At 43.3% G+C, this 115343-nt stretch carries 105 protein-coding genes and 3 pseudogenes (2 of these 108 running past the window's edge); 100 read left to right on the top strand and 8 right to left on the bottom strand.

The genetic code is table 11. The annotated features are described in order from the left end of the window. The 64 genes from DMO16_RS05965 to DMO16_RS05650 form a co-directional block, all read left to right on the top strand. Nucleotides 1-423, top strand: partial view of a flagellar biosynthetic protein FliO gene (locus tag DMO16_RS05965; protein WP_129475980.1) — the 3' portion only. The gene continues 198 nt to the left of window position 1, outside the view; the window shows 423 of its 621 coding nt (coding positions 199-621); the start codon falls outside the window, past its left edge; its stop codon occupies nt 421-423. After that, entirely contained in the window at nt 416-1078 is a 663-nt protein-coding gene (gene fliP / locus DMO16_RS05960; protein WP_129475978.1) for a flagellar type III secretion system pore protein FliP, read from the top strand. The genes DMO16_RS05965 and fliP overlap by 8 nt, the downstream gene beginning before the upstream one ends. Before the next feature lie 17 nt (nt 1079-1095). Then, nucleotides 1096-1368 (top strand): flagellar biosynthesis protein FliQ, encoded by a 273-nt coding sequence (fliQ, locus tag DMO16_RS05955; protein ID WP_129475976.1) that lies wholly within the window; start codon nt 1096-1098, stop codon nt 1366-1368. A 3-nt stretch (nt 1369-1371) separates the two neighbouring features. Further along, complete coding sequence (gene fliR, locus DMO16_RS05950; RefSeq protein ID WP_129475974.1) at nt 1372-2142, top strand: flagellar biosynthetic protein FliR; 771 nt, start codon at nt 1372-1374, stop codon at nt 2140-2142. A gap of 4 nt (nt 2143-2146) precedes the next feature. Continuing rightward, a complete protein-coding gene (gene flhB, locus DMO16_RS05945; RefSeq protein WP_129475972.1) occupies nt 2147-3232 on the top strand; it encodes a flagellar biosynthesis protein FlhB in 1086 nt (361 codons plus the stop codon). A 15-nt stretch (nt 3233-3247) separates the two neighbouring features. Beyond that, nucleotides 3248-5281, top strand: a complete 2034-nt coding sequence (gene flhA, locus DMO16_RS05940) for a flagellar biosynthesis protein FlhA (protein WP_129480319.1) — start codon at nt 3248-3250, stop codon at nt 5279-5281. 38 nt (nt 5282-5319) lie between these two features. Next, entirely contained in the window at nt 5320-6291 is a 972-nt protein-coding gene (locus DMO16_RS05935) for a flagellar biosynthesis protein FlhF (RefSeq protein WP_206738065.1), read from the top strand. Next, complete coding sequence (locus tag DMO16_RS05930; protein ID WP_164988866.1) at nt 6284-7150, top strand: MinD/ParA family protein; 867 nt, start codon at nt 6284-6286, stop codon at nt 7148-7150. The genes DMO16_RS05935 and DMO16_RS05930 overlap by 8 nt, the downstream gene beginning before the upstream one ends. A gap of 23 nt (nt 7151-7173) precedes the next feature. Next, entirely contained in the window at nt 7174-9147 is a 1974-nt protein-coding gene (locus tag DMO16_RS05925; RefSeq protein WP_129475966.1) for a chemotaxis protein CheA, read from the top strand. A 23-nt stretch (nt 9148-9170) separates the two neighbouring features. After that, entirely contained in the window at nt 9171-9638 is a 468-nt protein-coding gene (locus DMO16_RS05920; RefSeq protein WP_129475964.1) for a chemotaxis protein CheW, read from the top strand. 26 nt (nt 9639-9664) lie between these two features. Next, nucleotides 9665-10144 carry a chemotaxis protein CheD gene (locus DMO16_RS05915; RefSeq protein WP_129480318.1) on the top strand — a complete coding sequence of 160 codons (480 nt, stop codon included), beginning with the start codon at nt 9665-9667 and terminating at the stop codon, nt 10142-10144. Nucleotides 10145-10167: 23 nt separating this feature from the next. Next, the gene (locus DMO16_RS05910) at nt 10168-10938 is read left to right on the top strand and encodes a FliA/WhiG family RNA polymerase sigma factor (RefSeq protein ID WP_061969469.1); all 771 of its coding nucleotides are present in this window, start codon (nt 10168-10170) and stop codon (nt 10936-10938) included. Between the two features lie 29 nt (nt 10939-10967). Then, nucleotides 10968-11375: a DUF6115 domain-containing protein gene (locus DMO16_RS05905; RefSeq protein WP_129475962.1), complete on the top strand. Its 408-nt coding sequence runs from the start codon at nt 10968-10970 to the stop codon at nt 11373-11375. Nucleotides 11376-11542: 167 nt separating this feature from the next. Further along, nucleotides 11543-12268 carry a 30S ribosomal protein S2 gene (gene rpsB / locus DMO16_RS05900; RefSeq protein WP_061969473.1) on the top strand — a complete coding sequence of 242 codons (726 nt, stop codon included), beginning with the start codon at nt 11543-11545 and terminating at the stop codon, nt 12266-12268. 98 nt (nt 12269-12366) lie between these two features. Further along, nucleotides 12367-13251 (top strand): translation elongation factor Ts, encoded by an 885-nt coding sequence (gene tsf / locus DMO16_RS05895; RefSeq protein ID WP_129475960.1) that lies wholly within the window; start codon nt 12367-12369, stop codon nt 13249-13251. A gap of 100 nt (nt 13252-13351) precedes the next feature. Continuing rightward, nucleotides 13352-14077 (top strand): UMP kinase, encoded by a 726-nt coding sequence (gene pyrH / locus DMO16_RS05890; protein ID WP_061969477.1) that lies wholly within the window; start codon nt 13352-13354, stop codon nt 14075-14077. After that, complete coding sequence (gene frr, locus DMO16_RS05885) at nt 14077-14634, top strand: ribosome recycling factor (RefSeq protein ID WP_061969479.1); 558 nt, start codon at nt 14077-14079, stop codon at nt 14632-14634. Before pyrH ends, frr begins: the two co-directional genes overlap by 1 nt. A gap of 87 nt (nt 14635-14721) precedes the next feature. Continuing rightward, nucleotides 14722-15480, top strand: coding sequence for an isoprenyl transferase (locus DMO16_RS05880; RefSeq protein WP_061971583.1), 759 nt, complete (start codon nt 14722-14724; stop codon nt 15478-15480). A 15-nt stretch (nt 15481-15495) separates the two neighbouring features. Then, on the top strand, nt 15496-16287 hold the full coding sequence (locus DMO16_RS05875; RefSeq protein ID WP_061969481.1) for a phosphatidate cytidylyltransferase: 792 nt from the start codon (nt 15496-15498) through the stop codon (nt 16285-16287). A gap of 24 nt (nt 16288-16311) precedes the next feature. After that, on the top strand, nt 16312-17460 hold the full coding sequence (locus DMO16_RS05870; RefSeq protein ID WP_061969483.1) for a 1-deoxy-D-xylulose-5-phosphate reductoisomerase: 1149 nt from the start codon (nt 16312-16314) through the stop codon (nt 17458-17460). A 16-nt stretch (nt 17461-17476) separates the two neighbouring features. Further along, on the top strand, nt 17477-18751 hold the full coding sequence (rseP, locus tag DMO16_RS05865) for an RIP metalloprotease RseP (RefSeq protein ID WP_129475958.1): 1275 nt from the start codon (nt 17477-17479) through the stop codon (nt 18749-18751). Between the two features lie 21 nt (nt 18752-18772). Beyond that, nucleotides 18773-20485: a proline--tRNA ligase gene (locus tag DMO16_RS05860; protein WP_061969488.1), complete on the top strand. Its 1713-nt coding sequence runs from the start codon at nt 18773-18775 to the stop codon at nt 20483-20485. Between the two features lie 79 nt (nt 20486-20564). After that, nucleotides 20565-24860 (top strand): PolC-type DNA polymerase III, encoded by a 4296-nt coding sequence (locus DMO16_RS05855; RefSeq protein ID WP_129475955.1) that lies wholly within the window; start codon nt 20565-20567, stop codon nt 24858-24860. A 163-nt stretch (nt 24861-25023) separates the two neighbouring features. Beyond that, nucleotides 25024-25497 (top strand): ribosome maturation factor RimP, encoded by a 474-nt coding sequence (gene rimP / locus DMO16_RS05850; protein WP_061969492.1) that lies wholly within the window; start codon nt 25024-25026, stop codon nt 25495-25497. A 17-nt stretch (nt 25498-25514) separates the two neighbouring features. Continuing rightward, the gene (nusA, locus tag DMO16_RS05845) at nt 25515-26612 is read left to right on the top strand and encodes a transcription termination factor NusA (protein WP_061969494.1); all 1098 of its coding nucleotides are present in this window, start codon (nt 25515-25517) and stop codon (nt 26610-26612) included. Nucleotides 26613-26632: 20 nt separating this feature from the next. Continuing rightward, nucleotides 26633-26890: an RNase P modulator RnpM gene (gene rnpM / locus DMO16_RS05840; RefSeq protein WP_061969496.1), complete on the top strand. Its 258-nt coding sequence runs from the start codon at nt 26633-26635 to the stop codon at nt 26888-26890. 4 nt (nt 26891-26894) lie between these two features. Continuing rightward, a complete protein-coding gene (locus DMO16_RS05835) occupies nt 26895-27197 on the top strand; it encodes a YlxQ family RNA-binding protein (protein WP_061969499.1) in 303 nt (100 codons plus the stop codon). Nucleotides 27198-27216: 19 nt separating this feature from the next. Beyond that, complete coding sequence (gene infB / locus DMO16_RS05830) at nt 27217-29475, top strand: translation initiation factor IF-2 (protein ID WP_061969502.1); 2259 nt, start codon at nt 27217-27219, stop codon at nt 29473-29475. Continuing rightward, a complete protein-coding gene (locus DMO16_RS05825; protein WP_061969504.1) occupies nt 29472-29750 on the top strand; it encodes a DUF503 domain-containing protein in 279 nt (92 codons plus the stop codon). The genes infB and DMO16_RS05825 overlap by 4 nt, the downstream gene beginning before the upstream one ends. 26 nt (nt 29751-29776) lie before the next feature. Beyond that, nucleotides 29777-30148: a 30S ribosome-binding factor RbfA gene (gene rbfA, locus DMO16_RS05820; protein WP_061969507.1), complete on the top strand. Its 372-nt coding sequence runs from the start codon at nt 29777-29779 to the stop codon at nt 30146-30148. A 58-nt stretch (nt 30149-30206) separates the two neighbouring features. Continuing rightward, a complete protein-coding gene (gene truB / locus DMO16_RS05815) occupies nt 30207-31130 on the top strand; it encodes a tRNA pseudouridine(55) synthase TruB (protein ID WP_061969510.1) in 924 nt (307 codons plus the stop codon). Between the two features lie 24 nt (nt 31131-31154). Beyond that, complete coding sequence (gene ribF / locus DMO16_RS05810) at nt 31155-32093, top strand: bifunctional riboflavin kinase/FAD synthetase (protein ID WP_129475953.1); 939 nt, start codon at nt 31155-31157, stop codon at nt 32091-32093. A gap of 136 nt (nt 32094-32229) precedes the next feature. Then, a complete protein-coding gene (rpsO, locus tag DMO16_RS05805; protein ID WP_061969515.1) occupies nt 32230-32499 on the top strand; it encodes a 30S ribosomal protein S15 in 270 nt (89 codons plus the stop codon). A gap of 408 nt (nt 32500-32907) precedes the next feature. Beyond that, on the top strand, nt 32908-35028 hold the full coding sequence (pnp, locus tag DMO16_RS05800) for a polyribonucleotide nucleotidyltransferase (RefSeq protein WP_061969517.1): 2121 nt from the start codon (nt 32908-32910) through the stop codon (nt 35026-35028). A 166-nt stretch (nt 35029-35194) separates the two neighbouring features. Next, nucleotides 35195-36184 carry a polysaccharide deacetylase family protein gene (locus DMO16_RS05795; RefSeq protein ID WP_129475951.1) on the top strand — a complete coding sequence of 330 codons (990 nt, stop codon included), beginning with the start codon at nt 35195-35197 and terminating at the stop codon, nt 36182-36184. A gap of 72 nt (nt 36185-36256) precedes the next feature. After that, complete coding sequence (locus DMO16_RS05790) at nt 36257-37495, top strand: M16 family metallopeptidase (protein WP_061969523.1); 1239 nt, start codon at nt 36257-36259, stop codon at nt 37493-37495. Between the two features lie 296 nt (nt 37496-37791). Beyond that, on the top strand, nt 37792-38691 hold the full coding sequence (dpaA, locus tag DMO16_RS05785) for a dipicolinic acid synthetase subunit A (RefSeq protein WP_061969525.1): 900 nt from the start codon (nt 37792-37794) through the stop codon (nt 38689-38691). Beyond that, complete coding sequence (gene dpaB / locus DMO16_RS05780) at nt 38691-39284, top strand: dipicolinate synthase subunit B (protein ID WP_061969528.1); 594 nt, start codon at nt 38691-38693, stop codon at nt 39282-39284. Before dpaA ends, dpaB begins: the two co-directional genes overlap by 1 nt. Nucleotides 39285-39474: 190 nt before the next feature. Beyond that, nucleotides 39475-40521, top strand: coding sequence for an aspartate-semialdehyde dehydrogenase (gene asd, locus DMO16_RS05775; RefSeq protein ID WP_129475949.1), 1047 nt, complete (start codon nt 39475-39477; stop codon nt 40519-40521). A 20-nt stretch (nt 40522-40541) separates the two neighbouring features. Beyond that, on the top strand, nt 40542-41786 hold the full coding sequence (gene dapG / locus DMO16_RS05770; protein ID WP_129475947.1) for an aspartate kinase: 1245 nt from the start codon (nt 40542-40544) through the stop codon (nt 41784-41786). Nucleotides 41787-41832: 46 nt separating this feature from the next. Beyond that, the gene (gene dapA, locus DMO16_RS05765; RefSeq protein ID WP_129475945.1) at nt 41833-42702 is read left to right on the top strand and encodes a 4-hydroxy-tetrahydrodipicolinate synthase; all 870 of its coding nucleotides are present in this window, start codon (nt 41833-41835) and stop codon (nt 42700-42702) included. 182 nt (nt 42703-42884) lie between these two features. After that, a complete protein-coding gene (locus DMO16_RS05760; protein ID WP_061969539.1) occupies nt 42885-44558 on the top strand; it encodes a ribonuclease J in 1674 nt (557 codons plus the stop codon). 102 nt (nt 44559-44660) lie between these two features. Next, nucleotides 44661-45407 carry a ClpP family protease gene (locus DMO16_RS05755; protein ID WP_082635772.1) on the top strand — a complete coding sequence of 249 codons (747 nt, stop codon included), beginning with the start codon at nt 44661-44663 and terminating at the stop codon, nt 45405-45407. Continuing rightward, nucleotides 45404-45637, top strand: a complete 234-nt coding sequence (locus DMO16_RS05750) for a YlzJ-like family protein (protein WP_129475943.1) — start codon at nt 45404-45406, stop codon at nt 45635-45637. Before DMO16_RS05755 ends, DMO16_RS05750 begins: the two co-directional genes overlap by 4 nt. Nucleotides 45638-45728: 91 nt before the next feature. Further along, the gene (locus tag DMO16_RS05745) at nt 45729-48083 is read left to right on the top strand and encodes an FtsK/SpoIIIE family DNA translocase (protein WP_129475941.1); all 2355 of its coding nucleotides are present in this window, start codon (nt 45729-45731) and stop codon (nt 48081-48083) included. A gap of 220 nt (nt 48084-48303) precedes the next feature. After that, nucleotides 48304-49029, top strand: coding sequence for a GntR family transcriptional regulator (locus tag DMO16_RS05740; protein ID WP_061969549.1), 726 nt, complete (start codon nt 48304-48306; stop codon nt 49027-49029). 91 nt (nt 49030-49120) lie between these two features. After that, nucleotides 49121-50191 carry a BMP family lipoprotein gene (locus DMO16_RS05735; RefSeq protein WP_129475939.1) on the top strand — a complete coding sequence of 357 codons (1071 nt, stop codon included), beginning with the start codon at nt 49121-49123 and terminating at the stop codon, nt 50189-50191. Between the two features lie 113 nt (nt 50192-50304). After that, nucleotides 50305-51843, top strand: coding sequence for an ABC transporter ATP-binding protein (locus tag DMO16_RS05730; RefSeq protein WP_061969555.1), 1539 nt, complete (start codon nt 50305-50307; stop codon nt 51841-51843). Next, the gene (locus DMO16_RS05725) at nt 51839-52885 is read left to right on the top strand and encodes an ABC transporter permease (RefSeq protein ID WP_425590065.1); all 1047 of its coding nucleotides are present in this window, start codon (nt 51839-51841) and stop codon (nt 52883-52885) included. The genes DMO16_RS05730 and DMO16_RS05725 overlap by 5 nt, the downstream gene beginning before the upstream one ends. Further along, entirely contained in the window at nt 52885-53847 is a 963-nt protein-coding gene (locus tag DMO16_RS05720; protein WP_061969560.1) for an ABC transporter permease, read from the top strand. The genes DMO16_RS05725 and DMO16_RS05720 overlap by 1 nt, the downstream gene beginning before the upstream one ends. Before the next feature lie 129 nt (nt 53848-53976). Then, on the top strand, nt 53977-55257 hold the full coding sequence (gene yfmF / locus DMO16_RS05715; RefSeq protein WP_129475937.1) for an EF-P 5-aminopentanol modification-associated protein YfmF: 1281 nt from the start codon (nt 53977-53979) through the stop codon (nt 55255-55257). Further along, a complete protein-coding gene (gene yfmH, locus DMO16_RS05710; protein ID WP_129480316.1) occupies nt 55257-56546 on the top strand; it encodes an EF-P 5-aminopentanol modification-associated protein YfmH in 1290 nt (429 codons plus the stop codon). Before yfmF ends, yfmH begins: the two co-directional genes overlap by 1 nt. A 61-nt stretch (nt 56547-56607) precedes the next feature. Beyond that, on the top strand, nt 56608-57336 hold the full coding sequence (gene ymfI, locus DMO16_RS05705) for an elongation factor P 5-aminopentanone reductase (RefSeq protein WP_061969567.1): 729 nt from the start codon (nt 56608-56610) through the stop codon (nt 57334-57336). A gap of 79 nt (nt 57337-57415) precedes the next feature. After that, nucleotides 57416-57667, top strand: coding sequence for a DUF3243 domain-containing protein (locus DMO16_RS05700; protein ID WP_061969569.1), 252 nt, complete (start codon nt 57416-57418; stop codon nt 57665-57667). A gap of 124 nt (nt 57668-57791) precedes the next feature. After that, nucleotides 57792-58565 (top strand): DUF3388 domain-containing protein, encoded by a 774-nt coding sequence (locus DMO16_RS05695; RefSeq protein WP_061969572.1) that lies wholly within the window; start codon nt 57792-57794, stop codon nt 58563-58565. A gap of 25 nt (nt 58566-58590) precedes the next feature. Beyond that, complete coding sequence (locus DMO16_RS05690; protein WP_164988865.1) at nt 58591-59484, top strand: helix-turn-helix domain-containing protein; 894 nt, start codon at nt 58591-58593, stop codon at nt 59482-59484. 47 nt (nt 59485-59531) lie between these two features. After that, entirely contained in the window at nt 59532-60110 is a 579-nt protein-coding gene (gene pgsA / locus DMO16_RS05685; RefSeq protein WP_129475933.1) for a CDP-diacylglycerol--glycerol-3-phosphate 3-phosphatidyltransferase, read from the top strand. Nucleotides 60111-60195: 85 nt separating this feature from the next. Then, nucleotides 60196-61437 carry a competence/damage-inducible protein A gene (locus DMO16_RS05680; RefSeq protein WP_129475931.1) on the top strand — a complete coding sequence of 414 codons (1242 nt, stop codon included), beginning with the start codon at nt 60196-60198 and terminating at the stop codon, nt 61435-61437. Between the two features lie 123 nt (nt 61438-61560). Continuing rightward, entirely contained in the window at nt 61561-62613 is a 1053-nt protein-coding gene (gene recA, locus DMO16_RS05675) for a recombinase RecA (RefSeq protein WP_061969581.1), read from the top strand. A 310-nt stretch (nt 62614-62923) separates the two neighbouring features. Then, nucleotides 62924-64492 (top strand): ribonuclease Y, encoded by a 1569-nt coding sequence (gene rny, locus DMO16_RS05670; RefSeq protein ID WP_061969584.1) that lies wholly within the window; start codon nt 62924-62926, stop codon nt 64490-64492. Nucleotides 64493-64552: 60 nt separating this feature from the next. Then, nucleotides 64553-65347, top strand: coding sequence for a TIGR00282 family metallophosphoesterase (locus DMO16_RS05665; RefSeq protein ID WP_129475929.1), 795 nt, complete (start codon nt 64553-64555; stop codon nt 65345-65347). Nucleotides 65348-65479: 132 nt separating this feature from the next. Next, nucleotides 65480-65740 (top strand): stage V sporulation protein SpoVS, encoded by a 261-nt coding sequence (spoVS, locus tag DMO16_RS05660; protein WP_010193268.1) that lies wholly within the window; start codon nt 65480-65482, stop codon nt 65738-65740. A gap of 289 nt (nt 65741-66029) precedes the next feature. Further along, on the top strand, nt 66030-67766 hold the full coding sequence (locus tag DMO16_RS05655) for a 2-oxoacid:acceptor oxidoreductase subunit alpha (protein WP_129475927.1): 1737 nt from the start codon (nt 66030-66032) through the stop codon (nt 67764-67766). Next, the gene (locus DMO16_RS05650; protein WP_129475925.1) at nt 67767-68633 is read left to right on the top strand and encodes a 2-oxoacid:ferredoxin oxidoreductase subunit beta; all 867 of its coding nucleotides are present in this window, start codon (nt 67767-67769) and stop codon (nt 68631-68633) included. 27 nt (nt 68634-68660) lie between these two features. Here DMO16_RS05650 and DMO16_RS05645 read toward each other — a convergent pair whose 3' ends face one another. Next, a complete protein-coding gene (locus tag DMO16_RS05645; protein WP_129475923.1) occupies nt 68661-69860 on the bottom strand; it encodes an MFS transporter in 1200 nt (399 codons plus the stop codon). Nucleotides 69861-70048: 188 nt separating this feature from the next. Here DMO16_RS05645 and miaB point away from each other — a divergent pair, with 188 nt between their 5' ends. The 7 genes from miaB to hfq all read left to right on the top strand — a co-directional run bounded on the left by miaB (nt 70049) and on the right by hfq (nt 78767). Then, nucleotides 70049-71566: a tRNA (N6-isopentenyl adenosine(37)-C2)-methylthiotransferase MiaB gene (miaB, locus tag DMO16_RS05640; protein WP_061969599.1), complete on the top strand. Its 1518-nt coding sequence runs from the start codon at nt 70049-70051 to the stop codon at nt 71564-71566. Between the two features lie 2 nt (nt 71567-71568). Continuing rightward, nucleotides 71569-72000 carry a RicAFT regulatory complex protein RicA family protein gene (locus DMO16_RS05635; RefSeq protein ID WP_061969602.1) on the top strand — a complete coding sequence of 144 codons (432 nt, stop codon included), beginning with the start codon at nt 71569-71571 and terminating at the stop codon, nt 71998-72000. 218 nt (nt 72001-72218) lie between these two features. Continuing rightward, a complete protein-coding gene (gene cotE, locus DMO16_RS05630; RefSeq protein WP_061969604.1) occupies nt 72219-72791 on the top strand; it encodes an outer spore coat protein CotE in 573 nt (190 codons plus the stop codon). Between the two features lie 130 nt (nt 72792-72921). Continuing rightward, nucleotides 72922-75501 (top strand): DNA mismatch repair protein MutS, encoded by a 2580-nt coding sequence (gene mutS, locus DMO16_RS05625; protein WP_129475918.1) that lies wholly within the window; start codon nt 72922-72924, stop codon nt 75499-75501. Nucleotides 75502-75514: 13 nt separating this feature from the next. Beyond that, nucleotides 75515-77437, top strand: coding sequence for a DNA mismatch repair endonuclease MutL (mutL, locus tag DMO16_RS05620; protein ID WP_129475916.1), 1923 nt, complete (start codon nt 75515-75517; stop codon nt 77435-77437). Between the two features lie 123 nt (nt 77438-77560). Beyond that, complete coding sequence (gene miaA / locus DMO16_RS05615; RefSeq protein WP_129475914.1) at nt 77561-78526, top strand: tRNA (adenosine(37)-N6)-dimethylallyltransferase MiaA; 966 nt, start codon at nt 77561-77563, stop codon at nt 78524-78526. A gap of 13 nt (nt 78527-78539) precedes the next feature. Beyond that, nucleotides 78540-78767: an RNA chaperone Hfq gene (gene hfq, locus DMO16_RS05610; RefSeq protein ID WP_061969616.1), complete on the top strand. Its 228-nt coding sequence runs from the start codon at nt 78540-78542 to the stop codon at nt 78765-78767. Between the two features lie 57 nt (nt 78768-78824). Here hfq and DMO16_RS05605 read toward each other — a convergent pair whose 3' ends face one another. Further along, nucleotides 78825-79802 (bottom strand): tyrosine-type recombinase/integrase, encoded by a 978-nt coding sequence (locus DMO16_RS05605; protein WP_129475912.1) that lies wholly within the window; start codon nt 79800-79802, stop codon nt 78825-78827. A 129-nt stretch (nt 79803-79931) separates the two neighbouring features. Here DMO16_RS05605 and DMO16_RS05600 point away from each other — a divergent pair, with 129 nt between their 5' ends. Then, entirely contained in the window at nt 79932-80507 is a 576-nt protein-coding gene (locus DMO16_RS05600) for a YhcN/YlaJ family sporulation lipoprotein (RefSeq protein ID WP_129475910.1), read from the top strand. 105 nt (nt 80508-80612) lie between these two features. Here DMO16_RS05600 and DMO16_RS05595 read toward each other — a convergent pair whose 3' ends face one another. Further along, entirely contained in the window at nt 80613-81260 is a 648-nt protein-coding gene (locus tag DMO16_RS05595; RefSeq protein ID WP_206738064.1) for a YitT family protein, read from the bottom strand. Nucleotides 81261-81536: 276 nt separating this feature from the next. Between DMO16_RS05595 and spoVK the strand changes: the two genes are divergently transcribed. From spoVK to glnA, 5 genes are all read left to right on the top strand, one after another. After that, nucleotides 81537-82490 (top strand): stage V sporulation protein K, encoded by a 954-nt coding sequence (gene spoVK, locus DMO16_RS05590; protein ID WP_129475906.1) that lies wholly within the window; start codon nt 81537-81539, stop codon nt 82488-82490. A gap of 41 nt (nt 82491-82531) precedes the next feature. Continuing rightward, the gene (hflX, locus tag DMO16_RS05585; protein ID WP_129475904.1) at nt 82532-83770 is read left to right on the top strand and encodes a GTPase HflX; all 1239 of its coding nucleotides are present in this window, start codon (nt 82532-82534) and stop codon (nt 83768-83770) included. 12 nt (nt 83771-83782) lie between these two features. Then, nucleotides 83783-85048 (top strand): aminotransferase class I/II-fold pyridoxal phosphate-dependent enzyme, encoded by a 1266-nt coding sequence (locus DMO16_RS05580; protein ID WP_061969625.1) that lies wholly within the window; start codon nt 83783-83785, stop codon nt 85046-85048. A 110-nt stretch (nt 85049-85158) separates the two neighbouring features. Next, on the top strand, nt 85159-85551 hold the full coding sequence (locus DMO16_RS05575; protein WP_061971588.1) for a MerR family transcriptional regulator: 393 nt from the start codon (nt 85159-85161) through the stop codon (nt 85549-85551). A gap of 45 nt (nt 85552-85596) precedes the next feature. After that, on the top strand, nt 85597-86931 hold the full coding sequence (glnA, locus tag DMO16_RS05570) for a type I glutamate--ammonia ligase (protein ID WP_061969628.1): 1335 nt from the start codon (nt 85597-85599) through the stop codon (nt 86929-86931). A 115-nt stretch (nt 86932-87046) separates the two neighbouring features. Here glnA and DMO16_RS24830 read toward each other — a convergent pair. Beyond that, nucleotides 87047-87234, bottom strand: a pseudogene (locus tag DMO16_RS24830) (tyrosine-type recombinase/integrase); the annotation flags it as partial. A 659-nt stretch (nt 87235-87893) separates the two neighbouring features. Here DMO16_RS24830 and DMO16_RS05560 point away from each other — a divergent pair. The 4 genes from DMO16_RS05560 (at nt 87894) to DMO16_RS05545 (ending at nt 90179) form a co-directional block, all read left to right on the top strand. Continuing rightward, nucleotides 87894-88370: a hypothetical protein gene (locus tag DMO16_RS05560; RefSeq protein ID WP_129475902.1), complete on the top strand. Its 477-nt coding sequence runs from the start codon at nt 87894-87896 to the stop codon at nt 88368-88370. Nucleotides 88371-88444: 74 nt separating this feature from the next. Beyond that, nucleotides 88445-88708 (top strand): hypothetical protein, encoded by a 264-nt coding sequence (locus tag DMO16_RS05555; RefSeq protein WP_129475900.1) that lies wholly within the window; start codon nt 88445-88447, stop codon nt 88706-88708. Beyond that, nucleotides 88677-88844: a protein kinase domain-containing protein gene (locus tag DMO16_RS25400; RefSeq protein ID WP_129475898.1), complete on the top strand. Its 168-nt coding sequence runs from the start codon at nt 88677-88679 to the stop codon at nt 88842-88844. Before DMO16_RS05555 ends, DMO16_RS25400 begins: the two co-directional genes overlap by 32 nt. Before the next feature lie 249 nt (nt 88845-89093). Next, complete coding sequence (locus DMO16_RS05545; protein WP_129475896.1) at nt 89094-90179, top strand: GTPase; 1086 nt, start codon at nt 89094-89096, stop codon at nt 90177-90179. Between the two features lie 295 nt (nt 90180-90474). On the opposite strand, the gene DMO16_RS05540 is transcribed toward DMO16_RS05545, so the two are convergent. Further along, on the bottom strand, nt 90475-91920 hold the full coding sequence (locus DMO16_RS05540; RefSeq protein WP_062238909.1) for a DEAD/DEAH box helicase: 1446 nt from the start codon (nt 91918-91920) through the stop codon (nt 90475-90477). A 67-nt stretch (nt 91921-91987) separates the two neighbouring features. Between DMO16_RS05540 and DMO16_RS25395 the strand changes: the two genes are divergently transcribed. From DMO16_RS25395 to DMO16_RS05525, 3 genes are all read left to right on the top strand, one after another. Beyond that, nucleotides 91988-92089: a JAB domain-containing protein gene (locus tag DMO16_RS25395; RefSeq protein WP_129475894.1), complete on the top strand. Its 102-nt coding sequence runs from the start codon at nt 91988-91990 to the stop codon at nt 92087-92089. A gap of 171 nt (nt 92090-92260) precedes the next feature. Further along, entirely contained in the window at nt 92261-93118 is an 858-nt protein-coding gene (locus DMO16_RS05530) for a hypothetical protein (protein ID WP_129475892.1), read from the top strand. After that, complete coding sequence (locus DMO16_RS05525; protein WP_129475890.1) at nt 93111-96623, top strand: DEAD/DEAH box helicase; 3513 nt, start codon at nt 93111-93113, stop codon at nt 96621-96623. Before DMO16_RS05530 ends, DMO16_RS05525 begins: the two co-directional genes overlap by 8 nt. Nucleotides 96624-96860: 237 nt before the next feature. On the opposite strand, the pseudogene DMO16_RS05520 reads toward DMO16_RS05525, so the two are convergent. Next, nucleotides 96861-97283: pseudogene (locus DMO16_RS05520) on the bottom strand (recombinase family protein); the annotation flags it as partial. A gap of 154 nt (nt 97284-97437) precedes the next feature. Between DMO16_RS05520 and DMO16_RS05515 the strand changes: the two are divergent. From DMO16_RS05515 to DMO16_RS05480, 8 genes are all read left to right on the top strand, one after another. Continuing rightward, nucleotides 97438-98424 (top strand): tyrosine-type recombinase/integrase, encoded by a 987-nt coding sequence (locus tag DMO16_RS05515; protein ID WP_129475888.1) that lies wholly within the window; start codon nt 97438-97440, stop codon nt 98422-98424. Nucleotides 98425-98586: 162 nt separating this feature from the next. After that, entirely contained in the window at nt 98587-98757 is a 171-nt protein-coding gene (locus tag DMO16_RS24140) for a hypothetical protein (RefSeq protein WP_206738063.1), read from the top strand. A 50-nt stretch (nt 98758-98807) separates the two neighbouring features. Further along, on the top strand, nt 98808-99161 hold the full coding sequence (locus DMO16_RS05510; protein ID WP_129475886.1) for a hypothetical protein: 354 nt from the start codon (nt 98808-98810) through the stop codon (nt 99159-99161). Nucleotides 99162-99358: 197 nt separating this feature from the next. Continuing rightward, nucleotides 99359-99781, top strand: a complete 423-nt coding sequence (locus DMO16_RS05505) for a hypothetical protein (protein ID WP_129475884.1) — start codon at nt 99359-99361, stop codon at nt 99779-99781. Nucleotides 99782-99978: 197 nt separating this feature from the next. Continuing rightward, nucleotides 99979-100110, top strand: coding sequence for an SEC-C metal-binding domain-containing protein (locus tag DMO16_RS25135; protein ID WP_206738062.1), 132 nt, complete (start codon nt 99979-99981; stop codon nt 100108-100110). Nucleotides 100111-100198: 88 nt separating this feature from the next. Next, nucleotides 100199-101494, top strand: coding sequence for a hypothetical protein (locus tag DMO16_RS24820; RefSeq protein WP_241840463.1), 1296 nt, complete (start codon nt 100199-100201; stop codon nt 101492-101494). A gap of 63 nt (nt 101495-101557) precedes the next feature. Beyond that, a complete protein-coding gene (locus DMO16_RS05490) occupies nt 101558-101956 on the top strand; it encodes a hypothetical protein (RefSeq protein WP_129475882.1) in 399 nt (132 codons plus the stop codon). 767 nt (nt 101957-102723) lie between these two features. Beyond that, the gene (locus DMO16_RS05480) at nt 102724-103536 is read left to right on the top strand and encodes an STAS domain-containing protein (protein WP_164988862.1); all 813 of its coding nucleotides are present in this window, start codon (nt 102724-102726) and stop codon (nt 103534-103536) included. A gap of 969 nt (nt 103537-104505) precedes the next feature. Here the strand turns inward: DMO16_RS05480 and DMO16_RS05475 are convergent. Then, nucleotides 104506-106080, bottom strand: coding sequence for an MIR domain-containing protein (locus DMO16_RS05475; RefSeq protein WP_129475878.1), 1575 nt, complete (start codon nt 106078-106080; stop codon nt 104506-104508). 643 nt (nt 106081-106723) lie between these two features. On the opposite strand from DMO16_RS05475, the gene DMO16_RS05470 reads away from it, so the two are divergent. Further along, nucleotides 106724-106987, top strand: a complete 264-nt coding sequence (locus tag DMO16_RS05470; protein ID WP_206738061.1) for a hypothetical protein — start codon at nt 106724-106726, stop codon at nt 106985-106987. Between the two features lie 256 nt (nt 106988-107243). Here the strand turns inward: DMO16_RS05470 and DMO16_RS24815 are convergent. Continuing rightward, a pseudogene (locus DMO16_RS24815) lies at nt 107244-107396 on the bottom strand (IS3-like element ISBsp3 family transposase); the annotation flags it as partial. A 291-nt stretch (nt 107397-107687) separates the two neighbouring features. On the opposite strand from DMO16_RS24815, the gene DMO16_RS05460 reads away from it, so the two are divergent. The 7 genes from DMO16_RS05460 to DMO16_RS05430 form a co-directional block, all read left to right on the top strand. Beyond that, nucleotides 107688-109016, top strand: a complete 1329-nt coding sequence (locus DMO16_RS05460) for an MFS transporter (RefSeq protein WP_129475871.1) — start codon at nt 107688-107690, stop codon at nt 109014-109016. 19 nt (nt 109017-109035) lie between these two features. Next, the gene (locus DMO16_RS05455) at nt 109036-110196 is read left to right on the top strand and encodes a M24 family metallopeptidase (protein ID WP_164988861.1); all 1161 of its coding nucleotides are present in this window, start codon (nt 109036-109038) and stop codon (nt 110194-110196) included. A gap of 100 nt (nt 110197-110296) precedes the next feature. Continuing rightward, nucleotides 110297-111073 (top strand): 5-deoxy-glucuronate isomerase, encoded by a 777-nt coding sequence (gene iolB, locus DMO16_RS05450; RefSeq protein WP_241840462.1) that lies wholly within the window; start codon nt 110297-110299, stop codon nt 111071-111073. 39 nt (nt 111074-111112) lie between these two features. Further along, nucleotides 111113-111781, top strand: a complete 669-nt coding sequence (locus DMO16_RS05445) for a GntR family transcriptional regulator (RefSeq protein WP_129475864.1) — start codon at nt 111113-111115, stop codon at nt 111779-111781. A gap of 604 nt (nt 111782-112385) precedes the next feature. Then, nucleotides 112386-112733, top strand: a complete 348-nt coding sequence (locus DMO16_RS25390) for a tripartite tricarboxylate transporter permease (protein WP_129480315.1) — start codon at nt 112386-112388, stop codon at nt 112731-112733. 312 nt (nt 112734-113045) lie between these two features. After that, complete coding sequence (locus DMO16_RS05435) at nt 113046-114632, top strand: PucR family transcriptional regulator (protein WP_129475862.1); 1587 nt, start codon at nt 113046-113048, stop codon at nt 114630-114632. Nucleotides 114633-114811: 179 nt separating this feature from the next. Continuing rightward, nucleotides 114812-115343: the 5' end (the start) of a purine-cytosine permease family protein gene (locus tag DMO16_RS05430; RefSeq protein ID WP_129475860.1), read on the top strand. Its footprint extends 803 nt past the window's final position; 532 of the gene's 1335 nt are visible here — the first part of the coding sequence; its start codon is at nt 114812-114814; its stop codon lies beyond the right edge, outside the window.

Below are 115343 nucleotides of genomic sequence, written 5' to 3'. Positions count from 1 at the left end.
TCTGCCACAGGGGGAAGCGGTGTGGTCACATTTATTAAAGTGCTGTTCTCATTGGGATTGGTTTTGTTCCTGCTCTTCTTTCTTCTGAAAATGATACAAAAGCGGACAAAAAACTATCAAGAAGGCAAAGTATTGCAATCAATCGGGGGATTGAGTGTGGGGTCGAACCGTTCTGTGCAGATAATCAAGGCCGGTTCAAGTGTCCTTGTTATCGGTGTGGGGGAAACGGTGACCTTGCTAAAAGAAATTAATGAAGAAGAGGAAGTGAAGCAGCTGCTTTCTTCGTCTCCACAGGAAACGGGCAGCCGTTTGAAAAAAACATCTGGTTTTTCCGATGTTTTTAAGGCTCAGCTTGGTGAACTTTCAGGTGAACGGGGAGATTTGCTGAAGCGTTTCGTGCGGAAAGGAAAAGCGGATGACTGATTTACTTCCAAATCTTACTAACCAAACAGGCGGAATGGAAACAACGATACAGCTGTTGCTCCTTCTTACCGTTCTCTCACTGGCGCCAAGCATTCTCATTTTGATGACCTGTTTTACGAGAATTGTAATCGTTCTGTCGTTTGTACGAACGTCACTGGCCACGCAGCAAATGCCCCCGAACCAGGTGTTGATTGGTCTTGCGCTGTTTCTTACCTTTTTTGTAATGGCTCCTACTTTTCAGGAAATCAACAAGGAGGCAATTGGTCCACTTATCAGAGGGAAAATCACCCAGGAAGAGGCTTTTGACAAAGGGACGCTTCCTTTAAAGGAGTTTATGACAAAGCATACGCGTGAGAAGGATCTGGAGCTTTTTCTAAATTATTCCGGAGCCAAACGCCCTGAGAAGATAGAGGATATTTCCCTTATTGCGCTTGTACCGGCCTATTCGATCAGTGAATTGAAATCCGCGTTTCAAATGGGTTTTATGATCTTTGTTCCTTTTCTTGTAATTGATATGGTGGTCGCTTCTGTGCTGATGGCGATGGGAATGATGATGCTGCCGCCCGTAATGATCTCTCTTCCGTTTAAGATATTGCTCTTTATTCTTGTGGACGGGTGGTATTTGATTGTCAAGTCACTGTTATCAAGCTATTAAACAAGTAGGTGTTTTCGTTGAATCCTGAAGTCGTTATATCCATTGCAGAAAAAGGTGTTTATATGACTCTCCTCCTTTGCGGACCTTTGCTTGCAATCGCTTTGGCTGTTGGCCTGATTGTCAGTATTTTTCAGGCGACCACACAAATTCAGGAACAGACGCTTTCGTTTATTCCAAAAATTGCGGCTGTGTTACTGGCATTAATCTTTTTTGGACCCTGGATGCTTTCACAGCTCGTTTCATTTACGTATGACATTTTTAACAATTTGAATCATTTCGTAGGACTGTAATTCATGGATGCTATAAATTCTTTTCCAGCCTTTTTATTGATCTTCATGAGAGTGGGTGCTTTTTTCGCAACGGTTCCGATTTTTTCTTACCGGAATATTCCTAATGTCCATAAGATCGGGCTGGCGGCCTTTTTGTCATGGATTATGCTGTATGCCTTGGGAGCTCCAGAGGTGGCCGTGAATGGTGAGTTTATCCTGCTGGTCTTTAAAGAAGCGCTCGTTGGTTTATCGCTGGGCCTGATTGCCTCCATCCTGTTCTATTCCATTCAGGTGGCAGGGGGCTTTATCGATCTTCAGATGGGATTTGCGATCGCCGGTGTATTCGATCCTCAGACGGGTGTGCAGACACCGCTGCTCGGGAAATTTCTGTATCAGCTTGCACTCTTATTCCTTTTGGCACTGAACGGCCATTATCTGCTTCTTGATGGTCTGTTTTACAGTTATTCCTTTGTTCCTCTTATTGACGTTCATTTTGGTTTGGGGAATGGAGAAACGGCAAGGCATGCGGTATCTGTCGTGACAGCCATGTTTGTTATTGCCTTTCAGATGGCACTTCCCGTTGTCGGGACCCTTTTTTTGGTGGACCTGGCACTGGGCATTGTTGCCAGAACCGTTCCTCAAATCAATATCTTTGCCGTAGGCCTTCCTTTAAAGATCTTAGTGGCATTCGGTATTCTGCTGATTATCCTGCCTGTGTTTTTTATGAGTGTCCAGCATTTGAGTGATGAGACTGCACAGGCTATGAGAAAGCTTTTAATGCTGCTTGGAGAGTGATCACATGCCTCAAAGGCTGGATTTGCAATATTTTTCGGGGGAAAAAACAGAAAAGGCCACACCAAAGAAACGCGAGGAAAGCAAAAAAAAGGGACAGGTGGCCAAGAGTGCAGACGTAAATACCGCGGTTACCCTGTTTGCTGCATTTTTGATGCTCTGGTTTACCGGAAGTGCTGCAGCACAAAAATTGTTTCATTTGATGGAATTCACATTTCAGCACAATCTGACCGTTGAACTGACCGAGCAGAACAGTCAGCTGCTGTTTGTCGTGCTGGTGAAGGAAACTGCAGGAATTCTTCTTCCAGTGCTGCTGACGGTGCTTGCAGCGGGTGTCTTTTCCAATTTTATTCAAGTCGGCTTTTTGTTTTCAGGTGAAGCTGTACGGATGAAGTTTGAAAGGATCAATCCATTACAGGGATTTAAACGGATCTATTCCCTCCGTGCGCTCGTTGAGCTGACAAAATCGGTTTTGAAAATTGCCGTTGTTGGCTGTGTCACCTTCTTTGTCATATGGAGCAAGAAGGACCAGCTCTTAAAAGTTTCTCAGGTCAGCGTTGAGTCTGCTCTTGGCATGTATGGAAAGATGTCGTTTCAGATGGGGTTCTATGCAGCCCTGGTACTCCTTCTATTTTCCCTGCTGGATTATCTGTATCAGAAATACGATTTTGAAAAAAGCATCCGTATGTCGAAACAGGACATTAAAGATGAGTACAAAAAGTCCGAAGGGGATCCGAAAATCAAAGGGAAAATTAAAGAAAAGCAGCGCCAGATGGCCAACCGGAGAATGATGCAGAGCGTTCCGAACGCAGATGTGATCATTACGAATCCCACCCACTTTGCCATAGCTTTGCAATACGATGATCAAAAAATGGAAGCCCCGGTGGTGGTGGCCAAGGGGGCTGACCTAATGGCCCTGAAGATTAAAAAAATTGCCCGTGAAAATAAAGTGACGATGGTAGAAAACCGTCCGCTTGCAAGAACTTTGTACAGCAGAGCCGAAATTGGGGATGCCATTCCTGAAGATCTGTTTAAGGCAGTGGCAGAGATTTTGGCCTATGTTTACCACTTAAAGAATAAGGTGCATCGGTAAGGAGAGAAGGAATTGATGAAAGCAAGAGATATAAGCGTTCTAGTTGGGGTTATTATGATCATCGCCATGCTGATCATCCCTTTGCCGCCCTGGCTGCTCGACTTTTTCATCATTATTAATATTACACTGGCACTCGTAATTATATTAATTTCAATGAATATGCAGGAACCATTGCAATTTTCTATTTTTCCGTCTCTCTTACTGCTTGTCACTCTCTTCAGGCTGGGGTTGAATGTATCAACGACCCGATCCATCCTGGGTTCCGGAAAAGCAGGGAACGTGGTTCATACATTCGGAGAATTTGTAGTTGGCGGTAACATTCTGGTCGGAATCGTCGTCTTTTTTATCCTTGTTGTCATTCAGTTTATTGTCATCACCAAAGGATCAGAAAGGGTTTCTGAGGTAGCAGCCCGTTTTACACTGGATGCCATGCCTGGAAAACAAATGAGCATCGATGCTGATTTGAATGCCGGAATGATTTCTGACATGGAAGCGAAGGAACGCCGTGAAAAAGTGGAAAGAGAATCTGATTTTTACGGAGCGATGGATGGGGCCAGCAAATTTGTAAAGGGAGATGCCATTGCTGGAATCATCATCGTTCTTATCAACATGCTGTTTGGCATAATTATCGGCATGACACAGATGGGGCTGGGCTTTGCCGAAAGCGCACATACATTTACACTGCTTACAGTCGGTGACGGCCTGGTAAGCCAGATCCCCGCTCTGATTATATCGACGGCAACAGGGATTATTGTAACAAGAGCAGCATCGGAAGGTAATCTGGGCTATGACATCTCACGCCAGATTCTGGCTTATCCGCAAATGCTTATTGTTGCAGGTGGAACCATCATCGTTCTGGGTCTTTTTACGCCGATCAATGATTTGGTTACCCTGTCTGTTGGCGGACTTATTTCGCTCGGGGGATATCTTCTGTTAAAAGCAGAGAAAGAGAAAAAAGAGCAGGACGAAATCATGGAAGAAGATAACCAGACCGAACAGTTGAAAACACCTGAGAGCGTCATGAACCTGCTGCAGGTGGATCCTGTTGAATTCGAGTTTGGGTACAGTCTGATTCCACTGGCTGACACCAACCAGGGAGGAGACCTTCTCGACCGGGTAGTGATGATCCGCAGACAGCTGGCACTGGAGCTCGGCATCATTTTGCCGGTGGTCCGCATCCGGGATAATATCCAGCTGCCGCCGAGTGAATACCGCATTAAAATCAAAGGAAACGAAGTCGCAAAAGGAGAGCTGCTGCTCGATCATTACCTGGCAATGAGCCCAGGTATTGACGATGAAGCAGTGCAGGGCAAGGAAACGGTGGAGCCGGCATTTGGTCTGCCTGCCCTCTGGATTGGGGAAGACATGAAGGACCGTGCGGAAATGTCAGGCTATACGGTTGTAGATCCTCCATCGGTCGTTTCCACTCATTTGACAGAAATATTAAAGAAATATGCACATGAGCTGATCGGCCGACAGGAAACGAAACAACTGGTGGACCATATGAGAGAAAACTATCCGAGCCTCGTCGAAGAGGTAACTCCTGATCCATTATCTGTCGGAGAAATCCAGAAAGTGCTGTCCAAATTGTTAAAAGAAAAAATATCCATACGCAACTTGCTGGTGATTTTTGAAACGCTGGCGGACTTCGGAAAGATGTCACGTGATGTGGATCTATTGACAGAGTATGTCCGGCAGGCATTATCACGGCAAATTTCAAAGCAATATGGAACAGAAAATGAGCCATTGAATGTAATCACGCTTGGAGCCGGAGTTGAAAAAAGAATTGCGGACCATGTGCAACAAACGGAACACGGAAATTATTTGTCCCTTGATCCGGCAGATGCTCAGGAAATATACAGCCAGGTGATGAAAGAAATGGATCAAAGCAGGAATTTTGGACAGCTGCCTGTCCTTTTATGCTCGCCTGCCGTGCGCATGTACGTGAGGCAGCTGCTTGAGCGCCACCTGCCTGACCTGGTGATATTATCTTATAACGAACTGGAGCCTGATCTCGAAGTACAAAGTGTAGGAGTCGTCAATCTATGAAGGTAAAGAAGTACATAGCACCCACTATGCAAGAAGCAATGGGAAAGATACGCAATGATCTGGGAAGCGAAGCTTTTATCCTTCAGTCAAGACAGGTGCGGACGGGTGGCTTTTTTGGCTTTTTCACCAAGCAGAGCGTTGAGGTTATCGCGTTGCTGGATGTTGAAGAGGGAGCAGAGTCCGCTCGCAAAGCAGAAAAAGCCCAGAGCTCTTCACTTGTAGAAAAAAGCATCATCAAGGAAGATATTCCGTCGTGGCAATCCTACTTTAACGACCAGGGTGTATCGCATCTATTAATAGAAGAAATTATCGCCGATATGCAGGGAACCGCTAAAAACGGGGACACAAAACGCTGGCTGGAACACTGGCTTCTTGGTCGTGCATCTACTCCCTCATCTCCAGGCTCATTGTATGACACACAATTTTTAACGGTGGTAGGCCCGACGGGTGTAGGGAAAACGACTACGCTCGCGAAACTGGCTGCAAAGGCGAAGCTCGAAGATGGCAAAAGTGTCGCTTTCATCACGTTGGACACCTACCGGATCGGTGCGGTGGAACAACTAAAAACCTATGCTGAAATTCTGAAAATGCCGCTAAAAGTGGTGTACAATACCGAAGACTACGAGAAGGCAAAGCAAGAACTCTCTTCTTATGACTTGGTGTTGACCGACACGGCCGGCAGAAACTTTCTGAATCCGGAATCCATGGATGAACTGGGCGGCCTGCTGCAAGATCAGATGGATCACACAAAGTATTTGGTTTTATCGTTAACTTCAAAATACGAGGATCTCAAACACGTAATCCAGCATTTCAGCCGGACTGGAGTCAACCGGCTGATTCTGACTAAAAAGGATGAGACAGCTTCTTTGGGAGCGTTAATCAATATATTGCTGATAGAAAACACCATCCCGCTTTATATCACAAACGGACAAAATGTTCCAGATGACATTTCAACCGTTACACCGAAAGCGATCGTCAGCATGTTCCTGCAGCAGAAAAGAGATGCGTGATCAGGCAGAACAACTTCGTATACGAGTACTAGAGACGTCATTACAAGCGAAAAAAGCGAAGGTCGTTTCGGTGCTCAGCGGAAAAGGCGGGGTTGGGAAAACAAATGTAGCAGTGAACTTATCCCTTGCCCTTTCAGGACTTGGGAAAAAAGTGGTGCTGGTTGATCTGGATATCGGCATGGGCAACGTTCATCTGCTGCTTGGACTGACCCCGCGCCACACGATCGCCGATCTGTTTGAACATCACCTTTCCGTCAGGGAGATCATTGAAAAAGGCCCAGGCAGCCTTGATTATCTTGGTGGTGATAACGGTCTTCTCTCTTTGTTAGAGCTTGACCGCAACAGTCAGGTTCATTTTGTGAGAGAGCTTGAGAAATTATCGTCAGCCTATGATTATATCGTATTCGATATTGGTGCCGGTTTGTCAGAAGCGAGCTTGAAGTTTGTATTGGCCGGTCATGAAGTCATCCTGGTTGCTACCCCGGAAATTACATCGCTTACTGATGCGTATTCCATGATTAAGCTGCTTCATGCTGAACGGCCTGAACTCCCTGTCTGGACCATGATTAATCAATGTGAAAACGAACGGGAAGGCAGGGCAGTACATGACCGCTTGAACGAGGTGAGCTCCCGGTTTCTTGGAAAGAAACTGGCCAACTTGGGGCAAGTTTCTTTCGACCCGGCCGTGCGGCGGGCTGTTATGGAGCAATCGCCGTTTGTGCTGGAAAGTCCGCGCTGTGAAGCGAGCGGACAAATTCAAAAGGCAGCTCATTGTCTATTGGGGAACGCCAAGGTCCAAAAGGGAGCAGTTGACCAATCTTTTATTAGTAAACTTTTAAGTTTTTTGAGTAAAAGCTAGCGTTGTACACGAGGGGGAAGAAGATGGACACAAGTGAATATTTGGATATTTTTATTGAAGAAAGTAAAGAACATCTCCAGTCGATAAATGAATATGTGCTTCTTTTGGAGAAACAACCGGAAGAGCTGGCAACCATTCAGGAAATTTTTCGTTCTGCTCATACATTAAAAGGCATGTCAGCTTCCATGGGTTACGGCGATCTTGCAAATCTTACGCATGCGATGGAAAACGTTCTGGATGGGATCAGAAATGGTAAACTGCATGTGACACAGAAACTGCTGGATTCGCTGTTTGTTTCGCTTGACCATTTGGAAGAAATGGTCATGTCGATTGCAGCTGGCGGCGATGGAAAAAAAGATACGAAAGAACTGATACGCCTTTTGAACGGGATACTGGGGGAGGATACCCAGGATAAGGCCCAGACAGATACAAGTAATGAAGATTTACGCAGTTATGATGAATTTGAGCGTTCGGCGATCCATCAATCACTTGAGCAAGGTTTTCTGGTGTACAGGATTGAAGTTGAGCTCCATAAAGAGTGCCTGCTGAAAGCGGTGCGGGCCTATATGGTTTTCAATGCGCTGGAAAACCTCGGCGACATCATAAAGTCAGAACCTTCAGCCGACTTGATTGAACAGGAACAATTCAATCAAAGCTTTTTCGTTACGCTCATAACACAACAAGAAGCGGCGACAATTGAGTCGGAATTGTTATCAATCTCAGAAATCGAAAAAGTGGCACTAACGCCGCTTCAGCCGGTGGGCAGCGAACAGAAGGAAGCTGTGACAGAGCAGGTGGATGATCAAAAAGGCACCACAACAGGACCTAAAAAGAATTCCCCGCCAAAATCTGCAAAGACGATCAGGGTAAGCATTGAGAGACTGGATCTTCTGATGAGGCTTTTTGAAGAGCTGGTGATTGACAGAGGCCGTCTTGAAAGGATTTCAAGCGAGATGAAGGATGCTGCACTTCAGGAAACGGTAGAACGGGTTTCACGGGTTTCATCGGATTTGCAGGAATTAATTCTTAATATGCGGATGGTTCCCATTGACCAGGTATTCAACCGGTTTCCGAGAATGGTACGCGGATTGGCCAAAGATCTGCATAAAAAGGTGGAATTGCAGGTAGAGGGAGAAGAAACCGAACTGGATCGTCTGGTTGCCGATGAAATCGGAGATCCGCTTGTTCATTTGCTGCGTAATTCATTGGATCATGGTATTGAAGATCCGGAGCAGAGAATCCGTTCATGGAAAAGCGAAAAAGGCACAATAACCTTGAAGGCGTACCACAGCGGCAACCGTGTATTTATCGAGATTCAGGATGACGGGGCAGGAATTGATGCCGACAAGGTGCTTAATCGGGCGGTTCAAAAGGGGATTATCAGTGAGAATTCAGCCCGTACATTGACTGGCAGGCACGTTTATGAGCTGCTGTTCGCCCCTGGTTTTTCTACAGCTGAAGTGATTTCCGATATTTCCGGCCGCGGCGTCGGCCTGGATGCAGTTAAAAATAAAATAGAATCGCTCGGAGGGTCGGTTTCTGTGGATTCCACCGCCGGACAAGGTTCAACCTTTACCATCCAGCTTCCTCTGAACCTTTCCATCATACCGTCTCTGCTGGTCGAAGCGGGAACAGAAACATATGCTGTTCAGCTTCCATCGATCATTGAAACTGCATTGGTCGATCCTCAGGATATCATCATGGTCCATAAGCAGCCCATGATGGATTTCCGCGGAAAGGTTATACCGCTGGTTTCATTAAAGGATTGGCTCGAAGTGCCGCAGGGGGCCAAAAAAGGAGAGACCAATCGAGCGGTTGTTATTGTTAAAAAAGAAAACAAATTGGCCGGTTTGATCGTAGACGGGCTGATCGGGCAGCAGGAGATTGTCCTGAAGCCGCTTGGAAGCTATCTCGATGTTCCTTTTGTTTCAGGAGCGGCAATATTGGGAGACGGCCAGGTTGCCCTCATTATCGATTGCAATTCGCTATTTATATAACGGTGACAGAGAGGAGAATGAGTATGAGTGAGCAGGAATTAAAAATAGTCGTGTTCCGGTTAAAGGATGAAGAATATGGCGTGAATGTCCTTAATGTCCTATCCATCGAACGTGTTTCACCAATCACGCGGGTTCCGAAAACACCTTCATTTGTTAAAGGGGTGATGAACCTGCGCGGGGCGGTAACACCGGTTATTGATTTGCGGAGCCGGTTTGGCATGGAAGAGAAGGATGCGGATGACGACACCCGGATTATCATCGTGAATACGGAAGGAATGGATGTGGGACTGATTGTGGATGCAGCGAACGACGTGCTGGATCTGTCTCTTTCTGACATCGAGCCTACACCGGAAGTGGCGGGGGGCATAAACGCCCGGTATCTCGATGGAGTGGCCAATATGGATGGAAGGTTATTCATTCTGCTCCGTTTGCACAAGGTGCTCGACAAGGATGAAATAATGGAGCTTCAGGGAGCGGCTGATGAATCATAGAGGTGCGGTTTCGGTTGGACGTTAAAATGGTAAAAATCGGCTTGTCCGAGTTGGGATTCGGAGCGGGTACCACTGTCCTTCGCACAGCTGGCCTCGGCTCCTGTGTCGGTCTTGTGCTTTATGATGCAGATAAGAAGCTGTCCGGAATGGCGCATATTATGCTTCCACATTCTTCTTTGGCACGATCAAGGGAAACAAACGAAGCAAAATATGCTGACACCGCCATCAAAAGGCTGGTCCTTGGCTTAGAGGAGAGAGGAGCCAGGAGAAGAGCGCTGAAGGCAAAGATAGCCGGAGGAGCCGAGATGTTTCAAATGGTTGACCAGGCGTATGCCATGCGCATTGGCCCGAGAAACGTGGAAGCGATAAAAAGCGGATTGAAAGAGTGGGAAATCTCCCTGATCGCGGAACATACAGGCGGCAGCAAAGGGAGGACCATTGAATTTGTTACAGACACATGTGAACTTCAAATAAAAATAGTACGTCAGGGAGAGTTAGTGATTTAATAATGATTTTCAGGGGGAGTAGCATGATATCTTCATCTACAGCAGCAGCGGATGAACTGGAAATATGGAAAAGGTGGCATGAATGCCGTGACCGTGATGCAGGTGATTCTCTGCTCAAACAATACATGCCGCTTGTTCAGTATCATGTTCAGCGGATTGCGGCAGGTTTGCCGAAAAACGTTAATCGTGATGAATTAAAAAGCTTGGGAATGCTGGGCCTGTTTGATGCGCTTGAAAAATTCCAGCCCGAACGGGACCTTAAATTTGATACGTATGCCACATTCCGGATCCGGGGAGCGATTCTCGATGGACTGCGTAAAGTGGACTGGCTGCCACGGTCTCTGCGTGAAAAAACAAAAAAGATTGAAAGTACGATTGAAAAGCTCGAACAGGAAAAACTCCGCCGGGTAACAACCTATGAAATAGGAGCAGAACTGGGTATGCCTGAAACGGAAGTGGTTTCTGCCCTGTCCGAAAGCTTTTTTGCCAATGTTCTTTCAATCGATGAAGACCAAAGAGAAAGTGAAAGCAAAGAAAAGCTCGGGTATACAATAGAAGATAAAAATGGATTGTCTCCTGAGGCGGAAGTGGTTAAGGCCGAGCTGCATAAGGAACTTGCACAGGTGATCAGGGAGCTGAATGAAAAAGAACAGCTGGTGATTTCTCTGTTTTATTATGAGGAACTGACCTTTACTGAAATTGGTCATGTTCTGGAGCTTTCCACCTCAAGAATTTCGCAGATCCATTCCAAAGCGTTATCTCGCCTGAGACTGGTTCTTGCGCGATACATGTAACCGGGAACGGAAGAAAGAGTGGGGATCACTTGCTTTACTTTATAGCGGTTTTAAGTTTATTGCTGAACACCCTTTGCCTGTTTCTTGTTGCTGTTCTGTGGATGAAGCTCAAAACAACGGCTGCCGGTGCTTTCGATGACGTGGAGACCCAGGAGCTGGAGGAGATGCTTTTGGCGGTTGTCAGTGAAATGAAGGGACAAAACGAAGAAATCAAACAAATGCTATACGAAACGAAACGGGACGGACAGGAGCAAGGTGTGAAATCATCTGGCAAAATAGGGATTGCACAAGATCATAAAGAAGTGGAAGAAAATATTTTGCATCAGAACGTATTAACCTATGCCAAAAAAGGTTATACTGCTGAAGAAATTGCCAAAAAACTCAACAGAGGCAAGGGTGAAGTCTGCCTGATTTTAAAAATGAATAGCCTTTCATGAGAAATGCTTAAAACGGCAATATTTTTCTTGCTACATTCTGACGAAGTATGGTATAGTTACTTTCGGTGTTAATCACACACGCTTGTGGATTTAATCATTGGTGCTGCATTTGCAGTTTTGGTTAAAGTCGAAGCAGGCGGAGGAAAACAAAACCAGGAGGTGCCATCATGGCAGTAATTTCAATGAAACAACTATTGGAAGCCGGCGTACACTTTGGACATCAAACACGTCGCTGGAATCCGAAAATGTCCCGTTACATCTTCACTGAGCGTAACGGCATTTACATCATCGATCTTCAAAAGACAGTAAAGAAAGTTGAAGAGTGCTACAACGTAATGAAAGATATCGCAGGAAACGGCGGTAAAATCCTTTTCGTTGGTACAAAAAAACAAGCTCAGGACTCTGTAAAGGAAGAAGCAGAACGTTCCGGCATGTACTTCATCAACCAACGCTGGTTGGGCGGTACGCTAACAAACTTCGGAACCATCCGCAAGCGTATCAACCGTTTGAAAGAGCTTGAAAGAATGCAAGAAGACGGAACTTTTGATGTTCTTCCTAAGAAAGAAGTTATCCTTCTTAAAAAGGAAATGGAGCGTCTTGAAAAGTTCTTGGGCGGAATTAAAGAAATGAACGGCCTTCCAGATGCGCTATTCATCGTAGACCCACGCAAAGAACGCATCGCGGTTGCTGAAGCACGCAAGCTGAACATTCCGATTATCGCAATCGTGGATACTAACTGTGATCCTGATGAAGTTGACCACGTTATCCCAGGTAACGATGATGCGATCCGTGCGGTTAAACTTCTTACTGGAAAAATGGCTGATGCGATCATCGAAGCCAACCAGGGTGGAGAAGAGCAAGAAGCTCAAAACGAAGAAGAAACATCTGCATAAGTAATATAAACTAAAAGGGTGATGGAGGGGATATGCCCTTTCACACCCTTTTTTAATGCCAACCTTAGCTTTACATAAACCAAAGGAGGAATTTCATTATGGCAGTAACAGCTCAAATGGTAAAAGAATTGCGCGAAAAAACAGGCGCAGGGATGATGGACTGTAAAAAAGCATTGACAGAAACCAACGGGGACATGGAAAAAGCGATCGATTTCCTTCGTGAAAAAGGTATTGCAAAAGCAGCTAAAAAAGCGGACCGTATTGCAGCAGAAGGTCTTACTTCTGTTGTCGTAGAAGGCAACAAAGCTGTTATCCTTGAAGTGAACTCTGAAACTGACTTCGTGGCAAAGAACGAAAGCTTCACAGCGCTAATTTCTGTAATTGGTAAGCATCTTCTTGAAGCCGATGTTGCTACTGTTGATGAGGCGCTTGCTTCTACGATTAAAGGTGAAAACACAACAGTTGCCGAGTACTTGAACAACGCAATTGCCAAGATTGGTGAAAAAATCTCACTTCGTCGTTTCCAAATCGTTGAAAAAGGCGAAAATGCAGCGTTTGGCGCATACCTTCACATGGGTGGACGCATCGGAGTGCTTTCTGTAGTGGAAGGTACAACAGACGAAGCAGTTGCAAAAGATGTGGCAATGCACGTTGCTGCTGTTAACCCTCGTTACATCTCTCGTGACGCTGTAAGCGAAGAAGAAGTGGCTCATGAACGTGAAGTGCTTACTCAACAAGCGCTTAACGAAGGAAAGCCTGAAAACATCGTTGCTAAAATGGTGGAAGGCCGCCTTGGCAAATTCTTTGAAGAAATCTGCTTGAACGATCAGTCTTTCGTTAAAGATCCAGACCAAAAAGTTGGTAAGTACGTAGCTTCTAAAGGCGGTAAGGTTATCGCATTCGTACGTTACGAAGTTGGCGAAGGTATGGAAAAGCGCGAAGACAACTTTGCAGAAGAAGTAATGTCTCAAGTTAAAAAGTAATGGTGTAAAAAGTAAAAAAAGGGAGCACAGTGTGTTCCCTTTTTTTAAAAGAGCTTAGGAATAAAAAAAGCAATTACAGGTGATGGATACGGAGGGAATTATGAGCACTTCAAAATATAAACGAGTAGTACTTAAACTAAGCGGGGAAGCTCTTGCGGCCGGTAAAGGAAGCGGAATAGATCCTGGTGTCATTCAATCGATTGCCCATCAGGTGAAAGACATTGTCGAGCTCGGAGTGGAAGTGGCCGTTGTTGTCGGCGGCGGTAATCTCTGGAGAGGCAAGGCGGGAAGCGAGATGGGAATGGATCGCGCATCCGCCGATTACATGGGGATGCTGGCGACTGTTATGAATTCCCTGGCTTTACAGGACAGCCTGGAAAATATCGGTGTGCAGACAAGGGTACAAACGTCAATCGAGATGCGCCAGGTTGCTGAACCGTACATTCGCAGAAAAGCTATTCGTCACCTTGAAAAGAAACGTGTTGTTATTTTTGCTGCAGGAACAGGAAATCCTTACTTTTCAACGGATACAACAGCTGCTCTTCGCGCGGCGGAAATCGAAGCCGAAGTGATCCTGATGGCTAAAAATAATGTGGACGGCGTATACTCGGCCGATCCGACGATCGATCAGAATGCTGTGAAATACAATACCTTATCCTACCTTGACTTGCTTAAAGAAGGCCTGGCTGTCATGGATACGACGGCATCTTCATTATGTATGGACAATGATATTCCGCTTATCGTGTTTTCCATTATGGAAGAAGGAAACATTAAGCGTGCAGTTCTTGGTGAGGAAATTGGAACTACGATTAGGGGGAATAATTAATGGCAAAGGAAATTTTAACAAACGCAGAAGACCGAATGAAAAAAGGCATTTCATCTTTTCAGCGTGAGCTTTCGACCATCCGCGCCGGCCGTGCAAACCCTGCACTTTTAGATCGTGTTCAAGTGGATTATTACGGAGCTCAGACACCAATCAACCAGCTTGCCGGGATTTCAGTGCCTGAAGCACGCCTGCTTGTCATCCAGCCATATGATAAATCGGCCCTGAACGATGTAGAAAAGGCGATCCAAAAATCCGATCTTGGCTTAACAACTTCCAATGATGGGCAAGTGATCCGCATTGCGATTCCTCCTCTAACTGAAGAAAGACGTAAAGAGCTTGTCAAACTTGTTAAGAAATATGGAGAGGAAGCCAAGGTTGCTCTTCGCAATGTTCGCCGTGATGCCAACGATGAGCTGAAGAAGGCTGAGAAGGATGGGGAGATCACTGAAGATGAACTCCGCCGCTACAATGATGATGTTCAGAAGCTTACAGACAAATATATTAGCGAAGTAGATACAATCGCTTCAAGTAAAGAAAAAGAAATCATGGAAGTATAATTGATTTCCATGTAAAATAAAATAAGAAAAGCCCTCTTTATACAGGGGGTTTTTTTGTTAAGTCTGGACGATAATGGGGGCTTTGCCATGCTTGACAGAATTTCATTCTGGAAAAAAGAAGAAAAAACAGAGCTGAACATAAGACAGGATACAATACCGGCTCATGTGGCAATCATCATGGACGGGAACGGACGCTGGGCAAAAAGACGCGGGCTTCCCAGGGTGGCAGGACACCATGAAGGCATGAAAGTAGTAAAAAAAGTGGTGAAGTATGCCAACAATCTCGGCGTTAAGGTGCTGACACTCTATGCCTTTTCAACGGAAAACTGGAAGCGGCCCCGTGAAGAAGTGGACTTTCTCATGAGACTTCCTGGGGAATTTTTAAACAGCTTTCTGCCTGAATTGATTGAACAGAATGTGCGTGTGACCATCATGGGCCATAAGGATGTATTGCCGGTACATACCATTCAGGCTGTTGACGAGGCAATTGAAAAAACCAAAAACAATACTGGCCTTATTTTGAATTTTGCCCTGAATTATGGCAGCCGGAACGAGATAACAACAGCGTTAACCGAAATTATCCGCGATGTTGAAGCCGGAACCATCGGGCGTGATGCGATTAATGAAGATTTGGTAAGCCGGTATTTAATGACATCCAGCCTTCCGGATCCTGATCTGTTGATCCGGACGAGCGGTGAAGTGCGCCTCAGCAACTTTATGCTTTGGCAGCTCGCCTACAGTGAATTTTGGTTTACCGAGGTGAACTGGCCTGATTTTAAAGAAGAACACTTAAAAAAAGCCATTTACGACTATCAGAATCGCGGTCGCCGTTATGGCGGTGTATAATAAGAAGGAGGATTTATGAAGGAACGCATCATTACGGGAGTAATAGCCGCTCTTCTTTTTATAGGAGTTACGGTTTACGGCCATTTGCCTTTTACCCTCGTTATCATCGCTTTGGCAGTGATCGGGATCCACGAATTGCTGAAAATGAAGCATATTCCGCTTTTGTCGGCTGAGGGCATCATTGCTCTATTGCTGACACTGGCAACAGTCATCCCGCAGGATTGGAAAGAACAGTACCTTGGAAGTTTCACAGGCTCGCAACCCATTGTACTTGCGATGCTCCTGATCCTGGTGATTACCGTCATCACAAAGAACCGCTTTACATTTGATGATGCGGGTTTTGTTATCCTCTCCTCTCTGTATGTGGGTTACGGATTCCACTATATATACGAAACGAGAGTGCTTGAACATGGCCTTCCGATTTTATTCTTTGTCCTTTTCATGATTTGGGGAGCTGATTCGGGTGCGTATTTTACCGGGAAATCCATCGGAAAAACAAAACTGTGGCCGGTGATCAGTCCGAACAAAACCATCGAAGGAGCAATCGGGGGCATCGTTACGAGCATTGTGGTTGGCGTAATCTGCTACTTTACAGATTTTGTGCCTTTTACTCTGAACCAGGTGCTGTTCATGGCTTTGATTGTGGGGATCTTCGGACAGATTGGCGATCTTGCACAATCCGCCTTTAAGCGGCATTACGGAGTGAAGGATTCTGGCAATCTGCTGCCGGGACATGGCGGAATATTGGACCGTACGGACAGCTGGCTTTTCGTGCTTCCGCTCCTCCATATCCTGAGCTTGCTGTAGTAGCGAAAAAACAAGGAGTGCTCTATGAAAAATATCAGTTTGTTGGGTGCGACAGGTTCCATCGGTATACAAACGCTTGATGTAATCGCACAACACCCTGAGCTATTTCGATTAACGGCCATTTCTTTTGGAAAGAATGTAGAAAAAGGGATGGAGATAATAGAGAAATTTAAACCGCGGATCATTGCGGTTCAAGATAAAAAAGATGCTGATGACCTGCGTTTGCGTCTGGGGGACCAATCACTTGTTTATTATGGACAAGAAGGCCTGATTGAAGCAGCTGTCGCTCGGGAAGCTCATATTCTGGTGAATGCGGTCATGGGAAGTGTAGGCTTGGTGCCCACCATCAACGCCATTCAGGCCGGCAAGGATATAGCCATCGCCAATAAAGAAACACTGGTCACTGCCGGACATATCATTATGGAGCTGGCTGAAAAACATAACGTCAGCCTCCTGCCGGTGGACAGCGAGCATTCAGCCATCTTCCAATGTCTTAACGGAGAAAATGCCCAACAGGTTGACAGGCTCATTCTTACCGCGTCTGGAGGAAGTTTCCGGGATTATACGCGGGAACAGCTGGCTGATGTTACTGTTGACGAGGCATTGAATCATCCGAACTGGTCCATGGGAGCCAAAATCACCATCGACTCGGCAACGATGATGAACAAAGGCCTGGAAGTGATAGAAGCGCATTGGCTCTTTAATATGCCCTATTCAAAAATAGACGTCATTCTTCATAAAGAAAGCATCATACACTCTATGGTAGAGTATAAGGACGGCAGCACGCTGGCACACTTGGGAAACCCCGACATGCGGGTTCCCATTCAGTACGCGCTGACCTATCCTGACAGACTTGAACATACGCCTTCCAAAAGGTTAAATTTATGGGAGATTGGAAAGCTTCATTTTAAAAAAATGGACATGGAACGGTTCCGCTGCCTGAAACTGGCTTATCTAGCAGGAGAGAAAGGCGGAACAATGACAACCGCGCTGAACGCAGCAAACGAAGCTGCGGTCGGATTGTTCCTTGAACGTAAAATATCTTTCCTGGCGATCGAAGAATACATTGAAAAAGCACTGGAGCACCATGAATTTATTGAACAGCCGACACTGGAAGAAATACAGGCCATTGATACACACACACGGCAATATGTTCAGTCATTATTAAATTAAAGGTGGGTAAAAGGTTATGAATACAGTCATTTCCATCGTAATTATTTTGGGTGCTCTTGTTTTCTTTCATGAACTTGGCCATTTGATGCTCGCCAAACGAGCCGGCATTTTGTGCCGGGAATTTGCCATTGGCTTCGGTCCAAAGCTCTTCGCGTTTAAAAAGAGTGAGACAACATACACTGTACGGCTATTGCCGCTGGGCGGGTTTGTAAGGATGGCCGGTGAGGATCCGGAAGGGATCGAGCTGAAACCAGGTTACAGGGTAGGACTGATTTTTAACCCGGAAGGCAGCGTCCAAAAGATTATTGTCAACCATAAAGAAAAATATGACATCCAAAAAGTCATTACTGTGGAAAACGCTGACTTGGAGCACCGTTTGGTGATTACCGGATATGAAAATGAAGAGGGAGAACGCCAAAGCTACAGCGTCGACCCGCAAGCAATGTATGTGGCCGATCATCAGGAAATGCAAATTGCTCCGTATAACAGGCAGTTTGGCTCAAAAACTCTCATGCAGCGGACGCTTGCCATTTTTGCAGGCCCGTTCATGAATGTGCTGCTCGCGTTCATCGTATTAATGAGTTTTTCTTTGTTCCAGGGCATTCCTACAAAGGAAGCACGACTTGGCAATCTGGCACCTGGTGAAGCTGCGGTGAAATCCGGGCTGCAAAAAGGGGACAGGATCGTTTCCGTAAATGGCGATAAAGTCAGCAATTGGGAAGAGCTTGTTTCCTTTATCCAGCAAAACCCCGGAGAAAAACTTGTGTTTGAAGTTGACCGGAACGGCAAAATTCTTAATAAAGAAGTAACGCCGGGTGAACGGGAGATTAACAAAGGCACCAAAGAAGGATTTATTGGAGCCTATCCTTCCACAGAGTTTTCTTTGCCGGGCTCCGTGTCCTATGGAGCAAAGCAAACATGGTTCATGACAAAAATGATTTTCGTGGGACTTGGTGAGCTCATTACCGGGAAGCACGGATTCGATCAGCTTTCAGGACCAGTTGGAATTTACGAATACACAAACAAAGCGACAGAAGGCGGTATTCCAATGCTGATGCAATGGGCCGCTGTCCTGAGCATTAACCTGGCGATCTTTAACTTGCTGCCGCTACCGGCACTGGATGGCGGGCGGCTGTTGTTTTTACTGATTGAAGCGCTGCGGGGCAAACCGATTGATCCGCAAAAAGAAGGGCTTGTACATTTTATCGGTTTTGCATTTCTGATGCTCCTGATGCTCGTCGTAACATGGAATGACATTCATAAATTCTTTTTAGACAAAATTGACCAATAAGTGATTAACTGAGGTGGAGAAATGAAGCAAAGCAGGTTGTTTGCACCAACATTAAGAGAAGTTCCGGCTGACGCGGATGTCGTCAGCCACCAGCTTCTGCTCAGAGCAGGATTTATCCGGCAGAATGCAGCTGGTATTTATTCTTTTTTGCCGCTGGGGAAAAAGGTTCTTCACAAAGTAGAAGCGATTATTCGTGAAGAGATGGAAAACGCAGGATCCAACGAGATGACCATGCCTTCCCTGCAGCTTGCGGAACTCTGGCAAGAATCGGGAAGATGGTATTCCTACGGACCGGAACTTATGCGTTTAAAAGACCGCCATGGCCGTGAATTTGCGCTCGGGCCAACTCATGAGGAAGTCATTACCAGTCTCATTCGCGATGAAGTAAAATCATATAAAAAACTGCCTCTTAATCTATTCCAAATTCAAACGAAGTTCAGGGATGAAAAAAGACCTCGATTTGGTCTTCTTAGAGGCCGGGAATTTATTATGAAAGATGCGTACTCGTTCCATTCCTCCCAGGAGAGCCTTGATGTTACCTATGAAGATATGAAAGCAGCATACAATAATATCTTTTCACGCTGTGGTCTGAACTTCAGAGCGGTCCTGGCGGATTCCGGGGCAATCGGAGGAAAGGATAATCATGAGTTCATGGTACTTTCCGAGATCGGTGAAGATTTGATTGCTTATTCTTCAGAATCTGATTTTGCTGCCAACATTGAGATGGCACCAGTGAACGTAACCTATGAAGCTTCCACCGAATCCAAAAAGGAGATGGAGAAAATCCATACGGGAGAAGCAAAAACCATTGCAGAGGTTTCTTCACTCCTTACCATTGATGCCGCCAAAGTCATCAAGTCGGTTCTGTTTATTGCTGATGAAGAGCCGGTTCTGGTGCTTGTCCGCGGTGATCATGATGTAAATGACATTAAAGTGAAGAACATTCTCGGAGCAGCTTCTGCCGAACTGGCCACACCTGAGGAAACGGAAAAAGTGCTTTCCTGCAAACCTGGAAACATTGGGCCTGTGTCTGTTCCAGAAAACGTGAAGATCATTGCTGACCATGCGGTGGAATACATGGTGAATGCCGTAGCCGGAGCAAATGAAGCAAATCATCATTATCAGCATGTGAATCCTGGCATCGATTTTGAGGTCTCTGATTTTGCTGATCTTCGTTTTATCCAGGAGGGAGATGCTTCTCCTGATGGCAAAGGGGTTATCCGCTTCGCCAAAGGAATTGAAGTCGGGCATGTGTTTAAACTTGGACAAGTTTACAGCGAGCCATTGAATGCAACCTTTCTCGATGAGAATGGAAAAAGCCAGACAATGACGATGGGCTGTTACGGAATCGGTGTTTCCCGTACGCTTGCCGCAGTTGCAGAAGAAAACAATGATGAAAGAGGCTTGATCTGGCCGTTATCCCTGGCACCTTTTGATGTGCACATTATTGCAGCCAACAGCAAAGACGCAATACAGGCAGATTTAAGTGAAAAGCTGTATGATGAACTTAAGGGTGCAGGTTATGATTGCTTATACGATGACCGTAAAGAACGCGCAGGTGTAAAGTTCGCCGATGCAGACCTTTTTGGGGTTCCTGTCCGCGTAACGGTTGGGAAAAAGGCTGCTGAGGGCATGGTGGAATTGAAAGTCAGAAAAACCGGTGAAATGAATGAAATCCATGTTTCAGAATTAATTGAGGCGATTAAACGCCAACGAGAATTATTAGCGCGCTAGCATCCAGGGGATGACTTATGAGCCTGACCGTCAGGCTCACTAACCCAAGTCATCCCTTTAATTGTGGAAGGAGGGCATCATGAACAGTGACGACCAGGTAAGAAAAGAGCGGTTTCTCTTGTTGCTCGACCAGATCGGCATACCCGGTGAGCTGCGCCCGCATCTGGGTGATGGCCGTGTTCAGAAACTGGCGATCGATAAAAATAACAGAAGCTGGCATTTTTATTTTTCCCTGCCGAAACCAATGCCTGCCAATGTGTATACCTTTTTTCAGGCGAGAATTACACAGGCATTTGAACATATAGCGAAAGTAACATTTACTATTCAATGTGAGAGCAGGGAATGCGAGGAAGCATTACTCGGCGAGTATTGGAGCATATGCTGTGAACAGCTGAAAGGAACGGCAAGCTCACTTGTGTCCGGATTGATGGGACAGGTTCCTGAGGTAACCGGGAATAAAATTAAAGTAACCGTCCGGAATGAAGCGGAAGGGCTCTTGATCAAACGTAAATTATCTTCGGCAATGACGGAGGTCTACCGTTCGTTTGGCATGGACTCCGTCTCACTTGAAATTGAAGTCAAACACAGTGAGGAAGAGTTCCAGAAATTTGTGGAGCAGAAAAAGCAAGAAGATGCGGATAAAGTACTCGCTGCATTGATCGAAAAAGAAAAAGCGGACAAGCGGGAAGCAGCTGCTGTGCCTTCTGAAGTTACAATAGGTTACAAGATTCCGGATGAACCCGTTCCGATTGAAACCATTCAGGACGAGGAACGCAGAGTAACGCTTCAGGGATATGTATTTGATGCGGAAACTAGAGAACTCAGAAGCGGAAGAACGCTGCTGACCTTTAAGATTACCGATTATACCGATTCCATCATGGTTAAAATCTTCTCCCGCGACAAAGAAGATGTACCGATTCTGAACGCCGTGAAAAAGGGCATCTGGGTCAAAGTACGGGGTGGTATACAAAACGATACCTTCGTTCGTGACCTGGTCATGATTGCGAATGATATCAATCAAATTACGCCTGAAACCAGAAATGATCTTGCCGAAGAAGGAAAGAAAAGAGTGGAACTTCATCTACATACTCCGATGAGCCAGATGGACGCCGTAACTTCTGCTTCCAGCCTGATCAGCCAGGCCAGCAAATGGGGCCATCCTGCTGTAGCGGTGACCGACCATGCTGCCGTTCAGTCCTTCCCGGAAGCATATTCAGCAGGGAAAAAGAATGGTATCAAAGTTTTGTATGGCGTGGAGGCCAATCTGGTGGATGACGGAGTTCCTATCGCTTATAACGAACAGCACAGGAAGCTCTCGGATGATACCTATATTGTATTTGACGTGGAAACAACGGGATTGTCCGCCGTGTACAACAAAATCATCGAACTTGCGGCGGTCAAAGTGCATAACGGTGAAATCATCGATAAATTTGAACGGTTTGCCAATCCTCATGAGCCTCTTTCGGATACAACGATCAATTTGACGGGCATCACTGACGATATGGTACAGGATGCTCCTGAAATAGAGGACGTGTTGCGGGATTTTGAAAAATTTATGGGAGACGACATTCTTGTTGCCCATAATGCCAGTTTTGATATGGGATTCTTGAACGAAGGATTCCGCAAGATAGGGAGAGGGGCTGCCCAAAATCCGGTAGTTGACACCCTTGAACTTGCCCGTTTTCTCCTTCCGGAACTGAAAAACCACAGATTGAACACGCTCTGTAAAAAGTTTGATATCGAGCTGACCCAGCACCACCGGGCAATCTATGATGCAGAAGCGACAGGCTACCTGCTTTGGAAACTATTAAAACAAGCGTTCGAGAAAGAAATAGAATTCCATGACCAGCTGAACGAAAACATGGGCCAGGGTGGATATATGAGAAGCCGTCCATCCCATTGCATACTATTTGCCCAAACACAACAAGGCTTGAAGAATCTGTACAAATTGGTTTCAGAATCGCAATTGAACTATTTTTACCGAACGCCGAGAATTCCGCGTTCGAGGCTTTCCAAACATCGTGAAGGTTTACTGATCGGGTCCGGGTGTGATAAAGGCGAAGTATTTGAAGGAATGATGCAAAAAGCGCCTTCGGAAGTGGAAGAAATCGCGAAATTTTATGATTATCTTGAAATCCAGCCGCCATCAAACTATTATCATCTGATTGAAAAAGAACTAATACAGGATGAAATGGCGCTGCGTGAAATCATTGCCAACATCGTGAAGCTCGGTGAAAAGCTAGGTAAACCGGTTGTTGCCACGGGAAATGTACATTACCTGGATCCCAATGACGGCATCTACCGCAAGATTTTGGTTTCAAGCCAGGGCGGAGCCAATCCGTTGAACCGACAGACACTTCCGGATGTTTATTTCCGTACCACAGATGAAATGCTGGAATGCTTTTCATTCCTGGGTGACGAAAAGGCCAGGGAAGTGGTTGTCGATAATACCCAAAAGGTCGCAGACATGATTGAGGAGATCAAACCGATTCCTGACGATCTGTTTACCCCGAAGATTCCGGGGGCGGAAGATGATATACGGAATATGAGTTATTCCATGGCTCGCAGTATTTATGGGGAAAACCTCCCCGATATTGTAGAAAAGCGGCTGGAAAAGGAATTGAACAGCATTATCGGTCATGGATTTGCCGTTATCTACCTCATCTCGCATAAACTTGTTAAAAAGTCCCTGGTGGATGGCTATCTGGTAGGTTCACGTGGATCCGTTGGATCTTCCTTTGTTGCCACCATGACAGAGATTACTGAGGTTAATCCGCTTCCTCCGCACTATGTGTGTCCTGAGTGCAAGGAATCCATCTTTTTTGATGATGGATCTGTCGGTTCCGGGTTTGACCTTCCGGATAAAGAGTGCCCGAATTGTCATGTGCTCTATAAAAAGGATGGCCAGGATATCCCATTTGAAACATTCCTTGGCTTTAAAGGGGACAAGGTACCCGATATTGACCTTAACTTCTCGGGTGAATACCAGCCGCGTGCCCATAATTACACAAAGGAACTGTTCGGTGAAGATTATGTCTACCGTGCAGGAACGATAGGAACTGTGGCTGAGAAAACGGCGTATGGCTATGTAAAAGGGTATGCCTCCGACCATAACCTGACCTTCCGCTCTGCCGAGGTCGACCGGCTTGTATCGGGCTGTACCGGTGTGAAACGGACCACAGGACAGCATCCGGGCGGGATTATTGTTGTTCCGGATTACATGGATATTTATGATTTTTGTCCTATCCAGTTTCCTGCCGATGATAAAAATTCTGAATGGAAAACAACACATTTTGATTTCCATTCCATCCATGATAACCTGCTGAAACTCGATATTCTCGGGCACGATGATCCAACCGTGATTCGTATGCTGCAGGATTTGAGCGGCATTGATCCAAAAACGATTCCGGCTTCCGACCAGGAAGTTATGAAAATCTTTTCCGGTCCCGAAGTGCTCGGGGTGACCGAAGACCAAGTGATGTGCAAAACGGGTACGCTTGGCATTCCGGAATTTGGAACGAAGTTTGTTCGGCAGATGCTTGAGGAAACCAAACCAAGTACTTTCTCCGAGTTAGTGCAGATTTCCGGTCTTTCCCATGGGACAGACGTGTGGCTGAACAATGCCAATGAGCTGATCGCCGATGGAACATGCGAGCTGAAAGACGTGATCGGCTGCCGTGACGATATCATGGTGTATCTGATCTATAAAGGCCTTGAACCGTCCCTTGCCTTCAAAATCATGGAAAGCGTGCGTAAAGGTAAAGGTCTGATCCCCGAATGGGTAGAAGAAATGAAAAAGAACGACGTACCAGACTGGTATATCGGGTCGTGCTTGAAGATCAAGTACATGTTCCCGAAGGCCCATGCTGCCGCCTATGTATTGATGGCAGTCCGCATCGCCTACTTTAAGGTACATTATCCTATTCTTTTTTACGCAGCCTACTTCACTGTCCGCGCTGATGATTTTGATATTACCGCCATGGTAAAGGGATCTGCCGCTATCCGCGCAAAGATTGAAGAAATCTCGGGCAAAGGGCTGGATGCTTCCACCAAGGAGAAGAACCTGCAAACAGTGCTGGAACTTGCTCTTGAAATGTGCGAACGCGGTTTTTCATTTGGCAAGGTAGACCTCTACCGATCGAGCGCCACTGAATTTTTGGTGGAAGGCGACCAACTGATTCCGCCTTTCAATTCTATTGCGGGACTTGGCACAAATGCTGCCATCAATATTGTGAAGGCGCGTGAAGATGGAGAGTTCCTTTCAAAAGAGGACCTTCAGCAGCGTGCTCGCCTGTCTAAAACCATCATCGATTATCTGGATGAGCAAGGCTGTCTTGCCGGTATGCCGGAAGCCAACCAGCTCTCTCTTTTCTAAAGACTGAAGAGGGCAGACAGACGGCTGGCAAGTTGCACAAAGCCGAAGATTATGATATAGTAATTTTGGAAATACTTATGAATACCTTTCGGGAAAAGAGTGGGGAAACCCACTCTTTCGTTTCGTTTTGGCAAAGGATTTTTCGGTTGAAGGGAGGATGTTTATGAGCAAGAAAATCACGGAAACTACCGAAGAGATCGTAACCCCGATTTTGGAAGAGTTAAACCTAGAGCTGGTAGATATCGAGTTTGTAAAAGAAGGGAAAAACTGGTTCCTTCGCGTATTTATTGATAATGAAACTGGTGTAGACATTGAAGACTGCGGAACGGTAAGTGAACGCCTCAGTGAAAAGTTGGATGCTATCGATCCGATTGAACAGGCATACTTTCTTGAAGTTTCTTCACCCGGTGTTGAACGCCCATTGAAAAAACCGGAGGACATGGCTAAGGCCGTAGGGAAAAATGTCCACATTAAAATGTATGAACAGATTGATGGCTCAAAAGAATTTGAAGGCAAACTGCTGGAATTCGATGGTGAAACGGTCAAACTGCAAATGAAAGTGAAAACACGCAGTACGGAAGTGGAACTGCCATACAACAAGATAGCAAGTGCCAGACTTGCAGTTGTGTTCAATTAACAAAGGGGAGAAGATGGATGAGTAGCGAGCTATTAGATGCACTTACTTTTTTGGAGAAAGAAAAAGGAATCAGCAAAGATATTTTAATTGAAGCGATTGAAGCCGCTTTGATTTCTGCGTACAAACGGAACTTCCACCAGGCACAAAATGTGAGAGTGGATTTTAATACAACAACAGGAAGCATCAAAGTATTTGCCCGAAAAAACGTTGTTGAAGAAGTAACCGATTCAAGGCAGGAGCTTTCACTTGAAGAGGCGCACAAGATTAACCCGCAATATGAATTAGAAGATGTTGTGGAACTGGAGGTAACTCCACGTGATTTCGGCCGGATTGCGGCCCAAACCGCAAAACAGGTTGTGACTCAAAGGGTAAGAGAAGCGGAACGCGGCATTATTTTTTCCGAATTTATCGACCGAGAGGAAGATATCATTACAGGTGTGGTCCAGCGTCAGGACCATCGTTACATCTATGTTAACCTTGGACGGGTTGAAGCATTGCTTCCAGCCGCCGAACAAATGCCGGGTGAGAAATATACAACAAACGACCGTATTAAAGTATTCATCACCAAGGTTGAAAAAACAACGAAGGGCCCGCAAATTCTTGTATCAAGAACACACCCTGGTTTATTAAAGCGCCTTTTCGAACTTGAAGTGCCGGAAATCTATGATGGTACGGTTGAAGTAAAATCAATTGCCAGAGAAGCGGGAGACCGTTCCAAGATTGCTGTTCATGCAGCAGACCCGGAAGTGGATCCAGTAGGATCTTGTGTCGGTCAAAAAGGCGGACGCGTTCAAACGATCGTCAACGAGCTCAATGGCGAGAAAATTGATATTGTCCGATGGTCTGAAGACCCGGTCGTGTATGTAGCGAACGCGCTCAGCCCTGCCAAGGTGCTTGAAGTGCTAGTGAATGAAGATGAAAAAATGACGACCGTTATCGTTCCCGATTACCAGCTTTCACTTGCCATCGGGAAACGAGGACAGAATGCAAGACTTGCAGCTAAACTGACAGGCTGGAAAATTGATATTAAAAGTCAGTCCGATGCAGAAGAATCGGGACTTTATGTTGGTGAAGCTGCACAAGAAGAGTTTGAATCTACTGAAGAAGAACTGTAAGATACATGGGGGTGAGCCGGATGAAAACACGGAAAATTCCGATGAGAAAATGTGTAGCCTGCCAGGAAATGAAAGAAAAAAAGCAATTGATCCGGATTGTCCGCTCTCCTGAAGGCGAAGTTTTCGTTGACCCAACGGGAAAGAAATCAGGAAGAGGCGCGTATCTGTGCAATCAGGCGTCCTGTTTTGCTCTGGCGAAGAAAAAAGGCAGCCTCAACAATCAACTGAAAGCTCGAGTTCCGGATGAAGTGTTTGCTGAACTGGAAAAGGGAGTATAACTCATTGAATATATCACCATGGGCTTCATTGCTTGGATTGGCCAACAGGGCAGGAAAATGTATTTCTGGGGAAGAGCTTGTTGTTAAAGCGGTACAGAAGCAACAGGCGAAATGCGTTCTTCTTTCCATGGATGCGTCGGACAATACGAAGAAAAAAATAACGGATAAATGCTCGTTTTACCGGGTAGAGGTAAAATGGATTGAGAACCGCTATTCTCTCGGAAATGCGATTGGCAAAGACCAGCGCGTGGTTGTTGCCGTAACCGATCAAGGATTTGCCAAAAAGTTAACAGCTTTACTTGATTAAATCATTCGGGGGTGAACATATGAGTAAGATGCGTGTATATGAATATGCGAAAAAACAAAATGTTCAAAGCAAGGATATCATTGATAAACTGAAAAACATGAATGTGGATGTATCCAATCATATGTCGATGATCGATGAAGAAGCGATCCGTAAATTAAATGATGCCTATCAACCCAAAAATAAGAATACAGAGGAGAAACATAAAATAGAACATAAAAAGAACCCAACCAATGTAAACAAAGTCGAAAATAGAAATGAGAGTAAAAAAGAGAACACTATGAAAATTAAAAAAGACGAAGCACCCAAGAAGAATAATGGCAGCAATAACTCAAAACCGGGTCAAAAAAATAACAGTGGTCAACAAAACGCTAAACCCGGGCAAAACGCTAAACCCGGCCAAAAGGGCGGAAACCGACCGGGGAACAGAAACAACAACAGCAATCATAATAATAAAAACCGAAACAACAAAAACAATAACAGAGGAAAATCAGCACCGGCTCCTCAGCCGAAGCCGACCCCGGTAACACCGGATAAGATTACTTTCTCCGAATCACTTACTGTAAGTGAACTGGCGAAGAAACTGGCAAAAGAACCATCTGAAATCATTAAAAAATTGATGACTCTTGGTGTTATGGCAACAATCAACCAAGAGCTTGATAAAGAAACCATTGAGCTTATTGCATCAGATTACAATGTGGAAGTCGAAGAGGAAATTATCATCGACGTAACCGAATTCGAAAATTATGAAAATAACGATAAAGAAGAGGATCTTTCCATTCGTCCACCGGTGGTTACTATCATGGGTCACGTTGACCACGGGAAAACGACCTTGCTGGACTCCATACGAAACACAAAAGTAACCGCAAGTGAAGCAGGTGGAATCACTCAGCATATTGGTGCGTACCAGATCGAAGACAAAGGCAAGAAAATTACGTTCCTTGATACACCGGGGCATGCTGCGTTTACAACGATGCGTGCAAGAGGAGCTCAAGTAACGGATATCACGATTCTTGTGGTTGCCGCCGATGACGGTGTTATGCCGCAAACCGTTGAAGCCATCAACCATGCAAAAGCTGCAGAAGTGCCTATTATTGTTGCAGTGAACAAAATGGATAAGGAAGCAGCCAATCCTGACCGGGTTATGCAGGAATTGACCGAGCATGCTCTGATTCCGGAAGACTGGGGCGGCGATACGATTTTTGTTAATGTTTCTGCGATCAATGGGGAAGGAATCGACGACTTGATCGAAATGATTCAGTTGGTGGCGGAAGTCGAAGAACTGAAAGCCAATCCAAACCGTGCAGCACAGGGTACAGTTATCGAGGCACAGCTTGATAAAGGCCGTGGATCAGTAGCTACGCTTCTCGTTCAAAACGGAACACTGAATGTGGGGGATCCAATTGTTGTCGGAAATACCTTCGGACGTGTCCGTGCCATGGTCAATGATATTGGCCGGCGTGTAAAAGTAGCCGGTCCATCTACTCCAGTTGAGATTACTGGATTAAATGATGTTCCTCAGGCCGGCGATCAATTCATGGTATTTACCGATGAAAAGAAAGCACGCCAGATCGGTGAAGCACGCTCCAAAAAGCAATTGGAAGCCCAACGTAAGGAATCTTCCAAGTTGAACCTTGAAGATCTGTTCAATCAGATCAAAGAAGGCGATATTAAAGAAATCAATGTGATTATTAAAGCCGACGTTCAAGGCTCCGCCGAGGCGCTGGCCGGTTCCCTTCAAAAAATTGATGTGGAAGGCGTCAAGGTAAAGATCATTCATACGGGAGTAGGAGCGATCACTGAATCGGATATCATTCTTGCTTCTGCCTCCAATGCGATTATTATCGGATTTAACGTACGCCCTGACAACAATGCGAAACGTACAGCAGATGCTGAAAAAGTGGATGTGCGTCTGCACAGAATTATTTATAACGTGATCGAAGAAATTGAGTCAGCAATGAAAGGTATGCTAGACCCAGAGTTCGAAGAGAAGGTTATTGGACAGGTGGAGATCCGTACGACGTTTAAAGTATCAAAAGTGGGGACAATTGCCGGCTGTTATGTAACTGATGGTAAAGTTACCCGTGATTCCACCGTTCGCCTGATCCGTGATGGCGTTGTTATCTATGAAGGGAAAATAGATGCCCTCAAACGCTTTAAAGATGATGCAAAAGAAGTTAGTGCAGGCTACGAATGTGGTATTACATTAGAAAAGTTCAATGACATCAAAGAAGGAGATGTCATCGAAGCGTACATCATGGAAGAAATTAAACGGGCATGATTGGTTTCCTGACTGTGGAATGCTTCATTTATGAGTCCCATTCCCTGAAGGATAAACGCTCCGTTGTGAAAAAGGTCGTTACCCGGTTGAGACAGCAATTTAATCTTGCTGTCTCCGAGACCGACTTTCATGATTTATGGCAGAGAGCAGAACTTGGAATTGTAACCATTTCAAAGGACAAACTAATCGTGGAACAGGAACTTCAAAAGGCTATAAAGCTGATCAGCAGTATACCTGAGCTTGAAGTTACGTCCTCGGTTATCGAATGGTTATAATGGCTAGATAGAAACGGGGTGTAAGAATGAGTGAAATCCGATCCAACCGCATTGGTGAACAAATGAAAAAAGAAATGGGAGATATCATTGGCCGAAAGCTGAAAGATCCCCGCATCGGGTTTGTGACCGTTACCGGTGTCGAGGTAACGGGCGATCTGCAGCAGGCGACTGTATTTATTTCTGTTTTTGGCGATGATGAGCAAAAGGAACAGACGCTGCGGGGTCTGGCCAAGGCTTCCGGTTTTATCCGGACTGAAATCGGCAAGCGAATCCGGTTGCGCAAAACACCGGAAATTTCTTTCAAATTTGATGAATCCATCGAATATGGAAGCCGAATTGAAACATTGCTGACTGATATCAAAAGTTCTGATGAAGATAGTGATTACAATAAGAGATAGGCAGGCCTTGGTTTGTCTGTCTCTTCTTTTTTGATGTGAAAAAGGTGGGTATCAACAAATGGCAGGTATAAAGCCAGAAGGCATTTTGCCTTTATTGAAGCCGGCGGGAATGACATCCCATGACTGCGTGGCAAAGTTAAGAAAAATGCTGAAAACGAAAAAAGTGGGGCATACGGGCACGCTCGATCCCGAAGTGACGGGCGTGCTTCCTGTCTGTGTCGGAAGAGCAACAAAAATTGCACAGTATATGTCCGACTATCCAAAATCCTATCAGGCGGAAGCCATGATCGGAAAAGCGACAACCACAGAGGATGCCCATGGCGATGTGGTGGAAGACCAGCCTGTACCTGAGGGGTTGTCGGCTGAAGCGGTAAAAGATGCATTGGTTTCGCTGACAGGAAGAATCATGCAGGTTCCACCCATGTTTTCTGCTGTCAAAGTGAATGGGAAAAAGCTGTACCAATATGCAAGAGAGGGAATTGAAGTAGAACGGCCGGCAAGGGAAACGACGATCTACGAGTTGAACCTGCTTTCAGAGGAAACATACTTTTTTGGCCCTTACCCCGTTTTCCCCTTCTTTGTCAGATGCAGCAAAGGAACCTATGTAAGAACACTGGCTGTAGACATCGGGAAAAAACTGGGGTATCCCGCTCACATGTCTCACCTGGTCCGCACCAGCTCCGGTCCTTTTGAGATAGGGGACTGCTTTACCTTTGAACAGATTGAGCAGGCCATACAGGATGGCAATACGGACGACCTTTTTCTTCCCATCGAAAAGGCCATTGCTCACTTTGACGCGATCACCTGTGATGAAGAGATGGAAGCGCGCATAAAGAATGGTGCTGTTCTCTCCATGGCGTCTGAGGTGCAAAGCAGCCCGTTTGCCGTTTATAATAAAAATGGAAAGTGTATCGCTCTTTATAAACAACATCCGGAGAAACCAGGTATGATGAAACCGGAAAAAATTTTAGCCGTTGAGTAACGCATAGAGTTAGAAGGTGGAATTTTGAAAACAATAACGCTTACACATCCGCATCAATTCAATAAGAATGACCTTCCCCCAACCGTCATGGCCCTGGGGTATTTTGACGGCCTGCATCTGGGGCATCAGAAGGTAATCGGGACGGCAGCGGCCATTGCCCGGCACGGAAACATGGCATCGGCAGTGATGTCCTTTCATCCGCATCCTTCCGTTGTGCTTGGGAAAAAGGAAGCCCACGTCTCATATTTGACGCCAATTGAAAAGAAAGAGGAACTTTTGAGTGAACTCGGGATTGATATCTTCTATCTTGTAGAGTTCAATGAAGAGTTTGCCTCTCTCTCACCGATGAGGTTTATTGAGGAATATCTTATTGGCCTCCATGTACAGCATGTTGTTGCAGGATTTGACTATACGTACGGTAAATATGGCAAAGGAAACATGGCGATGATGGAGGAAAGTGCCAGGGGTATATTTTCTCAAACGGTAATTGAAAAATTGGATAAAAATGGACAGAAAATCAGTTCCACTCTTATTCGTAACCTGCTAAAGGAGGGAAATGTTGACGACATTCCTGAATATCTGGGAAGGCCGTACAGCATTTCCGGCAAGGTGGTTCACGGGGAGAGCAGAGGAACCTCCATTGGCTTTCCAACGGCCAATATTGATCCTGTTCCTGATTATTTGATTCCCGCCAACGGGGTATACATTGTACAGGCCGAAGTGGATGGTCGTCCGTTGAATGGAGTAGCCAACATTGGCACCAAACCGACCTTTCATGAAGAACGGGAGGCATCAATCGAGGTGCATCTTTTTGATTTTTCCTCTAATATCTATGGTAAAGATGTGGAAGTTTACTGGCTCTCCAGAATCCGGGACGAGAAGAAGTTTGAATCAGTGGATGCCCTTATTGAACAAATTGGCGCAGACAAACAGGCAGGCATAAATTATTTTTATGAAAAGTAGGCTTGCTCTTGCATTATTCTTAAAAAAGAGGTAATCTATTACCTGTACGTCTAGTACAAACAACCGCTGCTTGGCAGGGCGATTCACCGACGCTTGCTCGGTAGACGGGGTTTATATTTTAAAGGAGGTGAACAGGATGGCAATTTCTCAAGAACGTAAAAATGAACTGATCAGCGAGTACAAAACGCATGATCTTGATACTGGATCTCCAGAAGTTCAGATCGCTATCCTTACAGAGCAGATTAACACTCTTAATGACCATTTGCGTACTCATAAAAAGGATCACCACTCACGTCGTGGCCTTTTGAAAATGGTAGGTAAACGCCGTAACTTGCTAACGTATCTTCGTAACAAAGATGTTACACGTTATCGTGAGCTTATCAAAAAGCTTGGATTGCGTCGTTAATCGGAAAAGCGGGAATAAATTCCCGCTTTTTTTCTGTAGAAAAAACTTTATGCTTGAACCATTGTTGCCCTTGAAAGCTGTTGATTTCCGTTCCAGGATGCTAGCTTTCCGCAGGGCGGGCGCTAAGCCCATCAGGCGCAAGCGCCTTCTCGGTCTTACCTGTCCCGCATTTCCTGCTGGAGTCTCGCATCTTGCACTACAATCAACCTGTCAATGAGTTAAATTGCAGGATTGTTTCCAAAGCAACAATTTTTTAGATAAAGTTCTTTCGATTAAAAAAAGCGTACATAGCAGATTAACTGTATACTTAAAAGAGCTGGCCTAGTTTTTCTTTTTAGGAACGTTCAGTTTAGGATATAATAGAGACATAAATATTTTCGTTTATTGTCGAGAGGAGTACCAATAGAAATGGAACAAGAGAAACGTATTTTTTCTATGGACTGGGCAGGCAGAGAACTGTCTTTTGAAATTGGAAATCTTGCAAAGCAAGCGAACGGAGCTGTATTTGTCAGATATGGTGATACTGCCGTTCTTTCTACAGCTGTGGCTTCAAAGGAGCCAAAGAACTTAAGCTTTTTCCCGCTTACAGTAAACTATGAAGAGCGTCTGTACGCGGTTGGTAAAATTCCTGGCGGATTTATCAAGAGGGAAGGCCGCCCGAGCGAGAAGGCTATTCTCGCCAGCCGTCTGATTGACCGTCCAATCCGTCCGCTTTTTGCTGATGGCTTCCGAAATGAAGTTCAGGTTGTCAGCACAGTGATGAGTGTAGACCAAGATTGTTCTTCAGAAATGGCTGCGATGATTGGATCATCTCTTTCATTGTCCATTTCAAACATCCCGTTTGAAGGACCGATTGCCGGGGTCACCATTGGCCGTATCGATGGCGAATTTATCGTGAATCCAACGGTCGAACAGAACGAGAAAAGCGACATTAATCTTATTGTAGCAGGCACAAAGGATGCCATTAATATGGTAGAGGCGGGAGCAAAGGAAGTTCCTGAAGAGGTCATGCTAGAAGCGATCATGTTCGCCCACGAGGAAATCAAGAAATTGATTGCCTTCCAGGATAAGATTGTGGAAGAGCTCGGAAAAGAAAAAATGGAAGTCGTGCTGCACGAAGTTGATCAGGAGCTTGTGGAGGAAGTGCGCAGCTTTATCGGTTCGGATTTGGCAGCAGCTGTTTCCGTTTTTGATAAGCAGGAAAGACAAAGTGCGCTTGATGAGTTAAAAGAACGAGTGGTTGCTCATTATGAAGAAACCGATGAAGAAAAGGTGGATGAAGCCAAAGAAGTGCTTCAGCTTCTGATCAAAGGCGAAGTTAGACGACTTATTCTCAAGGAAAAAGTTCGTCCGGATGGAAGAAAGATCAATGAGATCCGTCCACTCTCCTCTGATGTCAGCCTGCTGGCCCGTACGCACGGATCCGGGCTGTTTACGCGCGGTCAAACTCAGGCATTGAGCGTTTGTACGCTGGGAGCTTTGGGAGATGTACAGGTTCTTGACGGTTTGGGTGTGGAAGAATCCAAGCGTTTCATGCATCAATATAACTTCCCTCCATTCAGCGTCGGCGAAACCGGCTTTATGAGAGGACCGGGACGCCGTGAAATCGGACATGGTGCACTCGGAGAACGTGCTCTTGAAGCGGTTATCCCGTCAGAAGAAAGCTTCCCTTACACCATCCGACTTGTATCTGAAGTACTTGAATCCAACGGTTCAACTTCTCAGGCGAGTATTTGCGCAAGCACACTTGCCATGATGGATGCAGGTGTTCCAATCAAAGCTCCTGTAGCCGGTATTGCGATGGGCTTAGTAAGCGACGGCGAAGATGTAACGGTTCTTACTGATATCCAGGGTATGGAAGACCATCTGGGAGATATGGACTTTAAAGTTGCCGGTACTGAAAAAGGTGTTACAGCATTGCAGATGGATATTAAAATCTCTGGGATCAACCGTGAGATCTTGGAACAGGCGCTGACACAGGCAAAAGAAGGAAGAATGCACATTCTTTCCTCAATGCTTGATACACTGTCAGAACCTAGAAAACAACTGTCTACTTATGCTCCGAAAATTATTACGATGAAAATCAATCCGGATAAAATCAGAGACGTCATCGGGCCAAGCGGAAAAATCATCAATAAAATTATTGAAGAAACCGGCGTGAAAATCGACATCGAGCAGGACGGCACTGTATTTATCGCATCTGCCGACCAAGCGATGAACGAAAAAGCGCAAAAAATTATTGCTGATCTTGTTCGTGAAGTGCAAGTGGGCGAGTACTATGATGGAAAAGTGAAACGCATTGAAAAGTTCGGTGCTTTCGTTGAACTCTTCGCTGGAAAAGACGGGCTTGTTCACATCTCTGAAATAGCCGAAGAGCGAATCGGCAAAGTAGAGGATGTACTCAAACTCGGAGATATCATTCGTGTCAAGGTTACTGAGATTGACAACCAGGGACGTGTAAACCTTTCAAGAAAAGTTGTTTTGAAAGAGGAAAAGAAAGAACAGGAACAAAAGAATAGCGAACAATAATCAAAACCGGTTTTGGACTGTAACCCCTATTCCAATAATAGGGGTGCTGTTCATTACAACGGTTTTTTTTGTTTGTTTTGAAGCTTGAAAATACCATTTATAGAGCGGGGCTCCATGTTCTAACCCTTCCAGATTGGACATACCTTTTTAATGGGGGGGAAGTGAGATGAAGAGAAATCTGCTGCATATGAGCATGGCTGCCCTGATTCTTGTGTTTGCTGTCGGTATGGTGCAAAACCCGTTTACCTCCACGTATATCGAAAAGATGAAGGATCAGACAGCGACGGTGTCCAAAATGCAGGAAAACGGCCTGTACGAAGAGCTTCAGCAAAAAGCGCCATCCTACCATAAAGCACCCATCGATGCGAAAATTGACAGGGTGTGGAAGGCGATTCCCGGTTATAACGGCATGGAACTGGATATTGATGCTTCGTACAAAAAATTAAAAGGAAGCAAAACGATCGACAAGAAAAAACTGGTGTTTAAACAAATTCCGCCAAAAGTGAAGCTGCAGGATCTGCCGCCATCACCAATCTATAAAGGAAACCCGGAAAAACCCATGGTAACGCTGCTTGTGAATGTGGCATGGGGGAATGAATATTTGCCTAAACTTTTAAAGATCATGAAAAATGCCCATGTTCATACTACTTTTTTTCTTGACGGGTCGTGGGTCAAGAAGAATCCAAGTCTCGCAAAGATGATTCTGGATGAAGGGCATGAAATCGGAAATCATGCATATACCCATCCTGATATGAAGCAATTGACGAACAAGCGGATCAGGGAAGAGCTTTCGAGTACCAATCAAGTGATCCAGGCGACGCTTGGAGACAGGAAGAAAATTCCTGTAAAATGGTTTGCACCGCCGAGCGGGTCCTATCGCGATGACGTCGTGAAAATTGCTGCCGAAGAAAAAATGAGAACCATCATGTGGTCGGTGGATACGGTAGACTGGAGGAAGCCGAACCCGGCGGTAATGGCCCAGTCCGTGATAAGAAAACTGCATCCGGGGGCGATGATTCTCATGCATCCCACGTCATCAACCGCTGATGGCTTACAGCAAATCATCGACGGCATAAAAGCAAAAGGATACGCTATTGGAACGGTGAGCGACCTGATGGATGAAAAACGCCTGCACCTCAAGTCATCCGCTGAATAACATTGTTGTATGATAGGTATGTTAATGATATATTGTTCCTAGAGATGGAATTACAGCTAGGGGGAAACAGGTTTGATTACTAGACATACGTGTCCAAACGGCGTGAGGGTCGTTTTGGAAAAGATTCCAACCGTCCGTTCCGTTGCGATCGGGGTATGGATCGGCACAGGTTCACGGTTTGAAGTTCCCGAAAATAATGGGGTTTCTCACTTTTTGGAGCACATGTTCTTTAAAGGGACAGAAACCCGCAGTGCAAGGGAAATCGCTGAATCATTTGACAGCATTGGCGGCCAGGTCAATGCGTTTACTTCCAAAGAATATACATGCTACTATGCCAAGGTGCTGGATACTCATGCACCGAGAGCGCTAAATGTACTGTCCGATATGTTTTTTAACTCCGCGTTTGATGAGCAGGAGCTGTTAAAAGAAAAGAATGTCGTGCTTGAAGAGATCAAAATGTATGAAGATACACCAGATGATATTGTTCATGATCTTCTCAGCAGGGCCAGCTTTCATCAGCATTCTCTCGGCTATCCGATTCTTGGTACGGAAAATACTCTGAATACATTTACAGGGCAAACCCTTCGCAATTATATGAAAGACTACTATACACCCGAAAATGTGGTTGTTTCAGTGGCCGGGAATGTAGAAGAGAGCTTTATTAAGGAAATAGAGGATCTGTTTGGAAGCTATTCAGGCAGCAGGATGGCTTCAAGCCTGCAGGCGCCAGTCTTTCACAGTCAAAAGATTGCCCGCAAGAAGGAAACAGAACAAGCTCACCTTTGTCTCGGTTTCCCAGGGCTGTCCCTGAAAGATCCGGACACCTACTCTCTGATTGTGCTGAATAATATTTTTGGATCAAGCATGAGCAGCCGGTTGTTCCAGGAAGTCCGTGAGCAGCGCGGTCTGGCCTACTCCGTGTTCTCCTACCATTCGGCATATAAGGACAATGGTTTGTTTACGATTTATGGAGGAACGGCTCCCAATCAACTTGATGAGCTGTATGATACCGTGACGATGATCGTCAACGATCTTCAAGATAACGGAATCACTGATAAAGAGCTGGTCAACTCCAAGGAACAAATCAAAGGCAGCTTGATGCTCAGTCTCGAAAGCACCAACAGCAGAATGAGCAGAAACGGAAAGAATGAGCTCATTTTGAATTACCATCGTTCACTTGATGAAATGGTTCAATTGATCGACGGGGTAACAAAAGAAACGGTCGATTCTCTGATTGAAAAGATATTCAGCAAGGAATGCTCCGCTTCCCTTGTCAGCCCGGCCGGTGAACTTCCAAAAGGATTGCAATAAAGCCTGCAGCATGTTGCTGCACCCTCAATGTCAGGGTGCAGCTGACATTAGCTGGAGGTTTTTTATTATGGTGGGAGACAATAAAATTCAGGCTTGGACCTAGGTTGTCTACTCAATCCCCAATCTTTTTCCTGAATATAATGATAGAGCAAATGAGAACGAATAACCGATTTTATTCCTGTTGACTCCGGATTGGCACTGTAACCATCTAGGCAAAGTGTTCATATGATGGTGTTGCGAACATGAACAAGGATTTCCCCTGTTTATAACGGAGCGACAGAGAAAGGGGAGGAAGCATGTTAACTGACTTGCAAGTTGCCATATTTGGCGGTGATGCCAGACAGCTGGAAGTAATTCGTAAGTTGGCTGAACAAGGGGCAAATCTTGTGCTTGTGGGATTTGATCAGCTCGACCACGGATTTACAGGAGCTTCGAAAATGGATATTGGTGAAGTCGACTTTTCCAAATTGGATGTCATCATTCTTCCGGTGAATGGATCAGGTCCGAATGGAGAAATTGATACCATTTTCTCAAATAAACGCATCATACTTACTGCTGAACATTTAAAAAGAACCCCGAAACATTGCCATTTGTATTCAGGTATCACGAATGCCTATTTGGATAAAATTGTCTCACAAAGCGGCAAAGGACATACCCAGCTTTTTGACCGGGATGACGTTGCCATTTATAACAGCATTCCGACAGTCGAAGGTACGTTGATGATGGTGATTCAGAACACGGATACGACCATTCATAATTCGAACACCGTTGTCCTCGGTTTTGGCCGGGTCGGCATGAGTGTGGCAAGAGCGTTTGATGCGCTTGGTGCCAATGTAAAAGTTGGAGCAAGAAAACCTGAACATTTGGCAAGAATCAGCGAAATGGGCTTTATACCTTTTCATCTTGATCATCTGCAGAAAGAAGTGACCAACACGGATGTATGCATCAATACAATTCCGTTTCAAATTGTAACCTCCGGTGTGATTTCTAAAATGCCAACTCAGACATTGATTATAGATCTGGCTTCCAAGCCAGGCGGTACTGATTTTAAGTATGCTGAAAAAAGAGGCATTAAGGCATTGCTCGCCCCAGGATTGCCGGGTATCGTCGCACCGAAGACAGCAGGGCAGATTCTTGGCAATGTTCTTTCCCAATTAATAGGTGAACAAATGAGTACTCGAAAGGGGAAAGTGTAATGAAGGTCCATGGTAAACATATAGGATTTGGTTTAACAGGTTCACACTGCACGTATGATGCTGTATACCCCGAAATCAAACGGCTGGTAGAAGAGGGTGCGAAGGTCACTCCGTTCGTTACACATACCGTGCAAAACACAAATACCCGGTTCGGCGATGGAGAAGAGTGGCTTGAAAAGATAACACAAATTACAGGAACTGAACCTGTTAATTCGATTGTCAAGGCGGAGCCGTTCGGACCGAGGACTCCTCTGGACTGCATGATCATCGCACCGCTGACGGGTAACTCTATCAGCAAGTTTGCCAATGCTATGACAGATTCACCCGTTTTAATGGCGGCAAAAGCCACCATGAGGAACCAGTCACCGGTCGTTCTCGGAATATCGACCAATGACGGGCTAGGATTGAACGGAGTTAATATTATGAAGTTAATGGCTGCCAAAAACATTTATTTTGTGCCCTACGGCCAGGATGATCCGGTAAACAAGCAAAATTCACTGGTCGCCCATATGGAATATCTCCTTGAAACGGTTGAGGCTGCACTTGAAGGAAAACAGCTGCAGCCGGTTCTCAGGATGTCGCAATCGCAATAAATGTGAAAAATAGCTTACCAATGGCGCGAATTATGATAAAATGTGAAATAAAATGTTTATTGGAAGCCAGTAATCTCTCATTTGAAGCAGTGAAGGGAACAATGTTGTTTCACAAGGGGAGAAACACTCGTTGTTTCTCCCTTTCTGTTTTAAAGTCAAGTAAGGAGAACAAAAAGGAGATAGTGTTAAAATGACTCAAAAAGGATTTCATGTAGCTGTAGTCGGAGCAACAGGCGCAGTCGGACAACAAATGCTTAAAACACTTGAAGAAAGAAACTTTCCAATCGCAAAGTTGTCTCTTCTTGCGAGCAGCAGGTCTGCCGGAAGAAGTGTTGAGTATAAAGGGGAGGAAGTTGTCATTCAGGAAGCAACTCCGGACGCATTTGAAGGGGTTGATATTGCCTTGTTCTCTGCGGGTGGATCCATTTCAAAGGAACTTGCCCCGGAAGCGGTAAAACGCGGAGCTGTGGTAATCGACAACACCAGTGCGTACCGTATGGACGAAAATGTTCCTTTGGTGGTACCTGAAGTAAACGAGGAAGATATTGCCAAACACCAGGGTATTATCGCCAATCCGAACTGCTCAACCATTCAAATGGTCGTTGCACTAAAGCCTCTGCAAGAGAAGTATGGATTGAATAAAGTGATTGTATCCACCTATCAGGCAGTTTCAGGAGCAGGCGCGAAAGCCATCCAGGAGCTTAGAACCCAATCTCAAGCGATTTTGGACGGTGAAGAATTTACACCAGAAATCCTGCCATGTGCCGGTGACAAGAAGCATTATCAGATTGCGTTCAACGCCGTACCGCAAATCGATAAATTCCAGGATAATGGCTATACATTTGAAGAAATGAAAATGATTAATGAGACGAAAAAAATCATGCATATGCCATCACTCGCAGTGGCGGCTACCTGTGTCCGGCTTCCGGTAGAGACGGGCCATTCCGAATCTGTTTATGTGGAGCTTGGAGAAGATGTTTCTTCTGTCCATGAAATTAAGGAGCTTCTTTCTGCATCTGCCGGCATTACTCTCCAGGATGATCCGGATCATCAAGTCTACCCGATGCCTGCTTACTGTGTTGGCAAAAATGATGTCTTCGTGGGACGCGTCAGAAAAGACTTGGACCGCGAAAATGGTTTTCATATGTGGATTGTATCCGACAATCTGTTAAAAGGTGCTGCCTGGAATTCGGTTCAGATTGCAGAAAGCCTCATTAAACTCGGATTGCTGAACTAATTAAAGAAGGTGCTAACTTCATGAAAATAATCATACAAAAATTTGGCGGCACATCTTTAAAAGATGAAAATGGAAGAGAACTGGCTGCACAGCATGTGAGACGGGCGATAAGTGAAGGATACAAGGTAGTCTGTGTGGTATCGGCCATGGGACGTTCGGGCGATCCGTATGCCACCGATACATTGCTTCGGCTACTAGGGGAAAATAATCAGCATGTGGAGAGCAGAGAATATGATCTGCTTCTTTCCTGTGGAGAGATTATCTCTTCTGTCGTGTTTTCCAACCTTCTGAAATCAAAAGAGATTTCGGCTTCTGCGCTTACAGGTTCACAAGCGGGATTCCGGACCAATGATGAGCACAAAAATGCCAGAATTACCGATATGCAGTGTGAACGTCTGCAATCCATGCTTGGAACTTATGATGCGGTGGTTGTTGCAGGATTTCAGGGAGAAGCTGCCAACGGTGACGTCACTACACTCGGCCGTGGCGGCAGCGACACCTCTGCTTCTGCTTTAGGTGCTGCCCTTGACGCTGAATATATTGACATATTTACAGATGTAGAAGGGGTCATGACGGCGGATCCGCGGATTGTAGAGGACGCGCAGCCGCTTTCTGTTGTCACGTATAATGAAATCTGCAACATGGCCTATCAGGGAGCAAAAGTGATACACCCGAGAGCAGTTGAGATTGCCATGCAGGCGAAGGTTCCGCTCAGAATCCGGTCCACTTATTCAGAACTTCCGGGAACACTCGTGACTTCAGCCACGTCCAAGGGCGCAGGAAGAGATGTCCAGGATCATGTCATAACCGGCATTGCCCATGTTCCAAAGGTGACTCAGATTAAGGTGTTCGCCAAGGATGCCCAATATGATTTGCACACGAACGTCTTTAAGGCAATGGCGAAAGAGCAGATATCTGTGGACTTTTTTAACATTAGTCCAAAAGGCGTCGTGTATACGGTAATGGAAAATATGGCCGAGCATGCTGAAAAGGTGCTGCGCGAACACGGCTACTCACCAGAAATCACCAGAAACTGTGCCAAAGTGTCGGCAGTGGGTGCCGGTATGTCAGGCGTTCCTGGTGTAACCGCAAGGATCGTTGAAGCGCTGGTCAATGAAAACATACAGATACTGCAATCCGCAGATTCGCATACTACCATTTGGGTGCTTGTCAGACAGGATGATATGGTCAAAGCGGTGAATGCTCTGCACAGAGCTTTTGAGCTGCACAACATCCATTCAAAAGGCCGGCAGCTGTCAGAATAAGTACGAAAAACGGATGTCGATTGCAAGATTTAAGGAGCTGATATTCATGCATTTTGGAAACGTAAGTACTGCCATGGTTACACCCTTTGACAGTAAAGGAAACATTGATTTGACCAAAACAACAAAGCTGGTCAATTATTTGATTGAAAACGGCAGTGACAGCCTTGTGGTCGCAGGGACAACCGGTGAATCTCCAACATTGTCCACAGAAGAAAAACTTGCCCTGTTCCGCCATGTTGTAAAAGTGGTAGACAAGAGAGTGCCGGTAATTGCCGGTACAGGCAGCAACAACACAAGGGCTTCCATCGATTTAACAAAAAAGGCGGAAGAAACAGGCGTCGACGCGATCATGATCGTTGCTCCGTACTATAATAAACCGAGCCAGGAAGGAATCCTTGCCCATTTCAAGGCGATTGCAGAAGTAACCTCCCTGCCGATCATGGCGTATAATGTTCCCGGCCGTACGGTTGTTCATTTTACGGCAGATACAGTGATCGAGCTGTCCAAAATCCCGAATGTCATCGCGATTAAGGATGCAGGAGGTAATCTGGGAGATATGAGCCGGATCATTGAAGAGACAGAGGATTTTCAACTCTACAGCGGTGATGACGGCATGACACTGCCCGTATTATCCATCGGCGGTACTGGTATAGTATCGGTGGCCTCCCATGTGATCGGAAACGAAATGCAACAAATGGTTACAGCCTATAAACAAGGAAGAGTAACAGAAGCAGCAAGACTTCACCGGAAGCTTCTTCCCGTTATGGATGAGCTGTTCAAGGCACCGAGTCCTGCTCCGGTAAAAACGGCCCTCCAGTTTAAAGGGCTTGATGTTGGCAGTGTGAGACTTCCTTTATTGCCTCTAAACCATCAGCAGCGGGAATCACTATCTCAAGTTATGAATATTTCATTGTAAAAAAGCGGCCATCGAGCCGCTTTTTTTTATAACTCTGCTCGCAAACCTCTAAGTCATCGAGACAGGAAATGCAAAAAAGAAAAAAACAGTTCTCCTTGTATTCGCTTTCGAACATAAGCTATAATAAATGCAAGTGACGTGAACGGAGAAATACATAACCAACAACTAGGAGGATTATTACATTGACAACAAAACAACAAAATAGCGATAAAGTAAGAGTTTTTGCCCTGGGTGGTATAGGGGAAATCGGCAAAAACATGTATGTGGTCGAAGCGGGGGAAGATATCTTTGTCCTGGATGCGGGGCTCATGTTTCCGCAGGAAGAGATGCTGGGCATCGATATTGTGATTCCTGACATTACTTACCTTGTGCAGAACAAGGACAGAGTAAAGGGGATCTTTCTAACTCACGCACACGAGGACCATATCGGCGGCCTTCCTTTTATTTTAAAGCAGCTTCCTGTTCCGGTTTATGGAACGAAGCTCACCCTTGGGCTTGTAGACGCAAAGCTTAAAGAAGCTGGGCTTCAACGGAGCACCAAGACCTTTTTGGTGAATTCTGATTCCGTCCTTGACTTTGGCGAACATAAAGTCTCTTTTTTTGGAACCAATCACAGTATTCCTGATTCCGTCGGCATTGCCGTTCACACGCCGCAGGGAGTCATTGTGAATACAGGGGACTTCAAGATTGACCAGTCTCCGATTGATGGTAAGCATACTGAATTTGCCAAAATTTCAGAGCTGAGCCAAAAAGGGGTGCTTTGTCTTCTCTCCGACAGCACGAATGCTGAAAGACCAGGGATGACAGGGTCGGAAAAATCTGTGGGCTACGAAATTGACAATGTGTTCGAGGAAGCAAAGGGTCGTGTAATTATTGCTTCATTTGCTTCCAATGTCCATCGAATCCAACAGATTTTCACTGCGGCTGCGAAAACCAACCGAAAGATCGTTATTACCGGCCGAAGCATGGTGAAGGTCGTGGATATCGCATCAGAGTTAGGTTACCTGAACATTGAGAAAGACAGTATTATCTCCATGGATCAGATAAACAATTACGCCGAAGACCGGATTGTTATACTTACAACCGGCAGCCAGGGAGAGCAAATGGCAGCTCTTTCACGCATGGCCCATAAAGCGCACAAACAAATTGCGATCAGACATACTGATACTGTAGTCATTGCCGCCACTCCGATCCCGGGGAACGAGCGGTCTGTGGCACGCATTGTGGATCTTCTTATGCGGACGGGAGCAGATGTTGTTTTCGGACAACGCAAAGTTCACGTTTCCGGTCACGGAAGCCAGGAAGAATTAAAATTGATGCTAAGCTTGATGAAGCCTAAATATTTCATCCCCGTTCACGGTGAATATAAAATGCAGAAAGCCCACCAAAACCTGGCACTTCAGGTAGGTGTGGTCCCGGAAAATATATTTATTCTCGAAAAAGGCGAAGTGGTTGAATTCACGGATGGATTGGCCAAACGAACAGGAAAAGTACCATCCGGTAATGTTCTGGTTGATGGCCTTGGAGTAGGGGATATTGGCAACATCGTTCTCCGCGACCGGAAACTGCTATCCCAGGATGGCATACTCGTCGTTGTCGTTACGATCAGCAAAGCTTCCAACCAGATCATCTCCGGACCGGAAATTATCTCTCGCGGCTTTGTGTATGTACGCGAAAGCGAAGAGCTTCTTCAGGAAGCCAATTCACTTGTAACGGAGGTCCTCGACCGATGCATGCAGGAAAAAGTAAAAGATTGGTCTTCCTTAAAATCCAATATGCGTGATTCATTAAGTCAATATTTGTTTGATAAAACACGGCGCCGTCCAATGATTATGCCCATTATTATGGAAATTTAAGCCTGCGATACCGCAGGCTTTTTTTCGTCCGAATGAAAATAACCCATGCGTTCATACTAAAAGAAAATGGATATCATCCGAGGGGGTTGTTGTATGAACCGCATGACGAATGACATAAATGAAGAACAAGAACCAAAGCGAGAAGAAAATAACGAACAAAGCAGTCTGGTTAACAAGCTCCAGGCTCTTGGCCAAACCAACGTTCCACAAATGGAAGGCTCAAGCATACATTGCCTGACCATTGTTGGCCAAATTGAAGGACATGTCCAACTGCCTCCCAACAACAAGACAACCAAATATGAACACCTAATCCCACAGCTGGTGGCAATCGAACAAAACCCGAAAATTGAAGGGCTTCTCATTATTTTGAATACCGTTGGTGGTGATGTGGAAGCAGGACTTGCGATTTCAGAAATGATTGCCTCCCTCTCAAAGCCTTCCGTCTCTCTTGTACTTGGTGGCGGCCATTCCATTGGTGTGCCGATAGCCGTGAGCGCCGATTATTCTTTCATAGCGGAAACCGCAACAATGACCATTCATCCCGTAAGGCTGACCGGACTTGTGATTGGTGTTCCACAGACGTTTGAATATATGGATAAAATGCAGGACAGGGTCATCAATTTTGTGACCTCACATTCGGATATCACAGAGGAAAAGTTTAAGGAATTGATGTTTTCCAAAGGCAATTTAACGCGTGACATCGGGACAAACGTGATAGGAAAGGATGCTGTCAACGACGGACTGATCAACGAAGTTGGTGGCGTGGGCCAGGCCATCTCGAAGCTGAATGAACTAATGGAACAAAACCGGAAATCCAAACCCGAGGATGGGTTAGAGGTGATCCAATGATATGGTATACACTCATGCCCTTTGAATTGATGTTTCCACAGGACGCAGCAACAGAAGAACAAACCCAGCCGATGACCGTTCTTTATAACAACATTCCGATTCTTGTGGAGCAAGTTTCACCGATGGAATATAAAGTAGTCCGCGTCATCAGCACAGATCCGGCGCATTTTATGGACGAATCGTGCGGACCCGGGCAGATTCTGTCGATGAACACATTCGTAAACCCATAGAAAACAAGTGTGCCCCTGTGATATAATAATGGACAAAGAAGCAGCCCTTTAGCGGCTGCTTTAGTTGGTTTAAGGAAAAAGAGGTGAAAGAATGGCAAAACGCAATAAAAAAACATCGAAAAAGACATCAGCCTGGAAAGAACAGCTGAGCTTTGAGCTCGCTGGCCTTCTTTTGCTTGCTTTAACATTGCTTGCCCTTGCGAAAATGGGGAAAGTCGGGCAGGCGTTTGTACAGTTTTTAAAATTTTTCAGCGGAGAATGGTACGGTGTACTGCTGATCGGAACCCTTGTTATTGCCATCTATCTGATTTGGAAGCGAAAATCACCGCCCGTTTGGGGAAAACGCTTGGCAGGCTTTTATTTATTTTACATATCCATGCTGATTCTCAGTCATCTGAAATTGTTTTCTCTTCTTTCCAAGCAGGGAAAATGGTCGGATCCTTCCGTCATCCGAAACACCTGGGAGATATATTGGTCTCAGCTGTCGGGAAGTATACCGCAGGGAGATCTTGGCGGAGGCATGATTGGAGCAGTGGGTTTTGCAATGTTCCATTTTCTGTTTGGTGTGCAAGGTTCTGCAGTCATCCTCGTTTTTGTTATGATCATTGCCATTATATTAATTACCGGAAAGTCATTGTCAGGTGTCATCGCCAAATTGGCCGAAGCAGCCGGCAGCCTTTCTTCAACGGCCTATGAATCGTTTCAAAACAAACGGCAGGAACTGAAAGAAAACCGAAAAAAGGTACATAGACAAGCGCCCACAAGATCACAAGAGCCGGCTGAAGCCCATCATGAAACCCGGACAATGGATGAAGAATACGAACCCATTATCGAAGACTTCACAAGGAACGTTCATGATGATGAAAGTCCAGCGGTACAACTGAAATTTGGTTCCAAAGGCTTTCACGAAGAACCGGAGACTCAAACGGAAACCAGCCATGCCCCAACGGAAGATAAGCAGGACGGACTTCCTGCAAGCTTTGAACAGACAGAAGAAGAACATAACGAAAACTATTTGCTCCCTTCCATGGATTTGCTAGTCAGACCGACTTCCACTGGCCAGCATAAGGAACGGCAATATTCGGCGAGCAAAAGCAACGCAAAAAAACTCGAGAAAACCTTTGAAAGCTTTGGGGTAAAAGCAAGAGTGCTGAAGGTTCATCTTGGCCCGGCAGTAACGAAATATGAAGTGTATCCCGATGTAGGAGTAAAGGTAAGCAAAATCGTCAACCTCGCCGATGATATCGCCCTGGCACTTGCCGCCAAAGATATCCGGATTGAAGCTCCTATTCCCGGCAAATCAGCGGTCGGTATTGAGGTTCCTAACCAGGAGGTAGCTACGGTTACGCTACGTGAAGTCCTTGAATCCAGTCAATATCAGAAACAAACCTCCAAACTTGCGATTGGGCTCGGAAGGGATATCTCGGGGGAACCTATTTTTGCCGAACTGTCCAGAATGCCTCACCTTCTGGTAGCCGGGGCAACAGGAAGCGGGAAAAGTGTTTGTATCAATGGCATCATTACAAGCATATTGATGAGAGCCAAACCACATGAAGTGAAGATGATGATGATTGACCCGAAAATGGTTGAACTTAACGTGTATAACGGAGTTCCTCATCTCCTGGCTCCCGTCGTAACAGAGCCGAAAAAGGCAGCTCAGGCCCTGAAACGGGTGGTCAGTGAAATGGAACGCCGTTATGAATTGTTTTCCCACACAGGGACCCGGAATATTGAGGGGTACAATGAAGGCATACGCAGAGCTAACAATGAACGTGATGCGAAACAGCCGACCCTGCCTTATATTGTCGTGATTGTGGATGAGCTGGCAGATTTGATGATGGTGGCTTCAGGAGATGTAGAAGATGCCATTATCCGTCTTGCCCAGATGGCACGAGCGGCAGGAATTCATCTGATTATCGCAACCCAGCGGCCTTCAGTGGATGTAATTACAGGGATTATTAAAGCCAATATCCCATCCCGGATTGCGTTTAGTGTTTCCTCTCAGACCGACTCGCGTACCATTCTTGATATGGGCGGCGCAGAAAAACTGCTGGGCCGCGGCGATATGCTCTTTTTCCCTTCAGGAACATCTAAACCTACAAGGGTGCAGGGAGCATTTCTATCGGATCAGGAAGTGGAAAAAATTGTGGAATTCGTGATCGGGCAGCAGAAAGCGCAATACCAGAAAGACATGATTCCAACGGAAGAAGCGCAGGTGACGATGGAAGTGGAGGATGACTTGTTCCCTGAAGCGGTAAAACTTGTGGTGGACATGCAGACGGCCTCGGTTTCCATGCTCCAGCGGCGATTTCGAATCGGCTATTCACGGGCAGCCAGGCTGGTGGATGCCATGGAAGCAAAGGGAGTTATCGGTCCTTATGAGGGCAGCAAGCCAAGAGAAGTGCTGCTTACGTCTCTACCGGAACAAAACCAGGCATCCAGCTAAAAAAAGGAACCCCAGAACGCGGGGTTCTTTTTTTTAACCTGCCTTTTCTGAATAATGTGTATATTCCCGTTTTAAAAAAATCTCAAAAAATAGTATTTATTTCTCATGCTAAAAATGATATATTAATGTCGATTATTTTATTTATTTGTCAAAAAAATTTTACACTTGAAAAACACTATATTATTAATGGTTTTGATTGTCTATCGAGGTGAGTAAAAACGTGTCCATTAAGACGGATCATCGTCTGCTGTATTTAAAAGTCATTGAGAAATTGAAAGCCGACATCGAAAATGGCACTTATGAGGAAGGAGAAAAGCTTCCATCCGAATTTGAGCTGTCAAAGCAGTTGGGCATTAGCAGGGCAACATTACGAGAAGCGCTGCGCATCCTTGAAGACGAAAATATTCTGATCAGAAAACATGGTGTAGGAACCTTTGTTAGGACCAGAGCCCTATTTTCTTCCGGAATAGAAGAACTCTTCAGTGTAACTGAAATGATTGAACGGGCAGGCAAAAAGGCTGACACCGTCTTTATTTCGTCGGTGGTGGTCCCTGCTGTGGATGACCTGAAACATCAGTTTAAACTTCCGCCGGACGGCGAAATCAATGTAGTGGAACGGGTAAGAACCGCTGACGGCGAGCCTGTTGTTTACTGCATTGACCAAATGCCGGCAGCGTTTATGCCTGCCGAATCACAGCATAAGTACCTTTCCATGCTCGAAATGCTTGAAAGAGAAGCCGGCAAGCGTGTTATGTATGCTGTTACAACGATTGAACCTCTCGGGTTTCATGAACGAATTTCAGAAATCCTGGAATGTCCCGAAGAAGCCTCGCTTCTTGTATTAAAGCAGATGCATTACGACCAGAATGATGAGCCGGTTTTATATTCCTGCAATTATTTTAGAGCCGATAAATTTAATTTCACAGTAGTCAGAAAACGATTATAGTAGGTTTATCCTATATTGGGGGTGATGTGCTACACCGTTTGCTCAATGTGTTAAGAGTGTTATCCGTATAAAAAATTAGGGGGAAAAACAATTGAAAAAGAGAACCGGGGTTTTATTAAGTCTTGCTTTAGCAGCTGGTACACTGCTTTCTGCCTGTGGGAAAGATGACAGCGGGGGATCAAATGCCGATGGTAAGAAGGATGCATTTAAGGTGGCCATGGTCACCGACACTGGCGGTGTAGACGATAAGTCCTTTAACCAATCCGCTTGGGAAGGACTCCAAAAGTTCGGCAAAGACAATAAAATGAAAAAAGGGACAGACTTTAAATATCTTCAATCCACCGCTGCTAGTGATTACGCTCCCAACATTAACTCATTAGTTCGCGATAACTACAAGCTTGTATACGGAATCGGATTCCTGATGCAGCAGGATATTCAAAAAGTGGCCAAACAACAGCCAAAAGCACAGCTTGCTCTTGTTGACTCTGTTGTTCCGGAAAAGAACGTGGCCAGCATCACATTCAAAGAGCATGAAGGCTCTTTCCTTGTCGGTCTGATTGCGGGTATGCAGACAAAAACCAACAAAGTCGGATTCGTGGGCGGCGTGGACAGTGAATTGATCAAAAAGTTTGAAAATGGATTTAAAGCAGGTGTAAAAACAGCGAATCCAAAGGCTGAGATTTTTGTTCAATACGCCGGTGACTTCAACAAAGCAGAAAAAGGGCAAGCCATTGCCAACACCTTCTACGGAAAAGGCGCTGATATCATCTATCATGCAGCTGGCGGAACCGGAAAAGGCGTATTTACAGAAGCAAAGAACCGTTCCAAAAATGGCAAAAAGGTTTGGGTTATCGGAGTTGACCGTGATCAGCACGAAGAAGGAATGCCAGAAGACGTAACACTGACTTCCATGGTTAAGCGTGTGGACAAGGCGGTTGAAGAAGTTTCCAAGCAAACAATGGACGGAAAGTTTCCTGGCGGAAAAACAGTTGAATTCGGACTCGATCAAGACGGTGTGGGAATCGCCCCTCATAAAGAGAATGTTTCAAAAGACGCTCTTGCCAAAGTCGATGAGTATAAAAAGAAAATACAGGACGGTGACATCACGGTCCCTAAGACAGACAAAGAGTATAAGACATTTGAAGCTAACATGAAAAAGTAAATGCTAAAAAATAAAGGCTGGTATTCGTTTACTGGCCTTTATTTACGCCATAAAAGGTTAGACTTCTGACTCCTAGCGAGACCAAGAATAAAAGTCATTGAGGGGTGAACTCGGTGGAATATGTTATTGAAATGAGAAACATACGCAAAGAATTTCCTGGAATTGTTGCCAACGACAATGTCACATTGCAGGTAAAAAAAGGTGAGATTCATGCGCTTTTGGGCGAAAACGGAGCTGGAAAATCAACCTTGATGAACGTGCTCTTCGGTTTGTATCAGCCAGAGCAGGGTGAAATTTATGTAAAAGGAAAACCCATTTCCATTACCGATCCGAATATCGCCAACCGGCTTGGAATCGGCATGGTGCATCAGCACTTTATGCTCGTTGAAAACTTTACTGTAACAGAAAATATTATACTAGGCAAAGAAATCACTACCGGAGGCCGTGTGGATTTGAAAAAGGCTGCCAAGGAAGTCAAGGCGCTTTCTGACCGTTATGGTTTATCGGTAGATCCAAACGCAAAGATTGAAAATATTTCGGTGGGTATGCAGCAGCGGGTGGAAATTTTGAAAACGTTGTATCGCGGAGCTGAAATTCTAATCTTTGACGAGCCGACAGCTGTACTCACGCCGCAGGAAATTCATGAATTGATGGAAATCATGAAAAAACTCGTGGCCGAAGGGAAATCCATCATCCTTATCACGCATAAGCTTAAAGAAATTATGGAGGCATGCGACAGATGCACCGTCATCAGAAGGGGACGCGGCATCGGCACCGTCGATGTGGCAGAGACGAATCCAGATAAGCTTGCGGCTATGATGGTAGGACGCGAAGTCAATTTTAAAGTGGACAAAACGGACGCTTCACCGAAGCAAACTGTTCTTAAGATCGAGAACCTCGTTGTAGAGGATGCGAGAAAAGTACCGGTTGTCGATGGCCTTAACCTGGAGATTAAAGCGGGTGAAATCCTCGGTATTGCAGGGGTTGACGGGAATGGTCAGACGGAGCTGTTAGAAGCCATTACAGGCCTAAGAAAAGTTGTCAGGGGAACCGTTGAGCTCAATGGTAAGAACATTACCAACCATAAGCCAAGAAAGGTTACAGAAGCAGGAGTTGGCCACATCCCGCAGGACCGGCATAAACACGGTCTCGTTCTGGATTTTTCCATTGGAACAAATATGGTTCTGCAAACGTACTATCAGCAGCCTTTTTCCAAACATAAAATTCTTAAATTTCCGGCGATTTTTGAGAAGGCCAATCAACTCATCAAAGAGTTTGACGTGCGAACGCCAAGTGAGCACACATTGGCCAGAGCGTTATCGGGAGGCAATCAGCAAAAAGCGATCATTGCCAGGGAAGTGGACAGAAGCCCCGACTTTTTGATTGCTGCCCAGCCGACCCGGGGCCTTGACGTCGGGGCAATCGAATTTATCCACTCAAAACTCATAGAGGAACGAGATAAAGGAAAAGCGGTGCTTCTGCTCTCCTTTGAACTTGATGAAGTCATGAATGTCAGTGACCGGATCGCTGTTATTTATGAAGGAAAAATTGTAGCCATCGTTGATCCGGAGGAAACGACGGAACAAGAGCTCGGACTGCTTATGGCAGGCGGGAAGAAACAAAAAGCAGGTGATCGTAGTGAATCTCATTAAAGGCCGTTTATTTCATATTCTTGTACCCGTTGTTTCAGTTTTATTGGGGCTTTTGATCGGCGGCATAATCATGCTTGTCAGCAATTACAACCCGTTTTCCGCCTATGCGGCGCTGATCGACGGAATATTTGGAAATGGCTACAACCTGGGTGAAACCATTCGTGCGGCATCTCCGCTCATTTTATCGGGTCTCGCCGTTGCGTTTGCGTTCAGAACCGGCCTTTTTAACATCGGGGTTGAAGGGCAACTGCTTGTCGGCTGGCTCGCTTCGGTTTATGTAGGCATTCATTTTGATCTTCCCAAGGTGATTCATCTTCCTTTTGCCATTTTGGCAGGTGCAGCGGCGGGTGCACTATGGGGAGTCATTCCTGGTTTTTTGAAAGCGAAGTTTAAAGTACATGAAGTTATCACAACGATCATGATGAATTATATTGCGCTCTATACAACCAACGGTATCATACGCGCCTACATGCTGGCGCCCGGCGAGCGGACAAAGGACATTAAAGAATCCGCATCCCTGGCTTCACCGTGGCTGCAGCAGCTTACCGAGTTTTCACGTCTTCACTATGGTATTGTGGTAGCCATTCTGGCTGCTGTTATCATGTGGTTCATTTTATGGAAGACCACGACCGGATATGAATTAAGGGCCGTGGGCTTCAACCAGCATGCTTCACAATATGCAGGAATCAATGTGTCCAAGAACATCGTGCTCGCCATGGCGATTTCCGGTGCATTTGCAGGTGCGGCAGGAACGATGGAAGGACTTGGAACCTATCAATACATGACCATTAATAATACGTTTACAGGGGTTGGTTTTGACGGTATTGCGGTCTCCCTGCTTGGTGCCAATGGCTCTGTCGGAATTATTATTGCTGCCTTGTTGTTTGGAGGGCTAAAGATTGGATCGCTTACCATGCAATCCGCTGCAGGCGTGCCAACCGAACTCGTAGGAATTGTCATCGCACTTATCATTTTCTTTGTGGCGTCAAGCTACCTGATTCGATGGCTGACCAACCGATTTACAAAAGGGGGTAAAATCTGATGGATTTCTTTCAAATTCTTGCCCTTATCGTTCCGGCAGCGATCGTATCGGCAGCACCACTTATTCTAACAGCGCTTGGCGGAGTGCTCAGTGAACGTTCAGGCGTGGTAAACATTGGACTTGAAGGGCTGATGATGTTCGGTGCCTTTATCGGAGCTGTTTTTACCCATTATGGGGAACAGTGGGGACTTGGCGGTGGTTCTCCATGGATGAGTTTTGTGGTAGCTATTGTCGCCGGAGCTCTTTTTGCTGTTCCGCACGCGGTGGCCAGCATCTCGCTGAAAGCCGACCAGGTGGTCAGCGGTGTGGCGCTTAACTTTTTGGCTGCTGGACTCTCCATCTTTTTGACAAAGAAGCTGTTTGGAGCTGGCCAGACGCCGGATATCCAGGAACGGATCGGAAAAGGTGATGTTCCGGTGCTGTCCAAGATCCCGGTGATCGGAGACCTGTTTTTCTCCAACGCATACTCAACATCATTTGTTGCCGTGTTTCTTGCTTTTGTTGTGTGGTATATCATATATAAAACACCGTTCGGGCTTCGCCTCCGGTCTGTCGGGGAGCACCCTATGGCTGCAGACACCATGGGGATCAACGTGATCAAAACGCGTTACATTTCAGTAATCATGGGGGGAGCCTTTGCAGGACTCGGCGGAGCCATTTATGTGGCTTCCATCGCCGGGAACTTCACAGGTTCAACCATTTCCGGCCAAGGTTTCATGGCTCTTGCCGCCATGATCTTTGGGAAATGGCATCCGCTGGGTGCTATGGGTGCGGCTCTCTTTTTCGGTCTTGCCCAAAGCTTGAGTATTACAGGGGAACAAATCCCGCTCCTGAAAGATATCCCTGATGTGTATCTTCTGATTTTGCCTTATGTACTGACCATTCTTGCCCTTGCCGGGTTTGTCGGCAGAGCGGATGCACCAAAAGCATCCGGACAGCCTTACGAAAAAGGCAAACGATAAGAACCAGAGCCTGTTTCCCCTCGGGGATCAGGCTCTTTATTTCTTCTACAGGCAGGAAAAGTCATGTTTGCTATGGAAAGTGGGTACACTAGAACGTATGATTCATATTCATAAAAGGGAGGAACCAAAATGACACTTGTAGACCATCACGTGGCGGATATGCCCGGAATGACCTTACATACGATCGAAACTACCAAATATAAAACCACTTCTTTAATCCTGCAAATTAAAAGCCCGATTACAGAAGAAGAAGTAACCAAAAGGGCCTTGCTTCCCTATGTGCTGCAAAGCGGCACAGAAAGCTATCCGAGCAGCAAAGAGCTTCGTGGGGCACTTGATGGCCTTTACGGGGCAACTCTCGGGGTGGACCTTTCTAAAAAAGGTGAATACCAGATCATCACTCTGAGAATGGATGTGGCGAATGAAAAGTTTTTGAGTGACAACACGCCTTTGCTTGACCGGGCGTTTGAATTGCTTTCCCAGGTTCTTCTGAAGCCGGCCAAACAAGGTGAAGGGTTCCTGCCCAGAATTGTTCAAAAGGAAAAGCGGTCGTTAAAACAGCAGATTGAATCGATTTATGACGATAAAATGAGGTATGCCAACAAGCGCCTGATTGAAGAAATGTTTGATGAGGAACCGTACCGCTTTAATGTGTACGGCAATGAGCAGGAAGTGGATTCGATTACGCCCGAAACACTGTATGACTATTATATAAAAGTCATGAAAGAAGATGAAATTCATCTTTATGCGGTCGGTGATGTTTCTAGGAATGCACTGCAGGAATTGGCCAAAAAACATTTTGTGTTTCCGCAAGACAGAATGGAACCGAAACGAACATCTCCAACAGGCAAGCAAAGGGTGGACGAAGTAAAGGAGGTTTTCGAAGAACAGGAAGTGCAGCAAGGAAAGCTGCATATGGGTTATAGAACATATATTACTTACAGCGATCCGGAATACCTTGCCCTTCAGGTATTCAACGGGGTGTTCGGCGGATTTTCACATTCCAAGCTGTTTATGAACGTGCGTGAAAAAGAGAGCCTCGCGTATTATGCTGCTTCGCGGTTTGAAAGCCATAAAGGCATCATTTTTGTGATGTCCGGCATTGAGACCAAAAATTATGAAAAAACCGTGAAGATCATCAATGAACAGCTCGAGGAAATCCGAAACGGCAACATTACCGATGGGGAACTCGAACAGACGAAAGCCATGATCAGAAACCAAATCCTTGAAACCGTTGATGATTCAACAGGCCTGGTGGAGGTTCTTTATCATGAAGTGGTTTCCCGCCACAAACGAACCATTGAGGAATGGCTCGAAGGCATCCAGAATGTCACAAAGGAACAAGTCAGGGATGTATCCCAAAAGATTCAGCTCGATACCATTTATTTCTTAAAAGGGAGGGGAGAATGATGGAACAAATCCATTTTAACCAGCTTAAAGAAACATTGAACCACAAAACACTTCCGAACGGCCTGAAAGTATATATCCTTGAGAAAAAGGATTTTAACAAAACTTATGCCACTTTTACGACCCACTATGGTTCAGTGGACAACCACTTTGTCCCGCTTGGGAAAGAGGAAAAAGTGAAAGTTCCGGATGGTATTGCCCATTTTCTTGAGCATAAGCTTTTTGAGAAGGAACATGGAGACGTTTTTCAGGACTTTAGTAAGCAGGGAGCATCCGCGAACGCGTTTACCACGTTTAACCGTACAGCCTACTTATTTTCAACGACCGGCGACGTGGAGAAAAACCTGACCACCCTTATTGATTTTGTTCAGGCTCCGTATTTTACAGAAAAAACGGTGGAAAAGGAAAAAGGCATAATTGGCCAGGAAATCAGGATGTATGATGATAATCCGGACTGGCGCGTGTACTTTGGCCTGATCGCCAATATGTACAAAAATCATCCTGTGGCTATTGATATCGCAGGAACGGTGGAATCCATTGCGAAAATCACGAAGGATGATTTGTACGAATGCTACAATACCTTTTATCATCCGAGCAACATGCTCCTCTTTATTGTCGGCCCGATTGATGCAGAAAAAATTATGGGTCTTGTGGAAAAAAACCAGGCGGGCAAGGATTATAATGATCAGCCGCCGATCGAGCGATTTTTTGATGAGGAACCGGCTGAACCCGCCAACAGAAAAGAAGTGCTCCACATGCCAGTGCAAACGCCAAAGTGCTATATGGGCTATAAGGAGAAGCGCCCGCAGCGAAGCGGGAAGGACCTTCTTGTCCGTGAATTGTCCATTAACCTTTTATTGGAGATAATGTTTGGCAAAAGCACCAAGAATTACGAGAAGCTGTATGAAGAAGGCCTGATTGATCCTTCCTTTTCGTTTGATTATACCGAAGAGATGGGATTTGGTTTTTCCATGATCGGCGGGGATACAACCGATCCGGATACGTTTGCGCAGCGTATTTCCGAAATGGTGAATGAATTCAAACAGAAGACGCTGAATGAAGAAGATCTTGAACGGGCGAGGAAAAAGAAAATTGGTTCGTTTCTGAGAGCGCTGAATTCTCCTGAATTTATTGCCAACCAGTTTACCCGGTATGAATTTAATGAGATGAACCTTTTTGATGTGATTCCTACTTTTGAGGAACTGACCGTCAAACAGCTTCAGGACGCGTTAATCGACCATTTCGAGGAAAGTCAGCTGACCGTTTGCCAGGTAAAGAAGAAACAGTCATAATGAAAGTAAAACAAACATCCCTGCGCCGAGCAGGGATGTTTTTTAAGCAGGTGAACTATAAATGTCAAAATGGGTTCTTGTGACCGGGGCGAGCGGCGGAATTGGCTCCAGCATTTCCCGCGTGCTGGCAGGGGCCGGCTACTCCCTCATTCTTCATTACAATCAGGGGGCAGAGCAGGCAAAACTGCTTGAAAAAGAGCTTGTTGATCGATACCAAATCGAAATTTTACTACTGCAAGCAGATTTATCGCTGAAGGAAGGCACAGAAAAACTGCTTTCCTCCCTGTTTGTTCCAGTGGATGCCGTGATCCATAATAGTGCCTCCTCTTATTACGGGCTGTTGACAGATATGAAGCAGGAAACGATGGAAAGGATGATCCAGCTTAATTTGACCAGCCCCATTATGATCACGAAGCATGTGCTGCCGCAAATGGTCAAAAGAGGAAGAGGGAATATCATCGCTGTTTCATCGGTTTGGGGAGCTGCTGGTGCTTCTTGCGAAGTGCTTTATTCCACCTTGAAAGGCGGATTGAATACCTTTGTGAAAGCGATGGCGAAAGAAGCCGCCCCAAGCGGTATCCGGGTGAACGGTATTGCGCCAGGAGCTGTGGAAACGAAAATGATGAGCGGGTTTTCTGAAGAGGAGCTTCAGGACCTGAACGATGAGATCCCCGCAGGACGGCTCGGAAAACCGGAAGAGATCGCCGAAATTGCGCTGTTTTTGCTTTCCGATAAATCCTCCTATATCAATGGCCATGTGATTACGGCGAGCGGAGGATGGCATAGTTAAAATTTGTCCTAGGGCATGCATAATTCACCTTTCTTCTTGAAATATTAAGGGATGTACCATATTTTAAGGAGGAACAAACATGTCTGTATTAGATAACTTTGGACAATGGAAGAGTTTTCTTTCTGACCGCCTTGAACATGCTGAAGGGCAAGGCATGGATCAATCAACCGTTTCCAACCTCGCTACAGAGATCGGTGGATACCTTGCATCCCATGTTGACCCTAAAAATGCTGAGGAAAAAGTTCTTGCTGATCTTTGGAATGTGGCAAGCGACGAGGAAAAACACGCCATCGCCAACATGATGGTGAAAATGGTTCAGAAGGATAGCTGACTTTAAAGGATGTTAAGAATTTTTCTTAACATCCTTTTATTTTTTCTTTCATAATAATTTGAAATCAGATATTATTAAGTAATGAAGTGGTAATCAATACGGAAAAATGAAAGGGAGCTGAAGAATGGGCGAACAGGAATGGTACCTTGAATATGAAATCAATAAGAATCGTCCTGGGCTCCTTGGTGATATATCATCTCTTATGGGAATGCTTGGAATCAATATCGTGACGATCAATGGCGTGGACAATGGAAGACGGGGGCTTCTTCTCTTGGTAGACAAGCAGGAGAAGGTGGAACGACTTCGCTCAATCCTTCAATCCATGGATAATATTACGGTTACAAAATTCCGGAAGCCAAAGCTGCGCGATATTTTGGCTGTGCGGCATGGACGATACATACAACGTGATGCGGACGATAAAAAAACATTCCGGTTTGTCAGGGATGAATTGGGCCTGCTTGTCGATTTTCTGGCCGAGCTTTATAAAGTGGAAGGCCATAAGCTGATTGGAATCCGGGGTATGCCGCGCGTAGGCAAAACTGAGTCCATTGTTGCTTCGAGTGTTTGTGCGAGCAAGAAATGGGTATTTATATCTTCTACGCTTCTTAAACAAACCATGCGTGTTCAGCTGGCTGATGATGAATACAGTACAAACAATGTTTATATTATTGATGGCATTGTATCATCCCGCCGTTCCAATGAGCGGCACTGGCAGCTTATCCGGGAAATTATGCGCATGCCTACAGCAAAAGTAATTGAGCATCCTGATGTTTTTGTTCAACAGACGGAATACAGCATGGGTGATTTTGATTACATCATTGAATTGCGAAACGATCCCAATGAAGCAATCACATACGAAGCAATCGAAACAGATGTAGGATTTTCCGCATTTGAATGACTTCAATTAGTGGAAGGTGGTAAACTTGACTGAACTAGGAAATTTTTTGCGAGAGAACAGGGAGGAAAAAGGATTTTCCCTTGAACAGCTCCAAACGGAAACTAAAATTCAAAAACGTTACCTGCAGGCGATTGAGGAAGGGCGGTATGAAGTCCTGCCAGGTTCCTTCTATGCCAGAGCGTTTATAAAAAATTACAGCGAAACCGTCGGGTTGAATTATGAAGACGTATTCGAACGGTTTGAATCTGAAATCCCAAAAGCCGAAAAGGAGCCAACGGAGTTTATTCCACGTTCGGAACGAAACAAGCAGTCGCTTGATGGCGGAGAATCTGTTTTTAAAACCTGGCTTCCCATAATGCTGGTTTCTGTCGTAATTCTTGCTGTCCTTGTCGGCGTTTGGGCATATCTTGCCAATCGTGACTCAGGAGCCAACGGCAATTCTAATGGCTCGAATCCCGCGTCTGTAGAGATCGATAATAGCAAAAACGCAGAAAAAGACAGTGCGGAAAAGGCAAAGGAAGAAAAGAAAGAACCGGAAAAGAAAACACCGGAAAAACCGAAAGAGCAAAAGCAACCTGAAAAGAAAGAAGCAGTTCTGGTAAAAAAAGGCACTCGGGGAATTACCACTACATACGAACTCAAGGAAGCGGATGCATTCGAGATTGCCTTTAAAATGAACGGACCTGTATATATGGATGTAAAAGCAGATTCAAAACAACTGGCAAGCAAGATGTTTAAAAAAGGAGATACCGCCAAGTATGATTTAACCGGTAAAAAAGAGGTTGAACTGAATATCGGAGCCGCCAATTTTGCGAAGTTAACGATTAATGGTAAACCGTTCTCCTACCCGATTCCTACCGAAAAACGTGGGATCCACCAGAGAATTGTCATTAAAAACACGGCTTTCAGCAAACAATAATCTACAGGTAACGCCGTGTACGCGCTGTCAAAATTGGAGGAAAGAAAATGAATTTGCCAAATAAAATTACTATTTCACGTATTTTTTTAATCCCAGTCTTCATGATTGTGCTACTAACCGGTTTCGAATGGGGGACTGTCACATGGATGGGCGTGGATCTACCGGTCACTCATTTGGTGGCTGCTCTGATCTTTATTGTTGCCTCCTGTACCGATTGGGTGGACGGCTACTACGCCCGCAAGCTCGGCCTGGTGACCAATTTCGGAAAATTTTTGGATCCTCTGGCGGATAAATTGCTCGTAACTGCTGCGTTTGTGGCGCTTGTCCAGCTTGGTTACGCACCGGCCTGGATGGTCATCATTATCCTCAGCCGTGAATTCGCCGTCACCGGCATCCGTCTTGTGGCAGCGGCAGAAGGGGCAGTCATCGCAGCAAGCCAGATGGGGAAACTGAAGACATGGATCCAGATTATTGCCATATCTGCCTTGCTATTGCACAATATTCCGTTTGCATGGATCGGGATACCTTTTGCCCAAATCAGCATGTGGGCTGCTACACTGATTACCCTTTATTCAGGGTGGGAATATTTTATTCAAAACAAAGAAGTTATGCTAAAATCAAAATAACAGCATGAACAGGAGAACCATATCATTCTCCTGTTTTTTTATTAGACCGAAAGTTTATACCACATTAATACGGGGGAATACGCGAATGAATGCAGAAATTATTGCTGTCGGAAGCGAGCTTCTTTTAGGACAGATCGCAAACACCAATGCCCAATTTATTTCATCGGAACTGGCTGAGGCCGGAATCAATGTTTTTTACCATTCCGTAGTGGGTGATAATCCGGGACGTTTGGAAACGGTTATCAAGAACGCTCAGACGAGATCCAATCTGATCATTTTCACCGGCGGTCTCGGACCGACAAAAGATGATTTAACCAAAGAAACCATTGCTGCGGTTTTGGGAAAACAACTGGTGTATGATGTGGAAGCAATGGAAGGAATCGAGATCTATTACAAGAGAACAGGAAGAACGATGACCGAAAATAACAGAAAACAGGCGCTTGTGCTTGAAGGGGCAGATGTGCTGCCCAACAAAAACGGAATGGCGCCGGGCATGGCCCTTGAAGCGGATGGAATAACGTATATGCTTCTTCCGGGACCGCCAAAGGAAATGCGCCCGATGTTCAGGAATTTCGGTATCACCTATCTCACCGCCAAGCTTCCTGGCGTGGAACCGATCGTATCGAGAGTCCTCCGTTTTTTTGGCATTGGTGAGTCGCTCCTAGAAGCCACACTGCAGGACATTATCGATGAGCAGACCAACCCGACCGTAGCGCCGCTCGCCGGCAGTCATGAAGTCACCCTGAGACTGTCTGCCAAATTCAAAGATATACATATGGCACAAATTCAGCTGGACCTGCTTGAAGAACGCATTAACGAGCGGGTTGGTGAATTTTTGTACGGATATGGTGAAACAAGTCTGACAGAAACAACAGCAGAATATTTAAAAAGCAGCAACCTGACCGTTTCTTCTGCCGAGAGCCTTACTGGCGGTTGGTTCGGGCAGCAGATGACCGAGCTGCCCGGCAGTTCAGCATTCTACAAAGGTTCTGTGGTTTGCTACAGCAATGAGATGAAAGAAAAGCTGCTCGATGTCAGCCCGGACGTTCTCGCATCCCATGGAGCTGTAAGTCCTGACACGGCTAAACAAATGGCGGATAACATCCGAAAGCTGACTGGTTCGGATATCGGCATCAGTTTTACCGGGGTGGCAGGACCGGATAAAAGTGAAGGCAAGGAGCCGGGAACCGTTTTTATCGGTTTGTCGGACAAGAACGGAACAGAGGTATTTTCGCTCAGCCTCTCCGGCTCACGGGCAAGCATAAGAGAGCGGTCGGTAAAGCACGGATTGTTCTTTTTGTTGACAAAGGTCAAGAAAGGTCAATAAAAAATCGAATAAATGTTCGCAAAAAGATTGGCAAATGAGCAAAAAAGAAGTAAAATAGAACTATAGGAAATGACATCATTTTGTACTTACATGTGCAATGATATAAATTTGAGGAGTGATTACATGAGCGACCGCAAAGCGGCACTTGACATGGCCTTGCGCCAGATCGAAAAGCAATTCGGAAAAGGTTCCATCATGAAACTTGGCGAGCAGGCTGAACAGAGAGTCTCCACCATCTCGAGCGGATCTTTGGCGCTTGATATCGCGCTTGGTGTAGGCGGATATCCACGGGGAAGAATCATTGAAGTTTACGGACCTGAATCTTCCGGTAAAACAACCGTTGCGCTTCATGCGATTGCTGAAGTCCAGAAAAACGGCGGACAAGCTGCTTTTATTGATGCGGAGCATGCCCTTGACCCGGTGTATGCCCAAAAACTTGGCGTAAACATCGATGAGCTTCTGCTGTCACAGCCGGATACAGGCGAACAGGCGCTTGAAATTGCTGAAGCCCTAGTCCGAAGCGGTGCAGTGGATATTCTGATCATTGACTCTGTTGCGGCTCTTGTGCCAAAAGCAGAGATTGAAGGCGAAATGGGAGATTCCCATGTGGGTCTTCAGGCAAGATTGATGTCCCAGGCTTTGCGTAAGCTTTCCGGAGCAATCAGCAAATCCAAAACCATCGCGGTGTTTATCAACCAGATTCGTGAAAAAGTGGGCGTTATGTTCGGAAACCCTGAAACCACTCCGGGTGGACGCGCGCTTAAGTTTTATTCTTCTGTCCGTCTTGAAGTCCGCCGTGCGGAAACCCTCAAGCAGGGAACCGATATGGTAGGGAATAAAACAAGAATCAAAGTGGTTAAAAACAAGGTTGCACCTCCGTTTAAACAGGCAGAGGTGGACATTATGTACGGCGAAGGGATTTCAAGAGAAGGGGAAATCCTTGATATTGGTTCCGATATTGACGTGGTTCAAAAGAGCGGCGCCTGGTACTCCTTTGATGGAGACCGTCTCGGCCAGGGCAGAGAGAACTCCAAGCAATTCTTAAAAGAAAATGAAGAAGTGGCGGAAGAAATCATCACCCAAATCAGAAGCTATTATCAATTGGGTGGGGAAGTCAACACCGTTGATGCTGCTGCCCGGCCGGAAGAAGAAGAGGAATTTGAGCTAACCGAATAGCACCCGAAGGCCGTACATCCCGAATGTACGGCCTTTTTTTGCAGTATGTTAAAAACCGTCGTGTGCAGATTTTGAAGATTGGAAGGAATTAAAACTTGCCAATTTCATAAGGAAGATTTATTATAGGTGATTTGACATCTCTTGACATAACGGGCTGTAGTTTATAAAATGGAGATATACTTTGATTTCACTCGAAATTAAATGATATGAGCTTAAAATTGAGAATGGCATGACTAGTGCACAACACTTTGTTACACGAATGATGCTTATGACCCAGTACAAAAAGTAGATAGCAAGAGGAGGTGGAAACATGGAAACAACATTTATTGTCTTCATCTCCAGTTTGCTTGTCTCAGCAGGTGTCGGTGCAGTTGTCGGATATCTTGTTAGGAAAAAGATCGCCGAAGCGAAAATTTCGAGCGCTGAAAATGCTGCAGCCCAAATCGTCGAAGATGCAAAACGAGACGGTGAAGCCAGCAAGAAGGAAGCGCTGCTTGAAGCAAAAGATGAAATCCATAAGCTCAGAACAGAAGCAGAGCGCGAAATTCGAGATCGCAGAAATGAGCTTCAAAGACAAGAACAACGATTGGTTCAAAAAGAAGAGATTCTGGACAGAAAAAGTGAGACTCTTGATAAAAAAGAGGAATCATTGGAAAAACGCGAGGAGTCTCTCACCAAAAAACAACGACAAATTGAAGAGATTGAAAGCAAAGTGGAGGAGCTGCTCAGAGAGCAGCAAAAAGAATTGGAACGCATATCCGGCTTTACACGTGAAGAAGCAAAGCTGATCATCATGGGAGAAGTGGAAAACGAAGTTTCACACGAAATGGCTATGATGGTGAAAGATATGGAAAACCGTGCCAAGGAAGAAGGAGACAAGAAAGCGAAAGAAATTCTTTCTCTGGCGATCCAACGCTGTGCGGCTGACCACGTTGCTGAAACGACGGTTTCCGTCGTTAACCTGCCAAATGATGAGATGAAGGGTCGGATCATCGGGCGTGAAGGGCGAAACATCCGAACACTGGAAACGCTCACAGGTATTGATTTGATCATCGATGATACACCTGAAGCGGTCATTCTTTCAGGATTCGACCCGATCCGTCGGGAAATTGCCCGTCTGGCGCTTGATAAGCTGGTCCAGGATGGAAGGATTCACCCGGCGCGCATTGAAGAAATGGTGGAGAAATCCCGCCGTGAAGTGGATGAATACATCCGTGAAGTCGGTGAACAGACTACATTTGAAATAGGTGTTCATGGCCTTCACCCTGACTTGATAAAGATTTTAGGCCGATTGAAATATCGTACAAGCTATGGTCAGAACGTGTTGAAGCATTCAACGGAAGTGGCCTACCTTACCGGGCTGATGGCTGCAGAAATTGGAGAAGATGTTCATTTGGCTCGCCGTGCAGGCTTGCTTCATGACATCGGAAAAGCCATTGACCATGAAGTGGAAGGCAGCCACGTGGATATCGGCGTGGAATTGGCGACAAAGTACAAAGAACATCCAGTGGTGATCAATTCAATTGCATCCCACCATGGTGATACAGAACCAACGTCCATCATTGCGACGCTTGTAGCCGCAGCTGATGCATTATCGGCAGCAAGGCCGGGCGCACGCCGTGAAACGCTTGAAACGTACATTCGCCGTTTGGAAAAACTCGAAGAGATCTCCGAATCCTTCGACGGCGTGGAAAAATCTTTCGCCATTCAGGCAGGAAGAGAAATCCGAATCATGGTTAAACCTGATTTAATCGATGATGTGGCTTCTTACCGTCTGGCACGCGATATTACGAAAAAAATTGAAAATGAACTGGATTATCCGGGACATATTAAAGTTACAGTCATTCGGGAAACAAGAGCAGTTGAGTACGCAAAATAAAGTGGTGAAAACCACTTTATTTTGTTTTTATGCAGAAGTTGAATGAAAAAGGAGAGCCTGATGAAGATTTTATTCATAGGGGATGTTGTAGGGGCCCCGGGAAGAAAGATGATCGATATGTACCTGCCGAAGCTGAAACGTAAGTACCAGCCGCTTGTCACCATTGTAAATGGTGAAAACGCGGCCCATGGCAGAGGAATTACCGGCAAAATCGTAAAAGGAATATTTGAAGCGGGAGCCCAGGCGATTACCCTTGGCAACCATGCGTGGGACAATAAAGAGATCTTTGAAATTATTGATACGACTCCCCAGCTTGTCCGTCCGGCCAACTTTCCGGAGGGGACACCGGGCAGTGGTTCCGCAATTTTAAAGATGAACCAGCTTGAGGTTGGTATTATCAATCTGCAGGGTAGAACCTTCCTGCCACCCCTCGATTGCCCGTTTGAAAAAGCCGAAGAGCTGATCCGCGATATGCGCAAACGGACGCCTATTATCTTTGTGGACTTCCATGCAGAGGCAACCAGTGAAAAACAAGCAATGGGATGGTTTTTGGATGGCAAGGTGACGGCTGTTGTCGGAACCCACACACACGTTCAAACCGCCGATCAGCGGATCTTGCCGGAAGGAACGGCTTATTTGACCGATGTCGGCATGACCGGCCCCTATGACGGAATCCTTGGTATGGACCGGGAAGCGGTGATAAAAAAGTTTGTTACCAGTTTACCGGTAAGGTTTGAAGTATCTTCCGGACGGGAACAGTTAAGTGGCGTATTAATAGAGTGTGATCCTGCAACTGGAAAAGCCAAAAGTATCAAGACGATTCTTATTAACGATGACCACCCGTTTTTTGAATAAGAGGCCAATCGTCATGCCGTATACACGCTCAGGCTCATTGATCTGAATGAAACTTTTCCGTCTGCAGGAATACGGGCTCTTACCAATGAATATAGTAGAATTGGTATCAGATCTCTAAGGAGGTACAAATTAATGGAAATATTAAAAGTTTCAGCAAAATCCAACCCTAATTCTGTAGCTGGTGCGCTTGCCGGAGTCCTTCGTGAACGTGGAGGGGCTGAAATACAGGCAATTGGGGCAGGTGCATTAAACCAAGCCGTTAAGGCAGTAGCCATTGCACGAGGATTTGTAGCACCCAGCGGAGTCGACCTCATTTGTATTCCTGCTTTTACGGATATTCTGATCGATGGAGAGGAACGGACTGCGATCAAGTTGATCGTGGAACCTCGATAATTGAAAAAACCATGGACTGGCCTGTTTTCATGAATTCATGTGAACAGGCCTTTTTCACGGAAGGGTCCTGGATTTATTTCCAAGAATACTTGCTTTTTTGCGAATATAGAGCTAGAATTGTAAGCGTTTAGTACATATTTAAACACACAAACTGATACCCATCTCAAGAATCAGCGCGCTTATTTTCGACAGGAAAAGAGCGTATTTTTATACATTGAGATTTATTTTTATTTCTCCAATGAAGCTGTGGATGAGTATACGGATGAAAAGAATAGAAGGGGTGGAGTACATGATTGATCAACTTTCCTGGAAAGTTGGCGGACAGCAAGGGGAAGGAATCGACAGTACCGGTGAAATTTTTGCCATGGCCTTAAACCGGCTTGGATACTATCTCTACAGCTACCGGCACTTTTCTTCTCGAATTAAAGGCGGCCATACGAATAATAAAATCCGCGTCAGCACAAAGCAAACCAGATCGATTTCCGATGATCTGGATATTCTTGTCGCATTTGACCAGGAAACGATCGATGTTAATATACATGAAATGCGGGACGGCGGTGTCGTCATCGGTGATGCTAAATTCAATCCGGTCGTACCAGAAGGATCAAAGGTCAGGCTTTTTTCCGTGCCGTTTACGGAGATTGCCAATGAGCTCGGAACATCGCTCATGAAAAACATGGTAGCCATCGGGGCAACCAGTGCGGTTCTTGATCTTCCCGCTGAAGCTTATACCGAAGTAGTGGAAGAAATCTTTTTACGAAAAGGCGCTAAAGTCGTTGAAAAGAACATGGAAGCCATCCGAAGGGGTGCGGCTTACTTTATGGAGGCAGCCGGCGGACCTCTTGCAGGCTTCCAGTTGAACAAGGCGGATGGTCAAAAACGGATGTTTATGATTGGCAATGATGCGATCGCTCTTGGTTTTGTGGCAGGTGGCGTGCGTTTCATGTCTGCTTATCCGATTACACCGGCGTCTGAAATTATGGAATACCTGATTAAAAAGCTTCCCCAGTTTGGCGGAACTGTTATTCAGACAGAGGATGAGATTGCGGCAGCCACAATGGCAATCGGCGCGAACTATGCCGGTGTTCGTACAGTTACTTCTTCTGCAGGACCAGGTTTGTCCCTCATGATGGAATCTATCGGTCTTGCCGGCATGACCGAAACGCCGCTCGTAATCGTCGATACGCAGCGCGGAGGCCCGAGTACAGGACTTCCTACCAAACAGGAACAGTCCGACTTGATGGCTATGATTTACGGTACTCATGGTGAAATTCCAAAGGTCGTTATGGCGCCAAGTACCGCAGAGGAAGCCTTTTATGATGCAGTGGAAGCACTAAATATTGCCGAAGAATATCAATGTCCTGTTATTCTTTTGACCGATCTTCAGCTTTCACTCGGCAAGCAGTCCGTTGAACCGCTTGACTTTGGAAAAGTGGAAATTCGCCGCGGCGCACTGGACCTGAACGCTGAGCTTCCGGAAGTGGAAGGCGGTTATTTCAAACGATATGAAGTAACAGAATCAGGCGTTTCGCCGCGTGTCATCCCTGGGATGAAAAACGGTATTCATCACGTAACCGGGGTAGAGCACGATGAGACGGGCAAGCCTTCCGAGGTGGCAGCCAACCGCCTGAAGCAAATGGATAAACGCTTGAGAAAGCTTAAGAATTTAACATTCAATACACCAGTCGTTAAATACACGCCGAACGAGGAAGCCGACCTGCTGCTCGTTGGTTTTAATTCCACCCGGGGTGTGATTGAAGAAATCATTCCTCGTCTGGAAGCAGAAGGACATAAGGTGAACCATGCACACCTTCGCCTGATTCATCCGTTCCCGCTTAAAGAAATGAAAGAATTGGTGGATTCAGCGAAAAAAGTAGCTGTTATCGAAAATAACGCAACAGGTCAGCTTGCCAACATTCTCAAGATGAACCTTGGATCACACGAAAAGATTGAAAGCATCTTGAAATATGATGGTAATCCTTTCCTTCCATCGGAAGTTTTCAATAAATGCAAGGAGCTGGTTTAAGTGGCGACGTTTAAAGAATTCAGAAACTCAGTAAAACCGAATTGGTGTCCCGGCTGCGGAGATTTCTCCGTTCAGGCATCCATACAGCGGGCAGCAGCCAACGTGGGTCTTGAGCCGGATGATCTCGCCGTCATTTCCGGCATCGGCTGTTCCGGACGTATTTCCGGTTATATCAAATCCTATGGCTTCCATGGCATCCATGGACGCGTGCTGCCGATTGCTCAGGGCGTTAAAATGGCAAACCGTGACCTGACCGTTATTGCTTCCGGTGGTGACGGCGATGGATTTGCCATCGGTATGGGCCATACCGTTCATGCCATCCGCCGAAACATTGATGTCACGTACATCGTTATGGACAATCAAATTTACGGATTAACCAAAGGGCAAACGTCTCCGCGATCTGCTGAAGGCTTTAAGACGAAAAGTACACCAGAGGGTTCTGTGGAATCAGCCATCGGAATCATGGAGCTTGCCCTTACCGCAGGCGCCACTTTTGTTGCACAGAGCTTTTCCAGTGATTTAAAAGAATTGACTGCGATTATTCAAAAAGGTATCGAGCACAAAGGGTTCTCCCTGATTAATGTATTCTCGCCTTGTGTGACATACAATAAAGTGAACACGTATGACTGGTTTAAAGAGCACTTAATCAGTCTTGATACGATCGAAGGATATGATTCTTCCAACCGTATGAAGGCCATGCAAACCTTAATGGAGCATGACGGACTGGTCAAGGGAATCATCTATCAAAACACACAGAAGCCATCCTACCAGGAATTGGCTCACGGCTACAGCCAAGACGCACTCGCTCATGCTGACCTCAAAATGGATGAGCAGAAATTCAATGAGTTGCTCGCGGAATTTATGTAAAAAAAGAAAAGGCATCCTGAACCATGTTCAGGATGCCTTTTTTTGCTGTGAAAGCGCCAGACGGAGCTTTTTGTTTCTTGCGATGGAAACCATGTTGATCAAGAGAAAGATCATCGTAATGTAAAAGATGTCTTTAATATTATAGGTGGCTGCAATAAAGGTGCCGAGCAGCGGGCCCAGCAGATTTCCGAGAAAGCGTGCCGATGAACTGAGACCGAATGCTGTCGCCTGAAGATGAGCGGGAGCGAGTTTTTTTACAAGTATATTTAACGAAGGAATCATCCCACCGATAAAGAGGCCGAGCAGAAACCTTCCCGCAAGAAGCACCTTGACGTTGGTGGCCAGGACTTGCGGCAGAAAAGCGAGGGTGGCCATGATCAGAGAGAAAATGAGCACCTTTCGCTGGCCGATTTTATCACCGATCCTTCCCAGTATGGGTGAACCAATGAGGTTGGCGATCCCGGTTACCGCACTGATCAAACCAACAATCAGGGTTAGATGCTGGCCGTGATAAATCGTTCTCGTGTAAAGTGTGATGATCGGCTGAATGCTCATCATGGCGAGCTGAGTAATGGCAGCCGCAATAAAAACAGGAAAAAGCGGTCGCAATGCTTTGTATTCCTTTTTCTTTTTCTGCTTTTGACCCTTTTTCGTTTTCACCGTTACATCTTCATGAATGAGAAACAGGACGACCAGGCCGGCGATCAAAGTGAGCCCGCCCGTTACGAAAAAGACGCCTTCAAAGCCGAACACTTCCGATAAAAAGCCACCGATTAAAGGACCGACAAGGGTTCCGACGATCTGGCCCGTTTGCAGGGTGCCCAGTGATTTGCCGGCGTGCTCATCAGGCGTAACGGAGGCTTGAAGGGAGATGCTCATGGAAATAAAGCCCGAAAACAAACCGTTGATCAGGCGAAGAATCAACAGCTGGCCCGGCCCGGTGGCAAAGCCCATCAATGCAGTAATAGCTCCCATTCCGGTCGCAGAGCGGATGAGCATGGCTTTACGTCCGTAGCGGTCGGCAAGCGAGCCCCAGAGCGGCTGAAACAAGAAAGAGGTAATAAATTGGGCTGAAAAAATCCAGCCGGTCCAATGCTCCACCTGCTGGAGGTTATGAACGCCAAGCTTTTCGATATAAAGGGGTAAGAAGGGGATGATCAGACTCATGCCGGCCGCAATGAGAAAATTGGCCGGCCAGAGGATCCATAGGGAGCGTTTCCAGTACATAAAACCATCATCTCTTTCGTTTGCAAAGTTTCTGATTCTATTTTACTCTTATTTATTAATAAAGTGAAATATAAGTATGGTTAAATACAAGAGCATTACCATGGCAAACATTCCTTTTGAGCGGGAAGTCTGTTATAATATTAAAGTTATGAAAGAAACGGCCCCAGAACGTTTAGGGAGGAATTGCAGTGAATCAACCAGGATCAACACCTGCGAAAGATAAAGAAAAAACGACGAAGGATTATGCCAGCTATTTTCAGACAACCTATCAGCCTCCGTCATTGAAGGACGCGAAGAAACGCGGAAAAGAACAAATTAACATCGTAAAAGATTTTGCCGTCGATGAAGACTTGAAAAAAATCGGTGCCGGCAAAAAATTCTATATCAGAACATACGGCTGCCAGATGAATGAACATGACACCGAGGTCATGGCCGGCATCCTGTCCGATATGAGTTATGAAGCAACAACAGACATGAAGGAAGCTGACTTGATTTTGCTGAACACCTGTGCCATCCGGGAAAATGCGGAAAACAAAGTGTTTGGTGAACTGGGCCACTTAAAACCGATGAAGGTTGAAAATCCCGATCTTTTAATCGGAGTGTGCGGCTGCATGTCCCAGGAAGAATCAGTCGTGAACAAGCTTCTTAAAACGTATGATCAGGTGGACATGATATTCGGTACCCATAACATCCACAGACTGCCTCAAATTGTAAAAGAAGCCTACTTTTCCAAAGAGCGTGTCGTGGAAGTGTGGTCCAAAGAGGGAGATATCGTAGAGAACCTCCCGCGTGTGCGCAAAGGCAACATTCAGGGATGGGTCAACATCATGTACGGCTGTGACAAGTTCTGTACGTACTGCATCGTTCCGTATACCCGAGGAAAGGAACGAAGCCGCCGTCCGGAGGATATTATCGAGGAAGTAAGGCACCTGGCCCGGAACGGCTATCAGGAAGTCACACTGCTCGGGCAGAACGTCAATGCGTATGGTAAAGACTTTGAGGACATAGAATACGGCCTCGGCGATCTTATGGATGAAATCCGTAAAATCGATATCCCGAGAGTCCGGTTTACTACCAGTCATCCCCGTGACTTTGATGACCATCTGATCGAAGTGCTCGCCAAGGGAGGAAACCTTGTAGAACATATTCACCTGCCAGTCCAGCACGGGAACAGTGATATTTTAAAGCTCATGGCCAGAAAATACACCCGTGAACATTTCCTTGAGCTGGCGGGCAAAATCAAGAATGCGATCCCGAATGCTTCATTTACGACAGACATTATTGTCGGGTTTCCAAACGAAACTGAAGAACAGTTTCAGGACACCTTATCTCTTGTAAAAGAAGTGGAATTTGACGCAGCCTATTCGTTCATCTACTCACCAAGGGAGGGGACACCTGCAGCGAAGATGAAGGATAATGTGCCGCATGAAGTGAAAAAGGACAGACTGCAGCGTTTGAATGCCGTCCTGAATGAAATTTCCCTCCGCAAAAACCAGGCTTATCTTGACACGGTGGTCGAGGTACTCGTTGAAGGGGAAAGCAAGAAGAATCCGGAAGTCCTGTCCGGTCATACGGCCTCCAATAAAGTAGTAAACTTCAGAGGGCCGAAGCATTTGATTGGAAAGATTGTTAAAGTCCATATTACGGATGCAAAAACATGGACATTAAGCGGTGATCTAGCAGACGAAAAGGCGGGAGTGGTTTAAGGATGAGCTATACAAAAAGTGATATTTTAGACAAAGCAAAAGAATTGGCGGAAATGATTGCTCAAACCGAAGAAGTGGATTTTTTCAAAAGGGCGGAACAGCAAATTAATGAAAACAGCAATGTATCTACATTGGTTGCCCGGATTAAACAATTACAAAAAGAAGCCGTCAATCTTCAGCATTATGGCAAGCATGAAGCACATAAAGAAATGGAAGCCAAGATTGACTCCCTTATGGCAGAAATGGACAGCATTCCGGTTGTTCAGGAATTCAAGCAGTCACAAGCGGATGTGAATGACATATTACAGATGGTGTCTCATACGATTTCCAATACAGTTACCGACGAGATCATCGAATCGACCGGCGGAGACCAGTTAAAAGGAACCACCGGATCAGCTGAAAGCTGCGCAAGCGGCAGCTGCGGATGCCATTAAGGCACAAGACCAGGAGAATCTGACATTCTCTTGGTCTTTTTTTTATGCTTTTTTAAATTTCACGTACCGTATTATTAATATAAAAATTTTAAAAAACAGGTCACCATCTGGGCATCTTACATAAACTGTATTAACGGATTCATAAAAAAATAGTTAGCACACTAGTCATTCGCCCTGCATAGGATGAAATGAAGATTGGAAGAGGAGGGGTTAAGTCTATGGCGAACATAGATCAAGATCTGAATTACAGAGAGATAATCTGCAAAGCTGTATGCGGCAAGGGACGGAAATTCTCTCAGTCAACACATACGATCACTCCGAGTCATAAACCGACGAGCATTCTGGGAAGCTGGATCATCAATCATACCTTTAAAGCTACCAGGTCGGCGGATGACAGCGTGACAGTGGAAGGCAGATATGATGTAAACATTTGGTATTCATACAACAATAACACGAAAACGGAAGTATGCACGGAAACCGTGGGCTATAAGGATGAAATTATTCTGAGTACAAAAGATGAACATGCCACGGGCAAGGACCTTGATGTTTCTGCACGCTGCATTCAGGCCCCGAACACGCTCGAATGCACCATTTCACCGAACGGCAGCCGTATGGTCATTCAGTGTGAACGGGAATTTGTGTGTGATGTGATTGGCGAAACGAAGGTATGTGTTTATGTAAACTCCGATGCCAAGCCAGATGAGTGGGAAGATAAGGATTGGGATTACGGGCTCGACGATGAGGATGTTGAAGATATCGACCAGTTCTTCATGGGCGAACTGGAGGAATAAAAGCACAAGGAAGAAGGGGCCTTCTTCCTTGCTTTTTTATTGTGGGAAAGGATTTGTTTTCTTGAGTCTTCGCAATCGTACTATGCTATAATGAACTATTGTAAAAAGTACTTAGAAGTTAGGTGAAAGCATGGCCCAATATACTCCCATGATGCAGCAGTATTTAAAAATCAAATCGTCGCACCGGGACGCTTTTTTATTTTTCAGGCTCGGTGATTTTTATGAAATGTTCTTTGAGGATGCGGTGAAGGCATCTCAGTTCCTTGAAATTACACTGACAAGCAGAGACGGCGGAACGTCCGACCGCATTCCAATGTGCGGCGTGCCCCACCATTCTGCCGCCAACTATATTAAACAGCTCGTGGAAGCAGGCCATAAAGTGGCCATCTGCGAGCAGGTGGAAGACCCGAAAGAAGCAAAAGGAGTCGTGAAACGGGAAGTGATCCAAATCATTACACCGGGAACGGTCATGGATCACAACCTTCTCAAAGAAACGGAAAATAATTTTATCGCCGCGGTTGCCTGCGGCGAGGAAGAATACAGCATTGTGTTGAATGACTTGTCCACCGGTGAACTGAAAGGCTATCAGTTCAGGGGAGACTCCACTATGCTGCTTCAGGAGGTACAAGCCCTTCATGCACGGGAAGTTATATCGTCGGCTCCGGTTTATGAAGAGATTGCCGAACCACTCCGGCTTCGTTATCAGATCACAAGCTCCATTCAGGATGAGGGGGAAGTACCCGATCCCTTTGCGCATTTACTCGGGGAAAATGAAAGTCCGCTTCTGAAGGAAGCATGCGGACGTTTGTTTCACTATTTGCTGCACACCCAAAAACGGGCATTGGATCATATTCAGCCGGTCAGTGTTCAGCATCTTAATGAATACATGAAGCTAGACAGCTTCTCGAAACGAAACCTGGAGCTGGTGGAAACGAACAGGGCAAAAGGCAAGAAAGGTTCTTTGTTATGGCTTCTTGACCGTACAGTAACAGGGATGGGAAGCCGAAGACTGAAACAATGGATTGAACAGCCTCTGCTTATACCAGAACGGATCAAACAGCGGCTTGGGGTAGTGGAAGAACTGATGCAGGAATTTTTCGTCCGGCAGGAGCTTCGCGACCAGCTAAAAAAAGTGTATGACCTGGAGCGGCTGGCAGGAAAAGTGTCGTTCGGGAACATTACAGCACGCGACCTGATTCAATTAAAGCATACGCTTGGAAGCGTGCCGGGAATCAAACAGAGTCTTTCACAGCTGAAAAATCCATACAGCCTCGAGATTTCATATAAGATGGATTTGCACGAAGATTTATTTGACTATCTTGAGCGTTCGCTGCATGACGATCCCCCTCTCTCTATCAAAGAAGGAGGAATCATTAAAGATGGTTACCATGAAGAACTGGATACATATCGGGATGCCAGTGTGAACGGAAAAGCATGGATTGCTTCCCTTGAACAAAGAGAACGAAATGAAACGGGAATCAAATCTCTAAAGATCGGCTACAACCGGATCTTTGGATATTTTATAGAAGTTACCCGGTCCAACCTTTCGCTGATCCCGGAAGGCCGCTATGAGCGAAAGCAGACGCTTGCCAATGCTGAGCGGTTTGTTACACCGGATCTTAAAGAAAAAGAGCGTCTTATTCTTGAAGCTGAGGAAAAGATGGTTGCGCTCGAATATGATTTGTTTTTACAGGTAAGAGAACACGTAAAAGGCTATATCCAGTCCCTTCAGGAGTTGGCCAAACAGCTTAGTGAAATTGACGTCCTTCAGGCGTTTGCCACAGTCAGTGAGGAGCAGCGCTATGTGAAGCCGGTTATTTCAGATTCCAACCACGTGGAAATCATCAACGGCCGCCATCCGGTGGTGGAAAAGGTGATGGACGCCCAAGAGTACGTGCCCAATGATATCAGTTTAAACTCCGATCGGTCCATGCTGCTGATAACAGGACCGAACATGGCCGGGAAAAGCACGTACATGAGACAGCTGGCATTGACCGCCATCATGATGCAGATCGGCTGCTTCGTACCAGCCGATCAGGCAGAGCTCCCGCTTTTCGACCAAATTTTCACCCGGATTGGAGCGGCGGATGACCTGGTAGGCGGACAAAGTACATTTATGGTGGAAATGCTTGAAACGCGGTACGCCTTGAAAAAAGCAACGAGAGAAAGCCTCATTCTGCTGGATGAAATCGGAAGAGGAACATCTACCTATGACGGAATGGCCCTGGCACAGTCCATCGTTGAATACATTCATCACCATATCGGAGCCAAGACGCTGTTTTCCACCCATTATCATGAATTGACCGTACTGGAATCCGAACTTGATTCATTGAAAAACGTGTATGTGTCAGCGATTGAGGAGCAAGGGAAATTGGTGTTCCTTCATAAAGTTATCGATGGCCAAGCCGACAAAAGCTTTGGTATTCATGTCGCGCAGCTGGCAGAATTGCCAACAGGCGTCATCGAACGGGCGAAAGAAATTTTGCTGGATTTCGAATCCTTCGACCATTCTCCTAAAAAAGCAGTAAAAGAGATTGATAAGGTAGCGGAAGAGGACACCCAGCTAAGCCTGTTTGCTGAAGAACCCCATTCCAGCAAAAAGAGGGAAACTTCAGTGGTGGAGCAAGAGTTGAAATCTCTTAATCTCTTGGAGATGACACCTCTCGATGCAATGAATGCGTTGTTTAACCTGCAAAAGAAAGTAAAATAAAGGAGACGATCAAGTGGGAAAAATTATCCAACTGGACGATCACCTATCTAATAAAATTGCGGCGGGTGAGGTCGTTGAGCGTCCTGCATCAGTCGTGAAGGAACTTGTGGAAAATTCAATCGATGCGCACTCTACCCGCATTGAAATCGAACTGGAAGAGGGAGGACTCTCTCTCATTCGGATCATTGACAATGGGGACGGCATTGAACCCGAGGACTGCAAGCTTGCCTTCAGCCGGCACGCCACGAGTAAAATAAAAGAAGAGCAGGACCTGTTTCAGATCCGCACAATGGGCTTTCGTGGAGAAGCGTTGCCCTCCATCGCTTCTGTTTCCCATATGGAAATGAGTACAGGAACAGGAAATGGACCGGGGACAACACTGGTGCTGGTAAATGGAGAGGTTCAGTCTCTTTCTTCCACTAACGCGAGAAAAGGAACTGACATTACCGTCCGCCATTTATTTTATAATACACCGGCCAGACTGAAGCACATGAAGACGATCAATACAGAGCTTGGAAACATTTCAGATGTGATCAACCGGCTGGCGATGGGCCATCCGGAAGTCTCATTCCGACTGCGCCATAATGGACGCGATATATTAAACACGAATGGCAACGGGAATGTGTTAAATGTCATCGCAGCCGTTTACGGAATGAACGTTGCCAGAAACATGGTCCCGGTGTCCGCCAAATCCCTGGACTATGAAATCAATGGTTATATTGCAAAACCGGAAATAACAAGAGCTTCAAGAAATTATGTTTCCTTGTTCATGAACGGCCGATATATCAAAAATTACAATGTCCAGCGTGCCATCCAGCAGGCGTATCATACACTCTTGCCGATTGGCAGGCATCCGGTTGTTTCTCTGTCCATCACAATGGACCCGTCCATTATTGATGTAAACGTTCATCCTTCCAAGCTGGAAGCCAGGTTGAGCAAAGAACCGGAGCTCACCGGTCTCATTGAAGAAGAAGTGAGAAACGTACTCCGGTCCCTCAGGCTGATTCCCGAACCGGTGAGGATTGAACAGAAACCGCAAAAGGATTACTCAGAACAAGGATCCTTTTCGTTCGAACACCGGTTATCTTCTCCGGAGAACACGAACACCATCACTGAAGAAGCAGATGCTCCAAAAAAGGCTCAAGTATGGAACGGAACTGCAAAGCTGCAGGAAGAACCAGCAGGTTTCAGCCCGGTCCAGCCGGCCACAATCCCGGCATTCGACTCCATTTCTAAGGTGGAAAAGGCTTCAGAAGCAGACATCCTTGAAGAACCATTTATACAGGAAGAAGCACCCTCATTTGAACCGGAACCAGTGGTAAAGCCAAAGGAACAACCGGAGGAAAAGATTGAAAAAATCCCTGTCATGTATCCGATCGGGCAAATGCATGGAACCTATATCATTGCTCAGAATGAAGAAGGCATGTATCTTATCGACCAGCATGCGGCACAGGAACGGATCAAATATGAATTTTTCAGAGAAAAAGTAGGACAGGTCGCATCAGAGCTGCAGGAGCTGATGATCCCGCTAACCTTTCAGTTTACAAGCAAAGAAGCGCTGACGATTAATGACAACCTTGAAGCTCTTGAGCAGGTGGGTGTTTTTCTTGAACCCTTCGGATTGGGTACATTCATTGTTAAAGCTCACCCTCAATGGTTTCCTTCAGGCTATGAACAGGAAAGCATTGAAGACCTTATCGGTCAGGTATTAAAAGATAAAAAGGCGGATATTAAAAAATTACGTGAAAAAGCAGCGATTATGATGTCGTGCAAAGGCTCCATTAAAGCCAATCATCATCTGCGCAATGATGAAATATTCTCGCTGCTTGAGACACTCCGAAAGAGTGAAGATCCTTATACATGTCCACATGGCCGGCCAATCATCGTGCACTTTTCAACCTATGAAATGGAAAAGATGTTTAAGCGCGTCATGTAATCCCAAAAACCGGTGCTTCATTTATAAAGGCACCGGTTTTTTACCATTTTGGTTTTTTGTGAGTTTTCGTATATGATAGGAAGAAACAGAGTTAAAATCAATTGATGATTGATAGGAGTTTTTATGAAAGAACGATTGATTGTAATTGTCGGTCCCACGGCGGTCGGTAAAACAAAAACCGGAATAGAACTGGCTAAAGCGTTGAACGGTGAGGTGATCAGCGGGGATTCCATGCAGATCTACAGGGGCATGGACATCGGGACGGCGAAAATTTCAAAAGATGAGATGGAAGGTATTCCGCATCACCTGATTGATATAAAAGATCCATGTGATTCTTTTTCTGCGGCAGAATTCCAGGATCGGGCTAAAACCTGTATTACGGATATCAACAAGCGCGGTAAATTGCCCATTATTGTCGGGGGCACCGGGTTGTATATCCGTTCGGTCACCCATAAATATATGTTTTCAACCGCATCCGGCGATGAACATTACCGCAAAAAGCTTGAGGATCTGCATTCAGAAAAAGGCGCGGACTGGCTATACGCCATTTTGCAGGAAAAAGATCCGGAGAGTGCAACTCGCATCCATCCAAACAATGTGAGAAGGGTAATCCGTGCGCTTGAAATCTATCATGTAACAGGAAAAACGATGACAGAGACCCTCAAGGAGCAGGAACAATCTCAAGAGAGTCCTTACGATTTACGCTTAATCGGACTTTCGATGGAACGCAGCCTGTTGTATAAACGAATCAATGAACGTGTGGATCAAATGATGTCCCAGGGACTCTTGGCAGAAGCGGAGCGTTTATATCGAGAAGGGGTCCGGGACTGCCAATCGGTTCAGGCAATCGGCTATAAAGAGATCTATGAATATCTTGATGGGCGTATGACGTTAGAAGAAGCTGTCGAACTTCTGAAGCGGAATTCTAGACGATATGCCAAGCGCCAGTACACCTGGTTCAGAAATCAAATGGATGTTCAATGGTTTGATATGTCCGCTTTAAACTTTTACGAGAAATTTAATGAAATCAGATTATTTGTAGAAGGAAAAGAAAAGAACTTGTCGAATGACTATTCTAATGGCAAATGAGGAGGACGTATACATGAAGCAAGCGATCAATATCCAGGATCAGTATTTGAACCAATTACGACGAGAAAATATCTATGTGACTGTATATTTACTAAATGGTTTTCAACTTAAAGGGCTGGTGAAAGGGTTCGATAACTTTACGGTCATCCTGGAATCAGAAGGAAAACAACACTTAATATACAAACATGCCATCTCAACTTTCACACCTCATCGTCCGGTGGAGCTGCCGGCTGAAAATTGATACATAGGTACGTTGGGAACTGAAAAAAAACCTTGCTGAACGTTCAGCAAGGTTTTTTTATGTTGGTATGGCCTGAAGATAATCATAGTATCGGCGGAGGCTTAGGGGAGATTTGAATCCGTATTTGGTTTTCATGATTTCAAAATCAAGTCCTGCCTTTACATCATTCAGAATGCACGTTCTCCTCAGATGCTGCGCCGATATCCCCTTGCGCAAACCGGATCTTTGGATTTCAAGCCGGATCATTTTTTGTACCGCAATCTGGGTGAGCGGTTTTGGGGAACGTGTTTTGTATACCCAGCGGTAGGTTCCCCGCTGATAGTCAAAAGCAGCCAGGAAGTGGTCGTTGGAATACCATGCCGGACGAACGGCCTGTGGGATGGTCTCATAATAGGAATAAAGCAACATCTGGTTATTTTTCTCTAATGGTATGTCTCGGGTAAGGCTCGTTTCTGACGGAACATGAACATACCCTTTTGTGAAGTTGATATGTTTCATTCTGAGTGATGTGAGCTCATGCAGCGTTAATCCATAGTAGGCAAGCAGCGTAATAATCGACTGGTTGCGGTCGATCAGCATGTGACGGTATTTTTGCTGATTTTCCGTTAAGCCCTCATACGAACGCACGGTTTCAAACAGCCGCTGGAGCTCTTCCTTTGTGATAAAGTCCTCTTCCGTAAAAAAAGGATCATCCTTAGGACCGATTTGAACGCCGTTTACCGGATTGAAAGAAAGGTTCCCTAAAGCGATCTGAAACTGGACGAGCTGCTTGAGCACTGTCAGTACACGCTGAAGAGTGCGAAGCGAATAGCGGCGCTCGTTCATTAAAAAATCAAAATACAATTGAAAGTCTCTGGTTTGCAGTGACTGAAAGGCTGAAAAGCTGTCCTCTTTTTTGACGACACGCATCCATGCCAAAAAGTCATTCACATCATAAAAATATCGCCTGATGGTACTTTCCTGTCTGCCTTTCTTCTCCAATGCTTCTAAATAAACAGCCGAATAGTTCGGCAAGGAATCGATAAGCGGAAACATAGCAACCTCCGTATGGCGTTTTTTTCATTATACCAATACTTACCTCCAAGGGCACATATTAACAAAATGAATATTTGCATGTGGAAGATTGAACACTAACCCTAACAATGAAAAAGAGAGGGTTATTCCATGCGAAACTATTTGCTAGTCATTGGAGCGGTGATCATGATTTCGGGCTGTTCAGAACAAGAACTGGATCTGAACCAAGATAAAAACTACAAGGCTCCAACGAAGGTCAACATGAAGAAATTGCCGAACTCCCAAAATGATGCTCCCAATGTGAATGAAAAAAACTATGAGGCGAAAAATGCGAAGGAAATTCATGATCTGGCAGTAACCGTGTCAGGGGTAAAACAGGCAGATGTCATTGTGAGCGGCATTTATACACTCGTAGGAATTACGCCCGAGAAACAACTTTCTCAGGAACAAAAGGACCGGTTGCGGCTGAAGGTCTACCAGAGCATCAAGGGTAATGAGCACGGAAAGAATGCTGCGATTACAGCTGATCCCGCACTTATTAAGGAAATGAGGGGGATTCAGCGCAAAATTGATGATGGCGATACGCTGAATACGGATGATGTTTACAATAGGCTGGGGATTTTAATCGGCAAAATTGTCCCGCCGTCCAATCAGGCAAAGAAAAACGAACAAAAAGATATGGACCGGATGAAGCGCAACAATCAGGGGAGGCAAGTGTACGAATAAAACTATTTCCCGGAGAAGCGCAGAAAATGACAAAAACCCCTAAACTTTTTCAAAAAAGTTTGAGGGGTTTTTGTCAATTATAGAAAAACTTTAGGGATTTTTCGATTAAAGAGAAGCTTCGACCGGAATATTATTTTCGTCCGATTTAGCCCCCTGCTGCGGTTTGAACTTACCGGCAAGGAAACTTGCAATCGTTATGGTGATCACGGAATAGAGTGCGTTCACTATTCCAACCATCAATGAGGCGGACAAAACAATAAGAAAATCGGTAATGAACAGTGTCTTTCCGCGATTGATGGAAAGATGCTGATCCATATAAACGGCCAAAATGTGGATGCCTCCAAGTGAAGCTCCGTTATTGAGGACGAGCACCACTCCGCTTCCAATGATCAATCCAGCTGCAACAGCAATAAATATCGGATGGACACCATTTGTCGGAGCAATCTTCAAAAAGCCGCTGAGGATGGAAATCAGAGAGATGCAAAGCAATGTATAAACAGAAAACAATATTCCCAATCTTTTTACCGATAAAATAAAGAAGGGAAGGTTAATCATAAAAAACCAAACGCCCCAGGAAATCCCCGTTGAAAAGGTTAATAAAGTAGAGATGCCAGCTGTGCCCCCAAACGTGAGATGGGAAATGGTCAGCAGCTTTGTCCCGAAAGCGGTTAAAAACAATCCGGTAATCACTAGTAAAGCCTTTTTGATAAAATACATTTTCATCGTTCCTTTATTCGCAACTAATTTCAACAATAAGATAGCTAGAAATATTAGTCAATACAATTTTTCGTTTAAATATACATTGAAATTTCTGAAAATACTGTTTATCTGAACATTTATAGCGTTTTTGTTGTATAAAAATACGAAATTAATTATAAAGATTAAGGGATTCCGAGTTGTTCTCCAAGCCCGTATAATTGCCACTCTCAAGAATACATTAGAATGAGGGCAGGAAAAGATAGGCATTTGTCACCCATAAACAATGTCATGCGTATATTAATTCTAGACAGCTAAAGAGAGGTGAATCTCTTGCATGATTCCATGACATTTAAAAAGAAGACCCAGATCAACATTATCCTGAATCAGAATACAGAAAGAGAGAAAGTGGAAGACGCGCCTGTTTCTGCACCAAAGGAAGGGCGGCAGCTTGAAAAGCATCTTCCGTTAAAAAAAATGGAACAGGAAATGTCGTCGTTGGTTGGCATGGAGGAACTGAAGAATTTCATTAAGGAAATCTATGCGTGGCTTTATGTGAATAAATGCAGAGAAAATCAAGGGCTGAAGGTTGAAAAACAAGTGCTTCACATGATGTTTAAGGGAAATCCGGGAACAGGAAAGACGACGGTAGCCCGTTTGCTTGGAAACCTGTTTCTGGAAATGAATGTTCTTTCAAAGGGGCATCTGATTGAAGTGGAGCGTGCCGATCTAGTCGGAGAATATATCGGTCATACCGCCCAGAAAACAAGAGATCTGCTAAAAAAGGCGATGGGCGGGATTTTGTTTATTGATGAAGCCTATTCGCTCGCCCGCGGCGGCGAAAAGGATTTTGGGAAAGAAGCGATTGATACCCTTGTAAAAGCGATGGAAGACCAGCAGCATGATTTTATTCTGATTCTTGCCGGTTATTCGGGAGAGATGGACCGATTCCTGAAACTGAATCCAGGTTTGCCGTCACGATTTCCAATCATGGTCACGTTCCCCGATTACTCGGTTGATGAACTCATGGAAATCTCCCGGAAAATGGTTGCCGAACGGCAGTATATCATGGCCAAAGATTCGGAGTGGAAGCTGCGGCAGCACCTGCAGCGCGTGTGTGCGGCCGGTGAAAAGTCCTTTTCAAATGGAAGGTACATCCGCAACATTATTGAAAAAGCGGTGAGAAAACAATCGGTCCGGTTGTTAAAAGAGGAACGGACGGACAAAAAATCATTGATGACACTCATGGCAGATGACCTGCATCTGGAAGAGAAACAAGGAATTTGATATGATGAACGTATCATAAAAAACGAAAGCAGGTCGATTTTTTGGAAGATACTACGCATTCTCAACAAGAGAAAGCCATCCTCGTTGGCTGCCAGCTGCCAGGGCAAACCGACGAGCGATTTTTTTATTCCATGGAAGAGCTGGAGTCCTTGACCAAAACAGCTCAGGGACAAGCTGTGGCCACGGTTACCCAAAAAAGGGAAAGATACGACGCGTCCACCTTCATCGGGAAAGGGAAGATTGAAGAGATTGTAGCTCTTGAAGAAGAGCTGGAGGCCGATCTTATTATTTTCAATGATGAGCTTACACCGGCGCAAAACCGGAATTTGTCCCGTTACTTTGAAGCACGGATCATTGACCGCACACAGCTGATCCTCGACATTTTCGCCACCCGTGCACGCTCCAGGGAAGGTAAGCTGCAGGTCGAACTGGCCCAGCTGCAATACATCCTGCCAAGGCTTGCCGGTATTGGTGCGTCTTTGTCGCGTCTTGGGGGCGGTATCGGCACCAGAGGTCCCGGGGAAACTAAGCTTGAACAGGACAGGCGGCATATCCGCACGAAGATTACCGATATTAAACGCCAGCTGGAAGATATCGTTCACCACCGGGAACGGTACAGAGAAAGGCGGAAGGAAAACCAGGCCATACAAGCAGCTCTGGTCGGCTATACTAACGCGGGTAAATCCACGCTGTTCAACGGATTGACGCAGGCAGACAGCTATGAAGAAGACCTGCTGTTTGCCACTCTTGATCCATTAACAAGAAAAATGCGTCTTCCTTCGGGATTGCAGGTGCTTGTCACCGACACCGTAGGATTCATTCAGGACTTGCCCACTTCGCTGATTGCTGCGTTTCGTTCGACACTTGAAGAAGTAAAAGAAGCGGATGTGCTCATCCATGTTATCGACGGTTCGAGCGAAGACCGCGGACAGCATGAAGAAACGGTGCTGTCAATCTTAAAGGAATTGGGAGCCGCATCCATTCCCATGGTGACTGTATTTAATAAGAAGGATCAATTTAATGAAGGCTTTATTCCGGCTGCTGCAACATCCATATCCATCTCTGCCTTTGAGACGGAGGATGTGCAGCGCTTAAAAGAAGTCATCGAAACAGAAATAAAAAAGCAAATGGATTACTATCATATTTTTGTTCCGGCTTCAGAAGGCAAAACGCTGTCCATGCTGAAAACAACGACCATATTAATGGAGCAAAAGTTTGAAGAAGAAAATCAAGCGTATGAATGTAAAGGCTATGCCTTGCCATCCGCGAAATTACAATAAAAGGAGCACCACATGTTTTCACAGTTCCAAAACGGAGAAAGATTACAAAGCTTAACAAGAGCCACAGAAGAAAAAATTTGCGATCAGCACGAGAAGATTCAGCAGACCGCCGAATTCAATCAGTTAAAAGTGTTAAAAAGCTTCAGAGAACAAAAGGTGAGTGATTTTCATTTCACTCCCTCCACCGGGTATGGATATGACGATGCCGGCCGGGATACGCTCGAAAAGGTGTATGCCCAGGTATTCGGAGGCGAAGCAGCGCTCGTACGGCCGCAGATCATCTCGGGCACTCACGCCATTTCCCTGTCCTTATTTGGTGTTTTGCTGCCGGGGGACGAGCTTCTCTATATCACCGGAAAGCCGTATGACACACTTGAAGAAATTGTGGGGATTCGCGGAAAAGGGACCGGTTCGTTAAAAGAGTATGGTATTACCTACCAGCATACCGAGCTGACTCCATCGGGACGTCCGGATTTTGAAGTGATTCGAAATGCTATTCATGGCAAAACGCGCATGATAGGTATCCAGCGATCAAAAGGATATGCGGATCGGCCATCTTTTACAATTGAAGAAATCCGGGAGATGATTTCATTCGTAAAAAAAATCAAGCCCGATGTAGTGGTGTTCGTGGATAATTGCTATGGAGAGTTTGTAGAAGAAAAGGAGCCGTGCGAAGTTGGAGCGGATCTCATTGCGGGTTCACTGATCAAGAACCCGGGCGGCGGGCTTGCCAAGACGGGCGGATACATAGCAGGAAAGAAAGAACTGGTGGAACGGTGTTCATACCGGCTCACGTCACCAGGAATAGGAGCGGAAGCAGGCGCTTCTTTATACAGCCTGCTTGAAATGTACCAAGGTTTCTTTTTGGCACCACACGTTACCGCACAGGCGTTAAAAGGAGCGGTTTTTACAGCAGCTCTTCTTGAAAGTCTCGGAATGGAGACCAATCCGGCATGGAATTCAAAGCGTACCGACTTGATTCAGTCTGTTAAATTTAATGATGAAAAACGAATGGTGGCGTTTTGCCAGGCGATTCAGCTTGTTTCACCGGTCAATGCCCATGCCGTTCCTTATCCCGGATATATGCCCGGCTATGAACATGATGTAATCATGGCCGCAGGAACCTTTATCCAAGGAGCGAGCATTGAACTTACGGCTGATGGACCGATCCGTCCGCCATACATCGCCTATGTTCAGGGTGGCCTTACTTATGAGCATGTCAAAATTGCCATTTTGACGGCTATCGACCAATTAATGGAACAAAATCTGCTCCATTAAACGAATATAAAATATTTTTTGATAATTTTATGTTATTTCTTCTCACATAGTATTGACATGTTAGGTTATGTAACATAAGATAAAAGTAGTTGGAAGGAGGGCTTACGATGATGAATGATGATACACGGCGGAATCAACCTTTATTTCCGATCAGTATTGTTATGAAGCTAACTGAATTATCTGCCCGGCAAATTCGATATTATGAAGAACATGAACTGATTAACCCGGCTCGTACAGACGGCAACCGGAGAATGTTCTCTTTCAACGATGTGGATAAATTGCTGGAAATCAAGTCTCTGATTGAACAAGGCGTCAATCTTGCAGGGATCAAGCGTGTGTTTGAGCTGAACCAGCAAGCGGTTAGCCTTTTGAAAAATGAGGTTAAGAACGAGCAAGTGTCTGACGCTGCCATACACCGCCGATTAAAGCGTGATTTGTTGCATGCGGGCAGACTAGGGAAGACGTCCTTGATCCAGGGGGAACTATCCCGCTTTTTCCACTAATCTTACCAACGAATGCTGTATTCAATTTCTAAGGAGGAGTAACAATTGGCTAAATTTACAAGAGAAGACATCATGCAAATTGCAAAAGATGAAAATGTACGTTTCATTCGCCTTCAGTTTACCGATCTTTTGGGCGTAATCAAAAACGTAGAAATTCCTATCGGACAATTGGAAAAGGCATTGGATAATAAGATGATGTTTGACGGTTCTTCTATCGAAGGATTTGTGCGCATCGAGGAATCCGATATGCTTCTTTACCCTGATTTAGACACATGGGTTGTATTCCCTTGGACTTCTGAAAAAGGAAAAGTAGCCCGTCTGATCTGTGATATCTACAATCCGGATGGCACACCATTTGCCGGCGACCCTCGCGGAATTTTGAAACGCGTACTGAATGAAATGGAAGATTTGGGCTTCACTGACTTCAACATTGGACCTGAACCGGAATTTTTCCTATTTAAAAATGATGAAAAAGGCGAGCCGACACTTGAGCTTAACGACAAGGGCGGATATTTTGACCTTGCGCCGACTGACCTTGGCGAAAACTGCCGCCGTGACATCGTTCTCGAGCTGGAAGATATGGGCTTTGAAATCGAAGCATCTCACCATGAAGTAGCTCCTGGACAGCATGAAATTGACTTTAAATATGCGGATGCTATAACAACTTGTGATAACATCCAAACATTTAAGCTTGTAGTTAAGACCATCGCCCGTAAGCATGGACTTCACGCTACCTTTATGGCGAAGCCGCTGTTTGGTGTGAACGGTTCAGGAATGCACGCCAACATGTCATTATTTAAAGACGGCGAGAACTCATTCTACAACGCGTCCACTGAAACTGGACTTAGCGAAACAGCGATGCAGTTCCTTGCTGGAATCCTGAAGCATGCTCAAGACTTTACTGCTGTAACCAACCCGACTGTAAACTCCTACAAGCGTTTGGTTCCTGGCTATGAAGCTCCTTGTTATGTTGCATGGTCCATGCAAAACCGCAGCCCGCTGATCCGTATCCCGGCTTCCCGCGGACTGAGCACTCGTGTTGAAGTTCGTAGTGTTGACCCTACAGCCAACCCTTATCTTGCTATGGCGGTCTTGCTGGCATCCGGTCTTGACGGAATCAAGAACCAATTGCAAACTCCAGAACCAATTGACCGCAACATTTATGTTATGGATAAAGATGAGCGTGAAGCAGAAGGAATCAAAGATCTTCCTGCAACGCTTAAAGAAGCGCTCGACCGCTTGAAGAAGAGCGAAGTGCTGATTAAAGCGCTTGGCGAGCATGCGGCTGAACACTTTGTGGAAGCAAAAGAAATTGAGTGGGATATGTTCCGTACACAAGTTCACCCTTGGGAACGCGAACAATACATGAGCATGTATTAAAACCCAAAACCCCTTGACACCATTGGTGTTAAGGGGTTTTTTGCTTTTTGGTCAAATAGGTTAATTCCATTTTTAATTAATGCAGGACCAAAAATGGACCAAAAAATTATTACTTTTAGACATTTTTCATGTATTCTTCATATTTACCCATAGTATCTGTTTCTATTTTCTTGGAGATATGGGCATAAACATCCGATGTAACTTGAATGCTGTCATGACCTAAACGCTCCTGAACATACTTCATATAGGTCTTTTTTCCAAAAGCAAAACAGCATGTGTATGCCGTAATGAATGAATTGGCACTCAATAAACACATCTAAATAAACGTAAAGTGAAGCAAACGAGCATATGAGGTCTTGAAATTTTTGATCAACCTTATATTAAACTCAAGAACATATATAATGCTAATCAAGCATTTCAAATGCAAATGATAATAAAAAGCCCTTACAATCCATGTGAGGGCTTTTATAGATAAAAGAGGAATTTTATTTAACGGCTTTTGAGGTTAATTATCTGTTATACTCCCTCGATCGTGTTAAATATTTGTCACGTATGTTTTTATGCAGATACTTTTACGTATGAAAACTAATTTTACCTAAATGCATAAGACTTTAAAATTTTCTCTTACCATACTAATATTAAAAGAAAGGCATCTGATCTGAACGAAGTAAGTGTCAACTAATAGTCTTTATAGAGAGGTTCTTTTGTTTAAGATGAGTGTTTATATAGAACAACTAAGGGAGGATAAAGGAATGGAAATTAAAATTAAGATTAACGAAAAAGTACGGACTATGTCAACAGTGTGGAATATATCATAAAACCTTCAAAAGGGAAAAAGAATAAGAGTCAGGTTGTGTGTATAAGAAAATAGGGTTAATCTCCTTTTTCCTAATTAATATCCCATTACAAAAAATAAAGAACTTGTTATAATTTTTTTAGGTATAAGGGGAAGAGGGGAAATTTTGGATATTTTATCATATACACTTAAAAATTTATTAGTACCTATTATAATAGGTATTTCATCAGTTTATGCTACCAACAAATTCGAACAGAAGAAATTTAAGGAAGCTAAGGAAGATGAGAAGAAGAAAAACCTTGAAAAATTAGAATCTCATTATTATACAATAATTGCTCATGTGAATTCATTGGAAACATTAATCAATGAGAGGGTGGTTAAGCGTAAACAGTGTTTGAATGAAGTTGTTGCTATTCAAAAGTTACTTGGGGAAGTAAATATGGACATCTTACCGAGAGAATTAAAGTATTATTGTGGTTATTTAAACCACTCTTTTGACTCAAGGATTAAAGAACTAGAGGAAATTACTGATTTTAATAAGATTTCAGAGGTCGCTTATTGGGATTTTCAAGTATTAAACGATACGAATCTATTGCAAAAAAAATATGTTGAACCGTTAAAAGGCTTTCTTGGTATTCAATAATAATAATCTAATTTACATTTAATTCCTATCTTGAGATAAAAATTGTCATGGTACAATTAACTTGAGGTGGTATTTTGGTTTATTCAATTGGGATTACTCAAGCCTCTATAACTATAAGTGAGAAAGGGGTAACTAGAAAACAAGTTGGGCATAAGACGCAAGATGTGAGCGTCAACTATGTAATACCTGATCTAGTTGCACAAATTCAATCTCAGACCTCATTATCCAAAACTACAATTGCAGCTATTTTACTGTCATCTAATAGATTAGCTGATGCTTTAAATAACCCACAAACTTATATCGACTATGTATCAAACGAGGTTAATACAGTTAATTAAGCCTGATAATATTCTCTTACATAATGGAACTATTAAAATATCAGATTTTGGATTATCCAAAATAGTTCATGATGGCACAAGACAACTTACATTTAAGGGATTTGGACACATTAGATATATGGCACCTGAGGGTTAAAATTCCTATCTTTTCTTATTCCCAGTCACCGGAATTATTAGAGTTTATTTTAATTAACAATAAAACAAAACTATCCGATCAGCAGTGGAACCAAGTCATTAAACCGTTAAAAATCAAAAAAAGTAGAACATAATAAAATTAGGTATGGAAGTCCTTTTTTAAAAAATTAGAAAATTCACATGATTTAAATGGTATATTTAATTTAGATGATGTGTAATAAACATTTATAAAACCAGGAGGGATATTATTATGGACGATAATAATATTTACGAATCTATTAAAGCGATTAAAGAAGAGTTGGATAAATTAAATAAAACACAGGTTAAAATTGCTCTCTTTGGCCAACCGGGTTCAGGGAAATCCTCTTTAATTAATGCTTTAATAGGTGAAGACGTAGCAAATGTATCTCAAGAAACAGATACAACTGTTACTGAAGATCCATATAAATGGGAGGATTTAATTCTTACGGATTTACCGGGGTATGGTACAAAAAATTTTCCAGCAAATTCTTTTTTTGAGAAGTTTAATGTACTAAGTTATGATATCTTTATATGTGTTTTTTCAGGGAAATTCAGGCAAGAAGATACAGAGTTTTTTAGAAAACTACAAGCAGAAGGTAAAAAATGTCTCTTTGTTCGAAATTGGGTTGACAGCATGTTTCAAAAGGGTAAGACAACTGAACAATTAAAAGAGGACGTTTTAAATGATGTTAAAAAACAAGTCGGAAGAGAGGTTAGAGTATATTTTACAAGTTGCCGAACAGAAGAAGGCCTTGATGCTTTAACAAAAGCCATTTATGATAATTTAAGCACTGTTAAGCAGATAAAATTTTCATTGGATGCAAAAGCGTACTCCGAAGACTTTTTAGAAAATAAGAAAAAGGCTTGCTATAAATATATTTATCTAGGTTCAACTCTTGCTGCTGCTAATGGCATAAATCCGATTCCATTAGTTGATATTACAGTAGACCTCTCCATTTTAACAGGGATTTTTGACCGTATTAGAAAATCATTTGGATTAAGTCAGCAGATAATAGAGGAAAATAAACCTTTATATAATGAAAGATTACTTACTATTGCCAATAATATATTAAAATATTCTACAAAAACCGCAATAACTAAACTACTTGAAAAAGTTGCAAAGGATCAACTTGAGAAACAAGCGGTAAAGACAACATTAAAACAGATTGGTAAGAGAATACCACTGATTGGTCAAGGTGTTTCAGCGACCACCTCTTTTTTAGTTACTTTTGCTGCAAGCAAGAGTTATTGTAATGATTGTGCAGAGATAGCAACTGCAATTCTAAAAGATAAACTCTACACTAGTGCAAATTAAAAAAATTAAATCATAAATTTAAAATAGAACCCTTTTCTAATGATTAACTAGAAGGGGTTCTATTATGAAATATATGGTTAGTTCCATGTAAAGAAAATTAAATGATTTAATGGAAAGAGATCACAGACAATAAGAATACTGAATGGTCTCTTTTTAAATCCATTGACTAATACAAATTAGTTTATTTTATAATCTTTTAGACTTCTTCTTTCAAGAGTTTATTTCGTATGAAAGATACTATTTCTGTTCCTTTTAACTACTGTTTTACCCCCATAACCCTAATCAGAAGGATTATTTACTTTTTCGCCTTGCTGACTTTCAGTTTCTTGCCTTTAACTGTGGTATTTTCCATGGCTTGCAGGACAAGTGAGCCTTTTCCGTTAAGAATATCAACATAGGACCAATTCTCCTGGATGGTGATAATGCCGATATCATCTGCTGAGACTCCAGGGATTTTTGCGATGGTTCCAACGAAATCGACCGCTCGGATCTTCTTATTTTTTCCGCCGCTGAAGTGGAGTTTCGTAATATCCTGGTTGATTCGGGCCGTTTTATTATTTCTCACGACTCGGCGCCCGCTGAGCTTTTCTTCAAAAGCCCGCTGCATTTTAGCCACTTCTTGTTTTGTCGGTGCTTCCGCTTCATCGATCTCAAAGCCGATGTATCTTTCGATGGCTCTAAGATATTTTCCTTCATAAGGCAATGCAAACGTAATGGCTCTTCCTTTTTTGCCGGCCCGGCCAGTTCTTCCTGTACGGTGGACATAGCTCTCTTTTTCCATAGGAACGTCATAGTTGATAACGAGGGTTACATTATCAATATCAATTCCTCTCGCAGCCACATCCGTGGCGACAAGGTAACGGAAATTCCCGATCTTGAACCCGTCCATCACTGCGAATCGATCTTCTTGTTCCAACCCTCCATGAAGCTTTTCAACAGAATACTGAGAGGCTTCGAGCTCAGCAAACACGGTATCGACGTGCTCTTTCGTATTGCAGAAAATGATGCAGCTGTCTGGGTTTTCAACGACCGTCACGTCTTTCAGGAGAGCAAGCTTCACCTCTTCCTGAACGTTGATTAAAGAATGCTTGATCGTATCTGTCGTCATCCCGGCAGAAGCTATTTCGATTTTTGCTGGATCCTTCATATATTGATGGCAGAGATTTTCAATATCTTTTGGCAATGTCGCAGAAAAGACCATGGTTACTCTGTTTGAAGGAAGTTGTTTAATAATCTTTTTGACTTCATCAATAAAGCCCATGTTCAGCATTTCATCTGCTTCATCAATGATCAGGTACTTGATTTGGTCTAAGACGAGGGTTTCACGCTCGATATGGTCCATGACGCGTCCCGGTGTACCGACGACAACATGCGTTTTTTGTTTCAATTCTTCTTTTTGTTTCGCAAAAGGCTCTTTACCATATACAGCAACAGCTTTAATCCGCTTGAACCTTCCAATGTTGGTAAGGTCTTCACGAACTTGAACAGCGAGCTCGCGCGTGGGAGTAAGGATCAATGCTTGTGGCCGTTTTTCTTCCCATTCCAGCATTTCGCATACCGGAATACCAAAGGCTGCTGTTTTTCCGCTGCCTGTTTGGGATTTTACGACGAGATCTTGCTTTTCCAGAGCTAATGGTATGACTTCAGTCTGAACCTCAGTCGGAGTTTCATATTTCAACACTGTAAGTGCTCGTTTTATTTCATCGCTTATACGATAATCGTTAAAACTTCTATTATTCATGTAGGAACCTCGATTTTTTATATTATCCAGATTCAGCATAACCTGAATAGTGTTCATTATACTTGAAATGATGGACAATCGGGGGTTTTTAGGTATTGAAGTTCTGGATCACCTCATTGTAAATGCTGAAGCAGACTATACTAGTCTTAAAGAAAAGGGATATATGTAACTACTAGAGGAAAGGATGAGAGTCTCTTCCTTTCCTTTTTTTCATTTAGTCAATACTTTTGATGACTTTGCCAATATGCTTACGTTAAAAGCAAAAAAATATTTTCCGTTGTTTCAAATATATAGAAATTTTGTGATAATAAAGATATAAAAATTTTGCGGAGTTGTTGATATGCTAGATGTTCATTTATTAGAAAAGTTAGATTACCTTAAAACATCGTTACGTGCACAGTTGATTAAAACATCTACTCACCACAGTATAATAATAACTGGACTGAGTAGTGAACAACACATAATTGAATGTCTTTCTGTTTATATGGTGGGTTTAATAGCTAATGCAATTCAAGCAAACTTATCAATCCGTAACGACCTATTAGAAGAGGGAATAGATGGAATAATAGACTTAGAAGAAAGTATATTTGAATTAATTGGTGAAAGTAATAATCTTAATAGAGATTTTATAGAGGATGAGCGTAATCCTTGGCTAGCTGAGTCAATAATCCATTTATTATTAACAATTGCTAACGATGTTGAAAATTTACATCCTGCTGGAGAAATTATTGCTGTTGGATTGGTACATGATGATCCAAAAGATAAGGGATTAGATTTAACTGCTCTGTATTTAAAAGGGAATATTGGATTAACGATTGGTGAATGTAAAGCTTATAAATTATATCCAAATAAGGCAGTATCAAAAGCTGTAGGTTTTTTTGATGGAATTGATGAAAATAAAAAGATGGGAAAGAGAATTCGGACACAAGTACAGATTATGAGACAGCTGTTAAGTAGTGACCTATCTAGTATGGTTACACATGGATTTTGGAGACAAGAAAGATGTTTTTTAACCTCGTTAATTTATGATAATTCCATACAAAAAGATTGGTCAAAAGCACGAAGATCTATGCAAAAATTAAATGTTCCAGTTGATAAACGTATAATCATACCAATTTATTTGGATGACTTTTCTGGGTTTTTCGACAAACTCTCTGATGAAATGAGAGATTATGTAAGGAGTTTAAAAGATGTTTGATAAATTTTCTTATGATTTATTTAATGATTTACCGAATCTTCCCGATATTGATAAAAAGCAAATAAGAAGAGAGATAACAAAAGCATACTTATATTCCATTAAACAGCAATTAGGAATGAATGAATCAACCCAAAAATTTGATTATGGTATTTTTGATAATATGAATGAAAAAGAAATTGAAGATTTTGAAATAAGCGAGGATAATGATTCAAGTAATAATATTGAACAAACCTTGGAAGAGTTAAGGAGAATCGGGGATACATTAGAGAGTATTGCAATCTTTGATAATGAGATTGAAGATAAAATCCGAAAAGCTTCAGCATTTGTTGCCGCGGAGGCTTTATCGCTATTGGCTACATTAATCGAAAATCAAATGTTACATCAAGTAATTAATCCATTACTTCTGTCTAATGAAACTATTTACACTAGAGTTGAATCCTCCTTACTATATTTGTTTTCTGGGTATGACGCAAATGCTTTTACTGAAGTGAAAAAAATCGAAAAATATATTTTACTAAATCAATTTGATGAATCAACATTAGGGAACTTAGATGTTGTTAGTAAATCTGCTAATTGGTTATTAAGAAATTTATGTAACTTATTAAGTGGTAGTCTATGGAAGGTAGATTCTGAAAATTCCCCAGATAGTTTACCGATTAATGAAACTGGGAGCTTAAAGGGTCTAATCAATCAAAACCTATATATTATGTATTCGAATATTGGGAAAGCGGTATGTAATTATATATTATGGTTAACAGGTGAGAAATCTGAGGGGAAAAGTAAATGTTTGTCGTTGCTAAGTAAAATACAGAAGTATAGTGCGCTTAGGCAAGAAGCGCTGTTTCCTGAAATTTATCATTTAGCTAAGATAATTAGAATTGTTTTTGAAAAAACATCTGAAAGATCTACTGTCTATACAATTCCTTATCCTCAAGAGGGATATGATGACTTTAAAAACTATATTACTTCTAGAAGTAAGGGGAATAGGGAAACTACATCAAGACCATTTCAATGGGAATCAACAAAAAAATTTGTAAATGAATGTTTGCCAGGCCCACATAAAAATACTATTGTCAATCTTCCTACTGGAAGTGGCAAAAGTTTTATTGCTGAGGTGGCAGTTGCTCAATCACTATCTACTGGGTGGGTGTTATATTTAGCACCAACTAATGCCCTTGTTCATCAAATTAGGGGGGATATAAAACAGGCACTTATTACATACCCAAACATAGAGGTTCGTTCATTTATAGGAAATGATGAATATACAACCTTACAAAGTGAAAATATTAAAATAGAAGATATAACGGCAAATTTTGTTGCGGTTATGACACCAGAAAAATGTGCATTAACACTTAGAACTAATCCAGAGATTTTTAAATATTGTAGTTTATGTATTTTAGATGAGTGTCATCTCTTATCTGAAAAAAGTAGAGGTCTTACAGTAGATCTTGTTTTAGGACAAATAATTTCTATTAATAGTAGGATTAAGTTTGTTTTAATGTCAGCGATGTTAAACAATCCTAAAGATATCGCGAATTGGTTAGAAAATACTACAAGTACAGAAAGTGTTATTGCAGATGTACCTTGGAAACCAACAAGAATTGTAAGAGGAGCAGTAGGAATTGATTATGACAAAGCATTGGAAGCAGCAGAAACTACCAAGGAGAAGTTGAATTTACTTCCAGAAAGGAGGAAAAAGTTAGGTTTTGAGACTCCAATATCAATACTTTTTGGACTATCAGGTATATGGGACAATCAAAATTATAATGATTATCATAATTTCGAAATAGACACTAATGCAAAATTTAATATAAGGCGTAAAAAAATAAATGAATCTTGGAATTATAATGTTGAAAATGATAGCTGGGTGAATCAAACCTCAAGAACTCTTGGAATAAAATTAGCCAGAAGTAATCTATCTACAATTGTATTTATATCCACAAACCGACATTATCCATTCACTTTAGCAAAAGATGTTAACTTAAATAGAGATTCTATTACGATGCCAGTTTCATTATTGTCACATATTAAGTTAGCAGAATTTGAGTTAGGAATTACATCTGAAGTAGGCAGGTTAATTATAGAAGAAGGAGTTGCTGTTCATACAGCATATATGCTTGATAATGAAAAAGAAGCAGCTGAATTAGCTTTTAAGAAAAACCTTGTTTCATTAATGATTGCAACAGGTACATTAGCCCAAGGATTAAATTTGCCTTCAGTAGCTGTTGTTATTGCCGGTACTAGAATTGGAGATGCAAGAGAGCAATATACTGCTGAAGCACAGCAGAGATCTAAAGCATTAGTACTTAATGCCATTGGTAGAGCTGGTAGAGCAGGATTTTCTAATCACAGTTTAAGTCTTATAGTCCCAAATGAACCCTTATTGTTTAAGAATGAGAGTATTGACATATCAAATACATTAAGTAAATTAGAGGTTTTAAAAGATAGGGATTCTTCTATAAATGTTATTAGTCCAATTGGTGTGTTCTTAAATAATATCTCAAACGGTATTATTCGGTCAGATATCGCAAATTTACAAGAACTACAAATCGTTACATTTTTATCTGATCAATCTGATAAAGATGAGACCACTAGCTTAATACTTAAAAATACTTATGGAGCTTATAAATTAAATCCTACATTAAATAACAATATTATTGAAACTGCAACAAAGATAATATACGATATGAAACATGAATTTTTAGATCAAACCAAAGCTCCTGAATGGATAATAAGTGCAGGAAGAAAATCAGGTTTTGATTTCTTTACTACTCAAATCACAGCGACTGTTATTGATCGTTACATTGTTAAGGAGAACTTTAATAATTGGTCAATAAAAGATTGGACTAAGTTTCTATTTGAAATAATGAGTGTACTACCTCCTTTTTATATTAAAGGTGTGTTACCAGAAAATATAACAGCAAAAGATACCTTTATAAATAACATGAAAAAGAAATTGATAAATGAAAATGACACTAATTTATACTGGGAAAAACCTCACATGTGGGATGAATTATGGATTGAGTTCTTTGAAGTGACATGGATGTATATGACAGGAGAAAATTTATCTTCCATTGCTAAAAGATATTTGAATATTACTGAAGTAGATTCTTTACGAACAGCAGGAAAACCAATTCCAGATACAATTTCTTTTATCAAAAAACAAATTGATTATATTGGTAACTATGCGGGATTAATAGTAGCTATCCTAGAAGAGATATTTAATGGCGAGTTGGTCTATAATTTAGAAATCTTGCCCTTGTTAATTAAAAATGGTTGTAGTGATAACTCATCTATTGTTTGGTTTAAATATGGTTTTAGGAATAGAATGATTGCACATTTAATGGCCAAACATTTTCCTTTAACGGAAAATCAGGATGAAGAACAAAATAGAAAACAAGTAATAAGTATTAAGAAAAAATGGAAAACTGTTGAAATAGAAAAGTCGAAAATTCCACCAACTGAATTAGAAATTATTGAACTAGCTTTTTCTTTAGAAACCTGAAACCGTCTGAAAATAATTTTCAATATATTGCTTAAATCACAATGAGGACTTAGTACAGATAGATGTGTTTATAAAATCATAAGTTAATTACAATCTTTGGGACTTTGGAATCTTGCCGAGGTCCTTTGTGTTAAAATGTAGTAGTATCAGTTATATTTTTAATTTCGAATTTCGGGGTTTTCGCTAATACAAACCAAATAAAAGAGAACAACCTCCAAGGTTGGAAGCCGTCCATTATTAATGTTTGTTACTCTTTCCATTTTGGTTCTCTTCCCTAATGTCCTTCCCATACTTCTTTTTCGCTCGAATCAACGTACTCATCGATATGCCAGTTATCGCTTCAACTTCTAAGAATTCGTCTCTAATAACTGTAGTGCGTGTTTTATCTGCTTTCTTTAGGAGGTCGGCCCTCACGGAAATCTTCACGCTGCTTCGCTATAGCTTTGCCTTCTTGGGTTCGTTCTACAATCATATCACGCTCAAACTCTGCAAAACCGCTCATAATCGTAAGTATTAACCTTCCTGTTGGTGAGTCTTCCACTAGACCCATATTTAGGACATGAACCTTAACGCTTCGTTCAAATAGTACTTTTACTGTGTTGATTGCATCTACTGTAGAACGTGCTAGCGGTCTAATTTAGTTACAACGAGCGTGTCGCCTCCCGTGGGAAAAAAAGTAAGATAATCCATTCAAAAAAGCCTAGATTGCTAGGCTTTTTTCACAGGAATCTGTTGTCAGAAGATTTTTACAAAAAGTGGCGATTCATGAGCTATAATGAAGCCATTGATGATATTTCGAAGGAGGAATCCACCTGTGGAATCCACACTCTACAACGAGGCTATAAAGAAAAACTATTTTGACAGCGGAAGAATCTCCCCGCAGACCGTACAAACGTACGGCCGTATATTTTTACATACCGCACCGCTCGAGAACAAGTATCAAAAAGATTTGAATTTGTTCACCCTAGAAGAAATGGAAGAGGTTCTTCGCGGGTTTCATTCCCGTCACCGAAACACTATCGAAAGCTATGCTCGAATTATCTCAAGTTATCTTCACTGGAGTGTGAAACAAGGTTACGCAAAAATCAACGTGCTGCAATTACTGGGACCTGAAGATTTTTCCCGCTATGTGTGGGAGCATGAAGCGTATATGACAAAGGACGATGTTGTGAGGGCTGAGAATCGGTGCCGAAATCTCCAAGATGCGGTGATTCTGCGGTTGTTATTTGTCGGAGTTAACGGAAAAAAGCTGAGTGAAATCCGAAATTTGAAACAAGAGGATGTGGATCACACGAATCAAACCTTGTTTCTGACCAATGCCTTGAAAGAAGATGAACGGGGAAGACCCATTAAATTCACCAACCGTGTTCTTTCCGTCGATAAAGATACCTTGGTTATGCTTGAGCAGGCATTCGGGGAAACCATATACTACAAACGAGATTCAAAATTATCAGGGGTAAACAATGTACGCGAATACAATGAACTGGCGGTCAACCCATACATCGTACGTCCGTCACTCACCGCGGCAGAGTCCGTATCCGATCCTTCCAACGTCCATGTGATCTACCGACGAATGCGTCGGATTCAGTTGGAACAGGGTTTGCCGTTTCTAACTGCGAAATATGTGCAGCGGGCGGCACAAATCTATTATGCCCACACGATCATAGATCAAGAGGAATTGACTCTCGATGACATCAAAATGGTCGCGTCCCGTTTTAAAATCAGCAGTTACCACAATTTGAAAGGGTTTTTAAACCGTGATAACATTTCAAAAACCTATCCATTTTCTCAAGAAACGTAAAAATCAACGTATAATGAATAAAAACGAAAAAGAAAGGGTTATGAACATGTTTGAAACCGCTGAAGACTTTTTTGCGTTGTACGGCATTGAGGAGTTTTCGTATGATTGGGACACACAAGACCCTAACTGTTCCAGACAAAGAAAGTGTTTTTGCGTTCTTAAATGAGCGATAACCCCATGAACAATCCTGACAAAGGGGAAGAATCTGACGAACCCTTCGAACTAAGCCCTGAGGATTATCCAAACGATTTGGCAAGTGAACTTAACGAAACCTTTTATCACTGGGGAGCAGGTTTTATTAACGTCAAACATTTGGTCATTCTTGAAAAATAAAGCAGATAGAATTACTCTATCTGCTTTTTATAAAATAAGGAGGAAACCCATTGAATACGCCATCTTATCGTTCGTTTTTTGCAACATACCCTATTTACCAAAAATATGAAACATGTTCCGAGTTTCATTCAATCTATCAAACGATCACAAGTAAGGATGGTCTCTATCGCATGAAAGAAGCGGTGGAAGAGGGAAGACCTGCTATTGAAGGTGTATTCTCTCTGGTGGAGAAAGAGGCAGGAGAGGAGTTGGCTCTTGGTGACCATTTTACCCGCCAGGCGATCGGGATGTTGATTCGATTCGTCCTCACGAACAGAGGGTACGAACCAACCATTCAAAAGAACATTCAAAAGGACAAAGGTTCAAAGTTCTTTGTCAGCGGAATGCATTACAAACGAATATAAAAAACGAAAAAAGATTTCTCTTCCAGAAGAATGGTTTGAAGCTAAATTAGATGACTATTTAGATATGAACTTAATACCTAGTGACAAAAACCTTTGGAAGTTGGAAAACTATTCTCAGTTCATAGAAGAAAGAAAAAAGCTTATATTGGATAAGCTTAAGATTTAATCTACTAATCTATTGTAGAGGAGTTATGGCAATGCAATATACATCGGTAGAAGATATTTTCCCTCTTATGAAAGACGAACTTAACAGAAAAATGGCAGAAAAGATCTATTACTTTATAGAGGGGAATTTTAATGATATAGAAATTGTTTCACTTAGAAGATGTATTTCGATTGCAAAGAAAGGTTTTATAAAGTTTGCTACGATCACGACAGAAAATGGTAATGCACTATTGCTGCATTTTCCACCTGAAATTAGAGATAACCTCTTAACACGAAAAGAGGAATTTAGTGTTAAGTTTGAAAAGCCAAAGCGGGAACTGTATATTAACCAAATTAATATTCCTTTTGATTATATACATGATGTGAGCAAGTTACAAAAGTTAATTAAGATTGCTTATGGTAATCCGAGAATGAAGAGGCATATAGGTAATCAAAAAAGCTCTGAGGAAGGATAACTGCGTTTTTATTCCTACAATAGATTCAAAGTACAAAAAAGTTAATGGTCTACTTCGTGATGGTATCTGGCTTTATTATAAAGACCTTCAAGAGGCTCAATCCTATTATGAGGATAATTATAAGAATTATAAATATGGAAGGTGTAATAGTTTCAAAGAAAACTAATAAAAAATTTTTAATGGTTTAGGAGAGTAAAATGGAAAAAGTAGGTAGGAATGATCCGTGTCCTTGCGGAAGTGGAAATAAATATAAAAAGTGTTGTATTAATAATTCTGGTCGTAATGTCTCCAATGTAAATACTATACCAATTGAAAATTCTTTCTGTTAACTTTAAAACTAGTAATGCTGTTAAAAACTTACTGATTGAGCAAGCACTAAAAATTGAATTATTGTCTACTTTTTTAGGGGGAGAGATAGTGAGTAAAAAAGGTACATGTTTTGTGATTATGGGATATGGGATAAAAACTGATCTAGCAACAGGAAGAGATCTTAATCTGGATAAAACCTATAAAAATATAATAAAACCAGCAGCAGAAGAGGTAGGGTTAGAATGTATTAGAGCGGATGAGGTTAAACATTCCGGTACGATTGATGTCCCAATGTATGAACATTTAATAAATGCAGATGTTGTAATTGCAGATTTGTCTACAAATAATTCAAACGCTTTTTATGAACTTGGGGTAAGACATGCTTTGCGTCCGAGAACAACAATTGCCATAGCGGAAAATAAGCTCAAACCTCCATTTGATATAAATCACACAGTCATTCGTCAGTATGAACATTTAGGAACAGATATAGGATTCGACGAAGTTCATCGATTTAGACAAGAGCTTATAGATACAATGAAAACAATATTGGATAAGGAAGATGTAGATAGCCCGGTATATACACACATAGAAGAACAAGATCAAAATGTAGTTATGAATAGAAGTATTGAGTTTCCACCCGAGTATTACCAAGCAGGTTTAGGGATACTGAGCTATTTCCATAAATTACTTAAAGAAAAATATCCAGGGGTTAATGCTACTGTAAGAATAATACAAGATGGATTAGTAGTTAAGATGATAGTTGAAACTAAAGATGGAGATAAACATATAGTTGAAAAGGCTTTAGAAGAATATGACTTAATCCTAAAAGGAGAAACTAGACCTGAAGAATATTTTGGTGCCTCTGCACAAATACAGATACTTGAATTAAAAAATGAATTGAGAATGGCTCAAGTTCGTATTGAGAGTCAAAAAGAGTTGTTAGCTTTTAAACAAACCCAGCTAAAAGAGCAACAAATTCAAACTAGTAAACTTGTCGAGATTATAAGTAATGGGCTTTCAAAACCTGCTTTATCTGAAGTTCATATCGCGCCTGTAATTAAGATTGATAATATTTTAAATCAACAAAGCATAATTCATAATGAAGTAAATGAAGCTCTTCAATCAATTAGAAATCTAAAGCAGATTGTAGATTCTCCTGAAACTGTTGAAATGTTAAATGATGTGGAAGGAGCTTTGTCTGAGACGAATGCTGATAATATAAACGATTCTAAGGGAGTATCTAAATTGAAAATTTTTTTGGAGAAAGTAAATAATACAGAGGGTACAGTCAGTAAGGCTATTAGTACGACAACTGCGGGATTAGATTTAATAAAGAAGTTAGCTCGAAACTACAATAAACTTGCACCTTGGTGCGGACTACCATCCATACCTTTTGTAAAATAAAATATCAATTTTATTATTTGATTTACAAAATCAACCTTCCAAGAGTCTTGGGAGGTTGATTTTATGTTTCCAACAAAAGACGAGTTAATACAGCATTTAATTGATAAAATGACAAATCAAGACATTGCTAAGATTTATGGAACATCCTTTCAAAAAATAATACAACTTATAATAAGGTTCAAACTCGATCCAGCTGCCTACAGAAAAGCTGAAAAGTTTGTTGTTTATGAGCGTTGGTTAGGTGAGGAAGTTGTGTATGTCGGTTCTGGAGTTTGGTATTGGTGTAGGCGATATACTAAAAGAAGAAACTCAGAACACAGACAATTAATGCAGGATGGTAAATTGATGTATAAGTTTGTCGGGGAGTTCGATAAGGAAGAAGATGCAAGGAAATTTGAAGCAGAGCTTATTCAAAAATATAAGAAGCAGGGGTTATGTAAGCTCAATAAGAAGAAATTTTGAAATTTCCTAAGAACAAGGGTATAATTAATTGGAATCTTATTCCTCGATTTTGCTTATAAACGTCTGAATCTATATATAATGCTGTTAGTCAGAGTTTGGTTCTAGGTGGGGACTCAAAATTGTGTTCCTTCGGGTGTGTGTCGGTTCGACCCCGACTACCGGTACCATTTTTCTATTATTTATATAATCGTTAATTAAAGAAGAATTAAGTAATATCAACGTTTCTAATGTCTTTCTACAGTATTTGTAGGAAGGCGTTTTTTGTGTTTCCAAAGTGTTTTTAAATTTGTTTAAATCGTGAATACTAATCGTGTTCAATGTTATGAAAGGTGGTGCTGTATTTGGCTAGAAGAAAAACAGGAAAGGAGAAACCTGACTAACTTACTGTTAGAGAAGGGTAGACAACAAAGACGAGGGATATTCATCTGGCTAATATATATGAGGAATTGAACGCCTATATAAAGAGGGTAGAAGGCACTGTATGGCTTTTTCCTTCAAGTCATGTTGTTTTCTATCTGTTCAGCAGTAATCCAATATAGTTCAATGAGATCTGAGGATGAGAATGGTTCAAAATCTGTTGCAATTCCGCAACATCCTTAAATTTTTTGTAGGCGCTGTAAAGTATTTTAGATTGACATGCTGCTACTCGGTTGAGTAGTTTTTTAGTATTAAAATAAAAATTTAAACAATTCAGAATATTCGTCTGAGCAGTAAGCGATTATATGGTATATAATCTAATTACTGAAAGAAGAGAAAGGATGTTTGGAATGTCTCAAACATTAAAAATGATAAGTAAACATTTCGTGGAAAATGCGAATTCACTAGCTATAGAAGTTGTTGAGACTGTTCTCTCTAGTATGTCCCTGAAAATATCTAATCAGAAAAAGGAGCAGACAATTGAAATGTATGTAGAACTTTTCGAATTTCTAGGAAGTTCTATTGTTGAAAAACAAAGTATAGGAGTACCAGGAGTTATTTTAGAATGGAGTAAGAAAAATGCAAAATCCCAGCTTGGACTTCGAATTTCGGAAATAGTACTTCGTTATTCTCCTACAAGAGAAGTTTTAAATGACTTAATTACAAATCTTAGTGAACAAAATGGGCTTACACTAAGAGAAAATTCCTCAGTAATAAAACTAGTAAATCAAATTTTAGACTTAAGTCTAAATGAAACCGTACTTTCCTTTGAAGAGCTTTCGGATAAGGAAAGAAAAGAAGCCCAAAAAGAAGCAGCCGAGCTGTCAGCTCCTGTTGTTCCCATTAAAGAGGGAGTTGCCGTTGTGCCTCTAATTGGAACATTTGATGAATACAGGATTACCTATCTTGGTAATAAAGTACTTCCAAAGATTGTTGAAATGCAAGTCAGGCAACTTATTGTAGATTATTCGGGGGTTATTACGCTTGATTTAGAATTTACATATGCCCTTGCTGAACTTGGCAAAATGTTAGAGTTATTAGATATAGAAATTATTGTAACCGGAATTCAGCCACAATTAGCACAGGTTATTGTTCAAAGTGGCATAGATGTAGGAAAAACGAGATATTTTGCTAATTTGAAACATGCATTAGAATACATATAGAAAAAGGAAAAGCAGTAGGCGATCATTAACCTCGATATCATAATCAAGGTGATTTTTTTATTATTATACCAAGTCTTCTTTAACCCTTGGGATATTCTCATTATTGTAGAATTCGAAAACTTTCTGTTAAAAATTTTTGATGTTCTTCATTAGACTCCCATTTGCTAAGGTTCATAACAATCTCCATCATTTCTTCTGCAGAATACTTTTGTACATGAAACAACACTTTCTCATCCTCTCTATCTTTATTTATACAATTTAAATACATATCATGTATCGCAACTTTTTTAAATAGAAATTCAATGTCCTTCTTTAGATGCACTTATTTATCATAAAAGGCGACCCTTAAGCATTCTCTTTTTATGTAAAAATCCTCCCCTTGCATGAAGAAAATTATGCCTCAAGAATTATCAGCCAAACAAAGAATTTTCATCAAACATTTAAACTAATGTTGTGGAAATACTTTTTTGTTGCCTTATTTACTTAGCCACTGCACTTCATACTGGGAGTATTGGTTAGTGGTCCACATTCCCTTTTTCTACTATATTCCTTATATATAATATTTTATAGTTTTCAAATCTTTAATCTTTTTTTATTCCTCACTTCTCTTCTGAACTTATTTCAACCCTATCGATGACAATTCTTTTCATACCGACTGTACTAATGAATTTTATGCTTGCTTTGTGGAAAAGTAGTCCTTCAGAAGGGTTTAGTACTTATGCTCTCATCACCATACCATCTGCATTTGCCTCGAGTGAATGTGAAAACATGGAATGAAATCCTGACCCCATCGTTTAGACAGTTCAAAGGACTACGAGTTGGCTATGGAGATAAATATCTGTTATGGGAAGTTCAGCGAAGCTATTTAGAAGGCAAGAAAGCAATGAAGAAAGCCGCCTACCGGATATAGAACCGGCAGGCGGCTTTCGTTTTACGCACACGGTACTGACGACTGAATCTAGATCACTCTCATCGGATTTCGAGGAGCCACCACCAGTCATTGTCGTCACGTCCACCAAAGCCGGTTACCTCCTGTTGGCCGGCCGTCCAGCGGGAATCGCTGTGCCCGCGGTGGGAGTGGAGCGTATGGTTGGTGTTCAGGTGGACAAGTCTCACTCGGCGCTGGGCGTTCCACTGACCCCCGCCTTCGACCTCGACCCGCCAGTTATCGTTGCTGTCTCCCTGACCTCCAGAGCCAAAGCCGGTCACCTCTTGCTGACCGGTCACGGGGGAAGGGTGTCCCGAATGGCTGTGCAGGTTGCGTTGCGTGAGCACATGCTCGAGCCGGATCACATCGCCATGTTGTACTACTTCATTGCTCCTGTGGTTCGCTTGCGTACCATCAGGTCCCTTGATCTTCCAGAGGTCATTGTCATCGGCCCCCCTGAAGCAGGTCACCTGTTGCTGACCTGAGCTTCGGCTGTGTCCGTAGTTCAGTGCGTGCGAATGGAGTGTCAGCCCCGTTATGAGATGACTTACCTTAATGGTCTGACCGTAACGGACTTGAGCCGTGTCCGCCGGCGGCTTCGTCGTGAACACAGGCGGGGTCTTATGCTGATAGTCGACTACAAAAAAACCCCTCCAAGGGTCGTTGATCTTGTTCGTCGCGTCAAAGTGGGGGTTGCCTGGTTCGGAGGACAATACGACCTCCTTTCCAACCGTGTTGTTATCGTACACGAACACTTTCATAATGTTAGCCTTCGAGTGCCACTCATACCCATAGGCTAGAACCTGGTGATTCTCCGATCCAATCTGCAGGAGGTTGGTTGCATCTACCAGGCCGAGGACGGCCGGCCGGCCTGAGTCGATGAGTGAACGCAGCTTTGGAAATTCTTCCTCCTTCGTCCAGCGGCTGACACCTTTTCCTCCAAGCAAGGTAGAATGATCGGATGCCATGGTCCAATGAACATACTTGATGGAGGAAGGTACAGCGAAGCTGTCCATAAGCCGACTGTAAATGTAATCTGCAAGCCAGTGTCCATCCGGGGGAACCTCTGCGTTGAACAGGTTACCGGTATATTTCGGAACAGGAATGCCCTTGAGGAAGTAGTCGAGCGCGGCAAAAGCCATTCCGCCACATCGTCCCTGTGTTTTTACCTGACCATGGCCCGGAATATTAGCTATAGCATTGATGAACTTGTTTCGAAACAAAAACCCGTGAACGGCCGGGTCAAAATCAAGCTTTCGACGATTGCGCCATGTTCCTGAGTCCCAGAGCGCCTTTCCCTGGTTGGTATAGATCACCGCGTTCCCATCGTCCTGAATAATGAGGTATGCTCCGGCGTTCCCCGCGGTACCAGCAGAGTCCCAGACCGCCTCGCCATTCGCCTTGCAGACAACAAGGCTTCCATTATCCCGCATGACTGCTTTCACGCCGCCTCTACCATTGGTACCGGAAGCCCAGACAGGGATGTGTTTATCCTTATGTACTTCATAGAGTACGAAGTTTCCATCGCCCTGCATAATCAGGAATGCTCTTCCATTGTTCGCGGTGATCTGCTGGTCTGCCAGGAGTTCTTGCCCGGGCTTAAGCTGGTTTGTCATCCTTTAGCCACTCCATTCTGAAAGGTTTTGCTGCCATTACCAATGGTTCCCGTCGCTATATCCAACAAAAGTAACAAAATCCTGATATTCACGTTTTACAAAACATCCATTCATGTTGACTACCTGGAACAGCCACCTCCTGCCTGCAAGTGATCTAATAAAAAAAGGAATTTATTCCTTAAAATGGTTATGCTCACATCACTGGTTGTATGCATATGCGGACAGCCAGTGAATGAATAATTTAGACTAAACCGTAAACAAAAATCCTACCTAGATACTAGGTAAAGGGTTCCTTTTTGAGGCGCTTCTCTAAAATTTTGTGCCGAAATGACAGTGGCTTTTGACATGGGTTTTTGCTTATAAAAACGTTTTCTGCATGAAGAAGTTGGTTTCATTGATCATTAGAGATTATCTTCTCTCAGGGTGTTCCTTGTTTGGCCTTCCTTTCAATGTATGAGAAAATCTATCATGGTGTGGCAAGTAGAACGGAGAACGGATTTTTCTGCAATCCATGAATGAAAGGGGGAAGCTGAGCAGCAATATGATGAACAATGGATGATTCAATAGCCCCTCATAACTTAAAGGTTTCCTTGGTAAACTTGTTATTGGAACTACCGGGGATTACTGTCCGTTCTGGAAAAAGTTGCAAGGAAAGGTTGTTCAAACAATTGTTAGAGGTACGCCAGTGTACAACCTGCTTTACAGTATGCACGCAATAGATGAAATTGTAGGTCAAGCAGATTATTGGAAGCAGCTAAATAAAAAAGAATTAAAGAATCAATTAGCATTACAAGCAGAAAGGAGCAGAAGAAAGGTCCAACCTAATTCTTGGCAAACTGCATTATATGAAGGGACTAGTCAAGATGATTGGTTTTGTAGCGAAGGCTACAAAAAGTTTGTTGAATAAATAAAAAAACTTCAAACGATTCACTTAGCTATCTCTTATAGTGCGATTTGTGATAGAACTCTAGATAAATAATAAGAAGGGCGTGTAAATATGTCGTTCCCATCAGCTGTAAAAAATCAATTGCTTGTCGATTGTAACCATCGATGCTGTAAATGTAAGGTTTCACGAGTTCAATTACATCATATTGAATATATATCAAAAGGTGGGCCAAATACCTATGAAAATGGGATTCCGTTATGCTCAAATTGCCACAATGAAGTTCATAGGGTCTTTTACCAGCTAAATTCTCTTTCACTGCTTTAATTTTAAATTCAGGTGTATATTGAATCGCTCGATCAGATACTGAAGCAACATTAGGATTGGATTCTAACAGTTGACGTTGATGTTCATTAAAATAGACTTTACTCATAATAATAACTCTCGTTCAGATTAATTATGTTTTAGTATAACGGGCTTTTTCCATAGAAAAAACCCCGAATAGGGCACTTTTTTAAAGTGTCTACTAGTTGGGGTTCAGTTCATGCGGACGATTCAAACAGCAATAACACCTAATTCCGTGGAATGATAATCAGACGTTAACAAAAAAGTTAGAAAATTATAAATTATATATTGTTTTGAAAGCGCTTTTAATGTATGATTATCATAAATCGTACATGATTTATGATTTTTTAATTTATTTTAGCTTGGGAGATGGTGAAATATGGCTCTTTCGAAAAAAGAGATGAGACAAGTTGCCACGGCAAGTTTAATTGGCTCAGCAATTGAATGGTACGACTGGTTCCTTTACGGAACTGCAGCAGCTTTGGTGTTTAATACTCTATTTTTCCCTGACTATGATCCGCTAGTCGGTACTTTGTTAGCGTTTGCGACCTTCGGGGCTGGTTTTTTTGCGAGACCGCTTGGTGGGATTATTTTTGGGTATTATGGGGATAAATTAGGGCGTAAAACCACACTGATTATTTGCTTATTGTTAATGGGATTCGGGACCTTCTTTATTGGCTTTTTACCCTCCTACGAACAAATAGGAGTATGGGCACCAATTTTACTTTTATTACTTAGAGTCGTGCAAGGAATAGCCGTAGGTGGAGAATGGGGTGGGGCTGTCCTGTTGGCAATTGAACATGCGCCTGAAAACAAACGAGGTTTTTACGGTAGTTTTCCTCAAATGGGTGTTCCTGTAGGACTTCTACTTTCAACTGTGGTTTTCTCTGCGTTTTCAGCTCTTCCACGGGATCAATTCTTGGCATGGGGATGGAGAATTCCCTTTTTGCTAAGTATTCTTTTGGTAGCTACTGGATTGTTTATCCGTTTAAAAGTTATGGAGACACCTGCTTTCCTTCAGGCCAAAGAGGCGGGAAATCAAATTAAGAATCCGTTAAAAGAAGTATGGAAGACCTCCAAAAAAGATATATTTATTGCCTTGGGATCCCGCTTCGCCAATGACGCAAGCTATTATATTTCAAATGTTTTTGTTCTATTATACGCTACTCAATATTTGTCTTTGGATAAAACCTTGTTTTTAACAGGTGTGTCTGTAGGGGCAGCAGTTGAACTCTTTACAATTCCTCTGTTCGGTGCCCTGTCTGATAAAGTCGGTCGAAGACCTGTTTTTATGGCTGGATCTCTATTTTTTGTATTATTCTCATTCCCATTTTTCTGGTTGGTAGAGACCCAAAATATGCTGTTGATATGGATCGCTCTAGTTTTATGGATAGCTGTCGGACATGGAGCAACATTTGCGCCAATGTCAGCCTTCATAGCGGAACGTTTTGACACAAAAACAAGATACACTGGTTCTTCTATCAGTTATCAACTTTCGGGTATGTTAATAGGCGGTCCAACACCTTTTATTGCCACAGCCCTACTATCTTGGTCAGGACACTATTGGCCAATCGCATTGTTTGTGATTATATTAGGCGTCATAAGTTTTGTGTCCATCTTTGTTGCGAGCGAAACTTATCGAAAAGATCTGAATACAGTTTCATCACAAAATAACGAACCTAATACTTTAAAGACAAAAACTAACTAAAGAAAAAAGGATGGTTAACATGCACTCAAGCATTGAATTAAATAGTAAATTCCATGAAATCCCTGAAGAAGAATACATGGATCGTGTCCGCAGTACCCAAGCTGAAATGGCCAGAGAAGGATATGATCTTATTATCGCGTGGTCCGATAGTTATCGAATGAGCAACGTTCGCTGGTTATCCAATTATCGAGCATTTGATGGGATATTTCCGTACCCTGCAATTGTATTAGTGCCGTTAAAGGGAGACCCTATTCTTTTTGTCGAAAGTAGCTTGACTTCCATCGGAGCAGCTTCGGTGGTGAAGGACGTCCGTGGAATCAGACAGGATCTAGGTCCCGTACTTGATGAGTACGCTGCATCGGGTAATGTAAAAAGAGTCGGTATTGCCGGGTACAAGTATATGGCATTGGAATTCTGGAATGTGGTTCAAAAATCATTGCCTGATATTCTAATTGAACCGACTGTGATCATTGATGTATTAAAATCGATTAAAAGTGAAAATGAAATTCGAAACATGAAAGTTGCCGGATATTTAGCGGATTTGGGGATTGAAGCAATCAAAGATGCTGCCAGGGAAGGGGCAACTGAAAAAGAACTGACAAAGGAAGCGTATCTTGCCATGTTTGCCAATGGTTCAGATACCGTAGCATTTGATATTATGGTACAAACTGGTGAGAACTCATCCGATTATTATTTAGCCAGACCAACTGATCGGAAGCTTAAGGATGGGGATACCCTTCTAATAGATATGGGCTGCAGATATAATGGTTACGCATCTGACATGGCACGTGGTGCTACCTTTGGAAGTGTATCTAAAGAGGCGCAAGCTATGTTCGATGCAGCTTTAGAAGCGTATGAAACTGGATTTAAGTACTTACGCCCTGGTTTAACTGGGGAAGAAGCTAGCTATCCCGCCAATGAAGTTTTAGCTAAATACGGTTATATTCATTCACCTGGCGAAGGTAGAGGTGTGGGTCATGGACTAGGTATGGATCCCGAAGAAGAGCTCCCTATTTTGGCACCTGGAATGAAATCGCTACTCAAGGAAAATCAGACTTTAGCTTATGTCATTACATTACTGATCCCTGGAGTTGGTGGATTAAGAATTGAGGATAGCGTTGTCATTCGTAAAGATGGGGCAGAATCAATGACCAATTTTCCTTACCGAAATCATTGGTAAGAGTATATATTTTGAGATAACCGGTCAAGTTTTGACCGCTTTATTTCTTCTAACTTTTTGTTATGATAGGAGAGCGGATATGTCGTGTTTATTTAAATCATTGGAAGTAACAGGTTATCAAGATATTATCAAGGAAGATAATGACATATTAAATTTTCTTGCATTAGGAAAAATAGTTTTAACGGAAGGCGAAACGTTTACAACCCAAACGGGCAATTATGAAACGGCTTTAGTAATTCTATCAGGCATGGCGACCATTTCCAGTGAACAAGAGAAATGGGGAAATTTAGGTGGGAGAAGCGACGTATTTGATGGGAAAGCTACCGTAGTTTATATACCTTACCAATCGGAATATCTAGTAATTGCTGAGACTACGTTTCTACAAATCGCAGTATGCAAAGTAAAAGCAGAAAACAAATTCTCCCCTTTTGTCATTAGACCTAATGATATTACTGTTAATCTTAGGGGAAAAGATACCTGGATACGCGAAGTACATGATATCATTACTGAAAATGGGGACGGTAGGGTACATCGTATGGTATTAGGTGAGACCTACAATGAAACTGGCAATTGGTCAAGTTATCCCCCACATAAGCACGATGGGGAATTTTATCCAGAAGAGCCGAATTTTGAAGAGGTGTATCATTATCAATTTCAACCGGAACAAGGTTTTGGTATACAGATGCACTACACTAAGGACCAAAGTATCGATCAGGCATATATCATAAGAAATGGAGATAGTTATGCCATTGAAAAGGGATATCATCCTATTAGCGCCGCGGGCGGATATCGTTTGTATTATCTGTGGTTCATGGCCGGAGATACAGGGAGAAACTTGAAACCATATGATGAGCCCGACCACATCTGGCTTAAGTAATTATGGGAATAACATCAAAAAATTGCAAGGTGACTGTATATGAAAAAGAATGGACCAACAAAACGAAAATTAATTACTGAAGACATATACACAGTAATAAAAGACCAAATTTACTCTTACAGTCTTTCACCAGGACAAAAGATTAATATTGACCAAATGGCACGGGATTTAAATGTCAGCAATATCCCGATACGCGAGGCACTAACCCGATTGGCTTCAGAAGGACTCGTACACATTATCCCATATAAAGGGGTTACCGTTGCAGAAATGAGTTTGCAGGAGCTCGATGAATTATATGAGCTACGGATTGAGTTGGAAGGCTTTGCCGCGCGGAAGGCGACACTGCTAATCCCTGAAGCCGAAATAAACTGGCTACTTGAAGAAATGAAGCAGCGCTATATCTCAATTGAAAGCTGTAAAGGCAACTTGGAAACGGTCATGCAGATGAATGTAGAGCTTCACGGTACGATTTTAAAGTATGCTCACAATGAAAATTTACGAAAACTTATTGAACAGTTTTTGCAAAGAATAGAAAGGTACTTGATTTATGCACGTCGGGATTTAGATATAGAAACGGTAAAGAAGGAGTGGTCCGAGCATCAAGAAATTATCATGGCCCTTAAAGAACGAAATCATCAAATGGCAGAGAAATTAATGAGGACTCATATAAGTAATTCTCACCAAAGGACTAGAAGGTTTTTTCTATAGATTAATAATTGTAGTAATGGTTTCATGCAACGATATTTACTGTGTATAGAATTCAATACCTGTCTAAAAAGACCCCTTTTGGGGGTCTCAGCTTGACAAAGTCTCATGTCTACAAGCTGAAACACATACGTATACGCGTATGTGTTTTTGTTTATATTACTAATCCGAGAAAAACTACTTTATCCAAAAAATCAAGAGGAGGCATGTCCACTACATGTGCTAACCCAATGGATATTATACCTTACTGAAACAGGGACCCAGATGAATTTGTCCAGCTAATGATATAGGAAAGTATGTCCAATTTAACGACCAATGTAATTTACCATAATAAATAACTATAAAAAGAAAATAGTTGTCTTGGCCAAAGCCAGGAAGAGGAGGGTAGAGGAGGGTTCTTTGCTTTAAAAATATTTAAAGAGGGAAATTTGGCCCTACTGAGTATATGGCGATATTTTATTTTTTTGCAAATCTGATAAACTCTTATGAATAACCGGCAAACTTATGCCTTCAAAGAGCGATCTAAAGCAATCCGTCGGGCCAATTGAGCGCCGATCCATCATAGGATTCATTGCTGGCGTTCTTCCTGGTTCAGGAAGCACGTTAGATATTTATCTCTTATTCTACCGAGAAGAGATTATCAAAAAAACCCGAAACATTTGGTAAAGGTGCAAAGAAGGAGAGGCTTCTGCCGAAACATCCAAGAACTCAGCGAAAGGCGGAGCACTTTGTCCCATTATTGACTCTGGGAAGTCCAGGATCCGGAACGACCGCGGTATTATTAGGAGCACTAATCATGTATGGTATCCGCCCAAGACCGCAACTTATGACGGAACAACCAGTTCTTGTTTGGGCAGTAATCGCGTCATTGTACATTAGCAATTTAATATTAATCTTTGGTTTAGTAGGTGCCTTTTCCATCAACAACTCAATTAATGATATTTGCTGGTTTTGATTTTTGGTCTTTAGGGGTTAATAATGCACATTGTTGGAATGGTCTCGAAGGATTCGTTTATGCAGTTCATAACAAGTCCTATAAGTTTAATCTTACTGGTTATTGCTTTCGTTACAACTCTGAGCCATGATAAACGTAGTCAAACGCGTACTGGATGACACCGAGGATATTTTTAAAAAAACCGGCCGTAACACAAAGAGACAAGTTACATATGGTATCGCCATAGATCAAAATTTCAGATTTTAGAAAGGATATATCCGGCTGAATGACGTTATTTGAACTATTAAGCCGATAAGGGAAGGTAGCTGTCAGATGAGCATATCCGTAAAAGAAGCTATGAATATAGGCGGGCTGCAAAAAGCTAAGATTATTGCCGGCCACAGTGGGGTTGATAAATTAATTGAACATGTAAGTGTTATAGAAGTGCCTGAGTCTCATGAGTGGTTCAGAGGGAAAGAGTTGTTTCTAACGGCCTTTTATACGATCAAAAATAATGTGGAAGCCCAATTGGATTTAATAAAAACAATTCATGAAAAAAATGTATCCGCGCTGGGAGTATGTTATCCAGGTATGTATTACGATACCATACCCAATGAAGTGATTAAGATCGCCGACGAACTTTCCATCCCGATAATAGAAATCCCAAGGGAAGTAGCATATATTGAGATAATCTCGCCAGTTATGGAAAGGATTCAAAAAAAGCAGACGCAAGAGATTCATCAGGCCCTGCACATCCAAAATCATTTGCATAAGTGGCTTGCATTGCAACTTGGTTTAGAAACGATCGCTTCAAACATTAGTGAATTGTTGCAAGAAGACATAATAATTGTTGATCATCAATTCAGTCTATTAGCCAGCATATTCCATGATAAAGATAGTATCCTTGATATTTTTCAGGCTGCCGATATCAACATAAATGCAGTTCGAAGTTCACAAGAAGAATACCCGTATACTTGGTCAATAAACCAAGTAAAGTTTTATGCTTATCCAATACGAACGGGCGATAAAATATATGGCTATTTAATCTTAATGAATAGAAATGAGAATTCGTCTTTAAAAAGTTTAATTTATGACTATTTATCCACAAGCTTAGCCCTTTTTTTCTCGCAAAAGGCCGTTATCGAGGAAACGAAGAGGAGCCATCTAAAGACACTGATAGATCAGTGGCTTACTGGAGATGGAATTACACCTGAGATATTTAATGAGAGAGCAGTTAATTTAGGTTGGAATATGGGAGAAGTTGTAGGGATATCTATTTTGAATGTTAATGAAGATGAAATGGAACTTGATAGAGTTCACACATTAATACAAAGATTTTTCGCAAAAAAAGGTAATGAGAGTATATCCTTTATATATGGCCAAAGGATATTAATGTTACTTAAGCGGCCACAGGGAAAGACATTAGGGTATGACCATTATTACCAAAACATATTTGAAGAGTTGTATATTATTTTAATGGAACAGAGTGTCAACAAAATCAATATTGCTTACACACAAGAATCGGATAACATTATTTTAGAAGGAAGAGAATTATACAAACAAGTATTAAGTATCGTGTCATTCCAATTAAAGTATCCTGTGTTGCCGCACATATTATTTGCACCGACTGTACCGCTATTTTCCTTTTTAGAGGAGAACTTTCATAATCCACAAATTAATCAATTAAGAAATTTACTGGATCCACTAGAACAATATGATCGTCAATACCAAACAGACCTGATAGAGACATTAGAATATATGTTATTCACCGAAGATATTACGTATTTATCCAAAAAACTAAATATACATCGAAATACCTTAAATTATCGAAGACAAAGAATTAAAGATATTTTAAAGATGAATCCATTTGAAAGTCCCTACCGGCTTCAATATGAGCTGGCAATTTTATTAAGAAAATGAAAAAGCGCTATGTTTTGTGCACTTGCACAAAGGATAGCGCTTATTTTTATAAATTTGAAATGTTCAAAAAAATCAAACTATAAGTTATATTATAAAGTAAGATGTTTACATCCCATTAAATATCCTCACCATTTTTGTGGAAAGTTTGTACTGAATACATTTGAAGGAGGATGACGCCGATGGCTGAACACATGAAGAATACGGATGATTATTCTTTAGTAAGAGTACCAAATGATGCCCGTCTCCCTATGTGGGAGATCCTTTTAGTCCGAATTGGGGCATTTACTTGTATATCCCAGTTTATGCTGGGTGCTTCGCTTGGTTTTGGGATGACCTTTTGGCAAGCCTTTTGGGCCACTATGTTGGGAAGTGTCATTTTACAGGTTGTAAGTCTACTAATTGGGATAGCAGGGGCACGAGAAGGATTATCAACCAGCATGCTGACCCGTTGGACCGGATTTGGTAAGTATGGTTCGGGTATTGTCAGCGCTGTTTTTGCTATCAGCATGGTCGGATGGTTTGGGGTCCAAAATTCTGTGTTCGCAAAAGGTGTGGATTCAGCATTAGGCGGGGCCCTAGGATTTCCTTTGGCAGCAGGGCTAACCGGATTGTTTGTAACGGCAATTGTGGTATTTGGTTTTAAATGGTTAAGCTGGACGGCCAAAATTGCTGTACCCGGTTTTCTGATCGTAATGGCTTATGGCATCTATA

It is taken from the genome of Fictibacillus sp. S7, from assembly GCF_004127935.1.
GTDB classification, from domain to species: Bacteria; Bacillota; Bacilli; order Bacillales; family Fictibacillaceae; genus Fictibacillus_C; species Fictibacillus_C enclensis.
Note: the sequence above shows the minus strand (reverse complement) of the source record. Positions and strands in the feature narration are given on the sequence as shown.

Bases quoted from the DNA above. Each gene is read 5' to 3' on its own strand.
- DMO16_RS05750 (WP_129475943.1), top strand. From the start codon at position 45,404: ATGATATGGTATACACTCATGCCCTTTGAATTGATGTTTCCACAGGAC.
- DMO16_RS05755 (WP_082635772.1), top strand. From the start codon at position 44,661: ATGACGAATGACATAAATGAAGAACAAGAACCAAAGCGAGAAGAAAAT.
- DMO16_RS05490 (WP_129475882.1), top strand. From the start codon at position 101,558: ATGTTTCCAACAAAAGACGAGTTAATACAGCATTTAATTGATAAAATG.
- DMO16_RS05935 (WP_206738065.1), top strand. From the start codon at position 5,320: ATGGGAAAGATACGCAATGATCTGGGAAGCGAAGCTTTTATCCTTCAG.
- DMO16_RS05540 (WP_062238909.1), bottom strand. From the start codon at position 91,920: ATGAATAATAGAAGTTTTAACGATTATCGTATAAGCGATGAAATAAAA.
- DMO16_RS05580 (WP_061969625.1), top strand. From the start codon at position 83,783: ATGTTTTCACAGTTCCAAAACGGAGAAAGATTACAAAGCTTAACAAGA.
- DMO16_RS05600 (WP_129475910.1), top strand. From the start codon at position 79,932: ATGCGAAACTATTTGCTAGTCATTGGAGCGGTGATCATGATTTCGGGC.
- DMO16_RS05575 (WP_061971588.1), top strand. From the start codon at position 85,159: ATGAATGATGATACACGGCGGAATCAACCTTTATTTCCGATCAGTATT.
- DMO16_RS05915 (WP_129480318.1), top strand. From the start codon at position 9,665: ATGGTAAAAATCGGCTTGTCCGAGTTGGGATTCGGAGCGGGTACCACT.
- rimP (WP_061969492.1), top strand. From the start codon at position 25,024: ATGAGCAAGAAAATCACGGAAACTACCGAAGAGATCGTAACCCCGATT.
- yfmH (WP_129480316.1), top strand. From the start codon at position 55,257: ATGGAACAAATCCATTTTAACCAGCTTAAAGAAACATTGAACCACAAA.
- DMO16_RS05920 (WP_129475964.1), top strand. From the start codon at position 9,171: ATGAGTGAGCAGGAATTAAAAATAGTCGTGTTCCGGTTAAAGGATGAA.
- miaA (WP_129475914.1), top strand. From the start codon at position 77,561: ATGAAAGAACGATTGATTGTAATTGTCGGTCCCACGGCGGTCGGTAAA.
- rpsO (WP_061969515.1), top strand. From the start codon at position 32,230: ATGGCAATTTCTCAAGAACGTAAAAATGAACTGATCAGCGAGTACAAA.
- mutS (WP_129475918.1), top strand. From the start codon at position 72,922: ATGGCCCAATATACTCCCATGATGCAGCAGTATTTAAAAATCAAATCG.
- DMO16_RS05505 (WP_129475884.1), top strand. From the start codon at position 99,359: ATGCAATATACATCGGTAGAAGATATTTTCCCTCTTATGAAAGACGAA.
- DMO16_RS05795 (WP_129475951.1), top strand. From the start codon at position 35,195: ATGAAGAGAAATCTGCTGCATATGAGCATGGCTGCCCTGATTCTTGTG.
- recA (WP_061969581.1), top strand. From the start codon at position 61,561: ATGAGCGACCGCAAAGCGGCACTTGACATGGCCTTGCGCCAGATCGAA.
- dpaB (WP_061969528.1), top strand. From the start codon at position 38,691: ATGAAGGTCCATGGTAAACATATAGGATTTGGTTTAACAGGTTCACAC.
- truB (WP_061969510.1), top strand. From the start codon at position 30,207: ATGGCAGGTATAAAGCCAGAAGGCATTTTGCCTTTATTGAAGCCGGCG.
- dapA (WP_129475945.1), top strand. From the start codon at position 41,833: ATGCATTTTGGAAACGTAAGTACTGCCATGGTTACACCCTTTGACAGT.
- fliP (WP_129475978.1), top strand. From the start codon at position 416: ATGACTGATTTACTTCCAAATCTTACTAACCAAACAGGCGGAATGGAA.
- DMO16_RS05455 (WP_164988861.1), top strand. From the start codon at position 109,036: ATGCACTCAAGCATTGAATTAAATAGTAAATTCCATGAAATCCCTGAA.
- DMO16_RS05545 (WP_129475896.1), top strand. From the start codon at position 89,094: ATGGACGATAATAATATTTACGAATCTATTAAAGCGATTAAAGAAGAG.
- DMO16_RS05825 (WP_061969504.1), top strand. From the start codon at position 29,472: ATGATTGGTTTCCTGACTGTGGAATGCTTCATTTATGAGTCCCATTCC.
- frr (WP_061969479.1), top strand. From the start codon at position 14,077: ATGGCAAAGGAAATTTTAACAAACGCAGAAGACCGAATGAAAAAAGGC.
- DMO16_RS05635 (WP_061969602.1), top strand. From the start codon at position 71,569: ATGAGCTATACAAAAAGTGATATTTTAGACAAAGCAAAAGAATTGGCG.
- cotE (WP_061969604.1), top strand. From the start codon at position 72,219: ATGGCGAACATAGATCAAGATCTGAATTACAGAGAGATAATCTGCAAA.
- nusA (WP_061969494.1), top strand. From the start codon at position 25,515: ATGAGTAGCGAGCTATTAGATGCACTTACTTTTTTGGAGAAAGAAAAA.
- rny (WP_061969584.1), top strand. From the start codon at position 62,924: ATGGAAACAACATTTATTGTCTTCATCTCCAGTTTGCTTGTCTCAGCA.
- rbfA (WP_061969507.1), top strand. From the start codon at position 29,777: ATGAGTGAAATCCGATCCAACCGCATTGGTGAACAAATGAAAAAAGAA.
- DMO16_RS05870 (WP_061969483.1), top strand. From the start codon at position 16,312: ATGAAAAATATCAGTTTGTTGGGTGCGACAGGTTCCATCGGTATACAA.
- DMO16_RS05860 (WP_061969488.1), top strand. From the start codon at position 18,773: ATGAAGCAAAGCAGGTTGTTTGCACCAACATTAAGAGAAGTTCCGGCT.
- ymfI (WP_061969567.1), top strand. From the start codon at position 56,608: ATGTCAAAATGGGTTCTTGTGACCGGGGCGAGCGGCGGAATTGGCTCC.
- DMO16_RS05695 (WP_061969572.1), top strand. From the start codon at position 57,792: ATGGGCGAACAGGAATGGTACCTTGAATATGAAATCAATAAGAATCGT.
- DMO16_RS25395 (WP_129475894.1), top strand. From the start codon at position 91,988: ATGATGGACAATCGGGGGTTTTTAGGTATTGAAGTTCTGGATCACCTC.
- DMO16_RS05680 (WP_129475931.1), top strand. From the start codon at position 60,196: ATGAATGCAGAAATTATTGCTGTCGGAAGCGAGCTTCTTTTAGGACAG.
- DMO16_RS05880 (WP_061971583.1), top strand. From the start codon at position 14,722: ATGCTTGACAGAATTTCATTCTGGAAAAAAGAAGAAAAAACAGAGCTG.
- DMO16_RS05910 (WP_061969469.1), top strand. From the start codon at position 10,168: ATGATATCTTCATCTACAGCAGCAGCGGATGAACTGGAAATATGGAAA.
- DMO16_RS05745 (WP_129475941.1), top strand. From the start codon at position 45,729: ATGGCAAAACGCAATAAAAAAACATCGAAAAAGACATCAGCCTGGAAA.
- DMO16_RS05645 (WP_129475923.1), bottom strand. From the start codon at position 69,860: ATGTACTGGAAACGCTCCCTATGGATCCTCTGGCCGGCCAATTTTCTC.
- asd (WP_129475949.1), top strand. From the start codon at position 39,475: ATGACTCAAAAAGGATTTCATGTAGCTGTAGTCGGAGCAACAGGCGCA.
- DMO16_RS05435 (WP_129475862.1), top strand. From the start codon at position 113,046: ATGAGCATATCCGTAAAAGAAGCTATGAATATAGGCGGGCTGCAAAAA.
- DMO16_RS05665 (WP_129475929.1), top strand. From the start codon at position 64,553: ATGAAGATTTTATTCATAGGGGATGTTGTAGGGGCCCCGGGAAGAAAG.
- DMO16_RS05525 (WP_129475890.1), top strand. From the start codon at position 93,111: ATGTTTGATAAATTTTCTTATGATTTATTTAATGATTTACCGAATCTT.
- dapG (WP_129475947.1), top strand. From the start codon at position 40,542: ATGAAAATAATCATACAAAAATTTGGCGGCACATCTTTAAAAGATGAA.
- DMO16_RS05480 (WP_164988862.1), top strand. From the start codon at position 102,724: ATGTCTCAAACATTAAAAATGATAAGTAAACATTTCGTGGAAAATGCG.
- DMO16_RS05655 (WP_129475927.1), top strand. From the start codon at position 66,030: ATGATTGATCAACTTTCCTGGAAAGTTGGCGGACAGCAAGGGGAAGGA.
- DMO16_RS05445 (WP_129475864.1), top strand. From the start codon at position 111,113: ATGAAAAAGAATGGACCAACAAAACGAAAATTAATTACTGAAGACATA.
- tsf (WP_129475960.1), top strand. From the start codon at position 12,367: ATGGCAGTAACAGCTCAAATGGTAAAAGAATTGCGCGAAAAAACAGGC.
- dpaA (WP_061969525.1), top strand. From the start codon at position 37,792: ATGTTAACTGACTTGCAAGTTGCCATATTTGGCGGTGATGCCAGACAG.
- fliR (WP_129475974.1), top strand. From the start codon at position 1,372: ATGGATGCTATAAATTCTTTTCCAGCCTTTTTATTGATCTTCATGAGA.
- rnpM (WP_061969496.1), top strand. From the start codon at position 26,633: ATGAAAACACGGAAAATTCCGATGAGAAAATGTGTAGCCTGCCAGGAA.
- DMO16_RS24140 (WP_206738063.1), top strand. From the start codon at position 98,587: ATGAGCGATAACCCCATGAACAATCCTGACAAAGGGGAAGAATCTGAC.
- DMO16_RS05720 (WP_061969560.1), top strand. From the start codon at position 52,885: ATGGATTTCTTTCAAATTCTTGCCCTTATCGTTCCGGCAGCGATCGTA.
- DMO16_RS05855 (WP_129475955.1), top strand. From the start codon at position 20,565: ATGAACAGTGACGACCAGGTAAGAAAAGAGCGGTTTCTCTTGTTGCTC.
- yfmF (WP_129475937.1), top strand. From the start codon at position 53,977: ATGACACTTGTAGACCATCACGTGGCGGATATGCCCGGAATGACCTTA.
- DMO16_RS05530 (WP_129475892.1), top strand. From the start codon at position 92,261: ATGCTAGATGTTCATTTATTAGAAAAGTTAGATTACCTTAAAACATCG.
- DMO16_RS25135 (WP_206738062.1), top strand. From the start codon at position 99,979: ATGGAAAAAGTAGGTAGGAATGATCCGTGTCCTTGCGGAAGTGGAAAT.
- DMO16_RS05930 (WP_164988866.1), top strand. From the start codon at position 6,284: ATGCGTGATCAGGCAGAACAACTTCGTATACGAGTACTAGAGACGTCA.
- DMO16_RS05925 (WP_129475966.1), top strand. From the start codon at position 7,174: ATGGACACAAGTGAATATTTGGATATTTTTATTGAAGAAAGTAAAGAA.
- DMO16_RS05460 (WP_129475871.1), top strand. From the start codon at position 107,688: ATGGCTCTTTCGAAAAAAGAGATGAGACAAGTTGCCACGGCAAGTTTA.
- DMO16_RS05875 (WP_061969481.1), top strand. From the start codon at position 15,496: ATGAAGGAACGCATCATTACGGGAGTAATAGCCGCTCTTCTTTTTATA.
- DMO16_RS05700 (WP_061969569.1), top strand. From the start codon at position 57,416: ATGTCTGTATTAGATAACTTTGGACAATGGAAGAGTTTTCTTTCTGAC.
- flhB (WP_129475972.1), top strand. From the start codon at position 2,147: ATGCCTCAAAGGCTGGATTTGCAATATTTTTCGGGGGAAAAAACAGAA.
- flhA (WP_129480319.1), top strand. From the start codon at position 3,248: ATGAAAGCAAGAGATATAAGCGTTCTAGTTGGGGTTATTATGATCATC.
- DMO16_RS05475 (WP_129475878.1), bottom strand. From the start codon at position 106,080: ATGACAAACCAGCTTAAGCCCGGGCAAGAACTCCTGGCAGACCAGCAG.
- hfq (WP_061969616.1), top strand. From the start codon at position 78,540: ATGAAGCAAGCGATCAATATCCAGGATCAGTATTTGAACCAATTACGA.
- spoVS (WP_010193268.1), top strand. From the start codon at position 65,480: ATGGAAATATTAAAAGTTTCAGCAAAATCCAACCCTAATTCTGTAGCT.
- pnp (WP_061969517.1), top strand. From the start codon at position 32,908: ATGGAACAAGAGAAACGTATTTTTTCTATGGACTGGGCAGGCAGAGAA.
- rpsB (WP_061969473.1), top strand. From the start codon at position 11,543: ATGGCAGTAATTTCAATGAAACAACTATTGGAAGCCGGCGTACACTTT.
- pyrH (WP_061969477.1), top strand. From the start codon at position 13,352: ATGAGCACTTCAAAATATAAACGAGTAGTACTTAAACTAAGCGGGGAA.
- pgsA (WP_129475933.1), top strand. From the start codon at position 59,532: ATGAATTTGCCAAATAAAATTACTATTTCACGTATTTTTTTAATCCCA.
- DMO16_RS25400 (WP_129475898.1), top strand. From the start codon at position 88,677: ATGTATCAAACGAGGTTAATACAGTTAATTAAGCCTGATAATATTCTC.
- infB (WP_061969502.1), top strand. From the start codon at position 27,217: ATGAGTAAGATGCGTGTATATGAATATGCGAAAAAACAAAATGTTCAA.
- DMO16_RS05605 (WP_129475912.1), bottom strand. From the start codon at position 79,802: ATGTTTCCGCTTATCGATTCCTTGCCGAACTATTCGGCTGTTTATTTA.
- rseP (WP_129475958.1), top strand. From the start codon at position 17,477: ATGAATACAGTCATTTCCATCGTAATTATTTTGGGTGCTCTTGTTTTC.